General features: G+C 72.1%; 95 protein-coding genes, 2 pseudogenes and 1 riboswitch (1 of these 98 running past the window's edge). Of the genes and pseudogenes, 32 read left to right on the top strand and 65 right to left on the bottom strand.

The features are described 5' to 3' along the window. Positions 1-69, bottom strand: partial view of an SDR family NAD(P)-dependent oxidoreductase gene (locus tag P3H78_RS07105; RefSeq protein WP_276107955.1) — the 5' end (the start) only. The gene continues 672 nt to the left of window position 1, outside the view; only the first 69 of its 741 coding nucleotides appear in the window; it begins with the start codon at positions 67-69; its stop codon lies beyond the left edge, outside the window. 352 nt (positions 70-421) lie between these two features. Here P3H78_RS07105 and P3H78_RS07100 point away from each other — a divergent pair, with 352 nt between their 5' ends. After that, positions 422-1,402, top strand: a complete 981-nt coding sequence (locus tag P3H78_RS07100) for a hypothetical protein (protein ID WP_276107954.1) — start codon at positions 422-424, stop codon at positions 1,400-1,402. A 305-nt stretch (positions 1,403-1,707) separates the two neighbouring features. Here P3H78_RS07100 and P3H78_RS07095 read toward each other — a convergent pair whose 3' ends face one another. From P3H78_RS07095 to P3H78_RS33490, 6 genes and pseudogenes are all read right to left on the bottom strand, one after another. Beyond that, on the bottom strand, positions 1,708-2,109 hold the full coding sequence (locus P3H78_RS07095; protein WP_276107953.1) for a hypothetical protein: 402 nt from the start codon (positions 2,107-2,109) through the stop codon (positions 1,708-1,710). A gap of 1 nt (position 2,110) precedes the next feature. Beyond that, positions 2,111-2,293, bottom strand: coding sequence for a DUF8616 domain-containing protein (locus P3H78_RS33665; RefSeq protein WP_498073044.1), 183 nt, complete (start codon positions 2,291-2,293; stop codon positions 2,111-2,113). Next, entirely contained in the window at positions 2,221-2,787 is a 567-nt protein-coding gene (locus P3H78_RS07090) for a hypothetical protein (protein WP_276107952.1), read from the bottom strand. Before P3H78_RS07090 ends, P3H78_RS33665 begins: the two co-directional genes overlap by 73 nt. Continuing rightward, positions 2,784-3,359: a hypothetical protein gene (locus P3H78_RS07085; RefSeq protein ID WP_438827917.1), complete on the bottom strand. Its 576-nt coding sequence runs from the start codon at positions 3,357-3,359 to the stop codon at positions 2,784-2,786. Before P3H78_RS07085 ends, P3H78_RS07090 begins: the two co-directional genes overlap by 4 nt. Positions 3,360-3,589: 230 nt before the next feature. After that, a complete protein-coding gene (locus tag P3H78_RS07080; protein ID WP_276107950.1) occupies positions 3,590-3,826 on the bottom strand; it encodes a DUF2399 domain-containing protein in 237 nt (78 codons plus the stop codon). Positions 3,827-3,884: 58 nt separating this feature from the next. Beyond that, positions 3,885-3,992, bottom strand: a pseudogene (locus P3H78_RS33490) (DUF2399 domain-containing protein); the annotation flags it as partial. Between the two features lie 38 nt (positions 3,993-4,030). Between P3H78_RS33490 and P3H78_RS07075 the strand changes: the two are divergent. Together P3H78_RS07075 and P3H78_RS07070 are read left to right on the top strand one after the other, a co-directional pair. After that, positions 4,031-4,597, top strand: coding sequence for an HTTM domain-containing protein (locus P3H78_RS07075; RefSeq protein WP_276107949.1), 567 nt, complete (start codon positions 4,031-4,033; stop codon positions 4,595-4,597). Further along, positions 4,590-5,840 carry a M23 family metallopeptidase gene (locus P3H78_RS07070; protein ID WP_276107948.1) on the top strand — a complete coding sequence of 417 codons (1,251 nt, stop codon included), beginning with the start codon at positions 4,590-4,592 and terminating at the stop codon, positions 5,838-5,840. Before P3H78_RS07075 ends, P3H78_RS07070 begins: the two co-directional genes overlap by 8 nt. 146 nt (positions 5,841-5,986) lie before the next feature. Here P3H78_RS07070 and P3H78_RS07065 read toward each other — a convergent pair whose 3' ends face one another. The 4 genes from P3H78_RS07065 to P3H78_RS07050 form a co-directional block, all read right to left on the bottom strand. Continuing rightward, on the bottom strand, positions 5,987-6,937 hold the full coding sequence (locus P3H78_RS07065) for a ThiF family adenylyltransferase (protein ID WP_276107947.1): 951 nt from the start codon (positions 6,935-6,937) through the stop codon (positions 5,987-5,989). Positions 6,938-6,978: 41 nt separating this feature from the next. Beyond that, positions 6,979-8,223 (bottom strand): periplasmic substrate-binding domain-containing protein, encoded by a 1,245-nt coding sequence (locus P3H78_RS07060; RefSeq protein ID WP_276107946.1) that lies wholly within the window; start codon positions 8,221-8,223, stop codon positions 6,979-6,981. After that, positions 8,220-10,181 carry a B12-binding domain-containing radical SAM protein gene (locus P3H78_RS07055; RefSeq protein ID WP_276107945.1) on the bottom strand — a complete coding sequence of 654 codons (1,962 nt, stop codon included), beginning with the start codon at positions 10,179-10,181 and terminating at the stop codon, positions 8,220-8,222. The genes P3H78_RS07060 and P3H78_RS07055 overlap by 4 nt, the downstream gene beginning before the upstream one ends. Positions 10,182-10,271: 90 nt before the next feature. After that, positions 10,272-10,406: a hypothetical protein gene (locus tag P3H78_RS07050; RefSeq protein ID WP_276107944.1), complete on the bottom strand. Its 135-nt coding sequence runs from the start codon at positions 10,404-10,406 to the stop codon at positions 10,272-10,274. A 1,033-nt stretch (positions 10,407-11,439) separates the two neighbouring features. Here P3H78_RS07050 and P3H78_RS07045 point away from each other — a divergent pair. From P3H78_RS07045 to P3H78_RS07010, 8 genes are all read left to right on the top strand, one after another. After that, positions 11,440-12,678: a cytochrome P450 gene (locus tag P3H78_RS07045; RefSeq protein ID WP_276107943.1), complete on the top strand. Its 1,239-nt coding sequence runs from the start codon at positions 11,440-11,442 to the stop codon at positions 12,676-12,678. Further along, on the top strand, positions 12,679-12,909 hold the full coding sequence (locus P3H78_RS07040; protein WP_276107942.1) for a hypothetical protein: 231 nt from the start codon (positions 12,679-12,681) through the stop codon (positions 12,907-12,909). After that, on the top strand, positions 12,906-13,478 hold the full coding sequence (locus tag P3H78_RS07035) for a DUF5825 family protein (RefSeq protein WP_276107941.1): 573 nt from the start codon (positions 12,906-12,908) through the stop codon (positions 13,476-13,478). Before P3H78_RS07040 ends, P3H78_RS07035 begins: the two co-directional genes overlap by 4 nt. A 570-nt stretch (positions 13,479-14,048) precedes the next feature. Continuing rightward, positions 14,049-15,320, top strand: coding sequence for an MFS transporter (locus P3H78_RS07030; protein ID WP_276107940.1), 1,272 nt, complete (start codon positions 14,049-14,051; stop codon positions 15,318-15,320). A 34-nt stretch (positions 15,321-15,354) separates the two neighbouring features. Continuing rightward, positions 15,355-17,274, top strand: a complete 1,920-nt coding sequence (locus tag P3H78_RS07025) for a RiPP maturation radical SAM C-methyltransferase (RefSeq protein ID WP_276108314.1) — start codon at positions 15,355-15,357, stop codon at positions 17,272-17,274. Further along, positions 17,271-17,843, top strand: coding sequence for a DUF5825 family protein (locus tag P3H78_RS07020; RefSeq protein WP_276107939.1), 573 nt, complete (start codon positions 17,271-17,273; stop codon positions 17,841-17,843). Before P3H78_RS07025 ends, P3H78_RS07020 begins: the two co-directional genes overlap by 4 nt. Further along, entirely contained in the window at positions 17,836-19,002 is a 1,167-nt protein-coding gene (locus P3H78_RS07015; protein WP_276107938.1) for a cytochrome P450, read from the top strand. The genes P3H78_RS07020 and P3H78_RS07015 overlap by 8 nt, the downstream gene beginning before the upstream one ends. Positions 19,003-19,230: 228 nt before the next feature. After that, on the top strand, positions 19,231-20,007 hold the full coding sequence (locus tag P3H78_RS07010) for a hypothetical protein (protein ID WP_276107937.1): 777 nt from the start codon (positions 19,231-19,233) through the stop codon (positions 20,005-20,007). Positions 20,008-20,267: 260 nt separating this feature from the next. Here P3H78_RS07010 and P3H78_RS07005 read toward each other — a convergent pair whose 3' ends face one another. After that, entirely contained in the window at positions 20,268-21,596 is a 1,329-nt protein-coding gene (locus P3H78_RS07005) for a class I SAM-dependent RNA methyltransferase (protein WP_276107936.1), read from the bottom strand. A 135-nt stretch (positions 21,597-21,731) separates the two neighbouring features. Then, a complete protein-coding gene (locus P3H78_RS07000; protein WP_276107935.1) occupies positions 21,732-23,789 on the bottom strand; it encodes an APC family permease in 2,058 nt (685 codons plus the stop codon). A gap of 408 nt (positions 23,790-24,197) precedes the next feature. On the opposite strand from P3H78_RS07000, the gene P3H78_RS06995 reads away from it, so the two are divergent. Both P3H78_RS06995 and P3H78_RS06990 read left to right on the top strand, forming a co-directional pair. Then, positions 24,198-24,869: a potassium channel family protein gene (locus P3H78_RS06995; RefSeq protein ID WP_276107934.1), complete on the top strand. Its 672-nt coding sequence runs from the start codon at positions 24,198-24,200 to the stop codon at positions 24,867-24,869. Next, positions 24,869-25,549: a potassium channel family protein gene (locus P3H78_RS06990; protein ID WP_276107933.1), complete on the top strand. Its 681-nt coding sequence runs from the start codon at positions 24,869-24,871 to the stop codon at positions 25,547-25,549. Before P3H78_RS06995 ends, P3H78_RS06990 begins: the two co-directional genes overlap by 1 nt. A gap of 269 nt (positions 25,550-25,818) precedes the next feature. On the opposite strand, the gene P3H78_RS06985 is transcribed toward P3H78_RS06990, so the two are convergent. The 7 genes from P3H78_RS06985 to P3H78_RS06955 form a co-directional block, all read right to left on the bottom strand. After that, entirely contained in the window at positions 25,819-26,574 is a 756-nt protein-coding gene (locus P3H78_RS06985; protein WP_276107932.1) for a DUF3159 domain-containing protein, read from the bottom strand. A gap of 3 nt (positions 26,575-26,577) precedes the next feature. Continuing rightward, entirely contained in the window at positions 26,578-26,976 is a 399-nt protein-coding gene (locus P3H78_RS06980; protein WP_276107931.1) for an OB-fold nucleic acid binding domain-containing protein, read from the bottom strand. A 96-nt stretch (positions 26,977-27,072) separates the two neighbouring features. Continuing rightward, entirely contained in the window at positions 27,073-27,789 is a 717-nt protein-coding gene (locus P3H78_RS06975; protein WP_276107930.1) for a response regulator, read from the bottom strand. After that, the gene (locus P3H78_RS06970; protein WP_276107929.1) at positions 27,783-30,362 is read right to left on the bottom strand and encodes an ATP-binding protein; all 2,580 of its coding nucleotides are present in this window, start codon (positions 30,360-30,362) and stop codon (positions 27,783-27,785) included. The genes P3H78_RS06975 and P3H78_RS06970 overlap by 7 nt, the downstream gene beginning before the upstream one ends. A 279-nt stretch (positions 30,363-30,641) precedes the next feature. Further along, entirely contained in the window at positions 30,642-31,403 is a 762-nt protein-coding gene (locus tag P3H78_RS06965; protein WP_276107928.1) for a DUF3710 domain-containing protein, read from the bottom strand. Between the two features lies 1 nt (position 31,404). Further along, positions 31,405-31,956, bottom strand: a complete 552-nt coding sequence (dut, locus tag P3H78_RS06960) for a dUTP diphosphatase (RefSeq protein ID WP_276107927.1) — start codon at positions 31,954-31,956, stop codon at positions 31,405-31,407. Then, entirely contained in the window at positions 31,953-32,537 is a 585-nt protein-coding gene (locus P3H78_RS06955; RefSeq protein ID WP_276107926.1) for a PaaI family thioesterase, read from the bottom strand. The genes dut and P3H78_RS06955 overlap by 4 nt, the downstream gene beginning before the upstream one ends. 57 nt (positions 32,538-32,594) lie before the next feature. Between P3H78_RS06955 and P3H78_RS06950 the strand changes: the two genes are divergently transcribed. Continuing rightward, positions 32,595-33,071, top strand: a complete 477-nt coding sequence (locus P3H78_RS06950; protein ID WP_276107925.1) for a DUF3093 domain-containing protein — start codon at positions 32,595-32,597, stop codon at positions 33,069-33,071. Positions 33,072-33,243: 172 nt separating this feature from the next. Here the strand turns inward: P3H78_RS06950 and P3H78_RS06945 are convergent, their stop codons facing one another. The 4 genes from P3H78_RS06945 to P3H78_RS06930 all read right to left on the bottom strand — a co-directional run bounded on the left by P3H78_RS06945 (position 33,244) and on the right by P3H78_RS06930 (position 36,787). Further along, positions 33,244-34,191, bottom strand: coding sequence for a hypothetical protein (locus P3H78_RS06945; protein WP_276107924.1), 948 nt, complete (start codon positions 34,189-34,191; stop codon positions 33,244-33,246). Between the two features lie 13 nt (positions 34,192-34,204). Further along, positions 34,205-34,501, bottom strand: coding sequence for a DUF4193 domain-containing protein (locus P3H78_RS06940; RefSeq protein WP_005481602.1), 297 nt, complete (start codon positions 34,499-34,501; stop codon positions 34,205-34,207). A 393-nt stretch (positions 34,502-34,894) separates the two neighbouring features. Continuing rightward, positions 34,895-36,127: a sensor histidine kinase gene (locus P3H78_RS06935; RefSeq protein WP_276107923.1), complete on the bottom strand. Its 1,233-nt coding sequence runs from the start codon at positions 36,125-36,127 to the stop codon at positions 34,895-34,897. A 6-nt stretch (positions 36,128-36,133) separates the two neighbouring features. Further along, positions 36,134-36,787 (bottom strand): response regulator transcription factor, encoded by a 654-nt coding sequence (locus P3H78_RS06930; RefSeq protein ID WP_276107922.1) that lies wholly within the window; start codon positions 36,785-36,787, stop codon positions 36,134-36,136. 429 nt (positions 36,788-37,216) lie between these two features. On the opposite strand from P3H78_RS06930, the gene P3H78_RS06925 reads away from it, so the two are divergent. After that, the gene (locus P3H78_RS06925; RefSeq protein WP_276107921.1) at positions 37,217-37,390 is read left to right on the top strand and encodes a hypothetical protein; all 174 of its coding nucleotides are present in this window, start codon (positions 37,217-37,219) and stop codon (positions 37,388-37,390) included. 63 nt (positions 37,391-37,453) lie between these two features. Here P3H78_RS06925 and P3H78_RS06920 read toward each other — a convergent pair whose 3' ends face one another. Then, complete coding sequence (locus P3H78_RS06920; protein ID WP_276107920.1) at positions 37,454-38,269, bottom strand: inositol monophosphatase family protein; 816 nt, start codon at positions 38,267-38,269, stop codon at positions 37,454-37,456. Positions 38,270-38,277: 8 nt separating this feature from the next. After that, positions 38,278-39,405: a ferrochelatase gene (locus tag P3H78_RS06915; RefSeq protein WP_276107919.1), complete on the bottom strand. Its 1,128-nt coding sequence runs from the start codon at positions 39,403-39,405 to the stop codon at positions 38,278-38,280. 197 nt (positions 39,406-39,602) lie between these two features. Between P3H78_RS06915 and P3H78_RS06910 the strand changes: the two genes are divergently transcribed. The 3 genes from P3H78_RS06910 (at position 39,603) to sepH (ending at position 44,015) form a co-directional block, all read left to right on the top strand. After that, on the top strand, positions 39,603-40,841 hold the full coding sequence (locus tag P3H78_RS06910) for an MFS transporter (protein ID WP_276107918.1): 1,239 nt from the start codon (positions 39,603-39,605) through the stop codon (positions 40,839-40,841). Continuing rightward, positions 40,801-42,120: a D-arabinono-1,4-lactone oxidase gene (locus tag P3H78_RS06905; protein WP_276107917.1), complete on the top strand. Its 1,320-nt coding sequence runs from the start codon at positions 40,801-40,803 to the stop codon at positions 42,118-42,120. Before P3H78_RS06910 ends, P3H78_RS06905 begins: the two co-directional genes overlap by 41 nt. 875 nt (positions 42,121-42,995) lie before the next feature. Next, the gene (gene sepH / locus P3H78_RS06900; RefSeq protein WP_276107916.1) at positions 42,996-44,015 is read left to right on the top strand and encodes a septation protein SepH; all 1,020 of its coding nucleotides are present in this window, start codon (positions 42,996-42,998) and stop codon (positions 44,013-44,015) included. A 677-nt stretch (positions 44,016-44,692) separates the two neighbouring features. Here sepH and P3H78_RS06895 read toward each other — a convergent pair. Next, the gene (locus tag P3H78_RS06895; protein WP_276107915.1) at positions 44,693-45,541 is read right to left on the bottom strand and encodes a sulfurtransferase; all 849 of its coding nucleotides are present in this window, start codon (positions 45,539-45,541) and stop codon (positions 44,693-44,695) included. 295 nt (positions 45,542-45,836) lie between these two features. On the opposite strand from P3H78_RS06895, the gene P3H78_RS06890 reads away from it, so the two are divergent. Continuing rightward, on the top strand, positions 45,837-46,640 hold the full coding sequence (locus P3H78_RS06890; protein ID WP_276107914.1) for a VOC family protein: 804 nt from the start codon (positions 45,837-45,839) through the stop codon (positions 46,638-46,640). A 154-nt stretch (positions 46,641-46,794) separates the two neighbouring features. Here the strand turns inward: P3H78_RS06890 and P3H78_RS06885 are convergent, their stop codons facing one another. Genes P3H78_RS06885 through P3H78_RS06870 form a run of 4 tightly spaced genes read right to left on the bottom strand, consistent with a single transcriptional unit; the run spans position 46,795 to position 52,180 of the window. Then, positions 46,795-47,445, bottom strand: a complete 651-nt coding sequence (locus tag P3H78_RS06885; RefSeq protein WP_276107913.1) for a thymidine kinase — start codon at positions 47,443-47,445, stop codon at positions 46,795-46,797. A 56-nt stretch (positions 47,446-47,501) separates the two neighbouring features. Then, positions 47,502-48,692 (bottom strand): alkaline phosphatase family protein, encoded by a 1,191-nt coding sequence (locus tag P3H78_RS06880; protein WP_276107912.1) that lies wholly within the window; start codon positions 48,690-48,692, stop codon positions 47,502-47,504. Then, positions 48,692-49,288, bottom strand: coding sequence for a DUF5998 family protein (locus P3H78_RS06875; RefSeq protein WP_276108313.1), 597 nt, complete (start codon positions 49,286-49,288; stop codon positions 48,692-48,694). Before P3H78_RS06875 ends, P3H78_RS06880 begins: the two co-directional genes overlap by 1 nt. A gap of 51 nt (positions 49,289-49,339) precedes the next feature. Next, a complete protein-coding gene (locus tag P3H78_RS06870) occupies positions 49,340-52,180 on the bottom strand; it encodes a bifunctional acetate--CoA ligase family protein/GNAT family N-acetyltransferase (protein WP_276107911.1) in 2,841 nt (946 codons plus the stop codon). Between the two features lie 177 nt (positions 52,181-52,357). Between P3H78_RS06870 and P3H78_RS06865 the strand changes: the two genes are divergently transcribed. Beyond that, positions 52,358-52,639: an HPr family phosphocarrier protein gene (locus P3H78_RS06865; RefSeq protein WP_276107910.1), complete on the top strand. Its 282-nt coding sequence runs from the start codon at positions 52,358-52,360 to the stop codon at positions 52,637-52,639. A 315-nt stretch (positions 52,640-52,954) separates the two neighbouring features. On the opposite strand, the gene P3H78_RS06860 is transcribed toward P3H78_RS06865, so the two are convergent. The 4 genes from P3H78_RS06860 to P3H78_RS06845 form a co-directional block, all read right to left on the bottom strand. After that, entirely contained in the window at positions 52,955-53,650 is a 696-nt protein-coding gene (locus P3H78_RS06860; protein ID WP_276107909.1) for a GntR family transcriptional regulator, read from the bottom strand. Between the two features lie 189 nt (positions 53,651-53,839). Then, positions 53,840-54,598 (bottom strand): M23 family metallopeptidase, encoded by a 759-nt coding sequence (locus P3H78_RS06855; protein WP_276107908.1) that lies wholly within the window; start codon positions 54,596-54,598, stop codon positions 53,840-53,842. Positions 54,599-54,611: 13 nt separating this feature from the next. Further along, a riboswitch (cyclic di-AMP (ydaO/yuaA leader) is annotated at positions 54,612-54,773 on the bottom strand. A gap of 224 nt (positions 54,774-54,997) precedes the next feature. Beyond that, complete coding sequence (locus P3H78_RS06850; protein ID WP_276107907.1) at positions 54,998-56,386, bottom strand: M16 family metallopeptidase; 1,389 nt, start codon at positions 56,384-56,386, stop codon at positions 54,998-55,000. Then, on the bottom strand, positions 56,383-57,759 hold the full coding sequence (locus P3H78_RS06845) for a M16 family metallopeptidase (RefSeq protein ID WP_276107906.1): 1,377 nt from the start codon (positions 57,757-57,759) through the stop codon (positions 56,383-56,385). The genes P3H78_RS06850 and P3H78_RS06845 overlap by 4 nt, the downstream gene beginning before the upstream one ends. A gap of 352 nt (positions 57,760-58,111) precedes the next feature. Here P3H78_RS06845 and P3H78_RS06840 point away from each other — a divergent pair, with 352 nt between their 5' ends. After that, entirely contained in the window at positions 58,112-60,565 is a 2,454-nt protein-coding gene (locus tag P3H78_RS06840) for a DNA gyrase/topoisomerase IV subunit A (protein WP_276107905.1), read from the top strand. 72 nt (positions 60,566-60,637) lie between these two features. On the opposite strand, the gene P3H78_RS06835 is transcribed toward P3H78_RS06840, so the two are convergent. Together P3H78_RS06835 and P3H78_RS06830 are read right to left on the bottom strand one after the other, a co-directional pair. Beyond that, positions 60,638-61,780: a CobW family GTP-binding protein gene (locus P3H78_RS06835; RefSeq protein WP_276108312.1), complete on the bottom strand. Its 1,143-nt coding sequence runs from the start codon at positions 61,778-61,780 to the stop codon at positions 60,638-60,640. Between the two features lie 568 nt (positions 61,781-62,348). Next, positions 62,349-63,512 carry a citrate synthase/methylcitrate synthase gene (locus P3H78_RS06830; RefSeq protein WP_276107904.1) on the bottom strand — a complete coding sequence of 388 codons (1,164 nt, stop codon included), beginning with the start codon at positions 63,510-63,512 and terminating at the stop codon, positions 62,349-62,351. Positions 63,513-63,610: 98 nt separating this feature from the next. Here P3H78_RS06830 and P3H78_RS06825 point away from each other — a divergent pair, with 98 nt between their 5' ends. From P3H78_RS06825 to P3H78_RS06810, 4 genes are all read left to right on the top strand, one after another. Continuing rightward, positions 63,611-64,870, top strand: coding sequence for a citrate synthase (locus P3H78_RS06825; protein ID WP_276107903.1), 1,260 nt, complete (start codon positions 63,611-63,613; stop codon positions 64,868-64,870). Between the two features lie 202 nt (positions 64,871-65,072). Beyond that, entirely contained in the window at positions 65,073-66,014 is a 942-nt protein-coding gene (locus tag P3H78_RS06820; protein ID WP_276107902.1) for a ferredoxin family protein, read from the top strand. A 186-nt stretch (positions 66,015-66,200) separates the two neighbouring features. After that, the gene (locus P3H78_RS06815; protein ID WP_276107901.1) at positions 66,201-67,988 is read left to right on the top strand and encodes a sensor histidine kinase; all 1,788 of its coding nucleotides are present in this window, start codon (positions 66,201-66,203) and stop codon (positions 67,986-67,988) included. After that, complete coding sequence (locus P3H78_RS06810) at positions 67,985-68,665, top strand: response regulator (RefSeq protein ID WP_276107900.1); 681 nt, start codon at positions 67,985-67,987, stop codon at positions 68,663-68,665. Before P3H78_RS06815 ends, P3H78_RS06810 begins: the two co-directional genes overlap by 4 nt. A gap of 54 nt (positions 68,666-68,719) precedes the next feature. On the opposite strand, the gene P3H78_RS06805 is transcribed toward P3H78_RS06810, so the two are convergent. The 3 genes from P3H78_RS06805 to P3H78_RS06795 all read right to left on the bottom strand — a co-directional run bounded on the left by P3H78_RS06805 (position 68,720) and on the right by P3H78_RS06795 (position 71,511). Then, entirely contained in the window at positions 68,720-69,775 is a 1,056-nt protein-coding gene (locus P3H78_RS06805; RefSeq protein WP_276107899.1) for an ABC transporter substrate-binding protein, read from the bottom strand. A gap of 67 nt (positions 69,776-69,842) precedes the next feature. Further along, positions 69,843-70,706 (bottom strand): ABC transporter permease, encoded by an 864-nt coding sequence (locus P3H78_RS06800; RefSeq protein WP_276107898.1) that lies wholly within the window; start codon positions 70,704-70,706, stop codon positions 69,843-69,845. Continuing rightward, a complete protein-coding gene (locus P3H78_RS06795; protein WP_276107897.1) occupies positions 70,696-71,511 on the bottom strand; it encodes an ABC transporter ATP-binding protein in 816 nt (271 codons plus the stop codon). The genes P3H78_RS06800 and P3H78_RS06795 overlap by 11 nt, the downstream gene beginning before the upstream one ends. Before the next feature lie 160 nt (positions 71,512-71,671). Between P3H78_RS06795 and P3H78_RS06790 the strand changes: the two genes are divergently transcribed. After that, on the top strand, positions 71,672-72,364 hold the full coding sequence (locus P3H78_RS06790; protein WP_276107896.1) for a response regulator: 693 nt from the start codon (positions 71,672-71,674) through the stop codon (positions 72,362-72,364). 290 nt (positions 72,365-72,654) lie between these two features. Here P3H78_RS06790 and P3H78_RS06785 read toward each other — a convergent pair whose 3' ends face one another. From P3H78_RS06785 to P3H78_RS06760, 6 genes are all read right to left on the bottom strand, one after another. Further along, positions 72,655-74,247: a monocarboxylic acid transporter gene (locus P3H78_RS06785; protein ID WP_276107895.1), complete on the bottom strand. Its 1,593-nt coding sequence runs from the start codon at positions 74,245-74,247 to the stop codon at positions 72,655-72,657. After that, positions 74,244-74,798 (bottom strand): DUF485 domain-containing protein, encoded by a 555-nt coding sequence (locus tag P3H78_RS06780; protein WP_276107894.1) that lies wholly within the window; start codon positions 74,796-74,798, stop codon positions 74,244-74,246. Before P3H78_RS06780 ends, P3H78_RS06785 begins: the two co-directional genes overlap by 4 nt. A 69-nt stretch (positions 74,799-74,867) precedes the next feature. Then, on the bottom strand, positions 74,868-75,551 hold the full coding sequence (locus P3H78_RS06775) for a response regulator transcription factor (RefSeq protein WP_276107893.1): 684 nt from the start codon (positions 75,549-75,551) through the stop codon (positions 74,868-74,870). Then, positions 75,548-76,699: a sensor histidine kinase gene (locus P3H78_RS06770; RefSeq protein ID WP_276107892.1), complete on the bottom strand. Its 1,152-nt coding sequence runs from the start codon at positions 76,697-76,699 to the stop codon at positions 75,548-75,550. Before P3H78_RS06770 ends, P3H78_RS06775 begins: the two co-directional genes overlap by 4 nt. Continuing rightward, entirely contained in the window at positions 76,696-77,241 is a 546-nt protein-coding gene (locus P3H78_RS06765) for a CcdC protein domain-containing protein (RefSeq protein ID WP_276107891.1), read from the bottom strand. Before P3H78_RS06765 ends, P3H78_RS06770 begins: the two co-directional genes overlap by 4 nt. Before the next feature lie 258 nt (positions 77,242-77,499). Continuing rightward, positions 77,500-79,623 carry a DNA gyrase/topoisomerase IV subunit B gene (locus tag P3H78_RS06760; RefSeq protein ID WP_276107890.1) on the bottom strand — a complete coding sequence of 708 codons (2,124 nt, stop codon included), beginning with the start codon at positions 79,621-79,623 and terminating at the stop codon, positions 77,500-77,502. Between the two features lie 440 nt (positions 79,624-80,063). On the opposite strand from P3H78_RS06760, the gene P3H78_RS06755 reads away from it, so the two are divergent. Beyond that, positions 80,064-80,294 (top strand): DUF7455 domain-containing protein, encoded by a 231-nt coding sequence (locus tag P3H78_RS06755; protein ID WP_276107889.1) that lies wholly within the window; start codon positions 80,064-80,066, stop codon positions 80,292-80,294. A gap of 129 nt (positions 80,295-80,423) precedes the next feature. Here the strand turns inward: P3H78_RS06755 and P3H78_RS06750 are convergent, their stop codons facing one another. From P3H78_RS06750 to P3H78_RS06720, 7 genes are all read right to left on the bottom strand, one after another. After that, a complete protein-coding gene (locus P3H78_RS06750; protein ID WP_276107888.1) occupies positions 80,424-81,284 on the bottom strand; it encodes a S1 family peptidase in 861 nt (286 codons plus the stop codon). Positions 81,285-81,404: 120 nt separating this feature from the next. Continuing rightward, on the bottom strand, positions 81,405-82,949 hold the full coding sequence (locus tag P3H78_RS06745) for an RNA polymerase sigma factor (RefSeq protein ID WP_276107887.1): 1,545 nt from the start codon (positions 82,947-82,949) through the stop codon (positions 81,405-81,407). Positions 82,950-83,433: 484 nt separating this feature from the next. Next, positions 83,434-84,321 (bottom strand): FadR/GntR family transcriptional regulator, encoded by an 888-nt coding sequence (locus tag P3H78_RS06740; RefSeq protein ID WP_276107886.1) that lies wholly within the window; start codon positions 84,319-84,321, stop codon positions 83,434-83,436. A 162-nt stretch (positions 84,322-84,483) separates the two neighbouring features. Beyond that, entirely contained in the window at positions 84,484-87,054 is a 2,571-nt protein-coding gene (locus P3H78_RS06735) for an ABC transporter ATP-binding protein (protein WP_276107885.1), read from the bottom strand. A 221-nt stretch (positions 87,055-87,275) separates the two neighbouring features. Continuing rightward, the gene (locus tag P3H78_RS06730; RefSeq protein WP_276107884.1) at positions 87,276-88,034 is read right to left on the bottom strand and encodes an NUDIX hydrolase; all 759 of its coding nucleotides are present in this window, start codon (positions 88,032-88,034) and stop codon (positions 87,276-87,278) included. Between the two features lie 134 nt (positions 88,035-88,168). Continuing rightward, positions 88,169-90,088 (bottom strand): glycogen debranching N-terminal domain-containing protein, encoded by a 1,920-nt coding sequence (locus tag P3H78_RS06725; protein WP_276107883.1) that lies wholly within the window; start codon positions 90,086-90,088, stop codon positions 88,169-88,171. A gap of 516 nt (positions 90,089-90,604) precedes the next feature. Then, positions 90,605-92,281, bottom strand: a complete 1,677-nt coding sequence (locus P3H78_RS06720; RefSeq protein ID WP_276107882.1) for a DUF4192 domain-containing protein — start codon at positions 92,279-92,281, stop codon at positions 90,605-90,607. Positions 92,282-92,444: 163 nt separating this feature from the next. On the opposite strand from P3H78_RS06720, the gene P3H78_RS06715 reads away from it, so the two are divergent. Further along, the gene (locus tag P3H78_RS06715; protein WP_276107881.1) at positions 92,445-94,610 is read left to right on the top strand and encodes a RecQ family ATP-dependent DNA helicase; all 2,166 of its coding nucleotides are present in this window, start codon (positions 92,445-92,447) and stop codon (positions 94,608-94,610) included. Between the two features lie 467 nt (positions 94,611-95,077). Continuing rightward, on the top strand, positions 95,078-95,692 hold the full coding sequence (locus P3H78_RS06710; RefSeq protein WP_276107880.1) for a hypothetical protein: 615 nt from the start codon (positions 95,078-95,080) through the stop codon (positions 95,690-95,692). Positions 95,693-96,189: 497 nt separating this feature from the next. Here P3H78_RS06710 and P3H78_RS06705 read toward each other — a convergent pair whose 3' ends face one another. The 5 genes from P3H78_RS06705 to P3H78_RS06685 all read right to left on the bottom strand — a co-directional run bounded on the left by P3H78_RS06705 (position 96,190) and on the right by P3H78_RS06685 (position 100,396). Further along, positions 96,190-96,801 carry a hypothetical protein gene (locus tag P3H78_RS06705; protein WP_276107879.1) on the bottom strand — a complete coding sequence of 204 codons (612 nt, stop codon included), beginning with the start codon at positions 96,799-96,801 and terminating at the stop codon, positions 96,190-96,192. A gap of 68 nt (positions 96,802-96,869) precedes the next feature. Continuing rightward, positions 96,870-97,571, bottom strand: coding sequence for a ribonuclease HII (gene rnhB / locus P3H78_RS06700; RefSeq protein ID WP_276107878.1), 702 nt, complete (start codon positions 97,569-97,571; stop codon positions 96,870-96,872). Between the two features lie 502 nt (positions 97,572-98,073). Further along, positions 98,074-98,982, bottom strand: a complete 909-nt coding sequence (locus P3H78_RS06695) for an ADP-ribosylglycohydrolase family protein (protein ID WP_276107877.1) — start codon at positions 98,980-98,982, stop codon at positions 98,074-98,076. A 12-nt stretch (positions 98,983-98,994) separates the two neighbouring features. Then, positions 98,995-99,654 (bottom strand): histidine phosphatase family protein, encoded by a 660-nt coding sequence (locus P3H78_RS06690; protein WP_276107876.1) that lies wholly within the window; start codon positions 99,652-99,654, stop codon positions 98,995-98,997. Between the two features lie 136 nt (positions 99,655-99,790). Beyond that, the gene (locus tag P3H78_RS06685; protein WP_276107875.1) at positions 99,791-100,396 is read right to left on the bottom strand and encodes a YdbC family protein; all 606 of its coding nucleotides are present in this window, start codon (positions 100,394-100,396) and stop codon (positions 99,791-99,793) included. 157 nt (positions 100,397-100,553) lie between these two features. On the opposite strand from P3H78_RS06685, the gene P3H78_RS06680 reads away from it, so the two are divergent. Next, a complete protein-coding gene (locus P3H78_RS06680) occupies positions 100,554-101,087 on the top strand; it encodes a TerD family protein (RefSeq protein WP_276107874.1) in 534 nt (177 codons plus the stop codon). A 371-nt stretch (positions 101,088-101,458) separates the two neighbouring features. Here the strand turns inward: P3H78_RS06680 and P3H78_RS06675 are convergent, their stop codons facing one another. Both P3H78_RS06675 and nrdR read right to left on the bottom strand, forming a co-directional pair. After that, complete coding sequence (locus tag P3H78_RS06675; protein ID WP_276107873.1) at positions 101,459-104,359, bottom strand: vitamin B12-dependent ribonucleotide reductase; 2,901 nt, start codon at positions 104,357-104,359, stop codon at positions 101,459-101,461. A 162-nt stretch (positions 104,360-104,521) separates the two neighbouring features. Beyond that, positions 104,522-105,079, bottom strand: coding sequence for a transcriptional regulator NrdR (gene nrdR, locus P3H78_RS06670; protein ID WP_276107872.1), 558 nt, complete (start codon positions 105,077-105,079; stop codon positions 104,522-104,524). 561 nt (positions 105,080-105,640) lie between these two features. On the opposite strand from nrdR, the gene lexA reads away from it, so the two are divergent. Continuing rightward, entirely contained in the window at positions 105,641-106,420 is a 780-nt protein-coding gene (lexA, locus tag P3H78_RS06665) for a transcriptional repressor LexA (protein WP_276107871.1), read from the top strand. Between the two features lie 204 nt (positions 106,421-106,624). On the opposite strand, the gene P3H78_RS06660 is transcribed toward lexA, so the two are convergent. The 4 genes from P3H78_RS06660 to P3H78_RS06645 form a co-directional block, all read right to left on the bottom strand. Beyond that, positions 106,625-108,622 (bottom strand): ATP-dependent DNA helicase, encoded by a 1,998-nt coding sequence (locus P3H78_RS06660; protein ID WP_276107870.1) that lies wholly within the window; start codon positions 108,620-108,622, stop codon positions 106,625-106,627. Between the two features lie 314 nt (positions 108,623-108,936). Then, positions 108,937-109,752, bottom strand: coding sequence for a GNAT family N-acetyltransferase (locus P3H78_RS06655; RefSeq protein WP_276107869.1), 816 nt, complete (start codon positions 109,750-109,752; stop codon positions 108,937-108,939). A gap of 113 nt (positions 109,753-109,865) precedes the next feature. Next, positions 109,866-111,761, bottom strand: coding sequence for an IucA/IucC family protein (locus P3H78_RS06650; RefSeq protein ID WP_438827926.1), 1,896 nt, complete (start codon positions 111,759-111,761; stop codon positions 109,866-109,868). A 5-nt stretch (positions 111,762-111,766) separates the two neighbouring features. Beyond that, positions 111,767-113,464, bottom strand: coding sequence for a diaminobutyrate--2-oxoglutarate transaminase family protein (locus P3H78_RS06645; RefSeq protein ID WP_276107867.1), 1,698 nt, complete (start codon positions 113,462-113,464; stop codon positions 111,767-111,769). Positions 113,465-113,908: 444 nt separating this feature from the next. Between P3H78_RS06645 and P3H78_RS06640 the strand changes: the two genes are divergently transcribed. Then, positions 113,909-115,153 (top strand): trypsin-like serine peptidase, encoded by a 1,245-nt coding sequence (locus tag P3H78_RS06640; RefSeq protein WP_276107866.1) that lies wholly within the window; start codon positions 113,909-113,911, stop codon positions 115,151-115,153. A gap of 15 nt (positions 115,154-115,168) precedes the next feature. On the opposite strand, the pseudogene P3H78_RS06635 reads toward P3H78_RS06640, so the two are convergent. Then, positions 115,169-115,343 (bottom strand): annotated as a pseudogene (locus P3H78_RS06635) (IS5/IS1182 family transposase); the annotation flags it as partial.

Here is a 115,343-nt window from a genome sequence, read left to right as displayed (position 1 = left end):
CAGCCGGGCGGTGGCCTCCCCGATGCCCGACCCCGCCCCGGTCACGATGACAACCCGCTCGTCCGTCACAGCTGTTCGACCCTTTGTCCGAGAGCACAAAGCGGCCTTGATCGTAGACGGGGGCGACGACGGCACCCCGGGCCGACGGCGATGTTGAGCCACCGGCCACGGGGCGCCTCCGGCACACCGGCGGCGCCCCCGGCCGACGCCCCGGCGAGTGACGGCCGGGCGCGGCGATCGCTTTACCCGCCCCGCAGGCAACCTTGACCCTCCCCACTCTGGCGGAGATCGATCGTTGCGTCTTTGACTGTACGCGCTCAACACAGTCCGGGCCTCAACCATCCCTGGACCGTGCCGAGTTCGTCGGCGTCCGACCACCCATCGGATGCCGGTCCCCCCTCACCACTCCGAGGAGTCAACCATGGGTATCCCCCACCAGGCGGGCGGACGGCGGTTCCTTCACCGCGCCGCCGTCCTGCTCACCACTGCGGCGACCGCGATGCTGGGCGCCACGATCTCCAGCTCGGCCTCCGCCGCGCCGACCGGTTCCCCCACGCCGGCCGCCGCAGCGTCGACCGGTGGCCAGGTGCAGTACGTCCACACCCACGGCGAGACGGTCAGGGTGGTCACCCACGGCCGCCACGGCGTCGTCCCCCAGAAGGACTCGGCGGCGGCCCACGGGGCACGCAAGGCGGCCGCCGGGGGCCCGCTGTACTACAACAACGGGCCGGTGGAGCACGCCCTGAAGGTGTACCTGGTCTTCTGGGGCAGCCAGTGGAACTCCGACAGCAACGGCGTCGCGAACTACGAGAAGAACCTCTTCCAGGGACTGGGCACCTCGCAGGACTCCTGGTCCACCGTGAACTCCCAGTACACCGACAACTCCGGCGGCAGACCGTCCTTCGGCGGCGCGGTGCTCGCCGGCTCGTGGACGGACAGCGCCTCGGCCGCTCCCGCCTCGTCCTCGCAGGCCCAGATAGCCGCCGAGGCGAACGTCGGCGCGCAGCACTTCGGCGTCTCCGGCACCGACGTGCAGATCGTCGTCCTGAGCCCGAGCGGCACCTCGCCCGACGGCTTCCCCAACTCCGGCTTCTGCGCGTGGCACGACTGGAACGGCAACGTCACCTACACCAACATGCCGTACGTCCTCGACGCCGGTGCGAGCTGCGGTGCCAACTCGGTGCAGAACCGGCTCGACGGCTTCAGCATCGTCGGCGGCCACGAGTACGCCGAGACGGCCACGGACCCGCAGCCGGCCAGCGGCTGGGTCGCCTCCGACGGCGAGGAGAACGGCGACCTGTGCGCCTGGCAGAACCTCGGCACCATCTCCCTCCCCACCGGCACCTTCGCCATGCAGCCGACGTGGAGCAACGACGCCGGCGGCTGCGCGATGTCCGGCTGACCAGCGCACGGGCCCGGGCCGCGTCACCGAGTCCGGGTGCTTGAACCGCATCGACTCCGGCTGAGCCGGACGCTGGTGGGAGGGTCCTTCCCCGGGCCCTCCCACCACTGCGCATGTCGAAGGGGGCGCCGGTTTCGCCCCGCCCGCAACCACCGCCAGGTCAAGCCTCGGCGGTGCCTCATCGGAGTGACGCTCGCGTTATCGACATAAGGCATACAGTTGGGCAGCAGCGGCAAGGAACTCCACTCGTTTCATTGCGGCTTCAATTCACAGCCAACGAGCTCATGCACGGTAGGGGCAACCCTTCACGGCTTCGGCTGGAATCCCAGCACTTCACTCACTTCCGAAGAGATACTGAGCAGCACCTCATAGCCGACTGAGGGGATGCGAAACTCGTGACGTCGCGCGGCCTCAAGAAAATCCAACGGCAGATCGATATGATATCGCTCCACGTAAGACGCCAAGTCCTCGCGCCACACAAATTCCCCATCCGTAAGTGCGGATGATCCGCCCGGCACCCGGAAAGCGCCACCGACGACATCCGTGGTCAACTCCATCACATCAAGAATGGGATATCCAGACTTCAGATAGTCGACCACATCGGGGACCAAATATTTTCCCGCACCCGTTTCGGGAGCAGGCACGGGACCACCCCAGGATACCGAGTAACCTGAATCCATTTCCTGATAAAAGCCGATCAATTTCACCTTAGCCTCCAACGGCGGGAAGGAAGATCCGCCAGTATCCGCCGTTGTCGATCTGCGGAACCTGCCCCGGACCCAGGAGCGGATTGGTGCCCACCCTGTCGGTAGGCGCCCTTACTGTAACGCCCGTTTCGTTTGATATCTGCTGGGCGATTCCTGAAGTGTCCGAACCAGAGTGACAAACCATGAGACGCAGCGGCCCACCACCCACGCCTGCTCGCTATTGGACAGGGCCTGGTCGAAGGACTCCTTGCTGTAGTCCACCTTCCCGCCGTAGACACCGGACTGGGCGATGGCGCCCCAGCCCGACTTCTCGACGTCCTCCTCCGAGGCGTACGGATTACCGATCACCGAGTTGGCGACGACCTTGAAGGACCCCTCGACGTACTGATCGTTCTCGTAGTACGTGCCCGCGGACATACCCGTCTTCACGGCGAACCCATTGCCCTCGGCGATCAACGACCGCACCCCCCACTCCCAGCGCTCGCAGAAGGACGTGAACTCACCCGTCAGCCCCTCGTGCCCGAGCTCCAGTCCGGACAGGACGATGTCGCCGAAGCCGCGCCCGGCCCCGGCCTCGCCCACCATGCCGAGCTCCCGCAGCTCGCCCAAAGCCTCGGTCAGGCCCTTGGCGATCAGAGCCAGCCCCTCGGCCTTCAGATCCTTGCCGTCACCGCTCACACCGCACCCCCCAAGCCCCCGTCGGCGTCGAAGTCCACCGCCGCCGCATCCGGCACGATCCCGCACACCGGCGGGAACACCATGCCGCCCTCACCATCCGCGCAATCCAGCGCCACCCCGCACGGCACCCCGACCGCAGGCACCGCCACATCCAGCAAACGCGCACCCAAGATCGATTGATACACCCACTCCCGAGCCGCCTCACCACGCGCCACCGCGTAACGAGCCAACGCCTGCTCGTCCGAAAACGCCAGGATGAAGCGGACCCCACCCAGGTCAGCAGTCAGCAGACCACGCTCTCCTTCCGGACCCGCGCCGTCACCCAACGGAACGAGCACGGCCGTGCGGCGGAACTCACCCAGCAACGCCGCGAACTCCCGCCTGCGAACCACAGCCTTGTCCGCTCCCTGCAAACCCCGCTCCTGTGGAGGGTCCGCTGCAGAAACTTCCCGCCCCGGTGGCGGCTCCGGTTCCTTCTGAGAAGGACCTGGGAACACCACATACTCGTACAGCCGTGACCTGGGCACATCTTTGCGCGGCGATACGTCTGCCTCGCCCCCGTGTTGAGACATGCAGTCCATCATCACAACTGCATCGAGAGGAAACAACCTGCGTCGTCGCGACCTCGTCACCGTATTCGGGTCGCCATACGGCGACCTCCTTGGCGAGTGCGCGATCGAAAGAGTCTCCCCCGTGGGAACGACGGGGTGGAGGGAGCGGACCTCGCCGCAGCATTGGGAGAACCCTGCCTGTCGGGAAGATCCTCGCTTCTGTGGCGGTCTCACACGCCATCCGACGTGCCTCAGTGGACACGCTTCTCGAGGTCCGATAGGAGGTCGTCGAGGACTGACTCTTCTTCGACACGCACTTCGCGCCGGGTAAGAGCGGCGGCCAAGACCGGGTCCCACGGTGTCTGTGCGATCGCGGCCGCCAGGCCCTGTGGCTCGCTCACTCCGGCCGCGGCCACCTCGTAGTCGGCGGCTCCGTAGCGACAGGGCCGCCACGGGACACCCCGCCCCAGGACCGTGGCGATGTGCATCCCGCCCAGTCGAAGTCACCGTGATAGTGGATGTCCGCCCCTCGCGCGGACAGGCCGAGCCGAGGGAGTCGGCAGCAGCAGACAGGACGGCCGGGTTCTCACATACGTGGACGGTTCCGGTCGCCGTGGTGATTCCGCGGGTGTCGTGGCGGTTGAGCGAGCGCAGCGTCAGGACCGCGGTCTCTCCCTCGAGGGTGACGAGGCGTGGGACGGCGGCGCGCGGAGCTGCCGCGAGAGGGGCTGCCGTCGGTCTCCACCGTGCTGCACAACCTGGCCGCCTTTCTCATCGTCTTCCAGACCGCGGTGCTGTACTTCGCCGCCGGGTACGGGAAGATCACGGGAAAGATGTGGCAGGACGGCGTGGCGATGTACTACATCAGCCGGATCACCGGCTTCGAGACGTCGACGACGTACGCGCACCTGATGAGCAACGCCTTCGTGGGCACCGCCGTCTGCCACGTCACGATCTTCATCGAAGTGGCGCTGCCCTTCGCGGTCCTGTCCGCGCGCCCGTGGGTCCGGAAGGTCAACACCATGGCCCTCGAGGGCCTGCACGTGGGGATCATGGTCTGCATGGGCCTCGTGTGCTTCGGGCTGCTGATGATCGGCGCGGACGGCACGTGTCTGCGCGGCGAGGAGTACCGGTCGCTCGCGCGGCGCTTCCGCGCCGTCAAGGAGCGTCTGCTGCGAGGCGGTTGGTCCCCTTCGCTCACGCGCAGCATGGCCTCCGCGGCCATGGCGGCCGGACACCGGGGAGTGGTCGATGCGTGACACGACCGGCGATCCGGCGGGGTCGCACCGGAGCGTGCGGCCGGACACCGGCCGGGAGCACGCCGCGGCGGACGCCCTGCACCGCTTCGTCACCGCGGAGCCCGGCGACCAGGAGCGTCTCGCGCCGCGCGTGGTGGCCGCCGTGGGGCGGGAACGGCTCGGTCGGATCATGGACGCCACCGTCGGACGGGTCGGCGAGGTCGCCGGTGTGCGCGACACCCCCGACGGGCTGGTGATCCACGGCACCAGGGGGCAGGTCCTCGCCTTCGCCGCCACGCGGGACGGCCGTGAACTCGAGGGCCTTCTGATCGCCCCCGGCGACTATCGTCCGCCGCGATTGCGCATCCCGCTGCGGGCCCGCTCGGCCCTGGCGTGGATCGTGCTGGCGCTGCTGCTGGCCGTACGCATCGGCGCCTGCTGGGAGGCCCCCTCCCGCATCGCATGGTGCGGCCGGCTGCTCATCGTCGCGGCCGGATACCTGTTGGTGGAGGGATGGCGCGCCCCCGCCGAACTGCCGCGCCCTGCACGCCGTCTTCTGGAAGCCGGAGCACTCGTCGCTCTCGCCTCGGCCTGGCGGCTGCCGGGACTGCCCACGTCGGGCGGCGACGCCGCCGAGCTGGTCGTCGGCGCCGCCCTGGTCGGGACCATCGGCGTGCTCCTGGTGCGGGCCCGGCGCCACCGCTGGGGACGGGCCGTCTCACGGCCCCTCGTCTTCCCGTTGCAGACCGGCAGCTGGTACGTGGCCCAGGGTGGTGGACGCAGCATGAACCATCACGCTGCCGTCCCCGAGCAACGCGGCGCCCTCGACATCGTCCGCATCGGCCCCGGTGGCACGCGGGCCCGCCGCCGCGCCCGGAGCGAGCACGGGTCCGGCAGGAACGAGAGCTACCTCGTCTACGGGCAGCCCGTGCACGCCCCCTGTGACGGCACGGTCGTCTCCACCGCCGACCACATCGCCGACCAGGACCCCGGCAGCGTCCGCTACCAGCCCCTCTACGGCAACCACGTGTGGATCGACACGGGCTCCGAAATCGTCAAGCTGGCCCATCTGCGCCCCGGCACCGTCACCGTGACCACCGGCGACCCCGTGCACGCGGGGCAGGTGCTCGGCGCGGTCGGCAACTCCGGCAACAGCAGCGAACCGCACCTGCACCTGCACGCCGAGCGCGACGGCCTCGGACTCGACCTGGAGTTCCGGGACGTCCCGGGTCCGCTGTACCGGGGCCGGACCATCCGCACCTAGGTGTATTGACCCGCAGCGTTGTTGACGCGACTGATGGGTGGGCGTCCTTGTCAGCCCGCACTACAGGCGCTGCCTCACCCCCGCGCAGTACCAGCAGCGCTTCGGCCCGACGGACCGTCAGAGGCCGGAGCCCACCTTCCGCGCTCTCAGGCCAGAGCCGTCCCCAGCAGCTCGACGCGATGCGACGTCGTTCGGGCGCTCACACCGAGTATGCCGAAGATGAGATCACGGCCCATCGTCGCGCCCACCAGCGTATTGACCGGGCCGAACGAGGCCGCCATCGGTGTGACCGCGGCTCCGGCCGTGGCCTTCGCCTCTTGGCGTGACGCGATGAAGGCCGGGACATCGGCGGGCCGGATCAGCGGGCCACTCGACCCTACTCGGAGGCCGCAGCCTCCCGTGATCATCGACGCTCCGCGCGCAAGACAGGCTTGAGCGCACAGTTCCGGCAGCGATGCAGGACGGTCGGCCGCGACGACGAGAAACCCACCTTCGCGCAGGTACGGCACCAACGCCTCGCTGGTCGTGATGGTTTCCATGACAGCGGCCGGTTCCACTTCAGGGAGGCGCTCACGCACCCACTCTCGGGCCGCATCGACCTTGGCCCGTCCGACGTCACAACGCCGGTAGAGATATTGGCGGTTCAAGTTCTCCAGCGCGACCCGGTCGCCGTCCACGAGCGTGAGCCCGCCCACGCCCGCACCCACGATCTCAGCCAGCACCGCGCCGCCGATGCCGCCGACGCCGAGAACGGTCACGTGCGCCGCGCGCAGCCGATCCTGTGCCGCACCGGCATCCAGACCCAGGGCCGCGAAGTACTCGACCTGGTTCCTCCAAGCGGACGAGTGCCACGAACGGTCGAACGGTGCGACTACGAGGCGAAGCCGAAGAAGCGTACGCACGATGGCGTCCACCTGGCTTCCGCTCGGTGCCGGGAGGCCGGCCGGCTCGTCGGAGACCGCTGTGAGCCATGCGAACATCGATTCGGGGCAGCGTCGGACCAGCAGCACCTCGTCGGAAAAAACGCGCAGCTCGTCGCCGTCGCGGGACCAGGTCGCCGCGGGCGAGAGAACATAGCGGTCGACTCCGTCAGCCATCCCTGGCCTTCCTTCGTAGCGAGATCACCGTGTGGCGAAGATCAGGAAGAGTCGGCGTTCCAGCTGAACCGGGGGAAGCGCACGGCTCCCATCGGTGGCCAGGGCCGACCTGCCAGCGCCTCGCGCTGCAGCCAGTGGCCTCGGAGACGCAGGAGCGGCAGGACCGGACACTGCTCGCGGACCGCTCGACGCAGCTCGTCGCACGCGGCATCGTCGTCCGGGACCTCGGACAGCCGGTGCAGCAGCGGCGCGAGGACGGGGTCACGGCGCGCCGGGTCGAGCAGGTCCAGAGCACAGATCGGATCCTCGAAGAGCGGGCCCCGCAACGCGAGGAGCACGTCGCAGGACTGCGCCGAGCCCGAGACGAAGTCGGCGGGTGCCGGCTCGACCTCGACAGCGAGGTTCTCGGTCAGCTGGGCCGCGACCTCTTCGGCCACGTCCCGGTTGGGGTAGTAGTCCCAGTACCCCAGGCGCAGCCGTACGCCGGAGCCGACGGTGCTGGGCGGTGCCTCGACGTGGTGGTCGGGCGCTGCCGACTCCGCACCGTTCCAGCACCGTGCGACAAGGCGGTCGTAGCGAATCGCGCCGAGGAGCCGGCGGCGGAACTCCGCGTCGCCCACCGCCGACGGGCTGTCTGGGTTGATCTCCAGACGCATCTCGATCGCGGTCGGTGCCGTGTGGAACACCCTGCTGTCGGCGAAGTCCGGGACGCGGTCGAGCGGAAACGCCGTCGCGCACGTCACATCGACCTCGCCCCGCCGGAACCTCTCCGGGGCGTCGTGCGGATCACGGCGGACGAGCACCCGCACGGGTGGCGTGCCGGCCTTGACGGGTTCGAGCCAGTACTCGTCATCGGCGGTGCGCACGGCACGCTCGTACGTACCGGAGGACAGTCGCCCGCACGACGAGATCGGAGCGAGATCGACGCTCCGGAGCAGGCTGGGAAGGTGCGGCGCCTGGCGGCGGAGCTCGACGACGAGCGCGTCCTTGGATGTGCGGACCGCGCGGATGTCGCGCAGGAACCGCTGGAGCGACGGAACCGTGAGCGCGGTCCGGATCGCCCGCGCGTGATCGCGCGCACGCACCGGGCTCCCGTCGGAGAAGGACGCTCCCTGCTGGACGCGGTAGTGCTGGCTCAGCCCGTCGTCCGCGACCCACATGAGATCGAGCCGGCTGTGCTGGCTCGCCGCGGCGAACCAACGGCTCAGGTAGTCGCCTCCCGTGGGCCCGTGCCATCGAATCGGGTCGTCGTCCACCTCGACAGTGACGGGGCGCGCCACGTTCACGTGGTCAGGAGACGGCTGTCGGCCACCGGAGGTGTCCCTTCGGGGGCGTCCGGCGAGGCGTCGATCTGCGCACACAACCCTGCCACCGCCGTCGCGACCTCGCGCCGCCGGCCAGGAGCGATGTTCGCGAGGAGAGCTTCGCGTTCTTCCCGCCCGCGCGGCATGAGGGCCTTGAAGACCTTGGCCTGCGCCGGCGTCAGACGGAGAGTCGACACCTCTGCCTCACTTGCGCGATACACGACCACGACCGTCGGGCGGCTCAGCTCGGGCTTCCAGGTGATTTCGCGCGGGTCGGAAATCATCGTGACGACGTCGACGTCGAAGTCCGCGATCAGGAAGTGCGGCTTCTCCTCCACGGTGGCGGGCCGCCGGTATACGTTGACGAGCTCTTCCTCGACCTCGTCCCCCCGGAACTCCGCAAGCATCGAGTCGTATGCGAACAGCGCCCTGGCGGCTTGCGCATGCACGCCCTCCATGTGCGCCAGAATCTCAGCGAGCGCCTCCTCGATGGGCATTGCGGCCCGTTCGAGCAGTGCGTCGATGAATTCAACGTACGTGTGTCCCGCACCCTGCTTGAGGAATCGCAGCAGGTGGTAATAGCGGCGCGTGAAATACCGCGAAAGGCGCAACACGTCCTGGTAGTACTCGTAGTCCCGGTTCCCGCTGCGGATGAAGCTGAATCCGGTGAAGGTCGCCGGATCGTCCTTGATGAGCGCGCGGACGTCCGACGGGAGGAAGGTGCCCATGACGTCGAGTCCGCTTTCGAGCGGCTCGAGTTCAGCCCGGTACTCATCCGTGATCTCCGCGCCGGGAAGCGGCTGAAGCACACTGAGGTCACTGTTGACGGCACCGTAGGCGATCGCGTCGAAGACGACCTCCAGCGCCTTCTCGAGGTCTTCGGCGCTCTCGTCCGGGTATCCCACGATCGTGTTCGTCTCGAACTGGATGCCGACTTCCTGGGCGGACCGGAAGAACTCGTAGGTCCGCTTCGTCGAGGGCATCTTCAGCATGGCCTTGAGGATTTTCTCCGACCCCGCGTCCGTGCCGCAGAAGATGTTGAAGCATCCCGCGTCGGCCATGCGCCGCAGAAGGGACGGGTTGACATTGTCCGGCCGGACCGCGCAGCCCCACTCGAACATGTCGTTGTGCTCGGAGAAATAGGACACGAACTCGTCGAGATACGTGCGCTTGTTGGCGAAGTTGTCGTGCAGGAAGTTGAACTGGGTCACCCCGTACGTGCGGTGCAGGAAGCGAAGTTCATCGAGGATGACCGCGGGATCCTTGATCCGGAAGTCGCGGTCCCAGAACGTCGACGTCATGCAGAACTTGCACGAATAGGTGCACCCGGAGCCGATGTGAACGTCGAAGATGTGCGGGGTCGACAGCCGGATGTAGTCGCCCATCGGGACGGCGTCGTACGCGGGCATCGGCACGAGGTTCAGGTTCGTGGTCGGCTGAGGCCCGCTGGACACGGCCTGGCCGTTCCTGCACGACCAGAAGCCGCGCACCTCGGCGGGATCGGCCCCGTCGGCAAGGGCATCCGCGAGAGCGGTGATCGCGAGCTCTCCCTCACCGCGGCACACGAAGTCGACGCAGTCGGCGAAGCGTGGGAGGGCGTCGGGGAAGACACCGAACGTCCCGGGTCCACCGAGAACCACCGTGACATCGGGCCGGAGCCGCTTGACCTGACGCCCGATGAGAAGGCATGCCGGGAGGGTGTCCGCGAGACAGGTGAGGCCGAGGACGTCGGGATCGGCGGCGAGCAGACGAGCACAGGTCTGGTCGAGCCAGTCGGCGTCACCGGGCTCGAAGGCACCGATCCGGTGCTCGTACTCCAGGTCGACGACGACGGTGGGATGACCATGCGCCATCAGCGGTGAGGCAATGCAGAGCAGTCCGAGAGGAACGAAGAACGGAGAATTGACGTCGGCATTGATCAAGGGCCGGCCGAGCGTCACGCGAGCACTCTGCGTGGACGATCGAACCGACACCTGGCCCTCCCCTGCAAACGAGAGGGCCAGTCGTTTCGGAGTCGGCATCAGATGCGATCAGCAGCGCCGCGCAACGATGGCACCCAAAGTAGCCGATGACAGGGTGATCAACTCGACGTCATCGGCGAGGTCAAGACCTTCCTCGTCGGAGAAGAGCACCATGTCCGGCTCCGCCTCGTCCGTCACGGTCACGGAACGTTCCTGCACTGCGTGCGCCATTTTTGACCCCTCTTCGCCTTGACTGGCTCCAACATTCTTATCTCATACAGACTTTGGCGACTCGTCAATGGGGAGTGCACACGTTTCCCGGTGTCACATCTGGTCCCGGATCCATCGGCCGATGTGCGGCAGTGATCGTGCCGGGATGAGGAAGTGCCCTGCGGCCTGCGACGATGGGCGTTCCTCAGTCTTCCGGCACGCAAGATCACGAGGGCACTTCCGAGAGGCGAACTCCCCACGCCGCGGGGCGGGTCCCGGAGCGGGCCGGTGATCCGAAAGTGATCGCGTACCGGGTGGGCCCTGCCGGCGGGGGCCTCTCCCTGAGAGGCGGACACGATGACACCGGCTCCGCCCGATCCGGAGGAATCGAGAGGACCACCGATGGCCAACCGGTTCCACTTCTCCCGTGGCCATCAGCGCATGAGGCCATGAACGTACTGGTCAGAGCTCCCCCGCATCAGAGAGGGAGCAGTCATTCACCGCTCCGGTTGGGGGCGGTTCGTGGGGCAGGAGCTGCTGACGGCCCGTGCGGTCCCACCAGAGGCTCGGGCGCAACAACTCCCGCATCGCGTACGTGCCCCGATGTCGGCCGACCGACGGATGCCGGGCTGCTCCCGCCCCTTGTAGGGCTTGATCGAGTCTGGGTAGGGTGCTGCCGGTCCGGAACAGTGCCAAGCGGAGAGGTCGCTGTTTGATGCTGCTCGCCTTCAGCGGACAAGGGCTGAACACGGATGGTTTTCCGCTGCGTGGCGCAAAAGATCAAGACACCGGAATCCGCAGGTCGCGGAAGCCGATTCGGCGATCACTCCATTCAGCGAGCCCAGTCATTCAGGGCATTCGGCAGGCTCCTCCTGCCGGCGGTCATGAGTTTTCTTGAGACTGAGGGATCGCCTCTCGACGAACACTCGGCCCATGGTTCCTGCATCAGCCTGGAGGGTGTGGGTTTCATCGGCCCCCACTTTCAATATGCCTTCCGTTATGTGACATTCGGGACGGAGCTAGGATTGTGACGTCTTCGCAGGCCAACGTTCCTGATCTGGAATCCACGGCGGTCCCGTTGTTTCCGATTCCCCGGGCGTCTGGTTGTCCGCTGGATCCGGCACCTGGGCTCGCCGAGCTGCAGGAACGCGCGGCGCTGGTCCGAGTTCGGCTTTGGGACGGCAGCACTCCGTGGCTGGTGACGAGGCATGCGGAGCAGTGCGCGCTGCTGTCGGACCGCCGGGTCAGCGCGGACTGGATGCAGCCGGGCTACCCGTTTCACAGTCAGTTTCTGCAGGACCACCATGAAGAAGGCCAGTTCCTGACCGCCATGGAAGGTCCCGAGCACCTCCGGCTGCGCCGGATGATCGCCCGGCCGTTCACCCCCCGCATGGTCGAGCGACTGCGGCCCACGGTCCAGCAAGTCGTCGACGACCACATCGATGCTCTGCTGGCCGGCCCGAATCCGGCAGATTTCGTGGCGGAGTTCGCCCTGCCGATTCCGTCCATCACCATCTGCCACGTGCTCGGCGTCCCTTACGAGGACCACGACTTCTTCCAGCACGCCATCAGGACGATGACCGGCAGCGACGTCCCGGACGACCTCGTGAACAAGTCCGAGCGCGAGCTCTACCACTACCTGGCCAAGCTGATCGGCCGCAAACTCGCTGCCCCCGAGGAAGACCTGCTGTCCCAGCTGGCCACCGAACGGCTGGCCACCGGCCAGCTGAACCGGCACCAGCTGGTGATGCTGGTCCTGTTCCTGCTGATCTCGGGGCACGAGACCACGGCCAGCATGATTGCGCTGGGCACGCTGGCCCTGCTGCAACATCCCGACCAGATCACTGTGCTGAAGGACTCCGACGGCCCCCAGGTCGCCGCGGCCGTCGACGAGCTGCTGCGGTACCTGACCACCGTCCAGCCCGGCCGTCGCCGCGTGGCCGTGGAGGACATCGAGATCGCCGGGCAGGTCATCCGCGCCGGCGAGGGTCTGATCCTCCCGGAGGAGATCGGCAACCGCGACGAAAGCGTGTTCCCCGATGCCGGGGAGCTGGACCTGCGCCGCGATGCCAGCCGGCAGCTGGCCTTCGGGTTCGGTGTGCACAAGTGCACCGGCCAACCGCTGGCCCGCCTGGAGCTCCAGGTCGTGTTCGCCGCCTTGTTCCGGCGTATTCCGACACTGGCCCTGGCCGCCGACCTCGGCGACCTCCCGTTCATGGACGACGGGCTCGGGTACGGCGTCAAGGAAATGCCCGTGAGCTGGTAAGTGGACGAGGTGGAGCCGGGGACAGGAGGCGGAGTGGAGCTGTTGCAGATCGGGCACATCCGGCCGGAGCCGGAGCCGAGTCCGGCGGCGAGGGAGGAGGGCGATGGCCTCGTCCACGTATCCGGCTCCGAGCCCGCCGTCATATCGGCGGGCAGGTACGAGACCTTGTCCGAGGCGGTTGGCGTGCGGATGGCGGAGAACCTGGGACTGGCGACGGGACTGCGTCGGTGACCCCGCCGGCAGCACGCCCGCGGACGAGCCGTCGGCATCTGTTCGCGACGACGGAATCCCGTTCCATCGGCAATCGGGCCGATCTCGTCTCCCTGGCACGAACGGGTTACGCCGGAGTGCGGTTGTCCGGACATCACGTCATGCCGTCCATGTCCGATCGCGATCTCGTCTCCCTGGTCGCACTGCTGCGCGACGCGCGCGGCGTCGGCCTGCGGGTCCTGTGGAGTGGCGAATGCGGCGACCTCGACGTCCGATGCCTCCAGCACCTCGATCCGCCGCGTCGGCCTGACGGCACTTTCGTATGGTCGCCACGCGCTGATGCGCAGCTCCTCGCACGGCGCGGCCCGACGGTCATCTCCGTCGACGACACGCGTCTGGGTCCCCGCCGACGCATCCTCATCGACCGCTCCACACCCGAGGCGCAGGTCCTCGAGGCCGCCGACTGGGAACGCGAGATCACGACCACGGAGCGGGCCGGCATGCGCAGCCTCGCACGGGACGGCCTGGCCTTCTCTTCCGGCGACTACTGTGTGGGCCTCCCCGTACGCCAGGGGATCTGGTGTGTCTGAGGGCGTGTTCGAGATCTGCCTCCTGTCGAACGGGGCCGGGCACGCGCCCCCGCCACGTCGGAAGACCGCGCCCGTACGGCCCGTACGAACGAGGCCCTCCGCCCTGCGCTCGCGCCCACCAGGTCTCGCTCGGCCCGGCCTTCGGGCGGACGAAGCCAGACCTCGGACACGCTCCGAGCACTTCGTTCGCGCCAGGACGGCGGAAAATCCTGATTCCAGGCGGTCGGAGAACTCGCGTGCGAGCCGATCAGGGTCCGGTATCGTCACAGGACGCGGTCGCCGCCCACGGCCGTCCTCCCGGGAACCAGGTGACGCGATCCGGGATTTCACCGACCTCATGCCCACGCCGGCTCCAAGATGTGCGCAACCGTCTCCAGGATATGCACGCCACCGGTTCCGGCACGTGGCACCTCCACCGAGGATTGCCTCGGCGCCGGCAGCGGTTCCCGGAGAGTCGGCCCGATGTCCTGCGCGAAGCAGCGTCCTGCGTGGAGTACGGACCGGAGGTCGCGGTCGGCGGCGGAGGCCCAACACCAATGATCACCGGAGTCAGCAGGGGGAGCCCGCAGCATGACCGGCACCACGGAGGCACTTGGCGGGACGGCTGCAGTCGACGATGCAGCACGAAGCGTCACCCGCCCGTTCTACCTGTACGCCGTGCTCGCCAACTCGCTTTTCCAGCGTGGCGTGTTCGTCCTCTTCCTTCAGCAGCGAGGCTTCTCCGCCGGGCAAGTGGCCATCCTTCAGACACTGATCTACCTGGTCAGCGGACTTGCGGAGTTGCCGACGGGAGTCATCGCTGATCGAATCGGCAGGCGTGCCAGCATCGTGATCGGCCAGGTGCTGATAGCCGGATGCCTGCTCGGTCAGGTGACGTCCTCCAACTACTGGGTCTTCCTGGTGCTGTTCATGGGCCAGGGCGTGGGCATGGCTTGTGTGTCCGGTTCGGACACCGCCCTGTTGTACGACCTGCTCGTGCGTCGTGGTGCCACGGCCGGCTACGTCAGGATCAAGTCCCGGTTCACCATGCTCGGGACGGTCACCTCGGGAATCGCCATCGTCCTCGGCGGCCAACTGCAGCGGTTTTCCTGGGGAGTCGTCTACGCCGGTTCGGCGTCGTGCCTCGTCCTGGCCGTGGTGGTGCTGATGTCACGGGTGCCCGAGATCCGTGGCGCGGACGCGGTGGACGAACAGGACGGAGCCGGCGGCGAGCACGGCGACGCCACAGCGTGGCGGGCGGTGCTTCGGGTCGCCACGCCGGCGCTCGTGACGCTTGTCGTGGTGTCCGGATTGATGCATGCGACGTTGACGCCGTACATCATTTTCACGCAGAAGACCCTCTCCGACCAGGGAGCGGGCACCGCGTTGGTCAGCGTGGTCATATCGGCGGGATTCTTCGTCGGCGGGCTCACACCCTTGCTGTCGGACCGCGCGAACCGGCGCATCGGGTATCGGGTCATCGTCCCGGTGTCTCTCCTGACGCTCGCCTTGGCGCTCGGCCTGAGCGGCCTCGGCCTCGTCTGGGTCACCATCGCCGCGTTCCTGGTCCTGGTCGGAATTCCCGAGATCACCGCCGTGCTCGTGGACAACGTGTTCAACGAGGCAGTGCCGTCGCGCCACCGGGCGAGCCTGCTGTCGATGATCGCATTCGTGGAGTCGACGCTCATCGGCATCGGCTATCTCGTCGTCGGCACGCTCATGGACGGGTTGGGCTCCAGCGTGGGCATGGCCACCTACGCCGCGGTCCCCCTGCTGGCATGTCTCCTGTGGCTCCCGGTGCTCCTCCGAGGGGCGCGGGTGACCACCGGGATCGAGAAGGCCGCCGACCAGAAGGCATCCTGAAACAGACCAACGATGAGGAGCCGAAGTGGAATTGATGCAGATCGGGCACAACCGACCGGCGCTGGATCTCATCCCGCCGGTCGTGCATGAGGATGCCCTTTCGGTTGCGTTGGTCTGCATGCCCTGGGCCGTGGTCGACATGCCCTCACTGGCGCTGAGTACGATCGCTCCGTTGTTCGAGCAGCGCGGCGAAGTGGAGAAGCTCGACGTCGTCTATGCCAATATTCGGTGGCTCGACTTCCTGGTCCGGGAGGCGGGCCTCGAACGTGAGCACTACGAACTGATCGTCGATGCCGAGGTGTTCGGGGTCGGCGAATGGGTCTTCTCCAGCTGTTTCCGCCCCGGTATCGACCCACGCCACACGAGTTTCCATGACCTCGTGAGCGACAGTGAGCACGTCGACGCCTATGGTGCGATGTTCCGCGCCGCGCCGGCCTTCATCGACGAGTTGGCCCGAGATCTCGTGACGTCGGGTGTCGATGTCCTCGGGTTGACGACGACGTTCGATCAGAACATCGCCTCGTTCGCGCTCGCGCACCGCGTCAAGGAGTTGAACCCGAGCATCGTCACGATCCTCGGCGGGGCGAACTGCGACGGCGTTCAAGGAACGGCAGTCCACCGCGCTCGCGCGGAGTTCGACTACGTGATCCGAGGCGAGGCGGAGCGCTCGATCGCGCCACTCATCGCCCATATCGCAGGACGTCGCAGCGGCGACGAGAACAGGCACGACGAGGAACTGGTGCGTGCCGTGCCCGGCCTGTGCTGGCGATCCGACATCGATGGATCCTCGGTAAGCAACCCCATCGGACCGACACCCGTCTCCATGAATGCGGTGCCGGAGCCCGTCTACGATCACTATTTCCGCGATTTGCGGAAGTCCCCGGTCGCTCAGTTCATCGATGTCAAGATTCCTCTGGAGGCCAGCCGCGGATGCTGGTGGGGGGCGAAGCACCACTGCACATTTTGCGGCCTGAACGGGTCGGCCATGGCCCATCGCGCAAAGCCTGCCGAGCGCGTGCAAGCGGAGGCCAGCCGGGCTGTCCGTCGGCACAACGTGCTTGACCTGGTGTTTTCTGACAACATATTGGCGCCCGACCATGTCGTTCGACTGACCACGGATATGGCGCTGCCCGCCGAATGGGACGTCCGGTTGTTCGCCGAGGTGAAGTCGAACCTCAATTTCAGTCAACTCGAGTCCCTTGCGCGCGCCGGCTTCACACAACTACAACCCGGTGTGGAGAGCCTCTGCACACCCATCCTGCGCATCATGCGCAAGGGGGTGACCGGGTGGCAGAACGTGCGATTCCTACGCGACTGTGCCACCTGCAGGATCTATCCCTCGTGGAACATCCTCGTGGGTTTCCCCGGGGAGCCCGACCGCGACTACACGGCGTTGATCGACTCGCTCCCGTCCCTCCATCACCTGACGCCGCCCGCCGGGGTGTACCCGATCAAACTGGAACGCTTCAGCCCCTACTTCGACGATCCGGAACTCGGCCTCCAGGCCCTCGGTCCCTCGCGCAACCTGGTGAGCGCTTACGAGGGGGTAGTGGACACCCTCGACGACTTCGTCTACGTGTTCGAGTCCGAACCCGCCGGCATATCACCCGAGACGTGCGAGACGTTGCGCGAAGCGGTCGCGAACTGGAGGGCCAACGCATCGACTTCTCGGCTGGTCGCTCTGCCGGCGCCGGACGACTCGCTCGTCGTCGTCGACGACCGGCCCGCCTGGCCCTCCCGTGAGGTGGTGCTTCAACCGGGTCTCGAGACCGAGGCCTACCGCGCACTGGCCAAGGGCAAAACGCTTCCCGCACTCGCCTCCACGATGCGCTCGCTCGGGATTGCAGTGCGGGAAGGTCACCTCGAAGAGCTCGTCGGGAATTGGACGGAGCTCGGAATCGTCTTTCATGAGGATTCCACCTATGTGGCGCTCGCGACAGGACTGCGTTGGTGACGAAGCAGGCAGCAGAGCGGCGGTCGAACCGACGAAGACTCTTCGCGCCGGTGGATCTCCACGCGACGCAGAGCAGGGAGGATCTCGTCGTCCTGACCCGGTCGGGATACGCCGGGGTTCGACTGGTCGGTCACGTCGCCATGTCGGAGATGGGTGATCGCGAACTCGTCTCCTTGATCGCACTGCTCCGCGACGCGCGCGGCGTTGGCTTGCGGGTGTCGTGGAGCGGCGACTGTGGCGCCGTCGAGGTCGGGTGCCTACGTCACCTGGACCCGCCACGGCAGTCGGACGGAACCTTTGCGTGGTCGGCGCAGCAGGGAGAATCCCTTGCCGTTCGGCGCGGTCCGACGTTCCTGGCCTTCGAGGACACACGCTACGGGGAGCGTCGCCGCGTCGATATCGCCCGTTCGGAGCCGGCGGCAGCCGTTCTCGACGAAGTCCGTTGGGGGCGCACGGTCACCTCCGCGGAGGCGGCCAGTCTCCACGCTCTCGAATTGCACGACCTCGTCTTTCGTTCCGGCGACCACTGTGTGGGTGTTGCCGTAAGGCAAGGAGTCTGGTGTGTCTGAAGGCAACATCTTCTTCCGCAGGACACTCGATGAGCGGACCGTGTCGCGAGGGTCGGCGGATCCAGCCGCCACCGTCGTTCCGATGCGCATGGGGTCGGCAGGAGTGGGACTGCTCGTCAACGATCACCGTGAAGCGACCCGCATCCTGTCCGACGTCGAAACCTACGGCAGTGCGGGCGAGCTCATGGCGAGCGTTTTCGACGAGCCGGCCGAGTCGCATCCGGATTCGACGTCCGAGATGGTTTTCGCTGTCAACCAAACCGATGGGGAAGAGCATCGTCGCGTACGGCGCGCACTTCGGAGGGTCATCGATACGCGCGTGCGCGATGTCTCGGACCAGCTGATTCAGGATGTCCAACACTCGGTCGAGAGCGCTCTCACCCTGGGGAGGTTCGACGCGGTCGCGTCGATCGGCGCGCCCATCGCCGACAGCGTCATGTCGCGATTGCTTGGACTTGACGAAAACCTCGTCTCGGCCCTGAGGACCGCGGTTTACCAGGGATACCCGGTGCGCGAACTTGACGCCACGCTCGTCGACTGGGTGCGCGACAGGCGTACTCAACCCGCCGATGACCTCGTGTCGGACCTGATGGCGGAACTGCCTTCTCTCGACGATCGACAGGTTGCGGCGAACACTCGACTGCTCGCGCTGTCGGGTGTCGAGGTGTTGGCGGCACTGATTACGAATGGAATCCTCTGCCTGGCGCAGGATCCGAGGACTCAGAGTCTCGTACGCGATGACGAGACGCTGCTGCCTGGCCTCGTCCATGAGGTGCAGCGGTACGCGAGCCCGATTGCGCGGGGGATCTACCGGATGACGAAGGAGCCGTCCGCGATAGGCGAGTACGCAGTTCCCGCAGGTACCTTGCTCGTCATCGGGGTGGACGTCTGCAACAGGGATACGTCAGCGCTTCCCGATGCTCACAGGTTCGACCCCACTCGCGGTCGGGATTTCGAGCATCTGACGTTTGGTCGCGGGCAGCATTCATGCCTGGGTATTCCAGTCACACGTCTGATCGCGGCGCAGGCCCTGCGCGCGTTTCTCTCGGGAACAACGAGTTTCGGCCTGACCGTGGAGCCGTCGGAGCTGCGTTTCCACGACACCGGGGTCATGAACGGTCTCGTCGAACTCCCGATCTGGGTCGAGTGCGCGAACTAAGGGTTGTCCCGCAATCCGTGCCTGTACCGGCCAATGGAAGGTCAGGCGTGCTCCTGGCTCAGGGGGCGGCGCCCTCTGGGACCGCGAGCACGGGGAGGTGTAACGTCTGGAGGCTGGTGATCAAGCCGTCGGGGAGAGGCCGTGACGTTAGCGGGGCGAGTGCGGGCGATCTGGAATGAGACCCCGCAGGGGTTGCGTGCCGGGTGCGCCCTGCTGTGGGGAACCGGTGTGCTGCTGCTGGGGCTGGGCTGGTGGGGCGACCGCACGGACTTCTGGGCCAACAAGGCATTCCTCACCAATGCCTTCTCCTCCGTGACGGCTGCGGCATTCGGTGTGCCACTGGCCCTGGTCGTGCTCAACCAGGTCGGAATGGCTCAGGCCGAAGCAGTGGAGGCCCGCGCTGCCCGCCGCCTGGCCATCAGAGTGATTGGCGAGTTCGCTCAGTCCGTCCCACGGCTCGTCCCTGGACCCGCGAACCGCCTCGAGGATGCGGCGGACGGGCTTCTCGCCCTAGAGCGGGCCGCTCAACGTGCACTCAAGGACTGGGAGTCCGGTCAGGACGACGACGCTCTCGCCGAACTGCGCCAACTGCTAGCGGACGGATTGGTCGAGCGAACCCTGGGGGATTTCCGTTCTGCCGTGCGGCCGGGCAGGCAGGCCATGCCAGCAGTGGCAGAAGTGGCGGCGCACTGGTCGTTCTTGAACACCACCGTGCGCAGCAGGCTGCTGGAGACGGGAGGCGCCTGGCTCGATGCACATCTGGCTGTCCGGATCGACGAGTACGTGTCCCGGCTGACGGCGGATCCGTATATGGATGGCTGGCTGCGGGACCTCGACATCGCGCTTCGACGGTTGACCAACGGCGCGGATGGGTTTACCGCACTGCGCGAGCTGTGGCGGCAGCTGGAAACCGGATGGGAGGTGGCCGAGGCTCTAACCGGGCTCGGCCCGCTGAGCCGGGACGCGTGTGCGGCCCTGGCCTCAGCCGAGGCTGGCCCCGGCTGAACCAGTATCGCCCGGTGCCGTGACGGTAGCAGGAGACGGCGCCCGGCGACCGCCTGCCCGGGAGGGACCGCTCGGCGTCACAGGATTCCGAGCGGTCTTGCCTCACCGGCTGACTCAGCAGACCACCTGACCAGCCCCGCAGCACGCCTGACGCCCTGTCGGTACGAGCTTCACGATGCTTCTCCGAGTGTCATTTCAGCGTCAGGACATCGCCCGCAATGCACATGGAGCACATCATGCGCATCCATTGAAACCGCAGGTCAGCGACCCTTTTCGGCGGGCTCCAGAATCGCCACGCACTCCAGGTGATGCGTCATCGGAAACAGATCGAACGCCCGCAGCGTCCGCACCCGGTAGCCGCCCTCGCGGAAGTACGCCAGGTCGCGGGAGAGGGCGGCCGGGTCGCAGGCGACGTAGGCGATGCGGCGGGCGTTCAGGGAGGTGAGGTGGGCGACCGTCGTGCGGCCGGCACCCGCGCGCGGGGGGTCGAGGACGATCAGGTCGGCCTCGGTGATGCCGGTGCGCGGGAGGACAGACTCGACCTTGCCCTGTTCGATGCGCACGCGGGGGAAGGCGGCCAGGTTGTGCCGGGCGTCCTCCACCGCGCGCTTGCCGGACTCGATGCCGAGGACGGCGCCCTGGTCGCCCAGGCGGTCGGCCAGGGCGCCGGCGAAGAGGCCGACGCCGCAGTACAGGTCGAGCGCCGTCTCGCCCTTGCGCGGCAGCAGGCCCTGCATGACCGCCGTCACCAGGGTGTCGGCCGCCTTCGGGTGGACCTGCCAGAAGCCGCCGCTGCCGACGCGGTAGGTGCGGTCGTCGGCGCGCTCGCGCACGAACGCGCGGCCGTGCACGCGGTGGACGCCGCCGTCCTTCTCGTCGACGCGCATGACCGAGACGGGCCGGTCCAGCTCGACGAGGGGCAGGCGGGCGCCGGGGCGCGGTTCCAGGATGACCATGCGGTCCTGGGAGCCCGTCGCGGCGATCGCCTCGACGGAGGCCATGCCGGCCCAGTCGCGGTCCTCGATGCCGAGTTCGCTGACGCCGGGCGCGGCGATCATGCAGTGCTCGATCGGTTCGACCTCGTGCGAGCGGTGGCGGCGCAGTCCGGCGTTGCCGTCGGCGTCCACCGCGTACTGCACCCGCGTCCGCCACTGGGGCACCTCGCCCGCCGGCAGCTTGTCGCCCTCGGCGGGCACCACCGTGCCGTCCCAGCCGGCCTCCTCGGGGGTGAGGCCCGCGAGCCGCTGGAGCTGCTCGGCGAGGACCTCGCCCTTCAGCCGGCGCTGCGCGCCCGGCTTCACGTGCTGCCAGTCGCAGCCGCCGCAGCGGCCGGGACCCGCGTACGGGCAGGGCGCCTCGATGCGGTCCTTGGACGCGGTCAGCACCTCGACGGCGTCCGCGCGCAGGAACCGGGCCCCCTCCTCGCCCTCGGTCACCCGGGCCACGACCCGCTCGCCGGGCAGCGTGTGCCGGACGAACAGCACCTGCCCCTCGGCGGTGCGGGCGATGCAGTGGCCGCCGTGGGCTACGGGGCCGATCTCGACCTCGTACTCCTCCCCCACCAGCGACTTCTTCGGTTCTGCCTGCATGGCGGGGTGACTCCAGATCGAGAGGAATGGGGCAGCCCCGTCAGGGGCCCGACGACAGCCGTCCAGTCTACGGGCTCGTCCCGACGGGGCTCACACGCCCGTCAGCGCCGGCTGCGTGCCGGTCGCGTGTGCGCGTCAGTCGCGGGTGCTGGGCTCCTTCTCCCGCTGCGCGCGCACCTGGGCAGGACCGCGCCGGACCGCGCCCGGTGCGTTCCACTCCTGGCGCCTGCGGGCCCGGTTGCGCGCCGCCTCGGAGGAGGCGAGCTGGTAGGGCACCGAGGTCACCATCACGCCGGCGGTGAAGAGCAGACGGCCCTTCAGGCGCAGGGCGCTCTGGTTGTGCAGCAGGTGCTCGTACCAGTGGCCGACCACGTACTCGGGGATGATCACCGACACCGCGTCCCGCGGGGACTCCTTGCGGAGGCCCTTGACGTACTCGATGATCGGCCGCGTGATCTCGCGGTACGGCGAGTCGAGCACCTTCAGCGGCACCCCGATGCCGCGCCGCTCCCACTCGTCCCGCAGTGCCTTGGTCTCCGCCGGGTCGACGTTGACGGTGAGCGCCTCCAGGGTGTCCGAGCGCATCAGCTTGGCGTAGGCCAGGGCGCGCAGGGTGGGGCGGTGGATCTTGGAGACGAGGACGACGGAGTGCACGCGGGAGGGCCGGACACTGTCGTCGTTCGGCACCTCGGGGGCGGAGATCTCCTCGGCGACCCGGTCGTAGTGCTTCCGGATCGCCGTCATCGTCGCGTAGAAGATGCACATGCCCAGCAGGGCGACCCAGGCGCCGTGCGAGAACTTCGTGACCAGCACGACCACGAGCACCAGGCCGGTGAAGAAGGCGCCGAAGGCGTTGATCGCACGGGAGCGGATCATGTGGCTGCGCTTGGCCGGGTCCTTCTCGGTGGCCAGGTGGCGGTTCCAGTGGCGGACCATGCCCGTCTGGCTGAGCGTGAAGGACACGAAGACGCCGACGATGTACAGCTGGATCAGCCGGGTGGAGTCGGCGCCGTAGATGACCACCAGCAGGGTGGCGGTGCCGGCCAGCAGCACGATGCCGTTGGAGAAGGCCAGGCGGTCGCCGCGGGTGTGCAGCTGGCGCGGGAGGTAGCGGTCCTGCGCGAGGATCGAGCCCAGCAGCGGGAAGCCGTTGTAGGCCGTGTTCGCGGCGAGGAAGAGCACCAGCGCCGTGGCCGCCGCGAGCACGACGAACAGGAAGCTGCCCTTGCCGAAGACGGCCTCGGCGACCTGGGAGATCACCGGGTTCTGGACGTAGCCCGAGCCGAGCGGGACGCCGTTGTGGATCAGGTCGGTGGCCGGGTTCTCGGCCATGCGGACCTTGGTGGTCATGGCCAGGGCGATGATGCCGCAGAACATCGTCACGGCGAGCAGGCCCATCATGGCGAGCGTGGTCGCCGCGTTCTTCGACTTGGGCTTGCGGAAGGCCGGGACGCCGTTGGAGATCGCCTCGACGCCGGTCAGGGCGGCACAGCCGGAGGAGAAGGCCCGCAGCAGCAGGAAGACCAGGGCGAAGCCCGCGAGCCCCTGGTGCTCGGCCTTGATGTGGTAGTCGGCGGTCGGCGCGTGCATGGTGTCGCCGAGGATCAGGCCGCGGAAGGCGCCCCAGGCGATCATGATGAAGACGCCCGCGACGAAGACGTAGGTCGGGATGGCGAAGAGCGTGCCCGACTCCTTCACTCCGCGCAGGTTCATCAGCGTCAGCAGCACGATCACGGCGACCGCGCAGAGCACCTTGTGCTCGACGACGAAGGGGACGGCGGAGCCGAGGTTCTCGATGCCGGACGAGATCGACACCGCGACGGTGAGGACGTAGTCGACGAGCAGCGCGCTGGCGACGGTGAGCCCCGCCTTGGGGCCGAGGTTGGTCGTCGCCACCTCGTAGTCGCCGCCGCCGCTGGGGTAGGCATGGACGTTCTGCCGGTAGGAGGCGACCACCGTGAACATCAGCACGACCACCGCGACGGCGATCCAGGGGCTGAAGTGGTACGCCGACACGCCCGCGATGGACAGGACCAGCAGCACCTCTCCCGGGGCATAGGCCACCGAGGACAGCGGGTCGGAGGCGAAGACGGGGAGGGCGATGCGCTTCGGCAGGAGCGTTTCGCCCAGCCGGTCACTGCGCAGGGCGCGCCCGATCAGAATCCGTTTGGGCACGTCGGTCAGTTTGGACACAACAGAGGATCGTAAGCCTTCGAACTGGGGCTCGCCCACCTGCCACCCGAGATCTGCCTCACGAGTGAACTCCGGGGCCCGTCGCGCCACGGATTCCGCAGGCGGGGCGACCACCGTGCCTGGATGACCGGAACCCGTCCCCCACCGCCCCCGGAGGTGCCATGCCCGCGACCGCGGAGCTGGTCGGCGCAGCCCTCTCCCTGCTCGGCCTCGGATTCCTCACCGCGTGCAGCGTGCGCAGCATCACGCGGCGCCGGCCGTACCGGACGGAGTGAGCCGCCGGGCCGCGGTGATCGGTCCGGGATGCGGCCGGGGGGTGCCCACCCCGTACCGCGCGTGTGTAGCTTGTCCCTCTGTCTGAGAACCTGATGTGGCCGAGCAAGAGCTGTTGACACCGGAAGGACGGTCGTGCACATCGTCATCATGGGCTGCGGGAGAGTGGGTTCCGCTCTCGCCCAGACCCTGGAGCAACAGGGGCACACGGTCGCCGTGATCGACCGGGACCCCACCGCCTTCCGCCGTCTGGGCCCCGGGTTCGGCGGCCGCCGGGTCACGGGGATCGGCTTCGACCAGGACACGCTGCGCGAGGCGGGCATCGAGGAGGCGGGCGCGTTCGCCGCCGTCTCCAGCGGCGACAACTCGAACATCATCTCCGCGCGGGTGGCCCGCGAGATGTTCGGCGTGCAGAACGTCGCGGCCCGCATCTACGACCCCCGCCGCGCCGAGGTCTACCAGCGTCTGGGCATCCCGACCGTCGCCACGGTGCGCTGGACGGCCGACCAGATGCTGCGCCGTCTGCTGCCCTCGGGCGCCGAGCCGCTGTGGCGCGACCCCACCGGCGGTGTCCAGCTCGCCGAGGTGCACGCCTCCCCGCAGTGGGTGGGGCACAAGATCAGCAAGCTGCAGGAGGAGACGGGCGTCCGCGTGGCGTTCCTGACCCGGCTCGGCGAGGCCATGCTGCCCACGTCGCAGACGGTGCTGCAGGAGGGCGACCTCGTGCACGTGATGATGCGGACGGACGACGTGGAGAAGGTCGAGGCGGCGTTCGCCGAGGGCCCCGAAGAGGAGAGCGGTCACTGATGAGGGTCGCCATTGCCGGTGCCGGCGCGGTCGGTCGCTCGATCGCGGGCGAGCTGCTGGAGAACGGCCACGAGGTCCTTCTCATCGACAAGGCGCCGACCGCCATCTCGGTCGAGCGCGTCCCGCAGGCCGAGTGGCTGCTCGCCGACGCCTGCGAGATCACCTCGCTGGACGAGGCCGCGCTGCAGCGCTGCAACGTCGTGATCGCCGCGACCGGCGACGACAAGGTGAACCTGGTCGTCTCGCTGCTCGCGAAGACGGAGTACGGCGTGCCGCGGGTGGTGGCCCGCGTCAACAACCCCAAGAACGAGTGGCTCTTCAACGAGTCCTGGGGCGTGGACGTCGCGGTGTCGACGCCGCGGCTGATGTCGGCGCTGGTGGAGGAGGCGGTCAGCGTCGGCGACCTGGTCCGGCTGCTCCGCTTCAGCCACGGGGACGCGAACCTCGTCGAGCTGACGCTGCCGGAGGAGTCCGCGCTGGCGGGCACCCAGGTCGGCGACGTGGAGTGGCCCCAGGACACCTCCCTGGTCACGATCATCCGCGGCACCCGTGTCCTCACCCCGACCCGTGAGGACTCACTGGAGGCGGGCGACGAGCTGCTGTTCGTGGCCGCGCAGGCCCGCGAGGAGCAGCTGGAGGACCTGCTGTCGGTCCGCCGCGCGGACCCGGCGGGCCAGTAGCCCGCCGGCGGCCGTCCCTCCGGCGGCCGCCCGCCACGACGACGCCGAGGGCGCCCGTGCCGTCACGGGCGCCCTCGGCGTCGTTGCGCGTCCTGCGTGGTGCACGGTGCGTGCCGTGCGGTCGCGCGGCGTGCCGTGGGGCGGCACGGCGCGCACGGTGCGTGCCGTGCATGGTGCGTGCCGTGCATGGTGCGTGCCGTGGGGCGGCACGGCGGCGGACGGCGCCGTCGGGCCCCGGAGCACTGCCCGACGGCCGGCGGCGCCGGCGGCTACCGGCGGTGGCGGCCGGAGGACGGCGTTCCCCCGGTGTCGCCCGCGGCCGCGCGCTCCCGCTCCTTCTCGGCCTGCTCCTCCGCCTCCATCTCCGCGAAGACGTCGATGGGCGCGGGTGCCTTGGCGAGGAAGACCCAGGTCAGCCAGACGGCCAGCAGGAACGGCGGGATCTTCAGGGCGATGAGGACCCAGCCGAGCTGGGTGGTGTCCGCCCACCAGTACAGCGGGAAGAGGACGGCGCACTTGGCGAGCAGGATCAGGCCCCAGGCCCAACTGGCCTTCGCGTACGCCTTCTTGCGGCCCGGGTTCCGGGTCCGCCAGGAGAGGTTCTCCTTGAAGACCGGGCCGAGGATCAGCCCGATGAGCGGCACCCCGGCGAGCGTGGTGACGATGTAGGCGAGCGCCAGGCCCAGCGTGTAGAGCATGCCGGGCAGGTAGAAGTCCTTGGCGTTGCCGGTCATCATCGCGAAGACGACGCCGAAGGCCACGCCGAAGACGCCGCTGAAGGCGTGCTTGACGGTGTCCTTCATGACCAGCCGGACCACGACCAGCACCAGCGACACGGCGAGCGCGGCGATGGCCGACCAGTGCAGGTCCTTGTTGATCGTGAAGATGGTGACGAAGAGGAGACCGGGCAGGACCGTCTCGACCATGCCCCGGACTCCGCCGAACGCCTCGAACAGCGCGGCCTCCGTGACCGTACGGGCGTCGTCCGCCTGAGGGTCTTCGGTCGGCTTGTCGAGTGAGGTCACCGGCTACTCCCGTCCGAGGGGTCGCAGTTCGTACTTGGGGTTGAACAGCACCCGGCGGCCCCGGCTCATGGAGATCCGGCCCGATGCGATCAGCTTGCGCCCCGGTTCTATACCGATGATGGAGCGCCGGCCGAGCCACACCACGTCCAGGGCGGCCGAGCCGTCGAACAGTTCGGCCTCCAGGGCCGGGACACCGGCACGTGGACGCAGGGTGACCGTGCGCAAGGTACCAGTAACCGTGACGATCTGGCGGTCGTGGCAGTCGCCGATCCGGGTGCAGCCCGCGGTCTCGGCGTCCTCGCGCAGCTCCTCGGACTCGAGGTCCTCCTGCGACGACGAGAGCCGGTCGAGCATGCGCCGGAACCGGCCGGCCGGCTTCTCGGAACGAGGAACAGCACTCATGTCTGAAGCGTACCGGGGTAGGCCGTCGGCCTCGTACCCGCGGCCCCGGCGCCGACGGGTGCCCGCGGCGGGGCCGCCGCCCCCGGCCGGACCTGCTCACTTCTCGAAGCGGTACCCCATCCCGGGCTCGGTCACGAAGTGCCTGGGGTGGGAGGGGTCCGCCTCCAGCTTCCGGCGCAGCTGGGCCATGTAGACCCGCAGGTAGTTCGTCTCCGTCCCGTACGAGGGTCCCCAGACCTCCTGCAGCAACTGCTTCTGGCTGACCAGGCGGCCGGTGTTGCGGACCAGCACCTCCAGCAGGTGCCACTCGGTCGGGGTCAGCCGGACGTCCCGGCCGGCCCGGTGGACCTTCTTCGCGACCAGGTCGACGGTGAACGCGTCGGTCTCCACGGTGACGTCGTCCTCGCCGCCGCCGGTGGGCTCGGCGCGGCGGACGGCGGCGCGCAGCCGGGCGAGCAGCTCGTCCATGCCGAAGGGCTTGGTCACGTAGTCGTCGGCGCCGGCGTCCAGCGCCTCGACCTTCTCGTCGGAGGAGTGCCGGGCTGACAGCACCAGGATCGGCACCCGGGTCCAGCCGCGCAGGCCGCGGATGACCTCCACGCCGTCCATGTCGGGCAGGCCCAGGTCGAGGACGACCACGTCGGGGTGGCGGGAGGCGGCCAGGTCGAGGGCGGACCGGCCGTCGGCGGCGGCGTCCACCTCGTACTTGCGGGCCTTGAGGTTGATCACGAGGGCGCGCACGATCTGCGGTTCGTCGTCGACCACGAGCACCCTCGTGGGGGTCCGGGGCGTCCCCCCGGTCGGGCTCAGCATGAGGCCTGCCTTTCGGTCAGTACGGTGCTCGTCGTCGGCTCGGGACTCGCCGCAGGGGGGCCCGGTGCTTCGGGGGGCACGCCGGCCGCGCGGAGGCTCAGGACCATGGTGAGGCCGCCGCCGGGCGTGTCCTCGGCATCCAGGGTGCCGCCCATGGCCTCGGCGAAGCCCCGGGCCACCGCGAGGCCGAGGCCGACCCCGGCGCCGCGCGGGGAGTCGCCGTGACGCTGGAAGGGCTCGAAGATGCGCTCCTTGGCGTCGTCCGGCACGCCCGGGCCGCGGTCGACGACGCGGACCTCCACGCGGTCGCCGAGGGCGCTGGCGGAGACCAGGACGGATTCCTCGGGCGGGCTGTACTTCACGGCGTTCTCGACCAGGTTCGCCACCGAGCGCTCCAGCAGGCCCGGGTCCACGGCGACGATCGGGAGTGTCTCGGGCACGTCCAGCTCCACGCTGTCCTCGGGGACTCCGCCGAGCGCCATGGGGACGACCTCGTCGAGGTCGGTGTCGCGGATCAGCGGGGTGACGGTGCCGGTCTGCAGCCGGGACATGTCGAGCAGGTTGCCCACCAGGTGGTCGAGGCGGTCGGCACCCTCCTCGATCCCCTGGAGGAGTTCCGCGCGGTCCTCCTCGGACCACTCGACGTCCTCCGAGCGCAGCGAGGAGACGGCCGCCTTGATCCCGGCGAGCGGGGTGCGCAGGTCGTGGCTGACGGCGGCGAGCAGCGCGGTGCGGATCCGGTTGCCCTCGGCCAGCGTGCGGGCCCGGTCGGCCTCCTCCTGGAGCCGGCGGCGGTCCAGCACGACGGCGGCCTGGGCGCCGAAGGCGGCGAGGACCCGCTGGTCTGAGGCGGGCAGGACGCGCCCGGTGAGGGCGAGCGCCATGGAGTCGCCGACGGGCATGTCCACGTCGGCGTCCTCGGGGCGCTCGGGGGGCCGTCCCGTGCCGGCCCGGCCCGCGCACGTCCAGGGCTCCACGTCGCTGTGCCGCTCCAGCAGGGCGACGGAGTCCATGCCGAAGGTCTCGCGGACGCGCTCCAGGAGGGCCTCCAGGCTGGTCTCGCCGCGCAGGACGCTGCCGGCGAGGTAGGACAGTATCTCCGCCTCGGCGCGCAGGTGGGCGGCCTGGTGCGTGCGGCGGGCGGCCTGGTCGACCACGGAGGCGACGGACACCGCGACCCCGACGAAGATCACGATGGCGACGATGTTCCTGGGGTCGGCGATCGTGAGCCGGTGCAGCGGGGGCGTGTAGTAGTAGTTCAGCAGGAACGATCCGACGGCCGCCGACGCGAGCGCCGGGAGCAGCCCGCCGAGCAGCGCGGCCGCCACCGTCAGGGCCAGGAACAGCAGCATGTCGTTGGCGAGGCCGAGGTGCACGGAGTTCAGCGCCAGGGCCAGCACCACCGGGCCCGCGACGCCGGCCACCCAGCCGGAGACGATCCGCGCCCGGCCGAGGCGCGCGCCCCGTGCCACGGGCAGTCCGCGCCCCTTGGCGACCTCCTCGTGGGTGACGATGTGCACGTCGAGGTCCGGGCCGGACTCCCGGGCCACGGTCACGCCGACGCCGGGCCCGAACACGTACTGCCAGGTCTTGCGCCGGGAGGAGCCCAGCACGATCTGGGTCGCGTTGACCCCGCGGGCGAAGTCCAGCAGCGCGGCGGGGATGTCGTCGCCGACGACGTGGTGGAAGGTCCCGCCGAGGTCCTCCACGAGGGTCCGCTGCACGGCCAGCTCCCGCGGCGAGGCGGCGGTGAGCCCGTCGCTGCGGGCGATGTAGACGGCCATCACCTCGCCGCCCGCGCCCTTCTCCGCCAGCCGTGCCGCCCGCCGGATCAGGGTGCGCCCCTCCGGTCCCCCGGTCAGACCGACGACGATCCGCTCCCGCGAGCCCCAGATCTTCGAGACCTGGTGCTCGCTGCGGTACCGCTTGAGGTACTCGTCGACCCGGTCCGCCACCCACAGCAGCGCGAGCTCCCGCAGCGCGGTGAGGTTGCCGGGCCGGAAGTAGTTCGACAACGCGGCGTCCACCTTGTCCGGCCGGTAGATGTTGCCGTGCGCCATCCGCCGCCGCAGCGCCTCGGGCGACATGTCGACCAGTTCGATCTGGTCCGCGCGCCGCACCACCTCGTCCGGCACCGTCTCGCGCTGCCGCACCCCGGTGATCGACTCCACCACGTCCCCGAGGGACTCCAGGTGCTGGATGTTCACGGTGGACACCACGTCGATCCCGGCGGCGAGCAGCTCCTCGACGTCCTGCCACCGCTTGGCGTTGCGGGAGCCCGGCACGTTCGTGTGGGCCAGCTCGTCGACGAGGGCGACCGCCGGGGCCCGGTGCAGCACGGCGTCGACGTCCATCTCGGTGAACGTCCCGCCCCGGTACCGCAGGGTCCTGCGCGGGACCTGCTCCAGCCCGTGCAGCATCACCTCGGTGCGGGGCCGCTCGTGGTGCTCCACGAAGCCCACGACGCAGTCCGTGCCGCGTTCCACCCGCCGGTGCGCCTCGGACAGCATCGCGTAGGTCTTGCCCACGCCCGGTGCCGCACCGAGGTAGATCCGAAGCTTCCCGCGTCCCATGGCCCCATTGTCTTCCCGTACCAGCCGCTCACGCAGCGTCGACCCTACGGCCCGCGATATCGGCAAATCGGACAAGCGGTCATGGGGGCGACGTCCTTGACGCAACCCTGACGCGTCGGGCACGGACGCGGACCGCCCTCGTCACGGGGGCGTGCGGCGGCGGGGCCCGGGCCGGGGCGGCCCGGGCCCCGGCATGCGAGGAGGGCCGTGCCCCCGCGGGACACGGCCCTCCTCCGGGCTCTCCTCGAACCCCGCACGTGCGGGGTCGGCCGACCTGCCTCAGCGGACCTCGGTGATCTCCGGACCGCGCTGGAGCTGGCCCATGCCGCCCGCGAAACGGGACTGGCCCTCGTCCTGCTGGATGCCCTCGGGCACCATCTGGGCGTCGTTGGGCAGCTGGAGGACGATCGGGTCGCGGGGCGCCATCGGGCCCTCGCCGCGCACGACGACCGTGTCGCGGAAGATCTGCTCCAGCAGGCCGGCCGCCTGCGGCTGCACGGCGCCCTGGCCGGAGATCACTCCGCGCAGGAACCAGCGGGGGCCGTCGACGCCGATGAACCGCACCACCTGGAAACCGCCCGTGCCGTCGGGCAGCTGCACCGGCACCTGGGCCCGCAGCTCCCAGCCGAGCGGACCCTCGACCTCGTCGATGATGCCACCCTGCTGGGTGATGCCGGAGCCGATCTCCTCGCGCACCTCGCCCCAGATGCCCTCGCGCTTGGGCGCGGCGAAGGCCTGCAGCTGCACGGCGCTGTCGTGGAGCACGACGGTCGCGGCCACGATCGCGTCACCGGCGACCTCGACCCGCAGCTCCATGCCGTCGACGCCCGGCACGAAGAGTCCGCCGAGGTCGACGCGGCCCTCGGCCGGGTCCCTCACCTCGGAGCTGTCCCAGGGCCCGTCGGGCCGCGGCTCGGGCTCGAGACGCACGCGCTCGCGCTCGCCCTCGTCGTCCGCCTCGGCGTCGACGCTGTCGACGACCTGCTCGGCCTCGCCGGCCGCGTCCTCGGCGGCACCCTTCTTGTTGCGACGTCCGAACACGTCACTGTCCTTCCCGGTCGGATACGACCGAAGCGTATCGATTCCCACCCGTCGGGCCGCCTTCGGCGACCTGACCGCTTGTGCCGCTCCCGGCGTCCACCGCGGCGTGACCGCCGGTGGACCCGAAGCCCCCCTCGGCCCGCGCAGAGCCGGGAAGTTCCGCCACCTCCTGGAAGCGGACCCGCTCGACCTGCTGGACGACCAGTTGGGCGATCCGGTCGAAGCGCTCGAACCGCACGGACTCGCGCGGGTCGAGATTCACCACGATCACCTTGATCTCCCCACGGTACCCGGCATCAACCGTCCCCGGGGCATTCACGAGGGCGACACCGCAGCGGGCGGCGAGACCGGAACGCGGGTGCACGAACGCCGCGTACCCCTCGGGCAGCGCGACGGACACACCGGTGGGCAGGACGGCCCGCTCACCGGGCGCGAGTGCGCAGGCGGTGGTGGTGCGCAGATCGGCTCCGGCGTCACCGGGATGCGCGTACGCCGGGAGCGGTACGTCGGGGTCGATGCGCCGGATCAGCACGTCCAGGGGCCGGCGGGTCACGGGTTCACCTCGAAGGCGCGGGCGCGCCGGACCTGGTCCGGGTCGTTCATGGCGACCCGGATCTCCTCCTGGCGGCCGTGGTGGACGAAGTGGTCGACCTTCACCTCTATGAAGAGGGCGTCGGCGCGGACGGCCACGGGTCCGCCGGGGCCGCCGATGCGTCCGGTGGCGGTCGAGTAGATCTTGCGGCCGGCGACCGCGGTGACCTCGGCCGCCAGGTGCAGGGTGGTTCCGACCGGCACCGGGCGCACGAAGTCGGTCTCCAGGCGTCCGGTCACGGCGACGGTCCGCAGCAGCCAGTTCAGCGAGCCCAGGGTCTCGTCCAGGGCCGTCGTCAGCACTCCGCCGTGCGCCAGTCCCGGCGCGCCCTGGTGGGCGGGCTGCACGGTGAACTCGGCGGTGATGCCGAGCCCCTCCCCGGCCCGCACCCGCAGGTGCAGTCCGTGCGGCTGCCCGTCGCCGCACCCGAAGCACTCTCCGTAGTGCGAGCCGATCAGTTCGCCGGGCGCGGGCGCGTCGGGGTGCCGGACGGGTGTCACGGCGTCGGAAGGGGGCTGAAGAGCTGCGGAACGACCACTCACAGCCGCAGACCTTACCCGCGCCCCGGCCCGCCCCGGACACCGTGCCAAGCTTGGGCCATGCAGCTCTCCGCCCCGTCCTACGAAGAACGCCTCACCGCGCCCCGCTCCTGGTGGCTGATCAGCTTCCTGCTCGGGGTCTCCGTGGCGCTGATCCTGCTCCCGTTCGGCACCCTGCCGATGCTGGGCGGGCTGGTCGGCGGGACCGCGGCCGCGGCGGTCGTGGTGAGCGCGTACGGCTCGCTGCGGATCCGGGTCGTGGGCGGCCTGCTGCTCGCCGGCGAGGCGAGGATCCCGGTCACGGCCCTCGGGGAGGCTCAGGTGCTGGACGCGGACGAGGCCCGCGCCTGGCGCACCCACAAGGCCGACACCCGGGCCTTCCTGCTGCTGCGCTCCTACATCCCCGGCGCGCTGCGGGTGGAGGTCACCGACCCGGAGGACCCGACGCCGTACCTGTACCTGTCGACACGTGACCCGGAGGGGCTCGCCGCGGCCCTGACGGCGGCACGGGCGGCCGAGGCGCCGGGCGCGGCCTGAGAGGTCCGGCCGCCCGGCCGGTCCGACGGCCGGGCGGCTGCGGTGACCGGCCCTCCTCCAGGTGGTAACGCCTGCGCGGCGGTGCCCCGGATCCAGGGCGGCAGACTCCGGGGAGGCGTGTGGGGGTGCCGTGCGTGCCGTGCGGCCGCGGTGTGCGCCGGCCCGGTCCGTGTCAGCCGTCGCCGAGCTCGCGGCGGATCTCGTCCATCGTCACGGGGTCGGCGGGGGTCTCCAGGGGCGGCAGCACGGGCAGCTCGCCCCAGGCGACCTGGAGCGGACGCAGGTCCGTGCGGATCCGGGCGGCGAGTCTGCGCGTCTCGCGCCGGTTCATGACGGCACCGGCCGCGGCCCCGATCATGAAGGGCATGAGGTTCGGCAGGTTGCGCACGGTGCGCCGGGTGACCTGCTGTCTCAGCCGGCGTCTCATGGGACCGCCGAAGGCGGCGTTGAGCGACGACGGCTTCATCACGTCGATGCCGCGCTCCCCCGACCAGGAGGACAGGTACGCGGCGCTGCGGGCCTTCAGGTCGCCGGGCGGCCGCAGCCCGTACACCTCGTGGAGTTCGGCGATCAGCTTCAGTTCGATCGCCGCCACGCCGGTGATCTCGGCGGCCAGTTCGGTGGGCATCGCGGGCGGCACGGGCAGCATCGCTGCGGCGCCGACGCCCGCGCCGACGGCGGAGGTGGCCTTCGCCGCGCCGGCCACCAGCCTGTCCGCCAGTTCCTCGGGGCCGAGGTCCGGGAACTGCCGGCGGAGGGTGGCGAGGTCCCGTACGGGGATCCGCGGGGCGATGGCGACGATCCGGTCGGCGAGGTAGGTCAGTCCCGCCCTGGCCCGGCTGCCGCCCTTGCGGAACCCGTCGCGGGCCGTCTGTCCGGCGCGGCCGTGGATCCGTGCGGTCCTCGGTGCGGTGCCGGGTGCGGAGCCGGTCGCCGGGTCGGCGGGGTCACCGCGCCCGGACACCGGTTCGAGCGAGGCCGATCCCGTAGCTCCGGCAGGGCCGGGCTCCGCGGATGAGCCTCGCTCGTCGTCACGCACGCCGTGGGGGCCGTCGGACGGCCCCGGGTCCGCTCCCCCACGGGGGAAGCGGCGCTTCCAGGGAGGGGTCGAGCCAGTCACGGCCGACCCGTCCTCAGTCGCAGTCGCGGCAGATCGGCTGACCGTTCTTCTCCCGGGCCAGCTGGCTGCGGTGGTGCACCAGGAAGCAGCTCATGCAGGTGAACTCGTCCTGCTGCTTGGGCAGCACCCGGACGGCCAACTCCTCATTGGAGAGGTCCGCGCCGGGCAGTTCCAGGCCTTCGGCGGCCTCGAACTCGTCGACGTCGACGGCGGATGTGGACTTGTCGTTCCTCCGGGCCTTCAGCTCTTCCAGGCTGTCGGAATCGACGTCGTCGTCGGTCTTGCGTGGGGTGTCGTAGTCGGTTGCCATGTCGCTCTCCCCCTCTGGGTGTCTGCGGTGTCTCCAGCGCACGTAACGCGTGAGAGGCCGGACTTGTGCCCGACCTGAGGCGGAGATTTTGCCTCACATCAAGGTCTGTTACTCAATCGACACCCAACCGGACTCCTCAAGAGTGATCGGGTTGGATGGCGATCGGGACCGTACACGGTCCGTATGTCGCACTTCAAAGCGGCCTCACCGTGTACTTCCCGTGATCAGGACCCCCGAAAACCCGGATTTTCCCGGCTTTCCGACGCCCTCCATGATCACGCAGAGTAGATGGCGAGAAAAGTGTTCGTGTGATCGATCACACATGGGAGCGACCGTTCGGGCCCCTGAGAATTCCGCGCAAAGCGAACATCCTCGTGTGTCGGCGGCATGATCTCAGATCGGCAGCACGACGCGCATCACGAGCCCGCCTCCCTCCCGCGGCTGGGCCGAGATGTGACCGCCGTGGGCGCGCGCCACGGAACGGGCGATCGACAGGCCGAGGCCCACTCCCTTGTCGCTGCCCGTGCGCTCGGTGCGCAACCGCCGGAAGGGCTCGAAAAGGTTGTCGATCTCGTACGCCGGGACGACCGGCCCGGTGTTGGTGACGAGCAGGACGGCGTGGCCGTGCTGGACGTCGGTCGTGACCTCCACCCAGCCGTCCTCGGCCACGTTGTAGCGGACCGCGTTCTGGACCAGGTTCAGGGCGATCCGCTCCAGCAGCACGCCGTTGCCCTGGACGACCGCGGGTCTGCGCTCCCCGCGGATCTCGACGCCCTTCGCCTCGGCCTCGGCGTGCACCTGGTCGACGGCCTGCGAGGCGACCTCGGCGAGGTCCACGGGCTTGCGCTCGACGATCTGGTTCTCGCTGCGGGCGAGCAGCAGCAGGCCCTCCACGAGCTGCTCGCTGCGCTCGTTGGTGGCCAGCAGCGTCTTGCCGAGCTGCTGGAGCTCCACGGGCGCGTTCGGGTCGGACAGGTGCACCTCCAGCAGGGTGCGGTTGATCGCGAGCGGCGTGCGCAGCTCGTGCGAGGCGTTGCCGACGAAGCGCTGCTGGGCGGTGAAGGCCCGCTGCAGCCGCTCCAGCATCTCGTCGAAGGTGTCCGCGAGCTCCTTGAGCTCGTCGTCGGGGCCGTCGAGCTCGATCCTGCGGGACAGGTCGGAGCCGGCCACCGCGCGGGCGGTGCGGGTGATCCTGCCGAGCGGGGACAGCACCCGCCCGGCCATGGCGTAGCCGAAGGCGAAGGCGATCACGGCGAGGCCGAGCAGGGCGAGCAGCGAGCGGCTGAGCAGGCTGTCCAGGGCGTGCTGGCGCTGCTGGTTCACGCACTCGTTCATCGCGTGGTTGAGCTGGCTGGCGGTGGTCTGGGTCGGGAAATTGCAGGCGTCGCTGGTGACCTGTCCGGAGATGATCTTGAAAGGCAGTTCGCTGCCCACGTTGAGCGCGTTGGCGGCGAGCAGGTAGATGATCGACAGCAGCAGGATGCCGGCGATCAGGAACATGCCGCCGTAGAGCAGCGTGAGCCGTATGCGGATGGTCGGGCGCAGCCACGGGAAGGGCGGTTCGGGCCTGCGGGGGTCCCAGGTGGGCTTCGGCGGGGCCTGGGGCGGGGCGGGGGCGGCGGCCACGGCGGATCAGATCCGGTAGCCCGAGCCGGGCACGGTGACGATCACCGGCGGCTCGCCGAGCTTGCGGCGCAGGGTCATGACGGTGACCCGCACGACGTTGGTGAACGGGTCGGTGTTCTCGTCCCACGCCTTCTCCAGGAGCTGCTCCGCGGAGACGACGGCGCCCTCGCTGCGCATGAGGACCTCCAGCACGGCGAACTCCTTCGGCGCGAGCTGCACCTCCTTGCCGTCCCGGAAGACCTCCCGGCGGTTGGGGTCCAGCTTGATCCCGGCCCGCTCCAGGACCGGGGGCAGCGGCATACTGGTGCGCCGGCCGAGGGCGCGCACGCGTGCGGTCAGCTCGCTGAACGCGAACGGCTTGGGGAGGTAGTCGTCGGCGCCGATCTCCAGGCCCTCGACACGGTCGCTGACGTCGCCGGAGGCGGTGAGCATCAGCACCCGGGTGGGCATGCCGAGCTCGACGATCCGGCGGCAGACGTCGTCGCCGTGCACGCGGGGGAGGTCGCGGTCGAGGACGACCACGTCGTAGTCGTTGACGCCGATGCGCTCCAGGGCGGCCGCGCCGTCGTACACGACGTCGACGGCCATGGCCTCCCGGCGCAGTCCGGTGGCCACCGCATCGGCGAGCAGCTGCTCGTCCTCGACGACGAGTACGCGCACGTCGCTTGTCCTTCCTGCTGTCCGCCCGCGGGGCGCCGCTGGGCGCACGCGGGCAGGGGGTCGTGATGGCGTGTGCCTCCATCCTGCCCTTTTCGGCCATAAGTCGGCTGTAAGCCGGGAGGAGAGCGGCCACGGCCCGGATGAGAGCCGGATGAAGAGTGCGGGAATGCCGAATTTTCTCCCGCGATCGAGGTTTCCGGGGGAGGGGGTCGGGGGAGGACGGCTTTACACCCCGCGATCACGCTCTGCATGTGCCGCACGACATTGCGGTACCCCGCGTTCCACCAGCCGCAGAGTGGCCGTGGGTGTCCGGCGCCGCCGCCGTCCCCGGCAGGGGCAGCTCCGGGCATCTGCCGAAGGCGTGATCGCCCCTTCCGTACGGCACATCCCCGTGCCACCGACCCACGACCCTGGACGAGGGGGCGCAGCATGGACGCTTTCACCACGGGACTTCTGCAGCGCATAAAGGCGACCGAGTCCGACCTCACCCGGGCTCGCAGCGAGGGCGACGACCACCTGGTCGACGTGGAGCTGGCCGAGCTCGACGACCTGCGCCGTCTTGCCGCCGAACACGGTGTGGAGGTCGGCGTGATCGGCGTCTGACCAGAGCGTGCACACGGCGGGGCCCCGGCGAATCCAGCGCCGGGGCCCCGCCGTGTGCGGGTGTCAGTCGTGCCAGGCGCCGAAGTCCTCCAGGAGTCGCTGGAGCGGCTCGAAGACCCCCGGGGTCCCGGCGACCGTCAGGTCGGGCGAGGGACGCTCTCCGGGGCGGCCACCTGTCTCGGCGCCCGACTCCCGGGCGATGAGGTCGCCGGCCGCGTAGTCCCACGCGTTCAGCCCGCGCTCGTAGTAGCCGTCGAGGCGGCCGGCCGCCACGTCGCACAGGTCGACCGCGGCGGAGCCGCTGCGCCGGATGTCCCGCAGCAGCGGGATCAGTCGCCGGGCGACGTCCGCCTGGTGCGCGCGCACGTCGGCGACGTAGTTGAAGCCGGTGGAGACCAGGGCCTGGTCCAGCGGGGGCGCGGCCCGGCAGGCCAGCCGGCGCTCGCCCGCCCACGCACCGGTGGCCCACGCGCCGCGGCCGCGCACGGCGTGGAAGCTCTCGCCCCGCATCGGCGCGGCGACCACCCCGACGACGGTCTCGCCGTCCTTCTCGGCCGCCACGGACACCGCCCAGGTCGGCAGCCCGTAGAGGTAGTTCACCGTGCCGTCGAGCGGGTCGACGACCCAGCGGATCCCGCTGGTGCCCTCGATCGAGGCGCCCTCCTCGCCGAGGAAGCCGTCGGCGGGGCGGCGGTCGGAGATCAGGTCCGTGATCAGCTTCTCGGCCGCGATGTCCATCTCGGTGACGACGTCGATCGGGCTGGACTTGGTGGCCGCCACCGCGAGGTCGGCCGGGCGGCCGTCGCGCAGCAGCTCCCCGGCCCGCCGGGCGGCCTCCCGGGCGAGTTCGAGCAGTTCGGTGGTCAGGGCGTCGATCACAGGGCTCCTCAGGCGTAGGGGCTGTCGGCACCCGCCGCGGCGGGACGGGGGGCTCGGGCGGGGCAGCAGCCCACGGGGCAGACGTCGTGGCTCGCACCGAGGGCGCCCAGCGCGCAGGGGGCGGTCCGCTCCCCGCGCTCGGCGGCGGCGCGTTCCCGCACCAGGTCCCGCACCGCCGCCGCGAACCGCGGGTCGGCGCCGACGGTGGCCGAGCGGCGCACCGGCAGGCCCAGCTCGCCGGCCTTGGCGGTGGCCTCGGTGTCGAGGTCGTACAGGACCTCCATGTGGTCGGAGACGAAGCCGATGGGCGCCATCACGACGGCCGGCACGCCGGCCGCGTGCCGCTCCTCGAGGTGGTCGCAGATGTCGGGCTCCAGCCAGGGGATCTGCGGGGCGCCGGAACGGGACTGGTAGACGAGCTGCCAGGGGTGGTCCACGCCGGTGCGCGCGCGGACCCCCTCGGCGACCAGACGGGCCGTGTCCAGGTGCTGGCGGACGTAGGCCCCGCCGTCGCCGTGGTCCTCGACCGGGCCGGAGGTGTCCGCGGCGGCGGTCGGGATCGAGTGCGTGGTGAAGGCGAGGTGGGCCCCGTCGCGGACGTCGTCGGGCAGGTCGGCGAGGGAGGCGACCACCCCGTCGATCATGGGCTCCAGGAAGCCGGGGTGGTTGAAGTAGTGCCGCAGCTTGTCGGTCCGCGGCGGCTCGAGACCCTCGGCGCGCAGCGCGTCGAGCGCGTCGGCGAGGTTCTCCCGGTACTGGCGGCAGCCGGAGTACGAGGCGTAGGCGCTGGTGGTCAGGACCAGGACGCGCCGGTGGCCGTCGCGCACCATCTCCCGCAGGGTGTCGGTCAGGTACGGCGCCCAGTTGCGGTTGCCCCAGTACACCGGGAGGTCCAGGCCGTGCTCGGCGAAGTCCTTGCGGAGGGCCTGGAGCAGGGCCCGGTTCTGGTCGTTGATGGGGCTGACCCCGCCGAAGAGGAAGTAGTGCTGTCCGACCTCCTTCAGGCGTTCCTTCGGGATGCCGCGCCCGCGGGTCACGTTCTCCAGGAACGGGACCACGTCGTCCGGGCCCTCGGGGCCGCCGAACGAGAGCAGGAGCAGGGCGTCGTAGGGGGTGGCATCGAGCACGTCTGACATGCCTCGATCCTGCCACCCGGCGGGGACGGCCCGGTAACGCCGGGGGGCGTGCCGGGGGCCGGGCCGCATGCGCGGTGCATTCGGGTGACCTCGACTCGTAAGCTGTACCGACCATCCTCACGCCTTACGAGCCGTCCTGCGCCCGCGCCCGCACCGGTCCGCCGCGTCCGCGCGGCCGGACCCCATCGGAGAGCCCCGTGCCCACCCCCTACCGCGCCCTGTTCGCCGCCCCGGGATCCCGGGGCTTCGCCGCCGCGGGCTTCCTCGGCCGGATGCCGCTGTCCATGATGGGCATCGGCGTGGTCACGATGATCTCGCAGCTGACCGGGCGCTACGGGCTCGCGGGTGCGCTGTCGGCCACCATCGCGCTGGCCGCCGCGGCGATCGGCCCGCAGATCTCGCGGCTGGTGGACCGGCACGGGCAGCGCCGGGTGCTGCGCCCGGCCGCGCTCGTCGCGCTCGCCGCGTCGGCGGGGCTGCTGCTCGCCGCGCACCTCGGGTGGCCGGACTGGGTGCTGTTCGCGTGCGCCGCCGGGATCGGGTCCGTGCCCAGCCTGGGCGCGATGGTCCGGGCCCGCTGGGCGGCGCTGTACCGGGGTACCCCGCTGCTGCACACCGCGTACTCCTTCGAGTCGGTGGTCGACGAGGTGTGCTTCATCTTCGGGCCGATCATCTCCATCGGGCTGTCGACGGTGTGGTTCCCGGAGGCCGGGCCGCTGCTGGCGGGCTGCTTCCTGGCGGCGGGCGTGTTCTGGCTGACCTCGCAGCGTTCCACCGAGCCGGCACCGCACCCGCGGGACCACCACGGCGGCGGCTCCGCGCTGCGCTCGGTGGGGCTGCAGATGCTGGTGGCCACCTTCGTGGCGACCGGGGCGATCTTCGGCGCGGTCGACGTGGTCACGGTGGCCTTCGCCGACGAGCGGGGCAGCAAGGGCGCCGCGAGCGTGGTGCTCGCCCTCTACGCGACCGGCTCCTGCACGGCGGGGGTGGTGGCCGGCATGCTCCGCCCGGCCGCGGCGCCCGCGCGGCGCTGGCTCGTGGGCGTGTGTGCGATGGCCGTGAGTATGATCCCCCTCCTACTGGTCGGGAACCTGCCGTTTCTGGCCGTGGCGCTGTTCGTTGCGGGCCTGTCCGTCGCTCCCACGATGATCACGACGATGGCCCTCGTCGAAGAGCACGTACCACGCTCGCACCTGACGGAGGGCATGACCTGGGTGAGCACCGGGCTCGCGGTCGGGGTGGCGCTCGGCTCCTCGGTGGCCGGCTGGGTGATCGACGCCGCCGGTGCGCGGGCCGGGTACGGGGTGCCGGCGGTGTCCGGGGCCGTCGCGGTCGCGGTCGGTTTCCTCGGGTACCGCCGGCTCAGCAGGCCGGCTCCGGGTCGGGGAGGCTCCGTTGGGCAGCACAGCGAGCGCGAAGAACGGCACATGGCGTAACTGGGGCGGCACCGTGACCGCGCACCCCGCGCGGGAGGTCGCGCCCGCCTCCGTGGACGAGCTGGTCGCGGCGGTGCGGCGGGCGGCCGAGGACGGCCTGCCGGTCAAGGCGGTCGGCACCGGGCACTCCTTCACGAGCATCGCCGCGACCGACGGCGTGCTGGTGCGTCCTCATCTGCTGACCGGCATCCGCCGCCTCGACCGGGCCGCCATGACGGTCACCGTCGAGGCCGGCACCCCGCTGAAGCGGCTCAACGCCGCGCTCGCGCGGGAGGGGCTGTCGCTGACGAACATGGGCGACATCATGGAGCAGACGGTGTCGGGGGCGACCAGCACCGGCACCCACGGCACCGGCCGCGAGTCCGCCTCGATCGCCGCCCAGATCCGGGGCCTGGAGCTGGTGACGGCGGACGGCTCGGTCCTCACCTGCTCCGCGACGGAGAACCCCGACGTCTTCGCCGCGGCGCGGATCGGCCTGGGCGCGCTCGGCATCGTCAGTGCGCTCACCTTCGCGGTGGAGCCGCTCTTCCTGCTCACCGCGCGCGAGGAGCCGATGCCGCTGGACCGGGTGCTCGCCGAGTTCGACGAACTGTGGGCGGAGAACGAGCACTTCGAGTTCTACTGGTTCCCGCACACCCTGAGCACCAACACCAAGCGCAACAACCGCAGCGCGGGCCCGGAGCAGCCCGTGGGGCAGCTCGCGGGCTGGTTCGAGGACGAGCTGCTCTCCAACGGGGTCTTCCAGGTCGCCAACTGGATCGGCCGCGCCGCCCCGGCCGCCATCCCCACCCTCGCGCAGGTCTCCAGCCGGGCGCTGTCCGCACGGACGTACACCGACATCCCGTACCGGGTGTTCACCTCGCCGCGCCGGGTGCGGTTCGTGGAGATGGAGTACGGCGTCCCCCGCGAGGCGCTGGCCGACACGCTGCGCGAGCTGAGGACGATGGTGGAGCGCTCGGACCTGCGGGTGAGCTTCCCGGTGGAGGTGCGCACCGCTCCCGCCGACGACATCACCCTGTCCACCGCCTCCGGCCGCGACACCGCCTACGTGGCCGTGCACATGTTCAAGGGCACGCCCTACCAGCGGTACTTCACGGCGGCCGAGCGCATCTTCACCGCGCACGAGGGCCGGCCGCACTGGGGCAAGGTGCACACCCGGGACGCCGGGCAGCTCGCGGAGGTGTACCCGCGTTTCGCGGAGTTCACGGCACTGCGGGACCGCCTGGATCCGGAACGGCGCTTCCGGAACGACTACTTGAGGAGGGTCCTGGGGTCGTAGCCGAACCACCCGGCGACGGGGTCCCGGAGGATCCGTCCCCGCCGGGGGCGGTGGTGGACAGGCTCGGGCTCGGGCTCGGCGACGTGCCGGAGCCGGACGCCCCGCCCGGGGACGTGCCGCCGGACGGCGAGGACGCCGGGGAGTGCGACCGGTCCGGCGGCGGGGGCGTGCCGTCGCCGGGCCGGGCGGGCGGCGGTGGCCGGCCACCGCGTCGGTGACCGTCGTCCCGGAGCCGCCGCTGAAGCTGCTGCCGGAGGCCACTTCGTAGGTGGTGATGCCCGCCGTGGTGACGCCGGAGACGACGGCGGCCGCGAGCAGCGGCCGCTGCCACTTCCGGCGGCGGGCGCGGTGGACGGTGCCCTCGGTGAACTCACCGGGCGGAGGGGCGTGGCGCTCCGCGGGGCCGGGGACCGGCCGGGCGGCGGGCGCGGCGGTGGACACGGATCCGGTGGCGCCCTCACGCACGAGCGAAAGCGATAGTTCCGTTTCCGGTGATTAGGTGAAGTACGCCACGTTCATGATCGATAAAAGAGGGCAGGGGCGGCCAAGTCCTGTTCCTTGCCAGAAGTTGGGCGGCGCGCCAATCCACGCCCATGGCCCGAATGGAGTACTGTGGCGAGCCCTGGGCCCGGGATCCCTCCAGGATGTCCGGGGCCTTGCGGGACCCGCCGGGAGGGGGCTGGTTGCACAGGGTGACGGATTTGGTCACTGAGCGTTGTGAACAGGTAACCGTGCCATAACGGCGGCCCCGGGTCCGCGCCCGACACGCCGGGCAACTCGGCAAGGTTGTGGCAGGCTGCACCCGGGCAGGCCACACTCGACTAGCGGAAGCAGCGACGCACGTGACGTCGGCAGGCACCACCCGGGAGGTCCCCATGCCCGAACTGCGTGTCGTGGCCGTCTCGAATGACGGCACACGGCTGGTGCTGAAGGCTGCGGACAGCACGGAGTACACGCTTCCGATCGACGAACGGCTCCGCGCCGCCGTGCGCGGCGACCGTCCCCGCCTCGGCCAGATCGAGATCGAGGTGGAGAGCCATCTCCGCCCCCGTGACATCCAGGCGCGGATAAGAGCGGGTGCGACCGCGGAAGAGGTCGCCCAGCTCGCCGGCATCCCCGTCGATCGTGTACGGCGCTTCGAGGGTCCCGTACTGGCCGAACGTGCCTTCATGGCCGAGCGGGCACGGAAGACCCCGGTACGGCGCCCCGGCGAGAACTCCGGTCCGCTGCTCGGTGAGACCGTCCAGGAGCGGCTGCTGCTGCGCGGCGCCGAGAAGGACACCGTCCAGTGGGACTCCTGGCGCCGCGACGACGGCACCTGGGAGGTCATGCTGGTCTATCTGGTCGCGGGCGAACCGCACTCGGCGAGCTGGACCTACGACCCGCCGCGGCGCCTCGTGCAGGCCGTCGACGACGAGGCACGCTCCCTGATCGGCGAGTCCGACGACCTCGGCACGCCCGAGCCCACCTTCCCGTTCGTCCCCCGCATCGCCCGGCTGCCTCGCGAGCGCCCCTTCGACCGGGACCGGCCGAGCCTGCCGGCGCAGGCCTCCGAGCCAGCCGAGGAGAGCACGGGCGAACGGGACTCGCTGACCAGCCTGCTGGAGGCGGTGCCCAGCTTCCGGGGTGACCTGGTCGTGCCCGAGCGGGCCCCGGAGCCCGTGGAGGAGCCCGACAGCGAGCCCGCCGCGGAGGAGCCGCCGGCGCCCGCCGCCTCGGCCGGGTCCGCGTACGCGGACGTGCTCATGCCGCGCTCCGTCGGCAGCCACCGGGACCGGCTCGTCGGTGCCACGGACCGTCAGGCCGAGGCCGACGGCGTCCGTCCGGGCCGCCGCGCCGCGGTCCCGAGCTGGGACGAGATCGTGTTCGGGACACGCCGGAAGAAGCAGGAGTAGCAGCGGGGGCGGGCGTCCGCCGGTTCCTCACGGGGCCGCCGTCGGAGCGCCGCGCCTGCGTGCGCAGCAGGTCCGTGACGGGGCCGCCCGGTGTGGGCGGCCCCGTTTCGCGTTTCGCGCCCCGGCTGCGGCGCCGGGCCCGGTGCCTGCGGCCCCGCCCGGCCTCCCTGCATCCCGGCCGGGCGACAACGGCCGGAGGCTTCCGCCCGGCCTGGCGGCCGTGTCGTGTTCGGGCACGGTCGGCGCGTTGCGGGCGCGGGCGCTGCCCTGTGCGCGTTGCGGGCGCGGGCGCTGCCCTGTGCGCGTGGTCGGTGCGCGGCACGCACGGTCGGTGCGTGCGGGCGCGGCCGTGGGTTGTCCTGGCACATGGGCCTTGCCCCACGGCCGTGATCGGTGCGTGCGGGCGCGGCCGTTGCCCTGCGGGCACGGTCCGGTGCGTTGCGGGCCGCGGGTGATTCGTCGCGGGCACGGTCAGTGCGTTGCGGGCGCGGGTGATTCGTCGCGGGCGCGTGGGGCACTCGAGCCGGTCGGTGCGTTGCGGACACGCGGGGCGCGCGGGGCGCGCGGCCGTGTCGGGTCGACGACCGACGCGCGGGCGTCGTCCGGCGTGCGCCGCACGGGCCGCGGCGCACGCTGTCCCCCGCGCACGCTGCCGCGCGCCCACGCGCCCCGGGCCGCTACTGCGGGTCCGGGCCGACGGCCACCGGGCGGGACGGGTCCGCGGACCACTCGGACCAGGAGCCCACGTACAGCGCGGCGGGAATGCCCGCGACCGCCAGCGCCAGCACCTCGTGCGCGCCGGAGACACCCGAGCCGCAGTAGACGCCGACCTCCCCGCCCTCCGCCCCGAGTGCCGCGAAGCGGGCACGGAGCTGCTCCGCGGGCAGGAACCGCCCGCCGGGCGCCACGTTGTCGGCGGTGGGCGCGGACACCGCGCCGGGGATGTGGCCTCCGACCCGGTCGATCGGCTCCACCTCTCCGCGGTACCGCTCCCCCGCGCGGGCGTCGAACAGCACGCCCGACCTGGCCAACGCGGCGGCCCCGTCGGCGTCGAGCAGCGGCAGCGCACCCGGCACCGGTGCGAAGTCGCCGGCGGCCGGGGTCACCGCTCCGGTCTCCAGCGGGCCCTGCCACTGCGTCAATCCGCCGTCGAGCACCTTCACGTCCGGGTGACCCGCCCAGCGCAGCATCCACCACGCGCGGGCCGCCGCCCAGCCCTGCCCTCCGTCGTAGACGACGACCGGCCGCGCGGCGGACACGCCCGCCCGGCGCATCGCGGCGCCGAACTCCTGCGGATCGGGCAGCGGATGGCGGCCGTGGGCGCCCGGGGCCGCGGTCAGTTCGCGGTCCAGGTCGACGAAGGCGGCACCGGGGAGGTGGCCGGCCTCGTACTCGGCGCGCCCGTCGAAGGCCGGCTCGCCGGCCGCCCTGGCCAGGCTGAGCTGCCAGCGGACGTCGAGGAGCACCGGCGGGCGGGCGCCCGCGAGGTCGGATGCGAGCTGGGCCGCGGAGATGATGGCGTTCATGGTCACCATCCTTGCGCACGGGGTGGCCGTGGCGTCCAGGTCCGGCTACTCTGCTCGGCCGGGCAGGACCGATCACGAGGCGTACGGGATCGACCACATCCCGTACAGCCGATCGACATCCGCCGGCCGCCGGGCGGCAACGGGCCGCAGCCTCGTCCGGGGCATCCTCCGTGCGGGGAACCGCTCCTGAGGGTGCGTCCGGAGCGCGCACCTCGGCGGGCGGTGCGAGCATCGGCTCGGGGGCGGGACAGCGGACGCGACACGGCCACCGCGAGGGGCCGAGAAGAGAGTGACGATGACCGAGGCACCGGAGTCGGCCGACCCGCGCGGCGGGGCACCCGACCGGTACGCACCCGGCACCCCGTGCTGGGTGAGCCTGATGGTCCACCGGATGGCGGAGACCCAGGCCTTCTACGGCGAGCTCTTCGGCTGGGAGTTCCAGCCGGGTCCCCAGCAGCTCGGCCCCTATGTGCGGGCCCTGCTGGACGGTCGCGAGGTCGCGGGCATCGGGCAGCTGCCGCCGGACCGGGATCTGCCGGTCGCGTGGACGCCGTACTTCGCCTCCCCGGACGTGGACCTGACCGCGGAGACGGCGCGGCTGTGCGGGGGCACGATCGGGGTGGGGCCGCTGGACGCCGCGGCGGCCGGGCGCCTCGCGATCGGCTCCGACCCGTCGGGCGCCGTCTTCGGCCTCTGGCAGGCGGGGGCGCACCTCGGCACCGGGGTGACCGGGGTCCCGGGCACTCCGACGTGGAACGAGCTGGTGACCTACGAGACCGCGACCGTCGTCAAGTTCTACGAGACGCTGTTCGGCTACGAGGAGCGGCGCCCCGGGCCCGCCGGGACCGACCGCGTCACCCTGTACCTCGGCGGCCGCGCCGTGGCCGGCGTGCGGGGCCTCGGCCCGGACCTGCCGCGCGACCGGGGACCGCACTGGGACACGTACTTCGAGGCCGCCGATCCGGACGCAGCGCTCGACCGGGTCGCCGCCCTGGGCGGGCGGATCGTCACCACGGCCCGCGACACCGCGCACGGCCGGGTGGCCGAGGTGGCGGATCCGGAGGGGGCACGGTTCTCCCTGATCCGCAGCGCGCGCTGACGGACCGGAACGGCACGGCACCGCACGGTCGAGACTCCGCACGGTCGGGGCCGGACGGTCGGGGCCGGACGGTCGGAGTACAGGGGGCGGGGCGGAGGACGGACGCCTCACGGGCGGAGCGCCGGACCCTCGGGGGCGGCTGCGAGCCGGTGGGTCAGGGGGCCGACACCGGGAGCACGTCCGGTGACAGCGCGGCCGCGCGGGCGGAGGCCGCCGTCATCCGGCGGCGGTGGTGGCGGCGGCACAGCACCTCGTAGCCGATCTCGTCCGCCGACTGGTTGACGTCACCGACGACGACCTGGGCGCCCTCGACGACCATCACGCCGCCGACCGTGCGGGCGTTGTGCGTGGCGCGGGCGCCGCACCAGCACAGGGCCTCCACCTGGAGGACCTCGACCCGGTCGGCGAGTTCGACCAGCCGCTGGGAGCCGGGGAACAGCTTGGAGCGGAAGTCGGTCGTGATGCCGAAGGCGTAGACGTCGATCTCCAGGTCGTCCACCACGCGCGCGAGCTGGTCGATCTGCTCCGGCGCGAGGAACTGCGCCTCGTCGGCGATCACGTAGTCGGCCCGGCGGCCCTGCGACAGGTGCTCGACGAGATAGCCGTACAGGTCCACGCCGTCGCCCACCTCGACCGCGTCGGTGACCAGGCCGAGCCGTGAGGAGAGCTTGCCCTCCCCCGCCCGGTCGTCCCGGGTGAAGATGATTCCGGCCAGGCCGCGCGCCGACCGGTTGTGCTCGATCTGGAGAGCCAGCGTCGACTTCCCGCAGTCCATCGTTCCGGAGAAGAACACCAGCTCGGGCATGGGGAGTTGAGCACCTTTCGAGGGGAGCGGCGGACGGGACGGCGGTGGGGCGCGGGTCAGGAGCGTACTTCGAGCAGGGGCACGAGCTGCTCGGCGGGGGTCATCGAACCGTGGTTGCCGACCATCAGGGACTCCTTGGGCTCCCGCTCGGAGGCGATGAGCAGGACGTCGTCGCGGGCGGCCGCGACGACGTCGCCGATCCGCGCGTACACCCGGTCGTCGACGTGCGGCCCGAACCAGCCGGCCTCGATCGCCTCGTCGCGCGAGGCGACCCAGAACTGCTCCCCCAGCACCTCGCGCCAGCAGGTGGCCACGTCGTTCGCGGCGCCCGGCACCGCGTACACGTGCCGGGCCCGCCCCTCGCCGCCGAGCAGGGCGACACCCGCGCTCAGCTCCCAGTCCTCGTCGAAGTCGATGCGGTGCTGCTCGTCGAAGGGGATGTCCACCATGCCGTGGTCGGCGGTGACGTGGAGGACGCTGTGCGGGGGCAGTTGCTCCGCGAGGCGCTGGGCGAGGCGGTCGACGTGCATGAGCTGGCCGCGCCAGGTGTCGGAGTCGACGCCGTAGCGGTGGCCGGCGCCGTCCAGCTCGGAGTAGTAGGTGTAGACGAGGGCCCGGTCGCCGGCGGCGAGCTGCTCGGCCGCCAGGTCCATCCGGTCCTCGCCGGTCAGCCGCCCGTGGAAGGTACCGCCGCTCAGGGCGACCTTGGTCAGCGGGGTGTTCTGGAAGGTCGGCGAGGACACCTGGGCGGCGTGCACACCGGCCGCGTGGGCCCGCTCGAAGATCGTGGGGTAGGGCTGCCAGGGCTGCGGCGGGGTCCAGGGCTGCCAGCGCAGCTGGTTCATCAGCGCGCCGGTCTCGGGGTTGCGCACGGTGTAGCCGGGCAGGCCGTGGGCGCCGGGCGGCAGACCGGTGCCGACGGAGGCGAGGGAGGTCGCGGTGGTGGCCGGGTACCCGGCGGTGATCGGGCGGCCGGTGCCGCCGCGGGAGCTGTCCAGCAGCGACGTCAGGAAGGGGGCTTCCCCCGGGTGCGCGCGGAGCTGCTCCCAGCCGAGGCCGTCGATCAGGAAGACGCAGGCGCGGTCGGCGGGGGTGAGCTCGCCGATCGTCGCGGTGGTGTCGGGGACTCCCATGCCGGCGGCCAGCGTGGGCAGCAGGTCGGCGAGGGAGCCGGACCCGTACTGCGGGACGGGCGCGGAGGCGACGGCGAGGGGCTCGGGGTGGTCCCAGGCGGTGGACTGGACCATCAGCGGGTCGGGTCCGCGGTGGCCTCGGAGATGGACTGGGCGAAGGCGAGGGCCTGGCGCACGGTCTCCGGGCCGTCCCCGGCCTCGCTGACCCGCAGGCTGAGGTCGTCCGCCGTCGAGCTCCCGGTGTAGCCGTGGTCGGCCTCGCAGTTGGGGTCGCCGCAGGCCGCGGGCTCCAGGTCGATGCGGGAGACGGCGCCCCAGCCGATGGTCAGCACGATCTCCCGCGGCAGGGTGCCCGGCGTGTACTGCTCCGGGTTCGCCACGACACGGCTGACCACGACAGACGAGATTCGGCCGAGCTTCACCGACTCGGTCGAGGTGGTGGCGTACGGCGTCGGGGAGGTGCTGTCGGCGGCCTGCTCGTCGGTGTGGCTGACGATGAAGCGGTTGCCGGTGAGGACGAGCACCGTCACGTGGCGCCGCACCTCGTTCTGGTCGAAGGTGGTCTCCTGGTGGACCAGGAACGACCGGACGGGCTCGCCGCCCACGGCGGCCTCCACCGCCTCGGCCACGAGAGCCGGGTAGTAGCCGCTGCGTTCGATCGCCGCCCGCAGCCCCTGGGTCGTCGTACTGGTCTTGGCCATGCGGTCCATCCTACGGGGGCGCACCGACTGCGAGGCACCGTGCGGGCACGGGGGGGCCGGTCAGTAGGCCGGAAGCGTCCGCGGGCCGAGGTCGCCGCGGGCGGGCGGCGGCGCGAGGCGCATGCTGGCGCCGAGGACGCTCAGTCCGTGCGGGGCGACGACGACCGGCTCCAGGGTGACCGCGACCACTTCGGGATGGTCGTCGACCAGCCGGGACACGCGCAGGAGCAGCTCCTCCAGGGCGGGGGTGTCGACGGGGGCCGAGCCGCGCCAGCCGAACAGCAGCGGCGCGGTGCGGATGGACCGGATCATCGAGGTGGCGTCCCGGTCCGTGACGGGGACGAGCCGGTGCGCCGTGTCGTCGAGGAGCTGCGAGGCGGCTCCGGCGAGCCCGAAGGACAGCACCGCGCCGGCCGCGGGGTCGATGACCGCGCGGACGACGGTGTCGACGCCGCGCGGCGCCATCGGCTGCACCACCGGCCGCAGCTCCTCGGGCCGGCCGAAGAGCTCGGTCAACTCGGCGTAGACCCTGCGCAGTTGCTCCTCGCCGGCCAGGTCGAGGCGGACCCCGCCGAGGTCGGCGCGGTGCCGCAGGTGGGGGGCGGTGGCCTTGAGGGCGACGGGGTAGCCGAGGGCGCGGGCGGCCTCGGCGGCGGCCTCCGCGTCGGGTGCGGGCAGCGCGCGGTGCACGTGGACGCCGTACATCCCGAGCAGCTCGCAGGTCTCCTCGGCGCCGAGGGTGAGCCCCTGGCCGCGGGCGAGGAGGCGGCCGATGAGCCGGGCGGCGCCCTTCTCGTCGATGTCGTCGTGCTCGGGGACCTTGCCGGGCTCGGCGGCCTCCCGCCGCCACTGGGCGTGGCGGACGGCCTCGGCGAGGGCCCGGACGGCGCGCTCGGCGGCGGGGTAGGCGGGGATGAGGCGGGAGGGGGCACCGGTGTCCTCGCCGGCCGCGGGAGCCGGGGAGGACGGGGCGGCCGGGCCGGTGCCGGCGTCCGGCGCGGCGGCCGGTGCCCGGCGGCCGCCCGGTGCGGCCTGCGGTCCGGTGCTCGCCGCGGCGGACAGGGCCTGGGCGAGACCGCCGAGCTCCACGTGCACGACCAGCACGGGCTTGCCCGGCACCGCCTCCGCGGCGGAGCGCAGCGCCTCGGCCAGGGCGGCGTCCTCGACGGCGCCCTCCCCGACCGCCGGGATGGCGGTCACCACCACGGCGTCGCACGTCTCGTCGGCCAGCACCCGGGCCAGCGCACGGCCGAAGTCCTCCGCCGAGGCCGCCGTGGTCAGGTCGACCGGGCGCTGCGGGCGCAGCCCCTCGGCCAGGCAGCGGTCGTAGGTGAGGACGCCGAGGGACTCGGAGTTGCCGAGGATGGCCACGCGCGGGCCGGCGGGCAGCGGCTGCCGGGCGAGCAGCAGGCCGGTGTCGACCAGCTCGGTGATGGTGTCGACGCGGATCACCCCGGCCTGCCGCAGCAGCGCGGACACCGTGGCGTGCGGCAGGCGGGTCGCGCGGACGGTGTGGCCCTGCGGCGCGGAGCCGACGCCCTGCACCACGACCAGCGGCTTGGCGGCCGCGGTGCGCCGGGCCAGGCGGGTGAACTTGCGCGGGTTGCCTATGGACTCCAGGTACAGCAGGACGACGTCGGTGTCGGGGTCGTCGTACCAGTACTGCAGGACGTCGTTGCCGGAGACGTCGGCGCGGTTGCCGGAGGAGACGAAGGTGGACACGCCGGTGACGCCGGTGACGCCGCCGCCGCGCCGCTCCAGCCGGGACAGCAGGGCGGTGCCGATGGCACCGGACTGCGCGAACAGGCCGATGCGGCCGGGTCGGGGCATCTCGGGGGCCAGGGAGGCGTTCAGCCGTACGCCGGGCGAGGTGTTGATGACGCCGAAGGCGTTCGGCCCGATGATCCGCATGCCGTACGCGCGCGCGTGCCGCACGAGGGCCCGCTGGCGCTCGCGGCCGTCGGGGCCGCTCTCCGCGTACCCGGCGGAGATCACCACGAGCCCCTGCACACCGTGCTCGCCGCACTCGGTGACGACCTGGGGCACCCGCTCGGCGGGCACGGCGACGACGGCGAGGTCGACCGGGGCGTCGATCTCCCGCACCGAGCGGTGCGCGGGCACACCGTCGATCTCCTTCTGCTCGTCCCCGAAGGCGCTGTTCACGGCGTGGAGCCGGCCGGTGAAGCCGGCGTCGCGGAGATTTCCGAGGATGCTGCGGCCCACGCCGCCGGGGGTACGGCCCACGCCGACGACGGCGACCGACCCGGGGGCGAGGAGCCTGCGCACCGAACGCGCCTCGGCGCGCTGCTCCCGCGCGCGCTGCACGGCGAGCGAGCGGTCGGTCGGCTCGATGTCGAACTCCAGGCGGACGACGCCGTCCTCGAAGCTGCGCTTCTGGGTGTACCCGGCGTCCGTGAAGACCTTGATCATCTTGCTGTTGGCGGGCAGCACCTCGGCGGTGAACCGGCGGATGCCGCGCTCGCGGGCGACGGCGGCGATGTGCTCCAGGAGGGCCGAGGCGACACCGCGCCCCTGGTGGGCGTCCTGGACGAGGAAGGCGACCTCGGCCTCGTCGGAGGGGCCGGTGGCGGGCAGTCCGCCCGCGCCGATGCGGTCGTAGCGTACGGTGGCGATGAACTCGCCGCCCACGGTGGCCGCGAGTCCCACCCGGTCCACGAAGTCGTGGTGGGTGAAGCGGTGGACGTCCTTCGCGGACAGGCGCGGGTACGGCGCGAAGAAGCGGTAGTACTTCGACTCGTCCGAGACCTGCTCGTAGAAGCTGACCAGGCGGTCGGCGTCGTCGACGGTGATGGGGCGGATCCGTGCGGTGCCGCCGTCGCGCAGCACCACGTCGGCCTCCCAGTGGGCGGGGTACGCGTGCCGGTCCGGCGAGGTCTGCATGGGCCCCAGAGTACGGCTCGCGTCCGACAGCGGCGCGAGGCAGTCTGTGGAGGGCGCCGCCGGGCCGGGGCCGCGGCCGGTGGGCCTTCCGCGCACGGAGCACCGCCGCTCCCGGGGACGCTCCGCGGTATGGAAAACTGGTCTAGACAACCCGGAACACCTGAAGGGCAGCATCACATGGCTGAGCGCCGCGTCAACGTCGGCTGGGCCGAGGGTCTCCACGCCCGCCCCGCCTCCATCTTCGTCCGGGCCGCCACGGCCGCAGGCGTCCCCGTGACGATCGCCAAGCCGGGCGGCAACCCGGTGAACGCGGCCTCCATGCTGGCCGTGCTCGGCCTGGGCGCGCAGGGCGGCGAGGAGATCGTCCTGGCCTCCGACGCCGAGGGGGCCGACGCCGCTCTCGACCGGCTGGCCAAGCTGGTCTCCGAGGGGCTCGACGAGCTTCCCGAGACGGTCTGATCCGTCCGGTCCACGCGGTGCGGCCGCGTCGCCCTCCCCGGGCGGCGCGGCCGTGCCGCCTCCGCGGCGCGCGCCCCATGGTCCGTCTCCGCGACGCGCGCCCGGCGGTTCGCCTGCGCGGCCGCGCCCCGCGGCAGCGGCGACACCCTCGCGGTCTTCACGACCTTTGCCGGCGGGCCGGAAGAATTCCCCGGGGCCCTTTTCCGGGAATTCACGCACGCCTTCTCACGCCGTTCGGGAATTCCCGCCGGCCGGTCAGGAGACGGCCGAAGGGAACTGCGACCGCATGCCTCCTCTTTGTATACGGCGTGCGTGTTAATTCCGCAGACCCGACATGTTGACGGCTCGTTGCGAAGGGCTCACACCGTCCGCCCGGTCCGCCGCGCCGGGGATCCGCAGCCGGTGCGCGGCCGCCGCCCGCTCCGCGTGCAGCGCGGTGACGGCCCGCGCCCGCTCGCCGTCGCCGCGCGCGACGGCGTCCACGATGGCGCCGTGCTGCGCCCAGGACTCCACCGGGTCGACCGGCGCCTGCACCGTGTACATCCAGGCGGTCTTGTGCCGCAGCTGGGTCAGCATCGACGTCAGGGCGGGGCTGGCGCAGGCCTGGGCGAGCGTCTCGTGGAACCAGCCGCCCAGCGACCGCAGGTCCTCGCGGCTGCCCCCGCGGGCCCGCTCCTGCCCCAGCCCGACCAGCCCGCGCAGCACCTTCAGGTGGGCCTCCGTGCGCCGCTCGGCCGCCCGGGAGGCTCCGAGCGGCTCCAGCAGGCCGCGCATCCGGAGGAGGTCCGCCGCCTCCTGCTCGGTCGGCTCGGCGACGCACGCGCCCGCGTGCCGCCGGATCACCACGAACCCCTCCGCCTGCAGGGTGCGCAGGGCCTCCCGCACGGGGACGCGGGAGACGCCGTAGCGGCGGGCGAGGACCTCCTCGGTGAGCCGGCTGCCGCGTTCGTGCACACCGGCGACGATGTCGTCCCGGATGGCCGAGCACACCGAGTGCGCCGGAATACGCATGACCGACCTCCGCCTTCATCCCCGTGAAACGCCGACGATGGACGCCGTTCCGTGACTCTATGACAATGAGCCGGAATTTCCGACGGGGGGCCGGAATCCATGGAGTCTTTTTGGACAGCGGTCCGGGAGGAGCGCGAAAGCCCCGGCTCGGCGAGCCGGGGCTTTCGAGTGCGCGGAACGCGGGCCGGGTCAGGCGTCGACGCCGTGCTTGCGGAGGTAGGCGACCGGGTCGACGTCGGAGCCGTAGTCGGGGCCCGTGCGCGCCTCGAAGTGGAGGTGCGGTCCGGTGGTGTTGCCGGTCGAGCCGGAGAGGCCGATCTGCTGGCCCGGCACGACCTTCTGGCCCACCGAGACGCCGATGGACGACAGGTGGCCGTACTGGGTGTACATGCCGTCGGCCATCCTGATCACGATCTGGTTGCCGTAGGCCCCGCCCCAGCCGGTCTGGACGACGGTGCCCGTGCCGACCGCGTGGACGGTGGTGCCGCTGGCCGCGTGGAAGTCGATGCCGGTGTGGGAGCCGGAGGACCACAGCGAGCCGCCGGTCTTGTAGCCGGTGGACACGTAGGAGTCGGATATCGGCGCGACGAAGGCGTTCAGGCGCTTGCGCTCGGCCTCGCGGGCGGCGCGCTCCTTGGCCTCGCGAGCCTTCTTCGCCTGCGCGGCGGCCCTCTTGCGGGCAGCCTCCTCGGCCTGCTTCTGCGCGGCGGCCTTGTGCTGGGCGACGGCCTGCTCGTCGATCTTCGCGGCGACCGAGTCGCCCACGGTGACGACCGGGGTGAGGCCGGTGTCCTCGGGGCGGGGGGTCTCGGCGGCGAGCGCCGGGGCGGCGGCGAGGGTGCTGAGGACGCCGGTGGTGGTCAGGGCCGCGATGCCGGCGGCGCGGGCGGTGGTGCGGTGCATCCGGCCGGGGCGACGGTGTTTCCCGGCGGCGCGCGTGAACGCCATGAAGACGCTGGTTCCTTTCCTTCCCTCTCGCCTACCGGGTTAGCTGACGGGTTCGGAGCAGGAAGGTCTCCTACGGACCCCCTCGCGGCACGCTCGGGCGTCCGATTCACCCCAGGGACGGTGGGTCCCCGGCTCCCCTGGCTCGCGCCGTACGGGGACTCGGCGATGACTGTCCGGTGCCGCGGGCGCGGCGCTCTGCCTGACGGACAGCCGGACCGACGCTAAACGCGGCTGCTTTCAAATCCCAAACGAAAGGCGGTTTTTGTAGCGCAGGACACAGGGCAGAAAGGCAGCCTCTCCCTCAATCCGGACATCAGGGAGCCCTGGTGACACACCGGTCACCAGGGCTCCCCCGAGCGGGACGGCGCGAGGCCGCCGCGGGCGCGTGCCGCGGACGCTCTACTCGGCCGTCACCACGGTGACTTGGCCGATGCCGAGAGCCTCGACGGGCGCCTTGATCTGCGCCGCGTCACCGACGAGGACCGTCACGAGGCGGTCCACCGGGAAGGCGTTGACGACCGCCGCGGTGGCCTCGACCGTGCCGGTCCCGGCGAGCTGCCGGTACAGGCCCGCCTGGTAGTCGTCGGGCAGGTGCTGCTCGACCTGGTCGGCCAGGGTCCCGGCCACGGCGGCGGCGGTCTCGTACTTCAGCGGCGCGACCCCGACGAGGTTCTGCACGGCGACGTCCCGCTCCGCGTCGGTGAGCCCGCCGCCGGCGAGCGTGCGCAGCACCGTGAACAGGTCCTCCAGGGCCGGTCCGGTGTTCGGGGTGTCGACCGAGCCGCTGATCGCGAGCATCGCCGCGCCCGAGCCGTCCGGTGCGGAGCGCAGCACCTGCCCGAAGGACCGCACGCCGTAGGTGTAGCCCTTCTCCTCGCGCAGCACCCGGTCCAGACGGGACGTCAGGGTGCCGCCGAGGCAGTAGGTGCCGAGGACCTGGGCGGCCCACACGCGGTCGTGCCGATCCGGTCCGATGCGGCCGATGAGCAGCTGCGTCTGGACGGCGCCGGGACGGTCGACGATCACGACGCGGCCGGTGTCGTCGGCGGTGACCGGCGGCACGGCGTGCGGCTCGGCCGGGGAACCCTTCCAGGCGCCCAGGGTCTCGCCGAGCAGCGCGTCGAGGTCGATCCCGGTGAGGTCGCCGACGACCACGGCGGTGGACGTCGCCGGGCGCACGTGCCGGTCGTAGAAGGCGCGGACGGCGCCCGCGTCGATGCCCTCGACCGTCTCCTCGGTGCCCTGGCGCGGGCGCGACATGCGCGACGAGGCCGGGAACAGCTGCCGGGAGAGCTCCTTGGCGGCCCGGCGCGAGGGGTTGGCCATCTCGTGCGGGATCTCGTCGAGCCGGTTGCGCACCAGCCGCTCGACCTCGCTCTCGGCGAAGGCGGGGGCCCGCAGGGCGTCGGCCAGCAGGCCGAGCCCCTTCGCCAGGCGCGAGGCGGGGACCTCCAGGCTCAGCCGGACACCGGGGTGGTCGGCGTGCGCGTCGAGGGTGGCGCCGGCGCGCTCCAGCTCGGCGGCGAAGTCCTCCGCGGAGTGCTGGTCGGTGCCCTCGGAGAAGGCCCGCGCCATGATCGTGGCGACGCCGTCCAGGCCGGCCGGCTCGGCGTCCAGGGGCGCGTCCAGCAGCACCTCGACGGCGACGACCTGCTGGCCGGGGCGGTGGCAGCGCAGCACCGTCAGCCCGTTGTCCAGCGTGCCGCGCTCGGGTGCCGGGAACGCCCACGGCCGGGCCTCGCCCGCCTGGGGGCGGGGGTGGAACTCCATCGTGGCGAGCTCGGTCACTTCGCCGCCTCCTCGGTGTCGTCGGTGGCCGCGGCGTCCGCGTCCTGGGCGTCGGCGTCCTGGGCGCCGCCCGCGACCGGCTCGTAGACGAGCACCGCGCGGTTGTCCGGCCGCAGCCGGGCCTCGGCGATCGCCCGGACCTCCTCCGGCGTCACCTCCAGGACCCGCTGCACGGCGGTCAGCGCGAGCTGCGGGTCGCCGAACAGGACGGCGTACCGGCACAGTTCGTCGGCGCGGCCGGCGACCGTGCCGAGCCGGTCGAGCCACTCGCGCTCCAGCTGGGCCTGGGCCCGCTCCATCTCCTCGGCCGTCGGGCCCTCCTCGGCGAACCGGGCGAGCTCCTCGTCGATGGCCGCCTCGACGACGGGCACCTCGACGTCGCCGGAGGTCTTGACGTCCAGCCAGCCCAGCGACGGCGCGCCGGCCAGCCGCAGCAGGCCGAAGCCGGCGGCGACGGCGGTACGGTCGCGCCGCACCAGCCGGTTGTAGAGGCGGGAGGACTCGCCGCCGCCGAGGACGGTCAGGGCCAGGTCGGCCGCGTCGCACGCGCACGTGCCGTCCTGCGGGAGGCGGTAGGCGGCCATCAGGGCGCGTGCCGGGACCTCCTCCTCGACGACCTCGCGCAGCTGCCCGCCGATGACGTCGGGCAGCGCGCCGTCGCGGGGCGCGGGCTTGCCGTCGTGGGAGGCGATCGACCCGAAGTACTTCTCGATCCAGGCGAGCGTCTGCACCGGGTCGATGTCGCCGACGACCGACAGGACGGCGTTGTTCGGCGCGTAGTACGTCCGGAAGAACGCGCGGGCGTCCTCCAGGGTGGCCGCGTCCAGGTCGGCCATCGAGCCGATGGGCGTGTGGTGGTACGGGTGGCCCTCCGGGTAGGCCAGGGCGGTCAGCCGCTCGAAGGCGGTGCCGTAGGGGACGTTGTCGTAGCGCTGGCGGCGCTCGTTCTTCACGACGTCCCGCTGGTTCTCCATGGACTCGTCGTCGAGGGCGGCGAGCAGGGAGCCCATGCGGTCGGCCTCCAGCCAGAGCGCGAGCTCCAGCTGGTGGGCGGGCATGGTCTCGAAGTAGTTGGTCCGCTCGAAGCTGGTGGTGCCGTTCAGCGAGCCGCCCGCGCCCTGGACGAGCTCGAAGTGGCCGTTGCCCTGGACCTGGGCGGACCCCTGGAACATCAGGTGCTCGAAAAGGTGAGCCAGGCCGGTACGCCCCTTGACCTCGTGGCGCGAACCGACGTCGTACCAGAGGCACACCGCCGCGACCGGGGTCAGGTGGTCCTCGGAGAGCACCACGCGCAGGCCGTTGGACAGGCGGTGCTCGGTCGCTGTCAGGCCGCCGGAGCCTGCCTCGGCTGTGGCCGTGTGACCCATGGGCATGTACGTCCCTTCGATCGCGATGGCGGTCGTCGAAACCGCCGTTTTCCTGCCGTCCTGCCACTGTATGCAAGCGCACGGACCCCTGGCGAAGTTCCCGGAGGCAGTACGCCGAGAGCGAGAACCCGATCCGTGCCCGCGCGCAGTTTGCCCGGGCGCTGCGGGCGGCGGCGGGCGACGAGGCGGCGGGCGGCGGCGCGACGAGGCGGCGGGGCGCCCGCGGAGCGCCTTTCCGGGGCGTCCGGGACCGCCCGCGGGACCGTTGGTGCCGGGTCCTGGTCCACCGTGTCGGTCCGGAGGTCCACAATGGTCCGCGTCAGATCCCGTCCCACGCTTCAGCAAGGAGCCGGCAGCGATGGCCCGCCGCAGCACGAAGACCCCGCCGCCCGACGACTCGTACGAGGAGAAGATCCTCGACATCGACGTGGTCGACGAGATGCAGGGCTCCTTCCTCGAGTACGCGTACTCGGTCATCTACTCGCGCGCCCTGCCGGACGCACGCGACGGCCTCAAGCCGGTCCACCGCCGCATCGTCTACCAGATGAACGAGATGGGCCTGCGCCCCGACCGCGGCTACGTGAAGTGCGCCCGCGTCGTCGGCGAGGTCATGGGCAAGCTCCACCCGCACGGCGACGCCTCGATCTACGACGCCCTGGTGCGCATGGCGCAGCCCTTCTCCATGCGGGTGCCCCTCGTCGACGGCCACGGCAACTTCGGCTCGCTGGGCAACGACGACCCGCCCGCAGCCATGCGGTACACCGAGTGCCGCATGACCGAGGCGACGTCCCTCATGACGGAGTCGATCGACGAGGACACGGTCGACTTCACGCCCAACTACGACGGCCAGGAGCAGGAGCCGGCCGCCCTGCCCGCCGCCTTCCCGAACCTCCTGGTGAACGGCGCGTCCGGCATCGCCGTCGGCATGGCCACCAACATGCCGCCGCACAACCTCGGCGAGGTCGTCGCGGCCGCCCGCCACCTGATCCGCCACCCGAACGCGGACCTGGACGCCCTGATGAAGCACGTCCCGGGCCCCGACCTGCCGACCGGCGGCCGGATCGTGGGACTGTCCGGCATCCGGGACGCCTACGCCACCGGCCGCGGCACCTTCAAGATCCGTGCGACGGTCTCGGTGGAGACGGTCACGGCCCGCCGCAAGGGCCTCGTCGTCACCGAGCTGCCCTTCACCGTCGGCCCGGAGAAGGTGATCGCCAAGATCAAGGACCTGGTCGGCTCCAAGAGGATCCAGGGCATCGCCGACGTCAAGGACCTCACCGACCGCGAGCACGGACTGCGCCTCGTCATCGAGATCAAGAACGGCTTCGTGCCGGAGGCGGTCCTGGAGCAGCTGTACAAGCTGACGCCGATGGAGGAGTCCTTCGGCATCAACAACGTCGCCCTGGTGGACGGACAGCCCCTCACGCTCGGCCTGAAGGAGCTCCTGGAGGTCTACCTCGACCACCGCTTCGACGTCGTGCGGCGGCGCAGCGAGTTCCGCCGCAGCAAGCGGCGCGATCGGCTGCACCTGGTCGAGGGCCTGCTCACGGCGCTGGTGGACATCGACGAGGTGATCCGCCTGATCCGCTCGAGCGAGAACTCCGCGCAGGCCAAGCAGCGCCTGATCGAGCGCTTCTCGCTGAGCGACGTCCAGACCCAGTACATCCTCGACACGCCCCTGCGTCGCCTCACCAAGTACGACCGCATCGAGCTGGAGGCGGAGAAGGAGCGGCTCACCGCGGAGATCGCGGAGCTGACCCGGATCCTGGAGTCGGACGCGGAGCTGCGCAAGCTGGTGTCCGCGGAACTGGCCTCGGTGGCCAAGAAGTTCGGCACCGCGCGGCGGACGCTGCTGCTGGAGGGCGGCGCCGCGCCGGCCGCCGTCGTGCCGCTGCAGGTCGCGGACGACCCGTGCCGGGTCCTGCTGTCCTCGACGGGACTGCTGGCCCGCACGGCCGGCGTCGACCCGCTGCCCCAGGACGGCGGCAAGCGCCACAAGCACGACGTGATCGTGTCCGCCGTGCCCGCGACCGCCCGGGGCGAGGTCGGCGTGGTGACGTCCACGGGCCGACTGCTCCGGCTGAACGTGGTGGACCTGCCCCAGCTGACCGGGACGGAGACGGTGCCGACCCTCTCCGGCGGTGCGCCGCTCGCCGAGTTCGTGTCCCTGGAGGACGACGAGTCGGTGGTCTGCCTCACCACGCTGGACGAGTCCTCGCCCGGTCTTGCGCTGGGCACCGCACAGGGCGTGGTGAAGCGCGTGGTGCCCGACTACCCCTCCAACAAGGACGAGTTGGAGGTCATCACCCTCAAGGAGGGCGACCGGATCGTCGGCGCGGTCGAGCTGCGCACCGGCGAGGAGGACCTGGTCTTCATCACGGACGACGCGCAGCTCCTGCGCTACCAGGCGTCCCAGGTCCGCCCGCAGGGCCGTCCGGCCGCCGGCATGGCGGGCGTGAAGCTGACCGAGGGCGCCAAGGTCATCTCGTTCACGGCCGTCGACCCGGCCGCCGACGCGATCGTCTTCACGGTCGCCGGGTCGCGCGGGACGCTGGACGACTCCGTCCAGACCACGGCCAAGGTCACGCCGTTCGACCAGTTCCCGCGCAAGGGCCGCGCCACGGGCGGCGTGCGCTGCCAGCGTTTCCTGAAGGGCGAGGACTGCCTGTCGTTCGCGTGGGCGGGTCCCGTCCCGGTGAAGGCCGCGCAGAAGAACGGCACTCCGGCCGAGCTCCCGGAGATCGACCCGCGCCGCGACGGCTCGGGCGTGTCGCTCGCGCGCACGGTCGCGGTGGTGGCCGGACCGGTGTAGGCGGGCCGGAGACCGGAGCTGCGCGCGGAGCGGACCGCGCGCGGCCGGGCCCCGGGTCCGTTCGGGTCGCGGTCAGGTCCAGGAGTCGTCGCCGTACGGGTCCGCTTCCGCGCTGGGCCCGGGATCCGGACGGGGTTCGTCCTCGTCCGGGTCCTGTACGTAGCGCAGGATGCCCCACATGCCGTGCTCGTCGGCGTGCGGGGCATCGTCCTTGCACGCCTCGAGTTCCCTGCCGAGGTCCGCGGTGTCGATGCCGGACCCGATGAGCACCAGCCGGCTGAGGCGCGGGGCGCCGGCGGGCCAGGGCTCCGGGTAGAAGCGCAGGAACCGCCCGACGGCGTGGACGGCGTAGCGGTTGCGGGGATCGTGGGGGCCGAGGTCCACGTACCCCTTGATCCGGTAGAGCCCGTCGGGCCGGCTGTCGAGGAACTCCAGGAGCCGGCGCGGGTTCAGGGGCACGTCGGCGGTGACGGACAGGCTGTCGTAGCCGGTGTGCAGATGTCCGGCGTGACCGTGCCCCGTGCCGGAGCCGGGGCCCTGACCGGATTCCCCGGGGTACTCGTCCGGCTCGTCGTGCAGGTCGTCGAAGGACAGCTGGCCCCTGCGCTCCGCGGCCGGCCGGCAGTCGAAGAGGAACTCGGGATCGACCCGGCCGTAGGTGGCCGGGACGACGGCGGCTCCGTCGACGAGGGTCCGTACGAGAGCGAGCACCGCCTCGGCGTCCTCCGCCCGGTCGGCCTTGTTGACGACGACGAGGTCGGCGATGGCGAGATGGCGGTCGACCTCGGGGTGCCGGGCACGGGTGGCGTGGAACTCGGCGGCGTCGACGACCACCACCAGTCCGCCGTAGACGACTCCCGGGTTCTCGCTGGCCAGCACCATGCGCACGAGTTCCTGCGGCTCCGCGAGCCCGCTGGCCTCGATGACGACGACGTCGATCCCGGCGGACGGCCGGGTCAGCCGGTCGAGGTAGACGTCGAGTTCGCTCGCGTCCACGGCGCAGCACAGGCAGCCGTTGCCGAGGGAGACCGTGGAGTCCCCGAGCGCCCCGGCGACCGCCATGGCGTCGATCTCGATGGCACCGAAGTCGTTGACGACGGCGCCGATGCGGCTGCCCCCGCTGCGGTGGAGCAGGTGGTTGAGCAGGGTGGTCTTGCCGGAGCCGAGGAATCCGGCGAGCACGACGACGGGGGTCTGGGGCGGGGCCGCATGCAGGGGGTCCGGAGCGCCGGGAGCGGGCAGCGGACTCGGACTCGCGTCCCGGATCGCCTCCGGGACAGGGTGCGGCTGGCTCACCGTGCGACCTCTCTCACGCCGGCGCGCACGCCTCCCCGCGGGCCGGGTGCCGCTCGGTCCTTCGACTACCGGCCCAGGATACGAACCCGGGGGCCGCGAGGAGACCGGCGGGCACCACGACGGCTCCGGCGCCGGAGCGGGTGCCCGAGGACCGGGCAGTCGCGGCGCCCGAGAGCGGAGCGGGTGCGGCGCCCGAGGCAGGACGGGTGCGGCGCCCGAGAACGGGACCACCGGTCCGGGACGGGACCACCGGCCGAGGACCGGACCACCGACTCGGGGAGGGACCGCTGGCGGGGGCGGGACCACTGGCGGGGGCGGCGCGCGGTAGGGCGCGCGCGGTGGGGCCGGGCCAGGGAGCCGGGTCTGGGGTCCGGGCCTGGGCGGCCGGCGCCGTGGCGCCCGTTGCCACAGGCTCGTCGCCACGGCTCGGGCCGGGGCCGGGCGCGCCACGGCCCGGGAGCCGTACCCCGGGCCGCGGCGCGGGAGTTCAGGCCGCCGGCACGGCCGCGACCGGCTCCGGGCCCACGTACCGTGCCACCGGACGGATGATCTTCGAGTCCTCGGCCTGTTCGAGGATGTTCGCGCTCCAGCCGACCACCCGGCCCGCGGCGAAGGTCGGCGTGAACATCTCCCGCGGCAGTCCGCAGAGTTCCATGACCACGCCGGCGTAGAACTCAACGTTCGTGTGGAGTTCGCGGCCCGGCTTCAGTTCGGCCAGGATCGCCTCCACCCGGCGCTCCACCTCGACGGCGAAGTCGACGCGCGGCCCGCCGAAGCGCTGGGCGATCTCCCGGAGCATGCGGGAACGGGGGTCCTCGGTGCGGTAGACCGCATGGCCGAAGCCCATGATGCGCTCACCCGCGAGCACGCGCTCCCGTATCCACGGGTCGATGCGGTCGGGCGTTCCGATGGCGTCGAGGGTGTCCAGCGCGCGGCTGGGCGCTCCACCGTGCAGCGGTCCGGAGAGCGCGCCGACGGCGCCCACCAGACAAGCGGCCACGTCCGCTCCCGTGGACGCGATCACCCGCGCCGTGAAGGTTGATGCATTGAATCCGTGATCAATGGTGGAGATCAGGTAGTGCTCGACCGCACGGGCCCGGTCGGCGTCCGGCTCCGAACCCGTCACCATGTGCAGGTAGTTGGCCGCGTACGAGAGGTCCTCTCGGGGCTCGACGGGCGCCATCCCCCGGCCGAGCCGATGCAGGGCGGCGAGCAGGGTCGGCACGGCGGCGCAGGCCACGAGGGTGTCCTGCCGCCGGCCGTCGGCGTCGATGTCGTACACGGGCCGGAAGCCCCGTGCCGCACCCAGCAGCGACAGCGCCGTGCGCATCGCGGACAGGGGGCCGGAGCGGGCGGAGGCCGCGGCGAGGGCGGGCAGCGCCGCCCGGACCTCCTCGGGCAGCGCGCGCAGTTCCGCGGTCCGCGCCGTGAACGCGGCGGACTGCGCGGCGTCCGGCAGCTCGCCGTGGACCATCAGGTGCCAGACGTCCTCGAAGCGGCGGGTCTGCGCCAGCTCGACGGCCGGGTAGTGCCGGTAGTGGTAGAAGCCCTCGCCCCCGCGGACGTCACCGATTCGGGTGTCGGCGACCACGACTCCGGCGAGCCCCCGCGGTACGTCGACAAGAGTGGCTGCGGCCCTGTTGATGGACATGTCTTCCTCCCTGGACTTGATCCGACTGTCCATGGTTGACTGAATGCTTGTCAATATTGATTGACTCAATATAAAAGTGGACGGATACGGTGAACCCCATGCGCGATCAAGCACCCGCCTCCGGCAGCCCCTCGGAGCGGCGGCTCAGCACCCGGGAGACCGCCGAGCTGCTCGGGGTGAAGCCCGAGACCGTCTACGCGTACGTCAGCCGCGGCCAGCTCAGCAGCCGACGGGTGCCCGGCGGGCGCGGCAGCACCTTCGACGCACACGAGGTCGAGGCGCTCGCACGCCGCAACAGGCGGGAAAGCGGCGGCGGCTCGGCCTCCCCCGGCGAGCTGTCCGTGAGGACCGGCATCACGCTCATCGAGGAGAACCAGTACTACTACCGCGGTGTCGACGCGACCGCGCTGGCCGCCCGGCACCCCTACGAGGAGGTCGCCGAGTGGCTGTGGACCGGGACCCTGCACCCCGGCGCCTCCCTCGCCGCCCCCTCGTCCTCGGTGGCCGTGGCCCGGCGGGCCGTCGACGCCCTGCCCGAGCACGCCGGACCGGCCGACCGGCTCCGGGTCGCGGCGATCGCCGCCGCGGCCGCGGACCCGCTCCGCTTCGACTTGTCCGAGGAAGCCGTCCTCGGCACCGCGCGCATTCTCATCCCCACGCTCGTCGCGGCGCTCCCGCCGGCTGCGCGCGGCCTGCGTGACGAGGGCCCGCTGGCGCGACGCCTGTGGACGCGGCTCAGCGGCCGCCGCGCCGACGAGTCGACGCTGCGGGTGCTGGACACCGCACTGGGCCTGCTCGCCGACCACGACCTCGCCGCCTCGACACTCGCCGTACGCGTCGCCGCCTCCGCCCGCGCACACGCCTACGCCGCGGTCTCCGCAGGCCTCGGCGTGATCGAGGGGCCTCTGCACGGAGCGGCCAGCGGGCTGGCCCACCGCCTCCTGCTGGAGGTGCTCGACCGCGGATCCGCCGGCCCGGTCGTCGCCGACGAACTCCGGGAGGGCCGCCGCATTCCCGGCCTCGGGCACCGCCTGTACTCCGGCGAGGATCCACGCGCGCGGGTGCTGTTCGCGCTCCTGGAGGACGTTCCGCACGCCGCCCCGGCCCTCGCCGCCGCCCGCGACGTCGCGGCCACCGCCGCCCGGCACAGCCCGCTGCACGCCAACGTCGACCTGGCGCTCGCCGTGTTCACGGCGTCCAGCGCGATGCCGGCCAGCGCGGGCGAGACGATCTTCGCCGTGGCACGCACGGCCGGCTGGATCGCCCACGCCCTGGAGGAGTACGGGGAACGCCCGTTGCGCATGCGCCCGAGCGGACAGTACGTCGGACCCCGGCCACCGCAGCCCCTGCCCGGCTGACCGGACGGGTCACCGCCCGATCCCGCCCGATCCCCTCCCCCCGGCCGACCGCCGAGGCCGCTCGCGCCCAGGCTCCTCCGGCGTCCGTCACCACCGCCGCCCACCACGTCTGAGGCGCGGAACGGCCGCTGACGCGCCACGCCGTGAGGACACTGCGGCGGCCGAAAGCGCCTCCCCCTCAACTCAGGTTAGGCTCACCTCTGTGAGTACGTGCGCGACCGTCTCCCGGGACCACGACGAGCCGCTGTCCGCCACCGCGGCGACGGCGGCCACCTGGCTGCTGCTGGAGCAGCCGGGCCCGTGGGGCGCCAAGGCGCTCACGTCCAGCCACCTGGATCCGGCCCTGGGCCATGCCCTGGAGCGGGCCGCCCGGGGTACGGGCGTCCGGGTCGCGCTGATCCGCCCGCCGGGCCGCCACGCCGACTGCCGCACGCCGTCCGTACGGCGCGTGTACGCGGCCCACACCCTTCCGGGGAAGGGCTGGCTGCGCCACGCCGCCACCACCGCTCCGGAACGGCTGCTCGACCTCGACTTCGCCGCACTCGGCCGGGGCGACCACCGCTCCTTCGACGCGGCGCTGGAGGGCCGGGCCCACACGGGCGCCCCGCTGGCCCTGGTGTGCACCAACGCCAAGCGCGACCGGTGCTGCGCCCTCCTCGGCCGCCCGCTCGCGACCGAGCTGGCCGGTTCCGGCGTCGAGGGCGTCTGGGAGGTCACCCATCTCGGAGGGCACCGCTTCTCGCCGACGGTGCTGGTGCTGCCGTACGGCTACGTCTACGGCCGGGCCGCGGCCCGGGACGTCGAGGAGGCACTGCACGCCGTCCGGGAGGGCCGGATCGTGGTCGAGGGCTGCCGGGGGCGCACCGCCTGGGACCGGCCCGGACAGGCTGCCGAGCTGGCTGTGCGCAGGGCGAGCGGCGAGGACGCCGCGGACGCGCTGTCCGTCGTCCGCGTGGACGGCGCCGCCCCGCGCTGGGCGGTGACCGTGGCCCACGCCGACGGGCGCCGGTGGCACGTGACCGTGGCCCGGGGAGCCTCCCTGCCGCCGCGGCCGGAGAGCTGCGGGGCGGCGGTGCTGGGAACGCCCGCGCGCATGGACGTCGTTTCGGTGCGCGCGCTGACGGCCACTCGGCTCGCCGGCTGACACCGGGGCCGCCACGACGGGCGCCGGCGCCGGCCGGTTCCGCTCGGACGACCGGACCGCAGCGCCGCGCCCGGCCGCGCCGGCGCGGCCGGGCGGCAGCACTCGGCCTCCCGCAGGCCGGCCGGACCACGTAATCCGCGCCACATCCCCTGGGCGGGGCGGATGCCCCGACGTACGGTCTGGGGCATGACTGCCGCTCCCCCCGCACGCCGGAGAAGATTCGGCCTGCCGCGGCGGGTGTTCTCGCAGGTGCTGATGATGCAGCTGGCGATCGCGGCGGGCACCGCGGTCCTCGCCACCGGGCTGTTCCTCGCCCCGCTGAGCCACCAGCTGGACGACCAGGCGATGCGGCGCGCGCTGTCCATCGCGCAGACCACCGCCCAGGACCCGCAGATCGCCCGGGACATGGAGAACACCGCCCCGACGGTCGGCGGTCCCGTGCAGCGCGAGGCCGAGCGGATCCGTCACGCCACCGGCGCGGAGTACGTCGTGGTCGTGGACTGGCGGCACGTGCGCTGGTCGCACCCGGACCCGCGGCAGGTCGGCCGGACCGTCTCGACCGACCCGAGCGCGGCCCTGGCCGGTCAGGACGTCATGCAGATCGACAAGGGCACCCTGGCCCGCTCGGCCCGCGGCAAGGTGCCGCTCCGGGACGCCCGTGGAAGGATCGTCGGGGCCGTCTCGGTGGGCATCGCGTACGACAGCGTCCGCAGCCGGCTGGTCGACGCCATCCCCGGGCTGCTCGCCTACGCGGGCGGGGCCCTGGCGGTCGGCGCGCTGGCCGCCTGGCTGGTCTCGCGCCGGGTCCAGCGGCAGACCAGGGACCTGGCGTTCTCCGACATCGCGGCCCTGCTCGCGGAGCGCGAGGCGGTGCTGCACGGCATCCGGGAGGGGGTGGTGGCCCTGGACCGCGCCGGACGCATCCGGCTGCTCAACGACGAGGCGCGACGGCTCCTGCGCATCGGCGACGAGGTGGTCGGCAGGTCACCGGACGAGGCTCTCGGCACCGGGCGCACCACCGACGTGCTGGCCGGCCGGGTGACGGGCACCGACCTGCTCACGGTGCGCGGGCAGCGCGTACTCGTCGCCAACCGGATGCCCACCGGCGACGGCGGGGCGGTCGCCACCCTGCGCGACCGGACCGAACTGGAGCAGCTCGGCCGGGAGCTGGACTCCACCCGCGGTCTGATCGACGCCCTGCGTGCCCAGGACCACGAGCACGCCAACCGCATGCACACCCTGCTCGGGCTGCTGGAGCTGGAAATGTACGACGACGCCGTCGAGTTCGTCGGCGAGGTGGTCGGCGACCACCGGGCGACGGCCGAGCAGGTCACCGAGAGGATCCACGACCCGCTGCTTGCCGCCCTGCTGGTCGGCAAGGCGACGGTCGCGGCCGAGCGCGGCGTGGCGCTGTGGGTGTCGGACCGCACCTGGCTGCCGGACCGGCTGGTCGACCCGCGCGGCCTGGTCACCGTCGTCGGCAACCTGGTCGACAACGCCCTCGACGCCGTCGCCGCCACGCCGCACGCGCGCGTGGAGGTCGAACTGCGCGCCGAGCAGCGCACCGCGGTGCTCCGCGTGCGCGACACCGGGCCCGGAATCCCCGCGGACCGGCGGGACGTGATCTTCACGGAGGGCTGGTCGACCAAGCGCCCTCCGGCGCACGGCCGGCGCGGGATCGGTCTCGCCCTGGTGAGCCGGTTCGCCGAACGGCAGGGCGGCAGCGTGGCGGTGGACGAGGCGGACGGCGGTGGCGCGCAGTTCACGGTCGTCCTGCCGGAGGCACTCTCCGACCCGGACCCGGGGACGGCACCCGGACCGGGGGCCGGGGCGACCGCCGGGGCTTCTGCCGGGACGCGCCGGCCCGGGGCGGAGGCGCCCGGCACCGGCCGGGCCGACGGGCATGCCGGATCATGGCCCGGGCCGGAACCCGGCACCCGCGCGGGCATCGCCGTGGAGGAGGACACACCGTGATCGAGGTCCTGGTGGTGGACGACGACCCCCGGGTCGCCCGGGTCAATGCCGCCTACGTCGGGAAGGTGCCCGGCTTCCACGTCGCGGGCGTGGCGCACTGCGCGGCCGGGGCGCTGCGGCAGTTGGCGGCGCGGCCCGATCTCGACCTGGTCCTGCTGGACCAGTGCCTGCCCGACGCGACGGGCCTGTCGGTCGTCCGCGACATGCGCCGCCGCGGCCACCGGGCCGACGTGATCATGGTGACGGCGTCCCGGGACGTGGCCACCGTACGGGCGTCCCTGCGGCACGGGGTCCTGCACTATCTGGTGAAGCCGTTCGCGTTCGCGGGGCTGCGGGCCCGGCTGGAGGCGTACGCGCGGCTGCGGAGCGCCCTGGACGACGGCGGGGAGGCCGGGCAGGACCGGGTGGACCGGATCTTCGGAGCCCTGTCCGCCCCCGCCGCGCCGGTGCTCCCGCGCGAGCACGCGGCCACGACCGCCGAACGCGTCCACCGTGCGCTGCGGGAGGCGGAGGGGACGCTGTCGGCCCGGGAGGTCGCCGACCGGACCGGGATTAGCCGGCAGACCGCCCAGCGCTGCCTGAAGCTCCTGGAGCGGACCGGCCGGGCCCGGCTGACGCTCAGATACGGCGACGCGGGCCGCCCGGAGCACCGTTATGCATGGGCGGCCCGCGCCTGAGGGCACGGCCCGTGGGAGCGGGGGAAGAAACCGCGCCCCTCAGGGACGCGGATGTCAGCCGGCCGACTTCTCGGCGAACTCGGTCGTGTAGGTCTTGGCGAGGTCGACCTTGGCGTTCTTGATGCTCGGGTTGAACGCCTTGAGGACCTTCTCCACGGTCTCGGGACCGCCGGCGGGCATCACACCGTCCTTGGTGAACATCGGCAGCGTGCTCTTGATCGCCTCCGCGTACAGCGTCCTGTCGCCCTGGGAGTAGTCGGCGGGCATCTTGGCGGCGATCTCCGAGGCGCTGTGCGTGGACATCCACGTGAGTGTCTTGACGAATGCATTGACCAGCTTCTGGACGGTGTCCTTGTGGCTGTTGACCCAGTCCGTCTGCATGTACAGGCTGGACGACGGGTACGGCCCGCCGAGCGCCTGCTGCGAGCCCTCCGGGGTCCGCATGTCGAGGAGAATCCGGCCCGCCTTCTTCTGCAGGATCGTCGCCACGGTCGGGTCGGTCGTCATGCCGCCGTCGATGGAACCCTTCTGGAGGGCGGAGATGAAGGTCGGCCCGGCACCGACGGCGACCGGGGTGAAGTCGCTGACGTTCACACCGTTCTTGACCGCGAGGTACTTGGTGAGGAAGTCGGTCGAGGAGCCGAGGCCGGTGACGCCGAGCTTCTTGCCCTTGAAGTCCTTCGGCGACGTGATCGTGCCGGCCGTCTTCTGCGAGACGACCTCCACCTCGCCGGGCGCGTGCGAGAACTGCACCACGGACTCGACGGACTTCCCCTTCACCTGGAGGTCGAGGGTGTGGTCGTAGAAGCCGACGGCCCCCTGGACCTGGCCGGAGACGAGCGCGGTCTCCGCCTGGACACCGGCGGGTTCGCTCAGCAGCTGGACGTCGAGCCCCTCCGCGCCGAAGAAGCCGAGCCGCTGGGTCAGCATCGCGGGCAGGTAGATGACCTTGTCCAGCCCGCCGACCATGATCTTGACGTGCTCGCCCTTGCCGCCGGAGCCGTTGCCGGAGTCGGAGGCCGAGCCGGCCGCGTCGTTGGCGCAGGCGGTGAGCGAGGAGAGGGCGAGGAGGCAGGCGGCGGCGGACGCCGCCATTCTGGTCTTGCGCATGGGAGTTCACGTCCTTGTGAGAGGGCGGTACGGGAGGAGGGGAACCTTGTCGGCTGCTGCCGGACCGTCAGTGTCCGGAGTCGGCGGGCTTCCAGCGGAAGACGCGGCGCTCGGCGAAGGTGAGCAGCCCCTCGGCGACCAGGGCGACCGCGGCGAGGATGACCATCGCCGCGTACACACCGCCGGCGTTGAAGGTGCCCTGGGACTGGGCGACGAGCAGCCCGATGCCCTTGGTCGCGCCGATGTACTCGCCGACGATCGCGCCGATCAGCGCGAAGCCGAAGCTGACATGGAGGCTGGTGAAGATCCACGACGTCGCCGACGGGATGACGACCTGCAGGGTCACCCGGCGGTCACTGGCACCGAGGATCCGCGCGTTGGCCACCAGGTTCCGGTCGACCTCGCGGGCTCCCTGGAAGGCGTTGAAGAACACCGGGAAGAAGACGAGGACCACCGCGGAGGCGACCTTGGAGGCCGGCCCCAGCCCGAACCAGATCACGAAGATCGGGGCGAGCACGATCCGCGGTATGGAGTTGAGCACCTTGATGTACGGGCCGAGGACGTCGGCCAGCAGGGCGATCCGGCCGAGCGCGATGCCGAGGACGACACCGGCGACGACGCCGAACACCCAGCCGAGCAGGGCCTCGTGGAGCGTGTACCAGATCTGCTCCCCCAGGGAGCCGAGCGCCGTGCCGTGGGTGATCCAGGTCCAGATCTGGTCCCAGATCTGCGAGGGCATCGAGAAGTTGAACGGGTCGATGACCTCGGCCCGGGAGAGCGCCTCCCACAGGCCGAGCACGACGACCAGCAGCAGCACGCGCACCGCCGCCACGACGGCCCTTCGACGGCGGGCGGCCCGCGCCCGGGTGTGTGCCCGGTCGGGGGTCTTGACCGTGTCGGCGACCGGGGAGCTGAGGACCTCAGGCGACATGGGCGGCACCCCGCTCACGGGTGATGCGGACCTCTTCGCCGAGGGACTCCCAGATCTCACGGTAGATCTCGACGAACTGCGGTTCCAGGCGCACCTCCTCGACCTTGCGCGGCCGCGGCAGGCCGATGTCGAAGACCTGCTTCACGGTCGCGGGCCCCGCCGTCATCACGACGACCTTGTCGGCCAGCGCGATGGACTCCTCCAGGTCGTGGGTGACGAAGACGACCGAGGCGCCGGTCCCCGCCCACAGCTCCATCAGCTCGTCCGACATCAGCGCCCGGGTCTGCACGTCGAGTGCCGAGAACGGCTCGTCCATCAGCAGGATCTCGGGGTCGTTGACGAAGGTGGCGGCGAGGGCGACGCGCTTGCGCTGCCCGCCGGAGAGCTGGTGCGGGTAGCGGTCCTCGAAGGCGGTGAGGCCGACCCGCGCCAGCCAGGCACGGGCCTTCTCCTTCGCCTCCGCCTTCGGGACGCCGCGGAAACGCGGCCCGGCCACCACGTTGGACAGCACGGTGCGCCAGGGGAAGGTGGCGTCCTGCTGGAACACGAAGCCGACCTTGTCGCCGACGCCGCGGACCGGCTCCCCGGCCACCAGGACTTCGCCCTCGGTGGGCTCCTCCAGGCCGCTGACCAGGGTCAGCGTGGTGGACTTGCCGCAGCCGGTGGGACCGACCACGGCCACGAACTCGCCACGCCCCACCGTCAGGTCGAGGTCCCTGACCGCGGTGTGCAGGCCCCCCGACGGGGTCTTGAAGATCTTGCCGGCGCCCCGCAGCTCGATGGCGGGGCTGGTGTCTGCGCTCATGGCCCGGACAGTAGGTGTGGCCCGGACCACAGCAGCAGTCTTGTGGGCGCAAGGCGTTCTTTTGCTCGCAAGCACCTGTTGTGCTCGTTCTGCTCGCGCTACAACAACGGAGCCGAAACATGGGCGTGACGTGAGCCAGGCCCTGAGGGAAAGAGCCCCGATGATTGACGTCCTGGTGGTCGACGACGACTTCCGTGTCGCCGAGATCAACGCCAAGTACGTGGAGAAGGTTCCCGGCTTCCGGGTGACCGCCCGCGCGCACAGCGCCGCGCAGGCGCTGGCCGCCGTGGAACGCGGCCGGATCGACCTGGTCCTGCTCGACCACTACCTCCCGGACCGGACCGGGCTGGACCTCGTGCACCGTATGCGGGAACAGGGCCGCGGCACCGACGTCATCATGATCACGGCGGCCGGCGACGTCGCCACCGTGCAGCAGGCGATGCGCCTGGGGGCGCTGCACTATCTGGTCAAACCGTTCACCTTCGCCGCGTTGCGGACCCGCCTGGACTCCTACGCCGCCCTGTGCCGCACCGTCGACCGCGTCGGCGGCCGCGGACCGGCCGGGCAGGAGCAGGTGGACCGGATCTTCGGGGCGCTGCGCACCACGTCCGCGCCACCGGCCCCCGGGCTGCCCAGTGGCCACTCGGAGCCGACCACGGACCTCATCTGCGGGGTGCTGCGCTGGGCGGCCCAGCCGCTGTCGGCCCACGAGGTGGCCGCCCGCACCGGCCTGAGCCGCTCGACCGCCCAGCGCTACCTGCGCCGCCTGGAACAGGTCGGACGGCTCCGGCTCTCCCTCAGGTACGGCGACACGGGACGGCCGGAACACCGCTACGCCTGGGTGGCCCCCTAGCGCTGTGGCCGGAAGGGTGTGCCGGGTAGCTCGCGGCGTCCGGTGCCGGGGGCACCTCCCACGCCGTTCAGGCTGTGGGGGAGCATCGCACGGCGGAGCGTCGCCCGCGTACGGGATGTACCCGGGTGAGGCGACAACGCGGCGAGCTGCCGTGCCGGACGCCGCGAGCCGGTGAACCTTTCCGGCCACAGCACCAGCCGCACGCCCAGACCGGCCGCGGCAACCCGGGCACCCCACGCACCCGGCACGACACCGGGCCCCGGTACCTCTGCGGTGACGCAGGCACGACCTCAGACGGCGCCCGCGCCGGTCAGCGACCGGACCTCCGTCTCCGCGTGCTTGGCCTCGTCCGGCAGTTCGGCGGAGGTGACCGTGCCCAGCCAGCCGGCCAGGAAACCGAGCGGCACCGAGACGATGCCCGGGTTCTGCAGCGGGAAGTACTGGAAGTCGAGGCCCGGGAACAGCGACTCCGGACTGCCGGACACCACCGGAGACAGCAGGACCAGCACCAGCGCCGGCACCAGCCCGCCGTACACGGCCCACACGGCGCCGCGGGTGGTGAAACCGCGCCAGAACAGCGAGTACATCAGCACGGGCAGGTTCGCCGACGCGGCCACGGCGAAGGCCAGGCCGACCAGGAAGGCGACGTTCAGATCGCGGGTGAGCAGGCCGAGCGCGATCGCGACCACCCCCACGCCCACGGCCGCGACCCGCGCGACGGCGACCTCGCTGCGCTGCCGGCCGCCCGGGCGCCGCAGCGACGCGTACAGGTCGTGGGCCACCGACGCCGAGGACGCCAGGGTGATCCCCGCGACCACGGCGAGGATCGTGGCGAAGGCGACGGCGGCGACCACCGCGAACAGCACCGTGCCGCCGGTGGAGTCCGCGCCGCCGCCGAGGTCGAGCGCGAGCAGCGGGACGGCGGTGTTCCCGGCCGCGTTGGAACGCCGCACGGCCTCCGGGCCCACGATGGCCGCCGCCCCGAAACCGAGGACGATCGTCATCAGGTAGAAGCCGCCGATGAGTCCGATGGACCAGATGACCGAGCGGCGGGCGGCCCGCGCGGTCGGCACCGTGTAGAAGCGCGACAGGATGTGCGGCAGCCCCGCGGTGCCCAGCACCAGCGCGAGGCCGAGGCTGATGAAGTCCAGCCGCGCGGTCCAGTTCCCGCCGTACTTCAGGCCCGGCGCCAGGAACGCGTCCCCGTGGCCGCTGCGCGCGGCGGCACCGAGCAGCAGGCGGTCCAGATCACCGTGGAACCTCACCAGCACCAGAACGGTCAGCACGACGGCGCCGCCGAGCAGCAGCACCGCCTTGACGATCTGGATCCAGGTGGTGGCCCGCATCCCGCCCAGGGACACGTAGATCACCATCAGCGCCCCGACCCCGATGACGGTCCAGATCTGCGCCCCGGTTCCGGTCCGGCCCAGGAGCAGGCCCACCAGGCTGCCCGCACCGACCATCTGCGCCACCAGGTACAGCACCGACACCGTGACCGAGGAGACGCCCGCCGCGATCCGCACCGGGCGCTCGCTCATCCGGGCCGCGACGACGTCGGCCAGGGTGAACCGGCCGCAGTTCCGCACCAGTTCGGCGACCAGGAACAGCACCACCAGCCAGGCCACCAGGAAGCCCACGGCGTACAGCACCCCGTCGTAGCCGAACAGGGCGATGAGTCCACCGATGCCGAGGAAGGACGCTGCCGACATGTAGTCGCCCGCGATGGCAAAACCATTTTCCATGGGCGAGAACAACCGCCCCCCGGCATAGAACTCCTCCGCCGAGCCGTGCCGGTGACGGCTCACCCAGGTCGTGATCCCCAGCGTGACCGCGACGAAGGCACTGAACAACACCAGTGCCAGGGTCTGATGATCGACCGTCACAGGACACCGCCCCGTACCCCGCGCGTCAGCTCCTGGGTGTCCCAGCGCAGCTCCAGCGCCGCCCGGTCGCGCCGCAGCCGCGCGTGCCGGGCGTAGGCCCAGGCCAGCAGGAACGTGCTGAGGAACTGGCCCAGCCCGGCCACCATCGCCACGTTCACCGCGCCCGCCACGGGTCGGGCCATGAACCCGGGCGCGGCGGTCGCCGCCACGACATACGCCACGTACCAGGCGAGGAACACCGCCACCACCGGCACCACGAACCTCCGGTACCGGCTGCGCACCTCCTGGAACGCGGCACTGCGCTGAACTTCCAGGTACACGTCCGCCGCCGCGCCCGCGGACCGGCCGGGCCGGCCCTCCCGGCGCGCCGCCGGCACCGTCGCGGCCGGAACGCCCGCGCCGTCCCCCTCGCCCCAGCCGGAGGCCAGTGCGTCGTACCAGGGGTCGCGATACCTCATGTCTCCGCGTGCCGGGTCCCGACCCTCACGGCTCTCCGCCGTGCTCTCGGGACCCTCACCGCCGCCGCGGGAACGACCGTTGCTTGACTGCATGCCCAAGGATGGACAGAACGGGTGGATCCCCGACTTCTCTTCCCCGAGGTCTTCACCCCATCAGGTGACTCACCCCGTGGGCGGTCTTACCAGCCCCTTCGCGTAGGCGTAACGCACCGCCTGCGCACGGTCCCTGAGGCCCGTCTTCGCGAAGAGGTTGTTGATGTGGGTCTTCACCGTCGCGGGCGACACGTGCAGCGCGCGGGCGATCTCCTGGTTGGTCAGTCCCTCGGCGATCAGCCCCAGCACCTCCGTCTCCCGCGTGGTCAGCCCGTCCGGCGCCTCGGCCGGCGGGGCGGGCCGGGGCTCGGGGCCCGAGAGCCGCTCCAGCAGCCGCCGCTGGATGCTCGGCGAGAGCCCTGCGTCCCCCGACAGCACGCTCTCCACCGCCCTGACGATCTCCTCGCCGCCTGCGTCCTTGGTGAGATAGCCCCGCGCACCCGCTCGGAGGGCGGGGAAGAGGGAGTCGTCGTCCCCGAACGTCGTGAGGATCACCACCTGCGTCCCCGGGTGCTCCCGGCGGATCCGGCGTGTGGCCTCGACCCCGTCGCAGCGCGGCATGCGCAGATCCATCAGCACGACGTCCGGAGCGAGCTCCGCGACGAGCCTCACCGCCTCGTCGCCGTCGCCGGCGGACCCGACGACCTCGACCCCGGGGAGCAGTCCCAGCAGCATGACGATGCCCTCCCGTACGACGGTCTGGTCGTCCGCGACCACCACCCGCGCGGGCTTCCTGTCCGGCTCCTGCGTCATACCGGCACCTTCAGCGTCACCGCGAACCCTCCCTCCTGCGGCCCCGCCTCGAGCGAGCCGCCCAGCAGCTCGGCACGCTCGCGCATGCCGAGCAGACCGTATCCTCCGCCGGCGCCGGTGAGCTCGCCCGGCGTGCCGCCCGAGTCCCGGACGGCCAGGGTCACTTGGTGCTCCCCGTAGTCGAGCCGGACCTGCACCCGGGCGCCCGGGGCGTGCTTGCGGGCGTTGGTCAGCGCCTCCTGGGCGACCCGGCGCACGGCCTGAGACGCCTCGGCCGGCAGGCTTCTGCGTTCACCCGTGACGGTGACCTCGGCCCCGTGGTCCAGCCCCACGAGCGAGTCGAGGTAGTCCTCCAGCGGGGTCAGTTCGCCGCGCAGGGCGCTGAGTGCCTGCCGGGTCTCGGACAGGCCGTCCCGGGCCATCCCCCGGGCCGCGACGACGCGTTCGAGGATCTGCTCGCGGTCGGCGTCCCGCTCGATCAGCAGCCGGGCCGCCTCCAGGTGCACGAGCTGGGCGGAGAGGCTGTGGGCCAGCACGTCGTGGATCTCCCGTGCGATGCGGGCCCGCTCCGCCAGCGCCGCCGACTCCGCCTCCGCGGCCCGTGCCGCCCGCTCCTGGGCGAGCAGCCGCTCCGCCTGCCCGCGGGCCTCCGCGTCCAGCCGCAGGACGTATCCGGCGAGGGCGAGGCCCCCGGTCGTGGCGGCGGTGGTCAGCCACATGTCGTTGTTCACCGTCGCGTACGAGGCGAGGGCGACGGAGGTGACGGGCAGGGCGGCCGCGAGGGGCAGGCGCTCCAGCGCGGCGACACCGCAGCCGCACCAGACGACCAGGGCCGGCACCCGGAAGCCCGCCGCCTGCGCTCCGACCGCGACGGCCAGCAGCAGGCAGATCAGGAGGAGGGAGGGCCGGAGCCGGTGGGCGAGCGTGGTGCGGAAGAAGGCCCAGGCGAGCGCGGCGGCCGCGGCGACCAGGGCTGCAGCCCCGGCGACACCCCAGCCATGGACGCGGCCTCCGGTGAAGACGCCCCCGAGGAGCACGCCGAGGACCACCGTCCTCGTGCCCCAGGCGAGCATCCGCCGCGGGCGCGAGACACCGACCCGTCCGAGCGCTTCGCGTGAGGGCCAGCGGAGCCAGGCGTTCTCCGTCACACGCGTTCCTTCCACGCGAGGCGGGCCGTGTCGTCGGCCGACCGGGGGGTGCCGTCACCGTACGCCGCGGCCCGGACGGCCGCTCCGGCCAGCGTCTGCGCGCGCCAGGCCAGGACTCCGGAGCGGACCAGCAACGTGCCGCCCAGGGCGAGGGTGAGGGCGGAGCTGTTCTGATGCACGTCCAGCACCCTGCCGACGCCGAAGAGGCCGACACGGACCGCGACCCCGACGACCCAGACCGCCGCGGCGGCCCTGGTGCCCTTGGTCCACACGGCGCCGTCCGCCTCCACCCATATCCGGCTGGTCCAGGCCCAGCCCGCACCGATGGCGAGGCCGACGAGCAGTTCCACGGCGAGCAGGGCGACGGACTCGGTGCGGTGGCGGGTGTCGATCAGGCCGGGTTCGCGGAGCGCGACGACCGTCAGGATCAGGGGCAGCAGCCACCAGCGCCGGTCGGCGTCGAACCGCCGTGCGCGGAACTGCCGCGAGATCACCAGGGCCGCGACGGCCGCGATCACCAGAGCGTTGACCAGCCCGGACATCTGTGCCTCCGTGAGCGGAAGGGGAGGCCGGCGGCCGTGTGCCGCCGACGCCTTCGACGCTACGGAGATCCGCGGCCCGCATGATCGGAGCGGAGGTGGATCACGGGTGGATTCGGACCGGGCCGACTCTCCACCCACGGGTGGAGAGCACGGCGGAGCGCGGCGCGGACGCCTCGGGACGAAGACGCCCGGCCCCCTTCCCACGCAGGTGCCGGTGTCGGGCACGGAAGACGCAGGAAAGGGGACCGGGCGCCGTTACTAGGCGTCGATGCGGGAGCGGTCCAGCGTCGCCGCGGAGCTGGCGATGAACTCCTTGCGGGGCGCCACGTCGTTGCCCATCAGCAGGTCGAAGACCTGCTCGGCCGCCTCCAGGTCGGAGAGGTTGATCCGGCGCAGCGTGCGGTGGCGCGGGTCCATGGTCGTCTCGGCCAGCTGGTCGGCGTCCATCTCGCCGAGGCCCTTGTACCGCTGGATGGAGTCCTTGTAGCGGATGCCCTTGCTCTGGAACTCCAGCAGCCGGTCGCGCAGCTCCCGGTCCGAGTACGTGTACACGTACTTGTCCTGGCCCCGCTTGGGCTGGATCAGCTCGATGCGGTGCAGCGGCGGCACCGCGGCGAACACCCGGCCCGCTTCGACCATGGGCCGCATGTAGCGGTGGAACAGCGTAAGGAGCAGGGTGCGGATGTGGGAGCCGTCCACGTCGGCGTCGGTCATCATGATGATCTTGCCGTACCGGGCCGTGTCCAGGTCGAAGGTCCGTCCGGACCCCGCTCCTATGACCTGGATGATCGCGCCGCACTCGGCGTTCTTCAGCATGTCGGTGACGGACGACTTCTGGACGTTGAGGATCTTGCCGCGGATCGGCAGCAGCGCCTGGAACTCGGAGTTCCGGGCGAGCTTGGCGGTGCCGAGCGCGGAGTCGCCCTCGACGATGAACAGCTCGCTGCGGTCGACGTCGTCGCTGCGGCAGTCGGCCAGCTTCGCGGGCAGCGAGGAGGACTCCAGGGCCGTCTTGCGGCGCTGGGCGTCCTTGTGCTGGCGCGCCGCGATACGGGTGCGGGCGGCGGCGACGGCCTTCTCCAGGACCACCCGGGCCTGCTGGGCCGCGTCGCGCTTGGTGGAGGTCAGGAACGCCTTGAGCTCCTTGGCCACCACGGTGTTCACGATGCGGCGGGCCGCGGAGGTGCCGAGGACCTCCTTGGTCTGGCCCTCGAACTGCGGCTCGGCCAGGCGGACGGTCACGACCGCGGTGAGGCCCTCCAGGGCGTCGTCCTTGACGATGTCGTCCTCGGCGACACGCAGCAGCTTCTTGGCGCGCAGCACTTCGTTCATCGTCTTGGCGACGGCCTGCTCGAAGCCGGCGAGGTGGGTGCCGCCCTTGGGCGTGGCGATGATGTTGACGAAGGACCGCAGCTTGGTCTCGTAGCCCGTGCCCCAGCGCAGCGCGACGTCCACGCCGAGCTCGCGGGTGACCTCGGTGGGCGTCATCTGGCCGTGGTCGTCGAGGACCGGGACGGTCTCCTTGAAGGTGCCGTGGCCGGTGAAGCGGAGCACGTCGCAGACCGGCCGGTCCTCGGCCAGGTACTCGCAGAACTCGCTGATGCCACCGTCGAAACGGAAGGACTCCTCGCCCTTGCTGCCGCCGTCGCCGAGGCCGTACTCGTCGCGGACCACGAGGGTCAGGCCGGGGACGAGGAACGCCGTCTGGCGGGCCCGCTGGTGCAGGGTGTCCAGGGCGAGCCGGGCATCCTTGAGGAAGATCTGCCGGTCCGTCCAGTACCGCACGCGCGTGCCGGTGCGGCTCTTGGGGATCTTCCTGACCTTGCGCAGTCCGCCCTTGGCCTCGAACTTGGCGTCGGGACCGGTGCCGGTGAAGGCTCCGGGCACGCCGCGGCGGAAGCTGATGGCATGGCTGTGGCCGCCGCGGTCCACCTCGACGTCGAGTCGGGCCGACAGGGCGTTGACCACGGAGGCGCCGACGCCGTGCAGACCGCCGGAGGCCGCGTAGGAGCCGCCGCCGAACTTGCCGCCGGCGTGCAGCTTGGTCATGACGACCTCGATGCCGGACAGGCCGGTCTTGGGCTCGACGTCGACCGGGATGCCCCGGCCGTTGTCCCGCACCTCCACGGAGCCGTCGTCGTGGAGGATCACCTCGATGTGGTCGCAGTAGCCGCCCAGGGCCTCGTCCACGGAGTTGTCGATGATCTCCCACAGGCAGTGCATCAGACCGCGGCTGTCGGTCGAGCCGATGTACATGCCCGGGCGCTTGCGCACGGCCTCGAGGCCCTCGAGGACGAGCAGGTGCCGCGCGGTGTAGTTGGAACCGTCCCGGTCTGCTCCTGCCAGCAGCGCTGTGGACGGCACGGACGTCTCGGCGGTCACGCGGTTCGCTCCTCGCTGAATTCTGATGGGGCCCTCAGGGGGAAGGGCGCGGCTTCGGTAGCCGCTCAGAGGGTACCGAGGCCTGGTAGAGCCCTTGTAACGCAACCCTCGGCAGAGACCCAGACTAGTAGAGAGTCGTATGGATGTTCGATCCCACCATGGAGTGAAGCACGAATCACGTTCCCTTCCGGGCATGAACCATTTAGGCTCCGGGCACGTCCTCATGAACAACCGGCAACCCAGCCGGGAGGACCGACCATGACCGACAGCGCGAAACCGTAAGACACACAGAAACGCAATACGGCACATTCGCCGCCAAACCGGCAGCAGCCGACCACCTCGGGGAGATTTTTTCGAGGGAAAGCCACGAGCGGGAACGTTCGAGACTGGTTGGATGTTGACCCTGGTACGACAGCTCGTCGAGCTAGAGAAGAGGCGACGTGACTACTGTTCTGACCCCCGCGAGCCCGCTGACGGCCGCTGATCGATGCGACCGCTGCGGCGCCCAGGCGTACCTGCGCGTCGTCCTGCTGAGCGGCGGAGAACTGCTGTTCTGCGCCCACCACGGCCGCAAGTTCGAGCCGGAACTCAAGAAGATCGCCGCTGAGATACAGGACGAGACCGAGCGCCTGACCTCCGTTCCCGAATCCGCGTCCGACGACGAGCGCTGACACCTCGCACGACGAGCCAGGGCCGGCACCGAGGCCGGCGCGACGGGCGGCCGCCCCTGACCCGCAGGAACGGCCGCCCGTCGTCGTGATGTTCTCGTCCAGCGGTGCCGCGGCGCCCACGGCCCGGAGTCAGGCCCCGCCGGCGGAGGACCGCCGGGCAGTTCCGCCGGTCTGCTCACCGAGCGTCCGTACGACGTCGGAGAGACGCGTATAGACCCCCGGGTCGCCGGGACGGCCGCAGCCGCTCCCCCACGACACCAGACCGATCAGGCGCCCCTTCGCCACCAGCGGCCCTCCGCTGTCCCCCTGGCAGGCGTCCTTGCCGCCGGCTTTCTCTCCCGCGCACAGCATGCTCTGCTTCAGATAGGTGCCGTCGCTGGTGCCCGGGTAGGCGTGCTCGCAGTCGGCGTCGGGCAGGACGTGCATCTGCGCGGCGTACAGGTGGTGCGCATAGGCAGCGGTCCCGTTGGTGTCGCCCCAGCCGTAGACCGTGGCGCCGGTGCCCGGTGCGTACGCCGGGTCACCCGCGCCCGCCATCGGGATGACCGCACTGCTCGGCAGCGGCTCGGAAAGGGTGAGCACGGCGAAGTCGCCGCCGTTGGTGGTGGGGTCGTAGTGCGGGTTGACCCAGGTGCTGCGGACGGGCACCTCCTTGCCCTCCGTGGAGAGCAGGTCCGTACGGCCGCTGATGACCTTCAGGTCACTCGTCGGTGGTGCGCCCACCACGTCCCGCCCCATGCAGTGGGCCGCGGTGAGGACGGTGGTCCGGCCGACCGCCACTCCTCCGCAGAACTGTCCCGCGCGCGTACCCCCGAACCGGTCACGACTGGAGAGGGCCACGGTCCACGGGCTGGTCGAGACGTCCACGGGGAAGCCGCCGACGACCACACTGTCGGCCACCACGGGGGCGGCCGTGACCAGCGGTATCGCGGTCGCGGCGGCCGCCATGACCAGCGGCCGGGCCAGTGCTCGGGCAATACGGCGTCGCATACGCACTCCTCGCTCCGGGTGATGATCGGAGACCCAGAGTCATCCACGGTGCCCGGGTGCGCAGCACGAAGGCCCGGTTCCCCAGAAGGGATCCGGGCCTTCCGCCTACGGCGTCGCGACCTAGTCGAGGTAGTCGCGCAGCACCTGCGAACGCGACGGGTGACGCAGCTTCGACATGGTCTTGGACTCGATCTGGCGGATGCGCTCACGCGTCACGCCGTAGACCTTGCCGATCTCGTCGAGGGTCTTCGGCTGACCGTCGGTGAGGCCGAAGCGCATGGAGACCACGCCCGCCTCACGCTCGGACAGCGTGTCGAGGACCGAGTGGAGCTGCTCCTGCAGCAGCGTGAAGCTGACCGCGTCGGCAGGCACGACGGCCTCGGAGTCCTCGATGAGGTCACCGAACTCGCTGTCGCCGTCCTCGCCCAGCGGCGTGTGCAGGGAGATGGGCTCGCGGCCGTACTTCTGGACCTCGATGACCTTCTCCGGGGTCATGTCGAGCTCCTTGGCCAGCTCCTCCGGAGTGGGCTCGCGGCCCAGGTCCTGGAGCATCTGGCGCTGGACGCGCGCAAGCTTGTTGATGACCTCGACCATGTGCACGGGGATGCGGATGGTGCGGGCCTGGTCCGCCATGGCGCGGGTGATCGCCTGACGGATCCACCAGGTGGCGTACGTGGAGAACTTGTAGCCCTTGGTGTAGTCGAACTTCTCCACCGCGCGGATCAGACCGAGGTTGCCTTCCTGGATGAGGTCCAGGAAGAGCATGCCGCGGCCGGTGTAGCGCTTGGCCAGGGAGACCACCAGACGGAGGTTGGCCTCCAGGAGGTGGTTCTTGGCGCGGCGGCCGTCCTCGGCGATGATCTCCAGCTCACGCTTGAGCTTGGGCGCGAGCTTGTCGGCGTTGGCCAGCTTGTCCTCGGCGAAGAGACCCGCCTCGATGCGCTTGGCCAGCTCGACCTCCTGCTCGGCGTTGAGCAGGGGGACCTTGCCGATCTGCTTGAGGTAGTCCTTGACGGGGTCGGCGGTGGCACCGGCGGCGGCGACCTGCTGCGCCGGCGCGTCGTCCTCGTCCTCGTCCGAGAGTACGAAGCCGGCGTTCTCGGTGCCCTCGGGCTCCTCGGTGCCCTTGGCCTCCTCGATGACCTCGTCCTCGATCAGCTCGGCGTCGTCCTTCTTGCCGGCAGTCGTCTTCTTGGCCGCCGTCTTCTTGGCGGTGGCCGTGGTCTTCTTCGCCGCGGTCTTCTTGGCGGCGGTCGTCTTCTTGGCGGCGGCCTTCTTCGGGGCGTCGTCCTCGACCGGCGTGTCGGCGACGGCGGGCGCCGCCGAGGGCGTGGCCGCGGTGGCCTTCCGGGTCGTCACCGTCTTGGCCGCGACCGTCTTGGTGGCGGTGCGCTTGGCCGGGCTCTTCGCTGCGACGCTCTTGCGGGTGCGCTTGTTGGGCTCCGCGGCACTGACCATCAGCGTCACACCCTCTTCCTCGAGGATCTGGTTGAGGCTGCGCAGTACGTTCTTCCACTGAGTGGCCGGAATCTGGTCAGCTTCGAAGGCCCGACGCACATCGTCGCCGGCGATCTGCCCCTCAGCCTTTCCCCGCTCGATGAGCGCCATGACAGAGACGGACTCGGCGATCTCCGGCGGGAGCGTACGGGATGTGCTGGCCGACACGAACAACCTCTCGAAACGTTGGAAAACGGCTTCCGGCCCCGTCCGCAGAGGACAGAGGCCGACCACCGGCCTGGGGATTGGGCCGACGGCGCGGGCAGGGGCCGGGGAGATGCACAGCGCCATGAACGGCGTCCGTATTCCCTCCGCGGCTGTCACCTCTTAGGTCATCGCGCTGCCCCCACGAGCGTTACGCCCAATCTGCGTGGCCCGAGTCACACCCCGTAAGCGCTCAAAAACGGTCAGACATGGCCAAATAAGAACACTTGCGGCAGTGGGAGAGGGTCCGCCGAGCCTCCAGGTACCCGCCGGAGAGAGGTCCACCCGTCGCTCACCCCATCATCGCCCGCGGACTCCGCCGCCGACGTGGGAGACCCGGCGGTCCTGCAGGATGCGGTGCGCGGCCGGGCGGGGTGGCACGGCCGGCCGAGCCCGGGCGTGCCGTCCGCTCGAGAGGACGGCAGAGCCCGGCCCGTGCCCGACTGTTTCAGTGCTCGCGCGGAGCGGGGACCACCCGCTCGACCTCGGGGTGCACCGTCAGCAACTGGCGCATCGCGGCTTCCGCCGCCGCGCCGTCGCCCGCGGCGAGCGCGTCGGCGATGCGGGCGTGCTGCGCCAGGGAGCTGTCGTTGGGCCGCTCGCACCCGGTGACCGGGCCGCCGGACACCTGGAGGGCCGCGGAGACGATCCCGGACAGGTGCTCCAGCATGCGGTTGCCGGCGACCTGGATGAGCAGGGTGTGGAACTCGGTGTCCGCACGGGAGAACGTGAGGGCGTCACCCTGTGCCAGGGCATGGCCCATGATCTCGACCATGTCGACGAGGCGCTGCTGCACGTCCTCGCGGCCGTGTCCGGCGGCAAGGCGAGCGGCGAGCGGCTCGATCGTCCAGCGCAGCTCGTTCAGCTCGCGACGCTGGTCGTCGCGCTGCGGCCCGAAGGCCCGCCACTCGATGATGTCCGGGTCCAGGAGGTTCCAGTCGCTGACCGGGCGCACCCGCGTGCCCACATTGGGGCGGGCGCTGACCAGGCCCTTGGCCTCCAGGACTCGGAGTGACTCGCGGACGACGGTGCGGGAGACCTCGAAGCGCTGGCCGATCTCCTCGGGCACCAGGGGGCGGTCGGCGCCCAGGTCGCCGGAGACGATCATCTGACCCAGCTGCTGAACGAGTTGGCCGTGCAGTCCGCGGCCGCGGTTGCCCGAGGGGCGGCGGCCGACACGGCCCAGCTCCTGATCGGGTCCGTCCCAGGACGGGGCTCCCACGCGGTCGGGGACGGGCGACTCCGCGTAGGGGTAGCGGTCGAGTCCGCCCGGACCGACGAGGCCGGAGTCTGAGGAACGGGCGGCGGTCATCATGGTGTGCGCAAGGGTACTCACGGATCCTTTGTCGGCGCTGTCTCCAACTCCCTTGAGGTCTTTGGTGAAAAGCACACGAAAGGGTGATCGCTCCCTTCGTCGCAATTGACGCCTTATCGGAAAGAAATGCGCGGTACCCGTGGAGTTGCGCACACGGCACGACCGAATCGGCACGAAGGGCGTTCACCCCGCCCTGTTCCGCAGAGTGGTCAGCAGATAGGCGGACAACAGCGCGACCAGCGACAAGGTCAGCGCGCCACCCACGGGTTGGGCGACGACCCGCACCGCTGCGGCGAGATAGCGGTCCCCTCCGAAGGGCCACTGGAGCAGGAACGTCCGTCGCAGCCGGAAGGGGAGACCGGCCGCCGCGCGCGCGTTCGCCCCGGTGAGGACCTTCGCCAGCACGGGCACCACGAGCACCGGTACGGCGACCACGGCCGCGAGTCCGGCCGTGGTGGAGCGGAACAGTCCGGCGGCCAGGACACCGGCCCAGGCACATCCCACGACGAGCCCGGTCCAACTCGCGGTCGGGGCGAGCCAGTCGCCGGGAACTTCGGTGAGCTCCCGTCCGTAGGCGAGGTAGAGCACTTCGGCGTCGCATCCGACGGTGAGGAAGGCGAGCAGCAGTCCGGTGAAGGTGGCGACGAGCAGTTTCGCGGTGAGCAGCCCGAGCCGGCGGGGCACCGACCCGCGGTCCGCCGCCAGAGCGGGGTGGCGGAACTCGTCGCCGAAGGCGAGGGCACCCAGCAGTCCGGCACCGAGGGCCGCGGGCGGCAGGGGCAGGCTGTCGGGCCAGGCCGCCAGCAGGCGCGGCTGTGCGGTGTGGCCGAGCCGCCCCAGGACCAGGGCGATGAGGGCGGAAACGCCGAGGACCGCGGCACTGATGAGAAAACCCGTGCTGATTCCGGTCGCGCGACGCAACTCGTAGCGCAGCGGACGGAGAGGCTTCGGGCCGGGCCGTACGGAGATGGGAGGCGGAAGGGAGGACACGAGGTCGGGCGGGGCGGTGTCCGCCGGACGCGGGGTCGGAATACCCGCCGTCTGCGACGTCCTCGTGGCTGTGGGGGACGCCTGATGCGCACCCCGGTGCGGGCGGTCGCCGTCGGACGGGACGTCCGCCACGGACGGGAAGGAGATCCCGGACGGAGTGCCCGTCACGTACGGGAAGGAGATCCCGGACGGTGTACCCGTCACGTACGGGAAGGAGATCCCGGACGGTGTACCCGTCACGGACGGAACGGAGCCGTGGGCGCGGCCGGCAGCGGTGGCGGCACCGTCGGAAAGAGCAGTGCCGCCGGCGCCTGCACCGGCGGCGCGCGGCGTCGGGGAGGCGGCACCGGCAGGTGCCGCGTCGGGACGGCCTGTGCGCGTGGACGCGGAGGACGCGGTGTCGACACCGACCGTACGTGCGTCGGCCGAGGACGTCGTGTCGCGACGCGCGCCGGCAGCCACCGACTCGGCGTGCCCGGAGGCCCGCCCGTCCGCACGGCGGGCACGGACGGCCCCCTCGGCGACGGCACCGATGCCGTCGCCGGAACCGTGACCGGGTGCGCTCCGGCCCTCGTCGGACCGCAGGGCCGAGTCGGCGTGGGCGCGCTCGGCGGCCTGCGACCGCGGTGCGTGCGAGGCACGGGCTCCGGACGGCACGTGTTCCGCCGCGGCCACGGCCGGCCGGTCGCCACGCGGGGCGGGTGCATCGCCGGATCCCCGGTCGCCGGACTCCGTACGCCTCGCGCCTGGACGGCCGGACCCGGCGGCCCCGCTCTCCCGGCTGGGTTCCTCGGCCGCCGCGGGGCACGGCTCCGCCGCGGCCGGTGCCCCGTGCGGGAGCGGCTCAGCTGCGGCCTGCGCGGCGTCCGGGGAGGCGGTTCCCGCGCCCGGACCCATGTCCCGCACCTCGTCGGCGAGTTTGTGGATGAGAATGCCGTGGCGGAACGCCGCTTCGCCGATGTCCGCGCACGTACTGCCGTAGACGGACAGACGGTTGCCTTCCTCCCGGACGACCTCGACGGAGCGGCGAGCGGTACGGGCCTCCTTGGCCAGCAGGGCGGCGAGGCGGGCAGCATGCGGGCTGCGCACGACGACCCGGGGGCGCAGCCGGGTGCGGGCGAACTCCGCCGCGTCCTGCTCCGCGGCGAGCCGGCCGCGGTCGAGGGTGACGACGCGGTCGGCCGTGCGCGCCGCCTCCCTGGAGTCGGCCGTGGTGAACAGCACCGTGCCGCCCTCGTTCGCGTGGGCCCGCAGCATGGCGTGCACCCACTGGCCCTCCTTGGTGGACAGTCCGCCGGCCGGATCGTCGAGGACCAGGGTGTGCGGGTCGGTGAGCAGGACACAGGCCAGACCCAACCGGCGGTCCATGCCCCGCGACAGGACGCCCAGCCGCTCGTCGCGGAGGCTGACGATCCCGACGACTTCCAGGACCTCGTCGGCGCGCCGGGCGGGCAGGCCCGCGGCGGCGCAGAGCATGCGCAGATGCCCGCGGACGGTGCGGGACGGATGCCCCGGGACATCGCCGAGCAGGACGCCGACCTCGCGGGCCGGGTGGGGGACGCGGTGCAGGGGGCGACCCCTGAAGTACGCCAGACCACGGCCTTGTTGGAGTTCGAGCATGAGTCTGAGGGTCGTGGTCTTTCCCGCACCCGGCGTCCCGAGGAGCGCGGTCACACGGCCCGCCTGCGCTTCGAAGGAGACGTCGTCGACGGCGGGGGGACGGTCCTTACGGGAGTCGCTGGTCAGTCCGAAGGCCTGGATCACTCGCAGCAAGATAGCGCGTTATGTCCCATTTATCCGGTATCGCGGCGCGCGTTGACTGCAGCCTCCCTCATCGCCACGTCGCGCACCGGCTGACTGCAGGAACGTTAACTCAGGGGGTCCGTCGGCCCCGTTCGGCGCACCGGTCGCCCCGCGAGTGCGTCGTGGCCCGCCGGCCCCGCCGCACCGCACGCCGACACACCCCGCCGAACGACCCCCGGTCCTCAGACTTCGGGGCGCAGCATCGGCGGGTTGAGCAGGGTGGCTCCGCCCGCATGGAAGAGCTGGGCGGGACGGCCGCCCTGACGCGTGGTGGTGCCCCCGGTCGGCACCAGGAAACCGGGGGTGCCGGTCACCTTGCGATGGAAGTTCCGCGGGTCGAGGGCCACACCCCATACGGCCTCGTAGACACGACGCAGCTCACCCACGGTGAACTCCGGCGGACAGAACGCGGTTGCCAGGGACGAGTACTCGATCTTCGAACGGGCGCGCTCCACTCCGTCCGCGAGGATCCGGGTGTGGTCGAAGGCGAGCGGAGCGACCGCTTCCCCGGCACGGCCGTACCCGCTCTGCTGGAGCAGTTCCTCGACGGGCGCCCAGCGTGCGTTGCTGGCGTCGCCTCCGGCGCGGGGGGCGGGCAGGTCGGGGGCGAGGGCCAGGTGCGCGACACTGACGACGCGCATGCGCGGGTCCCGCTTGGGGTCGCCGTAGGTGGCGAGCTGTTCCAGATGGGCGCCGTTGTCCTGGGCGGGCACGTCCGGGTCGTGGGCGCACAGCCCGGTCTCCTCGGCCAGCTCACGCGCCGCCGCCTGCTCCAGGTCCTCGTCGGCCCGGACGAAGCCGCCGGGCAGCGCCCACCGCCCCTGGAAGGGGGGCTCGCCCCGGCGCACCGCCAGCGCACACAGGGCGTGGCGGCGCACGGTCAGCACGACCAGGTCCACGGTGACGGCGAAGGCTGGAAAGGCTGACGGGTCGTAGGGCATGCCGCGATCATAGTCGTCTTCCTGACGATAAACACTCCCTCCGTCGGTCTCCTCGGCGACTCGTCCGCTGCGTCGCTCCTGCCACGCCCGCTCCCGCGCCGCGGCGTCGTCACGTCCCCGGCGGCCGTCCGCGGTCACACTCCCAGTTGCAGACCGTCGGCCGCCTCCTCGACCAGGGCCGCTCCCAGCCGGCTCACCCGCACCGAGAAAGGGGCACCGGCCACCCGCAGACCGGTGAGGCCGATCTCGCCCAGCGGTGCGGTGCGCAGCGGGCGGAGAGTGACCGTACGGGCCGGTGCGTCGGGGCGCATGCCCGCGAGGGCCGTCAGCAGGGCCACGACGGAGGCTGCCGACGTCGCCGACGGACGGCAGGCGGCAGGGTGGGGGACGGGCGCACTGCCCTCCGTGCGCTGCTCCCCTGCGTACATCTCGGGCAGCCGGTGACCGAAGGAGCCCGCGGCCGCCATGACGCCGCGCAGGAGGGCGCCCGCCTCCGTCTCGTGACCCGCCGCGGCGAGGCCGGTCACCGCCGCGGCGGTCTCCTGGACGCGCACCGCCCCGGCGCGATGCCCGAAGGGGTTGTGCCCCGGCTCGCCGACGGCGAGGCTCCGCAGTCCCCAGCCGGAGTCCATCGCGGGATGCCCGAGCAGCCTGGCGACCTGCTCCGTCTGCACCTTGTCGAGGAGGCCTGGCGCCGGCTCTCCCCCACCCAGCAGGCCGGTGTCGAGGAGGTGCACGGCAGCCGCGCCGAGATGCGGCACGAGACGTCCGTCCGGACCGCGTGCGGCGGCCGGTCTGCCCCCGCCCCGGTCCTCGGCCCAGAAGTCCTTCCGGAACGCGGTCCGCAGCAACTGGGCCCACTGCCGCAGCTCGGCGCCGCCGGGCCGGCCGAAAGCATCGAGGAGATCGGCGCCGAGCAGGGCCGCGCGGTGTGCGTGGGCCTGGGTCTCGCAGCGCGTGGGACCCCCCGGCAGGGTGTCGGGCAGGTAGGTGCCGTCCGGGACGGAGGCCAGCAGCCATGTCAGGCAGCGCTCGGCGGCCGGCAGCAGCTCCGCCGTCTCCCGGTCGGGCAGGCCCCAGCGGCGGGCCTCCGCCAGCAGGACGGGGAAGAGCAGCGTGGCCTCCGTCGCGGTGCAGACGGGCGGGAGGTGAGGGCCGGCGTCCCTGCGGGGGCCGGGGATCATGCCGGACTGCGATGCAGGGCCGGCCAGTTGGGTGCGCGCGAGGGTGCGCAGGGTGCCAGCCGCGAGCCGGGTGCCCAGGGGCAGGGCCATGCGGGCGGCGGCGAGCGCCTCGGCCGGGGCGAGACCGCACCGCCAGGGCGCTCCAGCGGCGAGATGCAGATCCGCGGGGTGCGCCGGATCGCGCAGCAGCAGCGCCTGAAGGTCGTCGATGCTGGTGCGCAGGAGCGTGTGGACGCCCGGGTCGTCGCCGAACGCCTGGACCGGGGCGAAGAGGTTCGCCGCCGACCGCCCCGCCGCGCGGAGCGGCCCCGCCCCGTCCTGCCGCACCCGAAGTTCCACCGCCACGGTGCCGCCCGGTGGCAGAACGAACTCCCAGCGCAGCAGCCCCGCGGAGGCCAGCGCGTCCGCAGGTGGCGGATCCGCGGTGACCGACACACCGACGGTGCCGTTCGTCCAGTGCAGGCCCGAGTCCCTTACGGTCGCAGTCAGTTCTCTGCCGGCCCGCCCCGCTGCGATCGCGCTCAGCTCCGCGAGATCCGTGCCGAGCGCCATCTCCACCGGCAGGCGCAGCGCGCGGAGTGCAGTGCTGCGCAGGACGGTCCGCTCCGTGCCGTCCGCGTCCCGGGTGCGCTCCACGACCACGTCGGGGTCGGGCCCCGAGCCCGGGGCGGCGCGCACCGTACCGACGAAGCGGACGCGGTCGGCCGCGATCATCCGGGTCTGGACCACGAGGGGTTCCCGTCCGGCGACCCGGAGCACGTTGCGGGAGAGCAGGCGCCTGCCCGCCCGGTAGACCCCCTCCAGTCCCCGGCCGCCGAGCTGCCCCTGGGGCGTGGAGACGGCGAGGCCGGGAAGGGCCGCGCAGATCATCGTGTCGTGGGTGGCCGGCAGGTCCGTGAACGGGCTCGGAGGCGGTGGCGCCGTAGGCGGCCGCTCGCCCCGCGGTCCCGGCGCGTACGGGGGTCTCGCCCCGGGGACGGGTGGTGGAGGGCTCGTGACTCCGCCCGCGGGGCGGCCCGTGGGTGGCCGCGGGGCCACGTCGGCGCGCGGCGGTGATGACGGCCCGTCGGGAGCCACGGGAGGGGCGGCGAGAGGGGAGGTCGGCTGGGGCATGGGCGGCTTCCTCTGCGTACGGGGGTGGCCTCGGACGGCGTCGGGGCCCGGCACGGACTCCGGACGGGTGCGGGAAGTGCGGCGGGGGGCGCCCGGACCCGGCGCTCCGCCACTCAGGTGAACGGCGGCGGACTCGTCCGGGTCACGCCCGGGGCGGGAAAGCCCGCCGTTCGGCGGTGGCACAGGGACGGCTGAGCGGTGCGCCGGTGCACGGGGCCGCATCGTGCGCGGAATCCGTCGTCGTCCCCCTCAGGCACTCAGGCACTCAGGCACTCAGACGGGGATGCCCTCGTACGCGCAGCTCCCCTCGTCCGGCTCCTGCCCGGACCGGCCGGACCCGCTGCCGCCGTCCTGCGGGGCGGTGCCTGCACACGCCCCTCCCGCCGTCCGTGAGGAGGCGGGTCCGGCCGCCCGCCCGGTCCCGGGCCGGGTCCCCCCGGATGTGTGGACGCGATCTCCCCGCGATGTCCCGGCGCGGGCGTCCTTCCCGGGGTGGGTGCCGCCACGGGAGAGTTCGCGGGCCGGTCGGCCCGCGCGGGTCCGCCGCCTGCGTCGGGTCGCCGCCTGCGGCGATACGGGCGAGCGGGTACCGCCGCAGCCAGGTCGCCGGGGCTCTCCCGACGGGGTGCCGGCGGCCGCGGCACTCAGGTCACGCGGCCCCGGCTCCGTGGGATCGCCACAGGGCGGCGGCGCTGTCACTGCTTCCGCGGTCGGCCCGCCGGGTTCCTGGCGGCCTCGGCGCTCCGCTCGGAGGCATCGGCGGATGGATTCCGGGTCCAGGCCCTCGTTGCACGCCTGGTGGAGGAGGCGTGCGAAGAGGTAGTCGGGGTCGGCGCCCAGGGCCATGGCCAGCGCTTCGCGGGCCTCCACGCCGTCGCCGGTCGACCAGGCGACCCATCCGGCGAGGGTGAGCGGCGCCGCCGCGTGCTCGCCGTAGGGCCCGACGCAGCGTCGGGCCAGGGCACGCCACAGGCGCAGCGCGGGGGCGGCCTCGTCGCCCTCCATCCAGGCCGCCGCCCGGTCGCGGGTGGTGCGGTCCTGGAGTCCGAGGATGAGGGCCGCGGCCTCCTCGTGGCCGATCAGCCCGTCGTCGCGAAGGTCCGCCGGCGTGGTGCCGGACGCGCGCGGCGCCTCGGCGAGGCGCCGCATGACGCGCTCCGCGAGGGCGAGCGTCTCTTCCGCCACCGCCGTGCGGCTTTCCTCGTGGAGGATGCGAGGCACCAGGGTCGTCCCCGCGGTGTCCAGCGCGACCTCCTGCTCCAGGGCCGCGGAGACCTCCCAGGGGAGCAGCCTGGCCCGCAGCTCGCGCAGGCTGCCGCGCACCTGGATCCCGGCGTAGGCCGCCGCGGCTGCGAGGACGGAGGTGCCGGGCAGGCCCATGGGCAGCCCGGCGGCGGGGCAGCACTTCTCGTTCGGGCAGCAGTACGACCAGAAGCGGCCGTCGGAGATGCACAGAGCCTCGATCACCGGGACGTCGAGGCGGCCGCACTCGGTGCGCAGCTTCTGGGCGAGCGGCTCGAGCCTCCTCCTGACGTCGTGCCCCGATTCGCCGGGACCCGGTTCCTGGCACAGGAAGGCGACCATCTGCTCGGGCTTCGCGCCCCGGCGCTCGCTGCCGGTGATCAGGCCGTGGGCGAGCTGCCGGGCCGCGGACGGCCAGTCGCCGCCGCTCGGCGGGATGCCGAGCCTGGCCCGGCCGCCGAACCGGCCGCGCCCGCCGTGGTCGTGCAGGGCGACGAGGACGATGCTGTCCTCGGGCCGGTACCCGAGCAGGTAGGGCAGGGCGTCGGCGAGCTCGGCCGGGGAGCGGAGCGTGACCTGGTGCTCTGCCGCCGGGCCCGCATACGTTTCGAAGGCGATGTCACCGCTTTCGCCGTTGTCACCTTTGTCGCTGTCGCCGCCGTTGTCTTCGTTGCCGATGGATCCAGTCGTTTCGCTGTGATTCGTCATGCGCCGACGATCTCGCGGAATGTCGTTGCCCGCTTGAGCCTGTGGACAACTCCAGCCGTGAGCACGTCAATCACGCCCCGGGGCTGGGGAACAGCAACCGTCGCCCGTCCTCGATCCACAGCCGCGGCGCCGCCTGTCCGTCCGATCCTGTTGTATGGAACGCATGGAGCACACGAGCAACGCGGACCTCAGGACGGCGGCCGATGCGGTTCTGGCCCGCCTCGTCGGGGACGACACGGGCACGGCCCGGCTGCGCGAGGACCAGTGGCGGGCCATCGAGGCGCTGGTGGCCGATCACCGGCGGGCGCTGGTCGTCCAGCGCACGGGCTGGGGCAAGTCCGCCGTGTACTTCGTGGCCACCGCGCTGCTGCGGGCGCGCGGCGGCGGCCCCACCGTGATCGTCTCCCCGTTGCTCGCGCTCATGCGCAACCAGGTCGAGGCCGCGGCCCGCGCCGGCATCCACGCCCGCACGATCAACTCGGCGAACACCGAGGAGTGGGACGCAGTCCAGGGCGAGATCGCCGCGGGCGCGGTCGACGTCCTGCTGGTCAGCCCGGAGCGGCTCAACAACCCCGACTTCCGGGACGAGGTCCTGCCCAAGCTCGCGGCCGCCACCGGGCTGCTGGTCGTGGACGAGGCCCACTGCATCTCAGACTGGGGCCACGACTTCCGCCCGGACTACCGGCGCCTGCGCACCATGCTCTCGGATCTCGCGCCGGACGTTCCCGTCCTCGCGACCACCGCGACCGCGAACGCGCGGGTGACGGCGGACGTGGCCGAGCAACTGGGCACGGGCGGCACCTCGGACGCCCTGGTGCTGCGCGGTCCGCTGGACCGGGAGAGCCTCAGCCTCAACGTGCTGGCACTGCCGGACGCCGCCCACCGCATGGCCTGGCTCGCCGACCACGTCGACGCGCTGCCGGGATCCGGAATCGTCTACACGCTCACCGTGGCGGCCGCCGAGGAGGTGACCGCCTTCCTGCGCAGCCGCGGCCACGCCGTCGCCTCCTACACCGGCAAGACGGAGAACGCGGACCGGCAGCAGGCCGAGGACGATCTCCTGGCCAACCGGGTCAAGGCCCTCGTCGCCACCTCGGCCCTCGGTATGGGCTTCGACAAGCCCGACCTCGGCTTCGTCGTGCATCTCGGGTCGCCGTCGTCCCCCATCGCCTACTACCAGCAGGTGGGCCGGGCCGGCCGCGGCGTCGAGCACGCCGAAGTACTGCTCCTCCCGGGCAGGGAGGACGAGGCGATCTGGGAGTACTTCGCCTCGCTCGCCTTCCCGTCGGAGGATCTGGTGCGCCGCACGCTCGACGTGCTCGCCCGCGCGCAGGGACCGGTGTCGCTCCCGGCCCTGGAGCCGCAGGTGGAGCTGCGGCGTTCCCGGCTGGAGACCATGCTCAAGGTCCTCGACGTGGATGGGGCGGTGCGGCGCGTCAAGGGCGGCTGGATCGCGACCGGCCGGCCGTGGTCGTACGACGCCGAGCGCTACGCCTGGGTGGCCCGGCAGCGGAAGGCCGAGCAGCAGGCGATGCGCGACTACGCGACGGCGACGGGCTGCCGCATGGAATTCCTGCAGCGTCAGCTCGACGACGACTCCGCCACGCCGTGCGGTCGCTGCGACAACTGCGCGGGGGCCCGTTTCACCGCGGACACCTCGGCGTCGGCCGTGGACGCCGCGCGCGCGGACCTCGGCCGCCCCGGGGTCGAGGTGGAGCCGCGCCGCATGTGGCCGACCGGGCTTCCGGCGATCGGGGTGGACCTCAAGGGGCGCATCCCGCCCGCGGAGCAGGCCGCGCCGGGGCGGGCCCTGGGACGGTTGTCGGACATCGGCTGGGGCAACCGGCTGCGGCCGATGCTCGCACCGCAGGCCCCCGACGGCCCCGTGCCGCAGGACGTGGCACGAGCCGTGGTGGACGTCCTGGCCGACTGGGCCCGCGGGCCGGGCGGCTGGGCCTCGGGGGCGGCGGACGGGCAGCCCCGTCCTGTCGGCGTTGTCACCGTGGCCTCGGGCACCCGCCCCCGGCTGGTCCGGTCGCTGGGCGAGCACATCTCCGAGGTGGGCCGGCTGCCCCTGCTCGGCACGGTGGAGTACACCGGCGAGGCGCACCGCGTGCCCCGCAGCAACAGCGCCCAGCGGCTCAAGGCGCTGGACGGGACGCTGACGGTGCCCCCGGCCCTGGCCGCCGCCCTCGCGGAGAAGCCCGGACCGGTGCTCCTCGTGGACGACTGCACCGAGACCGGCTGGACCCTGGCCGTCGCGGCGCGCCTGCTCAGACGGTCGGGCGCCCAGGCGGTGCTGCCACTGGTTCTGGCCGTCCAGGGGTGAGTCCGGCGGGGTCGCGAGCCGCGGGGACCCTCGTGATCACGCCGGATCGGGGGCGCGTCCTCCCGACCGGCACCCGCAGCCGTCCGCCGGGTGCGGGCGCTCCCGGCGGGCCGGGTCGCACCTCGGCCCGGATGCGGCGCACCCGGCAGTACGGTGGTGCACGCGCCGGGTGGCTGCGATCACCGTGTGTGCGGTTCTCTGGACCGCATGTGCCCGCATGCCGTAGGAACGGACGGGATCGGCGAAGCCGGGCGTCGGTCGGTGACGCACTGGGTAGGGATATAAGCCACGGCTCGCCCGATAACGGCCCGTGGCCCCAATTGCTCGTTGCCGCATCCCAGTTCGACAGGAAGAATTGAGGTCCGCTCCCCGCTCGGCCCGGCCGTGATCAGGTAGGGCTCTGCTGCGGTGTGCGCTCCCGAATCCGACCCCGCCCGCAGTGTGGGCGCGTAGCCGAAGGGAGGAACGTGACCTTCGGACTCGCTCCGTCCTCGGCGGCATCGCTGTCGTCGTCCGCCGCCTCCGCCCATCGTGTGCTCGAACCCGCGGAGTGGGCCGCCGCGGGCATCCCTCTGCTGCGCAACCCGCGGGAGGTCGTCAGCGGACTGCACACCCGGCACGAGCCCAGGCCCGCGACCGTCGTCCTGGCGGTCCTCGACCCGGACGAGCGCCTGCGCGCCAGCGCGTCCTTCGTCCGGCGGCCGGCACCGGCCGACGGCTGGATGTTCCGCAACGCTCTGCTCGCCCAGCTGCGCCGGGTGATCCCGCACGATCTGCGGCGCCGCACCCCGGTGCGCACCGCCGTGCTGCTGCACTGCCGCGAGGGCGACGGGCGTTGGACGGAGGAGGACGGTGCGTGGATGTGGGGCCTGCGCGACGCCTGCACACTGCACGGACTGCGTTGCGGGGCGTACATCACGCTCACCCGCGACGGCTGGCAGGTGCTCGGCGAGGACCGGGGCGGCCGACGGCCCAACGCCCACTCGACACCGGAGCCGATGGGCTCCGCCGACGCTCCGCTCCCGCTGCCGCGTACCGGTGGTGCCGCCTCCGAAGTGCTGCGCCGCGCTGCCGCCCGCTGACCGCGAGGACAGCCCTCCGGTCCGGTCCGCTCCAGGACGGCCTCCCCCGCACCGCGCGCCCCGTCGGGTGCGCCGGATCCGCGTCGCGGGCGGGACACGGCACGCCCCGACCGGTCGGGCAGCGACGATCCGGTGGTCCTCACCCGTCGGGCGGCGACGGACCGGTGGAGTTCCGCGGAGGCCCAGGCCGCAGCACCGGCGCACTCACGCGACGACCCCGCGGACGGGGCTCGGCGGCGGGACCGGGGGCAGTCACACGGCACCGGGCGCGTCTCCCCCGGACCTGGCACGAGCCCGTCGCCCGCACGGCCCCCGACCGCCGACGCGCACGGCCCCCGACCCCCGACGCAGAGGCGGCTTCCGCTGCCCGGGACTTCCCGGGCATGCCTCGGCGACCGCTGAGCGGGGCGACCGGGGGGCGCCTTCCGGACCTCACACCCGCCGGGAACCGGCGGCCGAACCGGACGCGCCGCCTCCCCGGCCGATCGGCGAGCGGCTCAGACGCCCGCGCCGAGCGCCGAGTTGATCTGCTGCGGGTCACCGCAGACGATCAGCAGGCTGCCGGCTCGAGTGTGGGCCACGGGCAGGGCGGTGGTGGCGGAAGCAGCTCCGCCGTTGATCGCGACCACGACCACGGGCCGGGTCCCGGCGCGGGAGACGTGGGCGGCGTCCGCGTAGAAGACGTCGTCGCCCGCGTCGTGCTGCGCCCAGTAGGCGGTTTCGCCGAAGGACAGCTCGTGGGCGGCCCACGGGTGCGACTCACCGGTGGTGACCACCAGCACGTCGCCGGGGGCACGACCGGAGTCGAGCAGCAGGTCCACGGCTTCCTCGGCGGCGTCGAGCGCCCCCTCGGCGGATGCGGGGATCAGCTGGATCTGCGGGGCCGCGGCGGCCGGGGCCGGCGCTCCGGGCCTGGCCGCGCCCGACTCCCGCGCGGCGCGCTGCGTCGGCAGCGCGGGCCGGGGACCGGGACGACCGGGCCGCGAAGGGGCCGCGGGGCGGGGACCGGGTACGGGACGAGGGGTCGGCGCGGTGCGGCCGGTGGCCGGAGCGACGCGGGGACCCTGGACACTCTCGTGAATCTGAGGCTCCTCGGGAAGGAGAGGCATGGGCTGATGTTTATCAAACGTTGGTGCGGCTCGCGCAGGCGGGTGGCACATCCGAGCGAGTGGAACCGTCAGAAGTCGAAGCCGAGCTGACCCTCGATCTCCGGAACGCCTCCGTCCGGCCCCACGCGGACCTTCTTCAGGTGCCGCCACTGGGGCAGCCCATCAAGATACGCCCACGACAGCCGGTGGTACGGGGTGGGTCCCCGCTCCTCCAGCGCGGCCTTGTGCACGGGCGACGGATAGCCCGCATTGGCCGCAAACCCGAAGTCTGCATGGTCGACACCCAGTTCGGCCATCATTTTGTCGCGCTGGACCTTGGCTATCACCGAGGCCGCCGCGACCGCCACGCACGACCGGTCGCCCTTGATGACGGTGCGGACCGTCCAGGGAGCGCCCAGGTAGTCGTGCTTGCCGTCGAGGATGACCGCATCGGGCCGGGCCGGCAGCTGCTCCAGTGCGCGCACCGCGGCGAGCCGCAGCGCCGCGGTCATGCCCAGCGCGTCGATCTCCTCGGGAGAGGAGTGCCCGAGGGCGTACGCCGTGACCCACTTCTGGAGTTCGCCGGCGAGTTCGGTGCGCCGCCTGACGGTGAGCAGCTTGGAGTCGGTCAACCCGTCGGGCGGTCGACGCAGTCCGGTGACCGCCGCGCAGACGGTGACCGGGCCGGCCCAGGCGCCGCGCCCCACCTCGTCGACACCGGCAATGACCTTCGCTCCGGTCGTGGCCCGGAGGGAGCGCTCGACGGTGTGGGTGGGTGGTTCGTACGGCATGGCGTACTCAGCCTACGCCGCTCCGATCCGGCGGCGACACCCTGGTCGTCCTCGGCACCTCCACCGGCTTCCGGCCGGGCGCCGGAGTGCTCGCCGACGGCGGCGCCGACCGCCTTCACGCATCCGGCCGCCGGCTCGTCACCTCATTCACACCTGCACATCACGACCGGCGGATCGTCGCCCCGCACGCAGCGACCGAGGCGCGTTCGACCTCGGCGGCGAGCCGCTCGAGGCGCCCTCGGCGCCACCCAACCGACCCATACATCAGAGAAATCGAGCAGGTCACTCTCGGGGAGGAATCCAGGCATGACCGGCGCCCACCCGGGAGCGCCCTTCGAGGCCCGAATCGAGCACCACCATGTGCCAACGCACATACGCAAGAGTGCTGGAGTCGCAGGACGGGCTCACCCCTCGCTCGTCGATCCGGCAACACGACGCCGGGAGAACCGACATGACAGCAAGTCACCTCACCGGCCGGCCGTCAGGCGCGGCGGCCGTCGACTCACGGCGCGGTCGGGACCCACTCCGGCAGCAGCTCCGTCCGCCCCACCCAGTCACCGGGCGGGGTGCCCGCCTTGCCCGCGGCGAGCACGCCGCCGACGATCGCACAGGTGGTGTCGACGTCCCCGCCGACCTGCGCCGTCGTCCAGAAGGCCTCCTCGTAGTCCCCGAGGGCCCGCGCGGCCGACCAGAGGGCGAAGGGCACGGTGTCGTGGGCGGTCGTGCGCCGCCCGCAGCCGAGGACGGCCGCGACGGTGCCCGCGTCGGCGTAGTCGAGCATGTCCCTGGCACGCCGCAGCCCGGCGCCGACGGCGCTTCTCGACGGTACGAGGGCGATGACCCCGTCGAGCAGCGCACCGGCGCTCGGCGGACCGCCCGGAGCTGCGGCGAGGGCGGCGGCCGCGGCGACGGCCATGGCCCCCATGACGGCCTCGCGGTGCTGGTGGGTGGGGTAGGCGGAGATCTCGGCCTGGTGGGTGGCCTGCTCGGGGTCGTCGGCGTACCAGGCGCCCAGCGGGGCGATGCGCATCGCGGCGCCGTTGCCCCAGGAGCCCTGGCCCTTGAAGAGGCCGGCGGCGAGCTCCCGCCAGTCGCCGCCCTCGCGGACGAGGCGGAGCAGGCGGTTGACGGCGGGGCCGTAGCCGCGGTCGAAGTCGTGGTTCGTGGCGAAGGACAGCGCGAGGGCGTCCTGGTCGATGCGGTGGTGGGAGGCGAGGACGGCGACGACGGAGCCGGCCATCTCCGTGTCGTCGGTCCACTGCCATGTGCCGGGCGGCAGCTCGCGGCGCTTGAGCAGCGGGTAGTTCACCGGGACGAAGAACTGCGAGCCCAGCGCGTCCCCCACCGCGAGACCGCGCAGGCTGGCCAGGGCGCGCTCCAGGCGCTCCACAGAAGAGGAATCAGGGGTCATCGCTCTGCCACTCTATCCAGTGATCCCGTACGGTTCGGGCTGCCGCCAGCGCTCGAACGGCCGGTCGAGGCCGTACTTGCCGTCGTCTCCGAGAACGAGCATCCGCATCTCCGCGTTCCCGGGGTTCGACAGGCACTCGAAGTCGGCGACCGTCCAGTGGAACCAGCGCATGCAGAACAGCCGCATGGCCAGGCCGTGCGTCACCAGGAGCACGTTGGGCGGGTGGTCGGGGGCCTCGAAGCTGCGGTAGAGGCTCTCCAGGAAGCCGCCGACGCGGTCGTACACGTCGGCCCCGGACTCCCCCTGGGCGAAGCGGTAGAAGAAGTGGCCGTAGGCGTCCCGGTAGGCCTTCTGCAGCCGGACGTCGTCGCGGTCCTGCCAGTTCCCCCAGTCCTGCTCGCGCAGCCGGGGCTCCTCGCGGACCCGTATGAGCTCGGGGTCGAGGTGGAAGGCGCGGAGGGTGTCGTGGGTGCGTCGGTACGGGGAGACGTACACGCTGACGCGCTCCCTGCCGAAGATCTCGCGCAGCTCCTTGCCGGTCTCCGTGGCCTGGCGACGGCCGCGCTCGGTGAGGGCCAGTGCGTGATCGGGTTCGCGCTCGTACACGGTGTCATCAACATTGCCCGTTGACTCGCCGTGCCGGACAAGGACGATGCGCCGTGGTCGTGCCATGCCAGAACACTAGATCGGGCGACCGCGGATCGAAGACTCGAAGCGGTTCCGTACGGCGTACGTCACACGGATCGTGCACCGCGCGCCACACAGCGCACACCCTCGCGCCCCCGTGGCGCACCACGACGCGCGGCGGTCAGACGGTCCAGCCCGGTTCGAGTGCGACGACGTCGCCCGTTATGTGCGCGACGTCGGCCTCCGTCTGGGCGCGCAACGCCAGTCGCTCCACGCGTTCGGTGCGGTACTTTCCGTGTTCGGCGGACGACTTCCACATCGACATCACCAGGAACTCGCTGCCCGGGGCCTCGCCGAACAGGCCGCGGACCATGCCGGGCGAGCCCGCCATCGCCGGGTTCCAGACCTTCTCCTGCATCAGCGTGAAGTGCTCGGCCCGCTCCTCGTGGACGCGACAGAGAGCCACCCGGAGCAGGTCGGCGTCGGTGAAGCGGGGTTCGAAGCCGGTCTTCACGTCGAAACGATGGTCGAAGAGCCTGACCTGCGCGTCCTTGAACGTGCCCGCCTGCGCGACCGCCAGGCGGTCATGGGAGCGGGCCATGAAGGAGTCGTAGAAGGCACGGCTCTCCCAGAAGGTGACGGTGTGCGCCACCTGCGGCCGCATCCGGCTCCAGCCGCCGCCCTGCCCCCGAAACCCCGGCTCCCCCAGAAGCCCCGCCCATTTCCGCTGCCCCCGTTCGAAGCCGCGGCGGTCCACCACGGTGCAGCGAGTCCACTTGACCAGCACCGCGCCATCGTAAGGCCAGGGACCGTGGCGTTGGTCACTCTCGCGGGGACAGCGCCCGCGCAGGTGACCCCGTGTACGTGGCACGATGGACAACAAGCCCCTGATGCCGGGCAGTTGGGGCAGGGGGAGGCACGGCGACCGCAGGAGGGGGAGTCTGGTGAGCGGGCTCAGCAAGGGGATCCGCAAGGCTGAAGTGGCTCTGAAGTGGGATCCGAGTCCGGCGGGACAGCCGCCGACGGATCTGGACATCGTCGCCGCCACGTACGCGGTCGACGACCCGCACGGTCCGCCCGCGTACGTGGTCCACTTCGACAGCCGCTCCCCCGATGGGACGATCTATCTCAACCGCGACAGCCAGGACGGCCGGGGCTTCGGCTGGGACGAGATCATGACGCTGGAGCTGGACCGGCTCTCCGAGCGGTACGCGCGCGTGGTGGTCGGCGTCGTGATCCAGCAGGGCGCGGGACACCGCACCTTCGTCAACGTGCTCGGTCCCGGGCTGCGCATCCGCGAGGGGTACACGGTCCTGGCGGAGGACGACTTCGGCGGTGTGCTCGGGGCGACGGCGGCGGCCGTGGCGGAGTTCGCCCGCGACGAGTCGGGCACCTGGGCCTTCCGCCCCGGCCTGCACGGCTTCGACGGCGACCCGGAGACGTTCACCCGGGTCATGGGCAGCGTCCACCGGTCGTAGCGCGGACCGGGCAGCGGGGTCCGTACGCGCCCGGACACGCCGCGGCAGCGCGCACCAGGGGCGCCGGCCACGGCCTGCGCCCCACCCGCCCGGACGTTCGGCGGGGCGGGCGGCCCGGCGCCGGGCGGACGCGGTCGGGGAGGCGTCGGTCGGCTCACCTGCCGGGCTCGGCCTGCCGTGAGCCCGGGGTTCGCCGGGCGAGCGGTGCCGGGGGATGCGCGGATCCAGGAAGGCAGGCGGTTCCGCAGGTCCGGCCGGCAGGGAGGACGCCGGCCACGGGTCGGCGCCCCCGTGAACACCGAGGGCGGTGGACCCGATGGATCGGGGCCACCGCCCTGGTCAGGTGCTTCGCACCCGGGGGGTGTTCAGGGTCAGCTGCAGCCGCTGGTCGAGCCGCAGCCCTCGCAGATGTAGCAGGAGCCGGCCCGCTGCATCTTCGTGCCGCAGGAGAAGCAGAGCGGGGCGTCCGCCTGGATGCCCAGCTGCATCTCCACCAGCTCGGCGCTGGTGTGCGCCTGCTTCCGGACGGGCTCCGCGGGCGCGACGGGCTCGGCCTGCGGTGCGGCGACGGCCTTCAGGTCCGTCTGGCGCGGCGCCGACTGGGCGAGACCCTCGACGTCGAGCTCCTCCTCGATCGGCTCGTAGGAGCCGGTCTCCAGGTGACGCTGGCGCTCCTCGGCGGAGTGGATGCCGAGCGCGGAGCGCGTCTCGAAGGGCAGGAAGTCCAGCGCCAGGCGGCGGAAGATGTAGTCGACGATCGACTGCGCCATCCGCACGTCCGGGTCGTCCGTCATGCCGGCCGGCTCGAAGCGCATGTTGGTGAACTTGGAGACGTACGTCTCCAGCGGCACGCCGTACTGCAGGCCCACCGAGACGGCGATGGAGAAGGCGTCCATCATGCCCGCGAGGGTCGAGCCCTGCTTGGACATCTTCAGGAAGACCTCGCCGAGACCGTCGTCCGGGTAGGAGTTGGCGGTCATGTAGCCCTCGGCACCGCCGACGGTGAAGGAGGTGGTGATGCCGGGACGACCCTTCGGGAGGCGCTTGCGGACCGGGCGGTACTCGACCACCTTCTCCACGGCCTCGCGGATCGTGGCCTCGGTCTTCGCGGTCACCTCGGCCTTCTCGTCCTCCTTCTTCTTGGCGGAGAGCGGCTGGCCGACCTTGCAGTTGTCCCGGTAGATCGCGAGCGCCTTGACGCCGAGCTTCCAGGCCTCGAAGTAGATCTCCTCGACCTCCTCGACGGTCGCCGACTCCGGCATGTTGACCGTCTTGGAGATGGCACCGGAGATCCACGGCTGGATCGCGGCCATCATGCGGACGTGGCCCATCGGGGAGATGGCACGCTCGCCCATGGCGCAGTCGAACACCTCGTAGTGCTCGGGCCTGAGGCCCGGGGCGTCGATCACATTGCCGTGGTCGGCGATGTGGGCGACGATCGCCTCGATCTGCTCCTCCTGGTAGCCCAGGCGGCGCAGGGCCTGCGGGACCGTGCCGTTGACGATCTGCATGGAACCGCCGCCGACGAGCTTCTTGAACTTGACCAGCGCCAGGTCCGGCTCGACACCGGTGGTGTCGCAGGACATCGCCAGGCCGATGGTGCCGGTCGGGGCGAGCACGGACGCCTGGGAGTTGCGGAATCCGTTCTTCTCACCGAGGCGCAGGACGTCCTGCCATGCCTCGGTGGCAGCGGCCCAGACGGGGGTGTCGAGGTCGTCCATGCGGACGGCCACGGCGTTGGCGTCGGAGTGCTGCTTCATCACGCGCTGGTGGGGCTGCGCGTTGCGGGCGTAGCCGTCGTACGGGCCGACGACCGCGGCCAGCTCGGCGGAGCGCTTGTACGCGGTGCCGGTCATCAGCGACGTGATCGCGGCGGCGAGGGCGCGGCCGCCGTCGGAGTCGTAGGCGTGGCCGGTCGCCATCAGCAGGGCGCCGAGGTTGGCGTAGCCGATGCCGAGCTGGCGGAAGGCGCGGGTGTTCTCGCCGATCTTCTCGGTCGGGAAGTCCGCGAAGCAGATCGAGATGTCCATCGCGGTGATGACCAGCTCGACGACCTTCGAGAAGCGCTCGACGTCGAAGGACTGGTTGCCCTTGCCGTCGTCCTTCAGGAACTTCATCAGGTTCAGCGAGGCGAGGTTGCAGGACGTGTTGTCCAGGTGCATGTACTCGCTGCAGGGGTTCGAGCCGTTGATCCGGCCGGACTCCGGGCAGGTGTGCCAGTGGTTGATGGTGTCGTCGTACTGGATGCCCGGGTCGGCGCAGGCCCAGGCCGCCTCGGCCATCTTGCGGAAGAGGGACTTGGCCTCGATCTCCTCGATGACCTCGCCGGTCATCCGCGCGCGCAGGCCGAACATGCCGTCCTGCTCCACGGCCTTCATGAACTCGTCGTTCACGCGGACGGAGTTGTTGGCGTTCTGGTACTGGACGGACGTGATGTCGTCGCCGCCCAGGTCCATGTCGAAGCCCGCGTCCCGCAGGGCGCGGATCTTCTTCTCCTCCGTCACCTTGGTCTCGATGAAGTCCTCCACGTCGGGGTGGTCGACGTCGAGGATGACCATCTTGGCGGCGCGGCGGGTGGCACCGCCGGACTTGATGGTGCCGGCGGAGGCGTCGGCGCCGCGCATGAAGGAGACCGGGCCGGAGGCGTTGCCGCCGGAGGACAGCAGTTCCTTGGAGGAGCGGATGCGGGAGAGGTTCAGGCCGGCGCCGGAGCCGCCCTTGAAGATCATTCCCTCTTCCTTGTACCAGTCGAGGATCGACTCCATGGAGTCGTCGACGGACAGGATGAAGCAGGCCGAGACCTGCTGCGGCTGCGGGGTGCCCACGTTGAACCACACGGGGCTGTTGAAGCTGAAGATCTGGTGCAGGAGGGCGTAGGCCAGCTCGTGCTCGAAGATCTCGGCGTCGGCGGGCGAGGCGAAGTACTTGTGGTCCTCGCCGGCCTTCCGGTAGGTCTTCACGATGCGGTCGATCAGCTGCTTCAGGCCGACCTCGCGCTGCGGGGTGCCGACGGCACCGCGGAAGTACTTGCTGGTGACGATGTTGACCGCGTTCACCGACCAGAAGTCGGGGAACTCGACGCCGCGCTGCTCGAAGTTGACCGAGCCGTCGCGCCAGTTGGTCATGACGACGTCACGGCGCTCCCAGCTCACCTCGTCGTACGGGTGTACGCCGGGGGTGGTGTGGACGCGCTCGATGTGCAGCCCCTTGTTCCCCGCCTTGCCGCCCTTGGCGCGGGAACCTCGTGCCGGACCGCTCGCCGTCTCTGTCATGCCGCCTCCCTGTACGGGCGTGAACGCCCTGAAGTGCCCCGATGTTCCGAGACACGGTGTTCTGTCTGGTGCTGCGGGCACCCCTGTCGATGTCGCCCGCAACCGGTCTTCCTCGCCGCCGGCCGGCCGGTCCGGACGCGTGGGTCCGGGCCGGTCCTCCGGTCAGTCGGCGGCGCCTGCCGGCACGGGGACCTCAGCCGTCCCTCCGTGCCCGCGGTCGTCCTCCTGGCTCCCCGCGACGGCGTCGTCACCGTCGTCCTCCGCGGCGGGGTGTCGCGTCCCGTCCCTGAGCTCCTCGATCGCGGCCTCGAAGTCCTCGAGCGAGTCGAACGCCCGGTAGACGGAGGCGAACCGCAGGAAGGCGACGAGGTCGAGCTCCTGCAAGGGGCCGAGTATGGCGAGCCCCACGTCGTGGGCGGCCACCTCGGCGCTTCCACTGCCCCGCACCGCCTCCTCGACCCGCTGGCCCAGCAGGGCGAGGGCGTCCTCGGTGACGGGGCGTCCCTGGCACGCCTTGCGCACGCCGTTGATGACCTTGGTGCGGCTGAAGGGCTCGGTGACTCCGGACCGCTTGACCACCATGAGCGAGCACGTCTCCACGGTCGTGAAGCGACGGGAGCAGTCGGGGCACTGGCGGCGCCGGCGGATCGACGTGCCGTCGTCGGTCGTACGACTGTCCACCACACGGCTGTCGGGGTGCCTGCAGAAGGGGCAGTGCATGGGCTCCAACCCTCCTCACAGCAGACTCAATAGCCCCGCCGGGCTCAGGAGCCCCGCGAAGCAGCCCCAAGCATAGGCGATCTCCGGCGACTCGAAGACCGGGGGGACCACAACTTGTGGGCGACTGTAGCCATCCAACCACTACATGTGGGGATTGGTGCATACATCGAGCTGAGAACGCGTGTCGCGTGGATGGACGCATCCGACAGGTGCCCGCCGCGTCGCGGACAACACGCGCGTGCGGCTCCGCGCCCGTGCGGCACTCACGGAGATACCGTGGGCGCCGCACGGAGGACGCGTGGGACTCCCGGGCAGACGGGAACCGGCAGCCTCTTGACGGAGCGCCGGGTGGCAGACTGGGGCGTCGCCCACGAGGCCGCCGCCCCGGCGGTGAAGGGTACAACAATGGGATCTTTTATCCGCCAGGTGCCGCGTTAGCGATACACCCAGACACATGATCAAGTCACTCGGTTCACGGTTTTTCACTCGAACGTGTGTTTGGCGCAACCTTTCGAAAGCATCTACCGTTGTGCAGCAGGGAGACCATCGAGAGGGGCCGACGTGACCACCACCGCAGACAGTGCCACCATCACTGCCCAGGACCGCTCCCAGGGCCGACTCGAGCCGGTGCATGCGATGAACGAAGCCATGAATCCCGAGGGGCACAAGCGCTCCCTGCCGGGCCGACCTCCAGGTATCCGGGCCGACAGTTCGGGACTCACCGATCGCCAGCGCCGGGTCATCGAGGTCATCCGCGACTCCGTCCAGCGGCGCGGCTACCCGCCGTCCATGCGGGAGATCGGCCAGGCGGTCGGCCTGTCCAGCACCTCGTCGGTCGCGCACCAGCTGATGGCACTGGAGCGCAAGGGCTTCCTGCGCCGCGACCCCCACCGCCCGCGTGCCTACGAGGTCCGCGGCTCCGACCAGGCCGCCACGCTGCAGCCCACGGACACCGTCGGCAAGCCCGCCGCGTCCTACGTCCCGCTCGTCGGCCGGATCGCCGCCGGTGGCCCGATCCTCGCCGAGGAGTCCGTCGAGGACGTCTTCCCCCTCCCCCGGCAGCTGGTCGGCGACGGCGAGCTGTTCGTGCTGAAGGTCGTCGGCGACTCCATGATCGAGGCCGCCATCTGCGACGGCGACTGGGTCACGGTCCGCCGCCAGCAGGTCGCGGAGAACGGCGACATCGTGGCCGCCATGATCGACGGCGAGGCCACCGTGAAGCGCTTCAAGCGCGAGGACGGCCATGTCTGGCTGCTCCCGCACAACGCGGCGTACGAGCCGATCCCCGGCGACGACGCGACCATCCTCGGCAAGGTGGTGGCCGTCCTGCGGCGCGTCTGAGCCCCTCGGCCGTGCGCCGCGGGCCAGGTGCCCCGGCGGTCGGCCGCTCCGCGCCGCGGGGCGTGCGGATCACGCGACGGTTGCGATCCGCCTCCCGACCGGGCCCCGGAACCCCTGCGCCGGTTCCGGGGTCCTGTGCTGTGCCGCATCATGCACAGGAAGCAGGACGGCTCGCGGGGGCCGTCATTCGTCACGCCCCCGCGGTCACGGGGCCGCCGTCTCCCCCGCGCCGTCCTCGGCCTGGCGTGCCACGGCGTCGATCGCGGTCAGCGACCTGCGCACCTGCTGACGGTCGGTGGTGTACCAGAAGTCCGGCAGGGACGCCTTCAGATAGCTGCCGTAGCGGGCGGTGGCCAGCCGCTGGTCCAGTACGGCGACCACGCCCCGGTCCCCCGACGCCCGCACGAGGCGACCGGCACCCTGCGCCATCAGCAGCGCCGCGTGGGTGGCGGCGACCGCCATGAAGCCGTTGCCGCCGGCGTCCTCGACGGCCTTCTGGCGGGCGCTCATCAGCGGGTCGTCCGGGCGCGGGAACGGGATCTTGTCCATGACGACCAGCTGGCAGCTGGGGCCGGGCACGTCCACGCCCTGCCAGAGGGACAGGGTGCCGAACAGGCACGTCCTGGGGTCGGCCGCGAAGTTCTTGATCAGCTCGCCCAGCGTCTCCTCTCCCTGGAGCAGGATCGGGAACTCGGGGATGCGGACGCGCAGGTCCTCAGCGGCGAGCTGGGCGGCCCGCATCGACGAGAAAAGGCCGAGAGTACGGCCGCCGGCGGCCTGGACCAGCTCGGTCAGCTCGTCGAGCATGTCCGCCCGGTCGCCGTCGCGCGCGGGACGGGCCAGGTGCTTGGCGACGTAGAGGATGCCCTGCCGGGGGTAGTCGAACGGCGAGCCGACGTCCACGCCCTTCCACTGCGGCACCTCGTCGCCCTGAGTGCCCTCGGGGGCGAGGCCGAGGGAGGCGCCGACGCCGTTGAAGTCGCCGCCGAGCTTGAGGGTGGCGGACGTGAGGACCACGGAGCGGTCCGTGAAGAGCTTCTCCCGCAGCAGCCCGGACACGGACATGGGGGCGACCCTCAGGGACGCGCCGAAGCGGTCGTGCCGCTCGTACCAGACGACGTCCCACTCGGAGCCGTTGGTGATGCGCTCCGCGACGTCGTGCACGGTCTCCACGGAGGCCAGGGCCTGCTTGCGGACGGCGTCCTCGTCCTGGACGGACTTGTCGCGGGTCGAACCGAGCGCCGAGATGACGTTGCGGGCGGCGTCCCGCAGGGCCAGCAGGGCGTAGCCGAGGTCCTCGGGGATCTCCTCCAGGCGGCCCGGCAGCGCGAGCTCCATCAGGCGCTCGAAGCCCTCGGCCGCGGTCTGCAACTGGTCGGCGACCTTCTCGTTCACCAGTTTCGCGGCGCGGCGCACCGCGCGGTTGACCTGGCCCGGCGTGAGCTCTCCGGTGGCGACCCCGGTGACCCGGGAGACCAGTTCGTGCGCCTCGTCCACGATCAGCACCTCGTGCTGCGGGAGGACGGGCGCGCCCTCGATGGCGTCGATCGCGAGCAGGGCGTGGTTGGTGACGACGACCTCGGCGAGCTTGGCCCGCTCGCGGGCGGTCTCGGCGAAGCACTCCGCACCGTACGCGCACTTGGAGGCGCCGAGGCACTCGCGCGAGGAGACGGAGACCTGTGCCCAGGCCCGGTCGGACACGCCGGGCGTGAGGTCGTCGCGGTCGCCGGACTCGGTCTCGTCGGACCAGTCGCGCAGACGCAGCAGGTCCTGGCCCAGCTTGCTGGTGGGCGCCGCGGCCTCGAACTGGTCGAAGAGCCCCTCCTCCTCGTCCTGCGGCATGCCCTCGTGCAGGCGGTGCAGGCACAGATAGTTCGACCGGCCCTTCAGCATCGCGAACTCGGGGCGGCGGCGCAGCAGCGGGTGCAGCGCCTCGACGGTGCGGGGCAGGTCCCGCTCCACGAGCTGGCGCTGCAGTGCGAGGGTCGCGGTCGCGACCACGACCCGGTCCCCGTGCGCGAGTGCCGGCACGAGGTAGCCGAGGGACTTTCCGGTGCCGGTGCCGGCCTGGACCAGCAGGTGGGAGCCGTCGTCGATGGCGTCCGCGACGGCTTGGGCCATGGTCACCTGGCCGGGGCGCTCCGTGCCGCCGACGGAGGTGACGGCGGCGTGCAGGAGCTCGGGGAGGGAGGGCTTCGTCATAGCGCGACCACCCTACGACCCGGCACTGACAGGTGGGTGGCCGAGGCGCGGACCGGGGCCGTGGGCGATCCGTTACGGTCCGGGGCCGGGCTGGAACGGTCCGAAGCGGTGCCGGAACGGTCCGGTGCCGGACGTGAGCCGTCGCGGGCCCGCAGAAACGCCCGGTGGTCGCCCAGGTGCGGTCCGGCGGCGGAAAGCGTCGCACCCTCCCCGGAGCACCGCATCGGCACGCCCCGCCGCACGTTCGCGCAAGCGCGGCACCGGTCCCGACGGCAGGACCGGCCGCGCCGGGGGGCTCCCCGCTCACCGCCCCGTCACAGCAGGTCGCGCAGGGGGCGGTCCCGGACCATGAGAGCTGCCCGCTTGGCGGGCAGGTCGATCTCCGTGGAGAAGCGGAAGCCGGCGGTCAGGAACGCGGCGACCGAGGGGGCGTTGCGCAGGTCGGGCTCCGCCACGACGCGGCCGCAGGCGGGGCGCCGGTCCAGGATGAGGTCGGCGACGGCCCGGAGCAGGGTGCGGCCGAGGCCGCGTCCGCGGTCGGCGACGCCGCCGAGCAGGAGGTGGACGCCGGTGTCGTGCGGGCGGGCGGGGTAGTGGCGGGCCAGGGGGTCGAGGTCCGCCCGGTAGATCTCCCAGTAGCTCATCGGAGTGTCCTCGAGCAGTCCGAGGCAGGGCACGCTGCGCCCGTCGCCGTCGAGCTGTGCCCGCAGATGGGCTTCGGTCACGCTCTCGGCCCCCGCGAGGTCCCAGAACTCCGCCACGGCGGGATCGTTCATCCACCGGTTGATCAGGGGCAGGTCCCGGTCGATGCGGACCGGGACCAGCTGGAAGGCGCCGGCCGGGGTGTCGACGGGGCCCCAGTCGCCGACGTCGTCGAGGAGGTCGTCACGGGACAGGCCGCCGGTCCGCGTCGTCTCGGTGAAGAGCGCGACGAAGTCCTCGGGCAGGCGCAGGTCGAGGGTGTCCTCGCTGTCGGAGTCCCGGGGGCCCGGCTCCGCGGTGCGGACGGTCGTGCGGGTCGTGCTCCGTACGGCTCCGGGAGTGCTGCCGCCGTGCACCGCGCCGGGGGCCGTACCGGGGGCGAGTCCCGGTGCAGAGGCGTGTCCGGCGGCGGAGTCGGTGGGAGGCATGACGCGCTTCTTTCGGGGAGACGGGATGAGGCGGGCCTCAGGGGTGGGCCCCGGGCGGGGTGAGCGCCCGCCGGCCGGGCACGGCACGGCCGCCCGGGACTCCGGTCGGGTGGTCAGGTGTGCAGCGGGTTGGTCAGGGTCACGTAGACGGACTGGGTGTCGACCGGGCCGACGAGTTCGTCGAGGCCGTGCAGCCGGGTCAGCAGGTTGGCCTTGCAGCGCAGGGACGGTGAGTCGAGCAGGAGTGCGGGCAGGCCGGAGCGGGTGCGGGACGGACCGGAGGCGGCGTCGCCGAGGAAGCTGCGGAACGCGGCGAGCAGCAGCCCCTCGTCGGCGAGGCCCTGGGAGCCGAAGGCGCCGACGAGTCCGCACACGTTGTTGAGGGCGAGGTAGTAGGCGAATCGTTCGTCCGTGACGTCGTCCGCCACGAACGTGTCGCTGTGCTCGCCGATGCCGGGCAGCAGGGCGTCCAGGTCCGCGCGCCGGGACGCGCGGAAGTAGTAGCCCTGGTTGTCGCGGTAGCGGCCGCCGGTGGGCCAGCCGTCGGCGTCCAGCAGGACCAGCGTGTTCTGCTGGTGGGCCTCCAGGGCGATGCCCGCCTCGCCGTCGAGCCACAGCACCGGGCGCACCACCTGGTCGAGGTAGCGCAGGAACCACTCGGCGGACACCGCGCCCCGGGGGCGGCCGGTGCGGGCGGCGAGCCCGGTGACCAGTTCGTCCAGCCGGGAGCGCAGCACCGGGGTGGAGGAGCCGGGGCGCGGCCGGGGCCGCGGGGCGACGAGCCCGGCGACGCAGGAGACGTCGTCGGCCGGGCCGAAGGGGTTGTGACGGATCATCACGTCCAGCCCGGGCAGCGGCGTCCCGTCCGGGGAGTCGACGGCGATCCAGGCCGGGTCGCGGACGACGTCGAAGCCGGGATGGGCCGCCCGCCACCGCGGCGAGAGCCCGGCGCGCAGCAGGCGGTGGACCTCGGCGCCGCGGTGGAGTTCCTTGCGGAGGTTCTCCCGGCGGGAGTTGGTGATGCGCAGGCCCAGCGACAGCTTCAGCATCGCGGCGGCACCGGTGCGGTGGACGGTGCGCACGGAGGAGGTGGGGTGCCAGTCGGGGCCCTCGGCGCCCAGGTCGCGCAGGAGTCCGGCGTCGAACAGGGCGGACACGTCGGGGCGGTGGCGTGTCTCGCGCATCTGCCAGGGGTGCAGCGGCAGGGCGACGCAGTCGTCGGGCAGCGCGAGCGACTCCCCGGCGAGCCGGGCGGTGAGCACTTCGGCGGGGACGGGCCGGCCGCGCTCGGTCCAGGCCGAGTCGGTGGCGAGCACCGAGCGGTGGACGGCGAGCCAGTGCAGCGGGAAGGACCCTCGCGACTCGGGTGAGAACCGGTCGGTCTCCTGCTCGGTCAGCCCCTCGCGGCTCTTCGGCGTCGGGTGCAGCGGGTGCCCGAGGAGCAGGGCCTGTTCGGCGGCGAGGAAGCGGTCGGCGACGTCGGTGGGGTGTGCCCTGCGGTCGGCGAGGAAGGCGGCGGTGCGGCGCACGGAGTCCGCGACCCGGGCGACCAGGTCGACGGCGTGGCCGCCGGTGCGGGGGCCTGCACCGGCCCCCGCACCGGCTTCCCGGGCGATGAGCGCGGCGACGGTGAGTGCGTCGGCCGCCGGTGCGTCCTCCGCGGTGCCGGCCAGGCGCGGCGGGCCGAAGCGGTGCCAGCCCGTCGCGGACCAGTGGCGGACCGGGGTCAGCAGGGCCGTGCCGGTGGAGGGGAAGGCCAGGCGGAGGGTGCCGTCGGCCGGGGCGGTGGTGCCCGTCTCGCGCACCCAGCAGCGCAGCAGGTTCTCCGTGGCGGCCGCCTGGGCGGCGGTGTGCGGGTCGGGGTGGTCCAGTGGGTCCGCGGGGTCGGCGGCCGGGGACGCGGCCGGGCGGTCCCACGGGTCCGTGTCCGGTGCTCCACCCCACTGGTGGGGGACCGTGTCGGTGGTGTTCCGGCTGCCGTGGGAGCGGCCGTCGTCGGGTGCGGGGATGGCGTTCACAGCAGGTCCTCGGTGGGTCGTGCGGGGTGTACGGGGGCTCCGGGCGTGCTGTCGTCGCGGGGTGGGCGCGGTGTCCTCCCGGCGGTCGGGCCCGGCCCCTCCGCGTCCCCCGCGCCGGCCTGTTCCCGCGTCTGCTCCCGTCCGGGCGTCCGCGCCCGCGCCCGGGCGGCCGGATGGCCCGGCGGCTGCCGGGGCGTCCGGGGCCGGTCCCGGACGCCCGCGCTCTCGTGCAGGTACCCGTCGCGGGCCACCGTCCCGATCGCGTCGGACAGCCGGTCGAGCACGGCGGCCGCCTGCTCGTCGCTGATCGTCAGGGGCGGCAGCAGGCGTACGACACCGCTGTGGCGTCCGCCGAGTTCGACGATGAGACCGCGGCGGAGGCACTCCCGCTGCACGGCGGCGGCGAGTTCGGGTGCCGCGGGCCGGGGCCCTCCCGCGCCGCCTCCGGCGGGGGCGTGCCCGCGGGCCCCGTCCGGGCTGGTGCCGGCGGGCTCGCCCTCCCGGACGCCGTCCGCGGCCTCCCCCGCTCTCGGCTCCGGCACGGCCGCCTCGGGGTCCACCAGCTCCACCCCGATCATCAGACCGCGCCCCCGCACCTCGCCCACGCACGCGAACTCGTCCGCGAGGCCCCGGAGCCGGGCCAGCATGCGGGCGCCCAGCGACGCGGCCCGCTCGGCGAGGCGGTTCTCGCGGACGTGGGCGAGCGTGGCGGTGCCCGCGGCCATGGCGAGCTGGTTCCCGCGGAACGTTCCGGCGTGGGCACCGGGGGCCCAGACGTCGAGGTCGTCCCGGTAGACGACGACGGCCAGCGGCAGGCTTCCGCCGATGGCCTTCGACAGCACCATCACGTCCGGTGTCACGCCGCTGTGCTCGACCGCCCAGAAGGTTCCGGTGCGGCCGACCCCGGTCTGGATCTCGTCGGCGATGAGCGGGACGGAGCGGTCCGCGGTGATCTGCCGCATGCGCCGCATCCAGTCGTCCGGTGCCGGGATCACCCCGCCCTCGCCCTGCACGGGTTCGAGGATCATCCCGGCCGGCAGGGGGACGCCGGACTTGGGGTCGTCCAGGACGGACTCGGTCCAGCGGGCGGCGAGTTCGGCGCCGCGCGCTCCTCCGACGCCGAAGGGGCAGCGGTAGTCCTGGGGGTAGGGCAGGCGGGCGACGCGGACGTCGCCGGCATGCCCGGAGGCGGACTGGGCGCCGTCCGTCATCCCGTGGTAGGCGCCGGTGAAGGCGACCATCGCGGTGCGGCCGGTGGCGGCCCGGACCAGCTTGAATGCGGCCTCCACCGCATCCGTCCCGGCGGGCCCGCAGAACTGCACCCGCGCCCGGTCGGCCAGTCCGGGCGGCAGGGTGCCGAACAGCTCGGTGACGAAGGCGTCCTTGACGGGGGTGGCGAGGTCGAGGGCGTGGAGCGGGGCGCCCGAGTCGAGGACCGCGCGGACCGCCTCCAGGACGACGGGGTGGTTGTGGCCGAGGGCGAGGGTCCCGGCGCCCGAGAGGCAGTCCAGGTAGCGCCGGCCGTCGGCGCCCTCGATGGTGAGCCCGCGGGCGCGGACCGGGACGATCGGCAGGGCACGCGCGTAGGTGCGCGCCGCCGACTCGCGCGCCGACTGGCGCCGCAGGATCCCCTCGTGGGCGGCGCGCGCCCCGGTGGACGCGGGCCCTCCGGGCGCAGACTCGGTCACGGTCACGCTTGCTGTCCTCCCGCTGTCCCCAGGCGTCCTCCTGGACCGACGAGGCGGCGTGCCGCCCCGGCGCGGGGGACCCGGACGCAGGCAGCAGGCACCCCACCCGCTACAACCGCGGATCGTCCCCCCGGTTACGGGTGGCTCGCGGATCCGTGCGCGCCGGGGCGCACCCGGGGCTTCAACAGCGCACCGCCCCGGCACCCTTGGCGCGAGCGCGCGACGGGAGGACCGCCGTGCACATGGCGCGCAGCGGCCGCCCGTTGCGGACGACGGCCAGGTCAGGCCGCTTGTAGCGGAACCGTTGCGATCCCGTCGGCGGGCCCGCGCGGCGACCGCATAATGTGTGGTGCCGTTCCTGCTCGCCGCGCGAACCGTCCGGGCCCGGCCCGGAATTGAGGGTCCGCGGCCGCACCGACGAGTTCGTCCACATCAGGGGGAGTCAGAAGCATGCGACTCATACGGCCGACCTTCACCGCGCGCCGAGAGGGAGGTGCGCGCCGCGCAGGCCTCCGGGTTCCGGCCGCCGTGGCGCTGGTCGCGGCACTGGCGCTCACCGCCACCGGCTGCAACTCCGGTGACGGCAAGGCGGACGGCCAGGCGTCCGCGACCGCAACCGCGACCGCCGGCGCTGCGGGCGCGAACGGCGACGGCAAGATCAGGATCCCGGAGGACGTGCGGCGCAGGCTCCAGGAGCACGGGATCGACATCGACAAGTGGAAGAACGGCGCCTGGAAGAACTGGAACAGGGACGAGTGGCTGCGCCAGGCCGACGACTTCATCAACCCGATCATCAAGGGGCTGTGGAACCCGGACCGGATGCGCCGGGCCAACGACCCCGACAAGGGCGTCACCGCCAACGACCTCTCGGGTGACAAGGGGGTCACGGACCCGGAGCCGGCGCCGGTGCGGGCGCGGGCCGTGCAGCCGACGTACCACGCCAACGCGGCGGCGTCGGGCAAGGTCTTCTTCGACTCCCCCGAGGGCACGATGGTCTGCTCGGCGACGGTGGTGGAGGACCCGGCCCACCCGGGCAGGTCCAACCTGGTCTGGACGGCGGGGCACTGCGTGCACGCCGGCAGGAAGGGCGGCTGGTACCGCAACATCGCCTTCGTCCCGTCGTACAACAACGCGGGCCGCAGCTCGGCCCAGCTGGAGAACGCCACGCGGGACCAGGTGGCCCCCTTCGGCGTGTGGTGGGGCGACTGGGCGCAGACCTCGCAGCAGTGGATCGAGCAGGGCGGTTCGACGGGCGGTCAGGGCGCGTCGTACGACTTCGCCGTCATCCACGTGACGCCGGAGAAGGGCGGCGACGGCAGGTCGCTGCAGGAGACGGTCGGCGGTGCGCTGCCGGTGGACTTCAACGCGCCCGCGGTGACGAAGGTGCAGAGCATCACCGCCACCGGCTACCCGGCGGCGGCCCCCTACGACGGCCAGCGGCTGTACCAGTGCCAGGACCGGCCGGGGCGGCTGTCGCTGGCCGACGCGGATCCGACGATGTACCGCATCGGCTGCTCCATGACCGGTGGTTCGTCCGGCGGCGGCTGGGTGGCCGCGGGGGCGGACGGCAAGCCGGCGCTGGTCTCCAACACCTCGATCGGCCCGGTGACCGCGGGCTGGCTCGCCGGTCCGCGGCTGGGCACGGTGGCCAAGGGCGTGTACGACTCGGTCAGCAGGAAGTTCGCCGGCCGCTAGGCCGTGTCCGCAAAGTCAGGGGAGCCAGAGTCGTAGGCAGGCGAGGGTGACCAGCGCCTGGTGGTGGCGGGCGCGTTTGTCGTAGCGGGTGGCCAGGGCCTTGTTGTGCTTGAGCCGGTTGAAGCAGCGTTCGACGACGTTGCGGCGACGGTAGGCCTTGCGGTTCAGGCGGCACCGGCTCTCGCCGCGT

The organism is Streptomyces tropicalis, from assembly GCF_029269835.1.
Lineage (GTDB): Bacteria > Actinomycetota > Actinomycetes > Streptomycetales > Streptomycetaceae > Streptomyces > Streptomyces tropicalis.
The sequence above is the reverse complement of the archived record's forward strand: the minus strand, read 5'-3'. Positions and strand labels throughout refer to the sequence as shown.

What these genes read in the sequence shown, in the direction of transcription:
- P3H78_RS07005 (WP_276107936.1), bottom strand. Translation starts at nt 21,596, where the DNA reads ATGCAGGCAGAACCGAAGAAGTCGCTGGTGGGGGAGGAGTACGAGGTC.
- P3H78_RS06800 (WP_276107898.1), bottom strand. Translation starts at nt 70,706, where the DNA reads ATGTCGCCTGAGGTCCTCAGCTCCCCGGTCGCCGACACGGTCAAGACC.
- P3H78_RS06940 (WP_005481602.1), bottom strand. Translation starts at nt 34,501, where the DNA reads ATGGCAACCGACTACGACACCCCACGCAAGACCGACGACGACGTCGAT.
- P3H78_RS06885 (WP_276107913.1), bottom strand. Translation starts at nt 47,445, where the DNA reads ATGCCCGAGCTGGTGTTCTTCTCCGGAACGATGGACTGCGGGAAGTCG.
- P3H78_RS06980 (WP_276107931.1), bottom strand. Translation starts at nt 26,976, where the DNA reads ATGAGTGCTGTTCCTCGTTCCGAGAAGCCGGCCGGCCGGTTCCGGCGC.
- P3H78_RS06695 (WP_276107877.1), bottom strand. Translation starts at nt 98,982, where the DNA reads ATGACCCCTGATTCCTCTTCTGTGGAGCGCCTGGAGCGCGCCCTGGCC.
- P3H78_RS06780 (WP_276107894.1), bottom strand. Translation starts at nt 74,798, where the DNA reads ATGCAGTCAAGCAACGGTCGTTCCCGCGGCGGCGGTGAGGGTCCCGAG.
- P3H78_RS06750 (WP_276107888.1), bottom strand. Translation starts at nt 81,284, where the DNA reads ATGCGACGCCGTATTGCCCGAGCACTGGCCCGGCCGCTGGTCATGGCG.
- P3H78_RS06720 (WP_276107882.1), bottom strand. Translation starts at nt 92,281, where the DNA reads ATGACGAATCACAGCGAAACGACTGGATCCATCGGCAACGAAGACAAC.
- P3H78_RS06895 (WP_276107915.1), bottom strand. Translation starts at nt 45,541, where the DNA reads ATGAACGCCATCATCTCCGCGGCCCAGCTCGCATCCGACCTCGCGGGC.
- sepH (WP_276107916.1), top strand. Translation starts at nt 42,996, where the DNA reads ATGCCCGAACTGCGTGTCGTGGCCGTCTCGAATGACGGCACACGGCTG.
- P3H78_RS06860 (WP_276107909.1), bottom strand. Translation starts at nt 53,650, where the DNA reads ATGCGTATTCCGGCGCACTCGGTGTGCTCGGCCATCCGGGACGACATC.
- P3H78_RS06870 (WP_276107911.1), bottom strand. Translation starts at nt 52,180, where the DNA reads ATGCAGACCTCGCCGGACCGGCACGCGTACCCCGCCCACTGGGAGGCC.
- nrdR (WP_276107872.1), bottom strand. Translation starts at nt 105,079, where the DNA reads ATGCACTGCCCCTTCTGCAGGCACCCCGACAGCCGTGTGGTGGACAGT.
- P3H78_RS07100 (WP_276107954.1), top strand. Translation starts at nt 422, where the DNA reads ATGGGTATCCCCCACCAGGCGGGCGGACGGCGGTTCCTTCACCGCGCC.
- P3H78_RS06805 (WP_276107899.1), bottom strand. Translation starts at nt 69,775, where the DNA reads ATGCGCAAGACCAGAATGGCGGCGTCCGCCGCCGCCTGCCTCCTCGCC.
- P3H78_RS06795 (WP_276107897.1), bottom strand. Translation starts at nt 71,511, where the DNA reads ATGAGCGCAGACACCAGCCCCGCCATCGAGCTGCGGGGCGCCGGCAAG.
- P3H78_RS06775 (WP_276107893.1), bottom strand. Translation starts at nt 75,551, where the DNA reads ATGACGCAGGAGCCGGACAGGAAGCCCGCGCGGGTGGTGGTCGCGGAC.
- P3H78_RS06660 (WP_276107870.1), bottom strand. Translation starts at nt 108,622, where the DNA reads ATGACGAAGCCCTCCCTCCCCGAGCTCCTGCACGCCGCCGTCACCTCC.
- P3H78_RS06690 (WP_276107876.1), bottom strand. Translation starts at nt 99,654, where the DNA reads ATGGCACGACCACGGCGCATCGTCCTTGTCCGGCACGGCGAGTCAACG.
- P3H78_RS06640 (WP_276107866.1), top strand. Translation starts at nt 113,909, where the DNA reads ATGCGACTCATACGGCCGACCTTCACCGCGCGCCGAGAGGGAGGTGCG.
- rnhB (WP_276107878.1), bottom strand. Translation starts at nt 97,571, where the DNA reads ATGCCGTACGAACCACCCACCCACACCGTCGAGCGCTCCCTCCGGGCC.
- P3H78_RS06825 (WP_276107903.1), top strand. Translation starts at nt 63,611, where the DNA reads ATGCGCGATCAAGCACCCGCCTCCGGCAGCCCCTCGGAGCGGCGGCTC.
- P3H78_RS07085 (WP_438827917.1), bottom strand. Translation starts at nt 3,359, where the DNA reads ATGTCTCAACACGGGGGCGAGGCAGACGTATCGCCGCGCAAAGATGTG.
- P3H78_RS06925 (WP_276107921.1), top strand. Translation starts at nt 37,217, where the DNA reads ATGGACGCTTTCACCACGGGACTTCTGCAGCGCATAAAGGCGACCGAG.
- P3H78_RS33665 (WP_498073044.1), bottom strand. Translation starts at nt 2,293, where the DNA reads ATGGTTTGTCACTCTGGTTCGGACACTTCAGGAATCGCCCAGCAGATA.
- P3H78_RS06655 (WP_276107869.1), bottom strand. Translation starts at nt 109,752, where the DNA reads ATGCCTCCCACCGACTCCGCCGCCGGACACGCCTCTGCACCGGGACTC.
- P3H78_RS06975 (WP_276107930.1), bottom strand. Translation starts at nt 27,789, where the DNA reads ATGCTGAGCCCGACCGGGGGGACGCCCCGGACCCCCACGAGGGTGCTC.
- P3H78_RS06990 (WP_276107933.1), top strand. Translation starts at nt 24,869, where the DNA reads ATGAGGGTCGCCATTGCCGGTGCCGGCGCGGTCGGTCGCTCGATCGCG.
- P3H78_RS07030 (WP_276107940.1), top strand. Translation starts at nt 14,049, where the DNA reads ATGACCGGCACCACGGAGGCACTTGGCGGGACGGCTGCAGTCGACGAT.
- P3H78_RS06725 (WP_276107883.1), bottom strand. Translation starts at nt 90,088, where the DNA reads ATGATCTGCGCGGCCCTTCCCGGCCTCGCCGTCTCCACGCCCCAGGGG.
- P3H78_RS07070 (WP_276107948.1), top strand. Translation starts at nt 4,590, where the DNA reads ATGCGTGACACGACCGGCGATCCGGCGGGGTCGCACCGGAGCGTGCGG.
- P3H78_RS06915 (WP_276107919.1), bottom strand. Translation starts at nt 39,405, where the DNA reads ATGTCAGACGTGCTCGATGCCACCCCCTACGACGCCCTGCTCCTGCTC.
- P3H78_RS06815 (WP_276107901.1), top strand. Translation starts at nt 66,201, where the DNA reads ATGACTGCCGCTCCCCCCGCACGCCGGAGAAGATTCGGCCTGCCGCGG.
- P3H78_RS06715 (WP_276107881.1), top strand. Translation starts at nt 92,445, where the DNA reads ATGGAGCACACGAGCAACGCGGACCTCAGGACGGCGGCCGATGCGGTT.
- P3H78_RS06865 (WP_276107910.1), top strand. Translation starts at nt 52,358, where the DNA reads ATGGCTGAGCGCCGCGTCAACGTCGGCTGGGCCGAGGGTCTCCACGCC.
- P3H78_RS07025 (WP_276108314.1), top strand. Translation starts at nt 15,355, where the DNA reads ATGCAGATCGGGCACAACCGACCGGCGCTGGATCTCATCCCGCCGGTC.
- P3H78_RS06840 (WP_276107905.1), top strand. Translation starts at nt 58,112, where the DNA reads ATGGCCCGCCGCAGCACGAAGACCCCGCCGCCCGACGACTCGTACGAG.
- P3H78_RS06855 (WP_276107908.1), bottom strand. Translation starts at nt 54,598, where the DNA reads ATGGCGTTCACGCGCGCCGCCGGGAAACACCGTCGCCCCGGCCGGATG.
- P3H78_RS06765 (WP_276107891.1), bottom strand. Translation starts at nt 77,241, where the DNA reads ATGTCCGGGCTGGTCAACGCTCTGGTGATCGCGGCCGTCGCGGCCCTG.
- P3H78_RS06675 (WP_276107873.1), bottom strand. Translation starts at nt 104,359, where the DNA reads ATGACAGAGACGGCGAGCGGTCCGGCACGAGGTTCCCGCGCCAAGGGC.
- P3H78_RS06880 (WP_276107912.1), bottom strand. Translation starts at nt 48,692, where the DNA reads ATGGTCCAGTCCACCGCCTGGGACCACCCCGAGCCCCTCGCCGTCGCC.
- P3H78_RS06705 (WP_276107879.1), bottom strand. Translation starts at nt 96,801, where the DNA reads ATGCCTCTCCTTCCCGAGGAGCCTCAGATTCACGAGAGTGTCCAGGGT.
- P3H78_RS07065 (WP_276107947.1), bottom strand. Translation starts at nt 6,937, where the DNA reads ATGGCTGACGGAGTCGACCGCTATGTTCTCTCGCCCGCGGCGACCTGG.
- P3H78_RS06730 (WP_276107884.1), bottom strand. Translation starts at nt 88,034, where the DNA reads ATGCCCTACGACCCGTCAGCCTTTCCAGCCTTCGCCGTCACCGTGGAC.
- P3H78_RS06875 (WP_276108313.1), bottom strand. Translation starts at nt 49,288, where the DNA reads ATGGACCGCATGGCCAAGACCAGTACGACGACCCAGGGGCTGCGGGCG.
- P3H78_RS06845 (WP_276107906.1), bottom strand. Translation starts at nt 57,759, where the DNA reads ATGCCCATGGGTCACACGGCCACAGCCGAGGCAGGCTCCGGCGGCCTG.
- P3H78_RS06890 (WP_276107914.1), top strand. Translation starts at nt 45,837, where the DNA reads ATGACCGAGGCACCGGAGTCGGCCGACCCGCGCGGCGGGGCACCCGAC.
- P3H78_RS06830 (WP_276107904.1), bottom strand. Translation starts at nt 63,512, where the DNA reads ATGTCCATCAACAGGGCCGCAGCCACTCTTGTCGACGTACCGCGGGGG.
- P3H78_RS06950 (WP_276107925.1), top strand. Translation starts at nt 32,595, where the DNA reads ATGCAGCTCTCCGCCCCGTCCTACGAAGAACGCCTCACCGCGCCCCGC.
- P3H78_RS06790 (WP_276107896.1), top strand. Translation starts at nt 71,672, where the DNA reads ATGATTGACGTCCTGGTGGTCGACGACGACTTCCGTGTCGCCGAGATC.
- P3H78_RS06970 (WP_276107929.1), bottom strand. Translation starts at nt 30,362, where the DNA reads ATGGGACGCGGGAAGCTTCGGATCTACCTCGGTGCGGCACCGGGCGTG.
- P3H78_RS07080 (WP_276107950.1), bottom strand. Translation starts at nt 3,826, where the DNA reads ATGCACATCGCCACGGTCCTGGGGCGGGGTGTCCCGTGGCGGCCCTGT.